Annotated in this window: 112 protein-coding genes, 1 tRNA gene and 1 riboswitch (2 of these 114 cut by a window edge); of the genes, 56 read left to right on the top strand and 57 right to left on the bottom strand. The window is 67.0% G+C overall.

What is annotated here, in order from left to right; genetic code table 11:
• Together DK26_RS10670 and DK26_RS10665 are read left to right on the top strand one after the other, a co-directional pair.
• Positions 1-180: the final stretch of a TetR/AcrR family transcriptional regulator gene (locus tag DK26_RS10670; RefSeq protein WP_066471619.1), read on the top strand. It extends 432 nt beyond the left edge of the window; 180 of the gene's 612 nt are visible here — the last part of the coding sequence; the start codon falls outside the window, past its left edge; it ends in the stop codon at positions 178-180.
• A 111-nt stretch (positions 181-291) separates the two neighbouring features.
• Positions 292-612, top strand: coding sequence for a hypothetical protein (locus DK26_RS10665; protein WP_157089614.1), 321 nt, complete (start codon positions 292-294; stop codon positions 610-612).
• 76 nt (positions 613-688) lie between these two features.
• Here DK26_RS10665 and DK26_RS10660 read toward each other — a convergent pair whose 3' ends face one another.
• From DK26_RS10660 to DK26_RS10650, 3 genes are all read right to left on the bottom strand, one after another.
• Complete coding sequence (locus DK26_RS10660) at positions 689-934, bottom strand: hypothetical protein (protein ID WP_066471613.1); 246 nt, start codon at positions 932-934, stop codon at positions 689-691.
• Between the two features lie 13 nt (positions 935-947).
• Complete coding sequence (locus DK26_RS10655) at positions 948-1,172, bottom strand: helix-turn-helix domain-containing protein (RefSeq protein ID WP_066471611.1); 225 nt, start codon at positions 1,170-1,172, stop codon at positions 948-950.
• Between the two features lie 188 nt (positions 1,173-1,360).
• Entirely contained in the window at positions 1,361-2,218 is an 858-nt protein-coding gene (locus DK26_RS10650; protein ID WP_066471601.1) for an AraC family transcriptional regulator, read from the bottom strand.
• On the opposite strand from DK26_RS10650, the gene DK26_RS10645 reads away from it, so the two are divergent.
• Positions 2,217-2,627 carry a DUF2000 family protein gene (locus DK26_RS10645; protein WP_066472602.1) on the top strand — a complete coding sequence of 137 codons (411 nt, stop codon included), beginning with the start codon at positions 2,217-2,219 and terminating at the stop codon, positions 2,625-2,627. The genes DK26_RS10650 and DK26_RS10645 overlap by 2 nt on opposite strands.
• A 205-nt stretch (positions 2,628-2,832) precedes the next feature.
• Here the strand turns inward: DK26_RS10645 and DK26_RS10640 are convergent, their stop codons facing one another.
• Positions 2,833-3,843 (bottom strand): aldo/keto reductase, encoded by a 1,011-nt coding sequence (locus DK26_RS10640; protein WP_066471599.1) that lies wholly within the window; start codon positions 3,841-3,843, stop codon positions 2,833-2,835.
• Between the two features lie 116 nt (positions 3,844-3,959).
• Between DK26_RS10640 and DK26_RS10635 the strand changes: the two genes are divergently transcribed.
• The 6 genes from DK26_RS10635 to DK26_RS10610 all read left to right on the top strand — a co-directional run bounded on the left by DK26_RS10635 (position 3,960) and on the right by DK26_RS10610 (position 10,084).
• A complete protein-coding gene (locus tag DK26_RS10635; RefSeq protein ID WP_066471597.1) occupies positions 3,960-5,528 on the top strand; it encodes a flagellar hook-length control protein FliK in 1,569 nt (522 codons plus the stop codon).
• The gene (locus DK26_RS10630) at positions 5,525-5,797 is read left to right on the top strand and encodes an EscU/YscU/HrcU family type III secretion system export apparatus switch protein (RefSeq protein WP_066471595.1); all 273 of its coding nucleotides are present in this window, start codon (positions 5,525-5,527) and stop codon (positions 5,795-5,797) included. The genes DK26_RS10635 and DK26_RS10630 overlap by 4 nt, the downstream gene beginning before the upstream one ends.
• The gene (locus tag DK26_RS10625) at positions 5,794-6,939 is read left to right on the top strand and encodes a GNAT family N-acetyltransferase (protein ID WP_066471593.1); all 1,146 of its coding nucleotides are present in this window, start codon (positions 5,794-5,796) and stop codon (positions 6,937-6,939) included. The genes DK26_RS10630 and DK26_RS10625 overlap by 4 nt, the downstream gene beginning before the upstream one ends.
• A 61-nt stretch (positions 6,940-7,000) precedes the next feature.
• Positions 7,001-8,008 carry an NAD-dependent epimerase gene (locus DK26_RS10620; protein ID WP_066471591.1) on the top strand — a complete coding sequence of 336 codons (1,008 nt, stop codon included), beginning with the start codon at positions 7,001-7,003 and terminating at the stop codon, positions 8,006-8,008.
• Between the two features lie 9 nt (positions 8,009-8,017).
• Entirely contained in the window at positions 8,018-8,563 is a 546-nt protein-coding gene (mog, locus tag DK26_RS10615) for a molybdopterin adenylyltransferase (RefSeq protein ID WP_066471588.1), read from the top strand.
• 102 nt (positions 8,564-8,665) lie between these two features.
• Entirely contained in the window at positions 8,666-10,084 is a 1,419-nt protein-coding gene (locus DK26_RS10610) for a mannose-1-phosphate guanylyltransferase/mannose-6-phosphate isomerase (protein ID WP_066471585.1), read from the top strand.
• Positions 10,085-10,120: 36 nt separating this feature from the next.
• Here the strand turns inward: DK26_RS10610 and DK26_RS10605 are convergent, their stop codons facing one another.
• The 12 genes from DK26_RS10605 to DK26_RS10550 all read right to left on the bottom strand — a co-directional run bounded on the left by DK26_RS10605 (position 10,121) and on the right by DK26_RS10550 (position 21,477).
• Positions 10,121-10,681: a glutathione peroxidase gene (locus DK26_RS10605; protein ID WP_066471583.1), complete on the bottom strand. Its 561-nt coding sequence runs from the start codon at positions 10,679-10,681 to the stop codon at positions 10,121-10,123.
• A 155-nt stretch (positions 10,682-10,836) separates the two neighbouring features.
• Positions 10,837-11,223, bottom strand: coding sequence for a response regulator (locus tag DK26_RS10600; RefSeq protein WP_066471581.1), 387 nt, complete (start codon positions 11,221-11,223; stop codon positions 10,837-10,839).
• A gap of 10 nt (positions 11,224-11,233) precedes the next feature.
• Entirely contained in the window at positions 11,234-12,349 is a 1,116-nt protein-coding gene (gene cheB, locus DK26_RS10595; RefSeq protein WP_083533135.1) for a chemotaxis-specific protein-glutamate methyltransferase CheB, read from the bottom strand.
• Entirely contained in the window at positions 12,349-12,942 is a 594-nt protein-coding gene (locus DK26_RS10590) for a hypothetical protein (protein WP_066471579.1), read from the bottom strand. Before DK26_RS10590 ends, cheB begins: the two co-directional genes overlap by 1 nt.
• A 10-nt stretch (positions 12,943-12,952) precedes the next feature.
• Complete coding sequence (locus tag DK26_RS10585; RefSeq protein WP_184231648.1) at positions 12,953-13,801, bottom strand: protein-glutamate O-methyltransferase CheR; 849 nt, start codon at positions 13,799-13,801, stop codon at positions 12,953-12,955.
• 26 nt (positions 13,802-13,827) lie between these two features.
• The gene (locus DK26_RS10580; protein ID WP_066471573.1) at positions 13,828-15,801 is read right to left on the bottom strand and encodes a methyl-accepting chemotaxis protein; all 1,974 of its coding nucleotides are present in this window, start codon (positions 15,799-15,801) and stop codon (positions 13,828-13,830) included.
• Positions 15,802-15,888: 87 nt separating this feature from the next.
• Positions 15,889-16,392, bottom strand: a complete 504-nt coding sequence (locus DK26_RS10575) for a chemotaxis protein CheW (protein ID WP_066471570.1) — start codon at positions 16,390-16,392, stop codon at positions 15,889-15,891.
• Positions 16,393-16,394: 2 nt separating this feature from the next.
• Entirely contained in the window at positions 16,395-18,653 is a 2,259-nt protein-coding gene (locus DK26_RS10570) for a chemotaxis protein CheA (protein ID WP_066471568.1), read from the bottom strand.
• A 9-nt stretch (positions 18,654-18,662) separates the two neighbouring features.
• Positions 18,663-19,022, bottom strand: coding sequence for a response regulator (locus DK26_RS10565; RefSeq protein WP_066471565.1), 360 nt, complete (start codon positions 19,020-19,022; stop codon positions 18,663-18,665).
• 5 nt (positions 19,023-19,027) lie between these two features.
• Positions 19,028-19,309 carry an STAS domain-containing protein gene (locus tag DK26_RS10560; protein WP_066471563.1) on the bottom strand — a complete coding sequence of 94 codons (282 nt, stop codon included), beginning with the start codon at positions 19,307-19,309 and terminating at the stop codon, positions 19,028-19,030.
• Positions 19,310-19,468: 159 nt separating this feature from the next.
• Complete coding sequence (locus tag DK26_RS10555) at positions 19,469-19,936, bottom strand: response regulator (protein WP_066471558.1); 468 nt, start codon at positions 19,934-19,936, stop codon at positions 19,469-19,471.
• Positions 19,937-20,022: 86 nt separating this feature from the next.
• Positions 20,023-21,477, bottom strand: a complete 1,455-nt coding sequence (locus DK26_RS10550) for a methyl-accepting chemotaxis protein (RefSeq protein WP_066471554.1) — start codon at positions 21,475-21,477, stop codon at positions 20,023-20,025.
• 214 nt (positions 21,478-21,691) lie between these two features.
• Between DK26_RS10550 and DK26_RS10545 the strand changes: the two genes are divergently transcribed.
• Complete coding sequence (locus DK26_RS10545; RefSeq protein ID WP_066471551.1) at positions 21,692-22,438, top strand: superoxide dismutase; 747 nt, start codon at positions 21,692-21,694, stop codon at positions 22,436-22,438.
• A gap of 222 nt (positions 22,439-22,660) precedes the next feature.
• A complete protein-coding gene (locus tag DK26_RS10540) occupies positions 22,661-23,107 on the top strand; it encodes a hypothetical protein (RefSeq protein WP_157089611.1) in 447 nt (148 codons plus the stop codon).
• 98 nt (positions 23,108-23,205) lie between these two features.
• Here DK26_RS10540 and DK26_RS10535 read toward each other — a convergent pair whose 3' ends face one another.
• Positions 23,206-25,125, bottom strand: a complete 1,920-nt coding sequence (locus tag DK26_RS10535) for a TRAP transporter permease (RefSeq protein WP_248309927.1) — start codon at positions 25,123-25,125, stop codon at positions 23,206-23,208.
• A 152-nt stretch (positions 25,126-25,277) separates the two neighbouring features.
• On the bottom strand, positions 25,278-26,225 hold the full coding sequence (locus DK26_RS10530; protein ID WP_066471546.1) for a TAXI family TRAP transporter solute-binding subunit: 948 nt from the start codon (positions 26,223-26,225) through the stop codon (positions 25,278-25,280).
• 142 nt (positions 26,226-26,367) lie between these two features.
• On the opposite strand from DK26_RS10530, the gene DK26_RS28955 reads away from it, so the two are divergent.
• Positions 26,368-26,652, top strand: coding sequence for a hypothetical protein (locus DK26_RS28955; RefSeq protein WP_157089610.1), 285 nt, complete (start codon positions 26,368-26,370; stop codon positions 26,650-26,652).
• On the opposite strand, the gene DK26_RS10525 is transcribed toward DK26_RS28955, so the two are convergent.
• The 5 genes from DK26_RS10525 to asnB all read right to left on the bottom strand — a co-directional run bounded on the left by DK26_RS10525 (position 26,642) and on the right by asnB (position 33,527).
• A complete protein-coding gene (locus DK26_RS10525) occupies positions 26,642-27,070 on the bottom strand; it encodes a DsrE family protein (protein WP_066472597.1) in 429 nt (142 codons plus the stop codon). The two genes, DK26_RS28955 and DK26_RS10525, sit on opposite strands and share 11 nt — an antisense overlap.
• Positions 27,071-27,172: 102 nt before the next feature.
• Positions 27,173-27,802 carry a hypothetical protein gene (locus DK26_RS10520; protein ID WP_083533130.1) on the bottom strand — a complete coding sequence of 210 codons (630 nt, stop codon included), beginning with the start codon at positions 27,800-27,802 and terminating at the stop codon, positions 27,173-27,175.
• Positions 27,799-28,839 carry a TAXI family TRAP transporter solute-binding subunit gene (locus tag DK26_RS10515; RefSeq protein WP_083533129.1) on the bottom strand — a complete coding sequence of 347 codons (1,041 nt, stop codon included), beginning with the start codon at positions 28,837-28,839 and terminating at the stop codon, positions 27,799-27,801. Before DK26_RS10515 ends, DK26_RS10520 begins: the two co-directional genes overlap by 4 nt.
• Before the next feature lie 66 nt (positions 28,840-28,905).
• Positions 28,906-31,686, bottom strand: coding sequence for a hypothetical protein (locus tag DK26_RS10510; protein WP_066471542.1), 2,781 nt, complete (start codon positions 31,684-31,686; stop codon positions 28,906-28,908).
• 311 nt (positions 31,687-31,997) lie between these two features.
• Positions 31,998-33,527 (bottom strand): asparagine synthase (glutamine-hydrolyzing), encoded by a 1,530-nt coding sequence (asnB, locus tag DK26_RS10505; protein ID WP_083533128.1) that lies wholly within the window; start codon positions 33,525-33,527, stop codon positions 31,998-32,000.
• Positions 33,528-33,804: 277 nt separating this feature from the next.
• Here asnB and DK26_RS10500 point away from each other — a divergent pair, with 277 nt between their 5' ends.
• Genes DK26_RS10500 through DK26_RS10485 form a run of 4 tightly spaced genes read left to right on the top strand, consistent with a single transcriptional unit; the run spans position 33,805 to position 37,223 of the window.
• Positions 33,805-34,458 carry an ABC transporter permease gene (locus DK26_RS10500; protein WP_066471539.1) on the top strand — a complete coding sequence of 218 codons (654 nt, stop codon included), beginning with the start codon at positions 33,805-33,807 and terminating at the stop codon, positions 34,456-34,458.
• Positions 34,455-35,567 (top strand): ABC transporter ATP-binding protein, encoded by a 1,113-nt coding sequence (locus tag DK26_RS10495; RefSeq protein ID WP_066471536.1) that lies wholly within the window; start codon positions 34,455-34,457, stop codon positions 35,565-35,567. The genes DK26_RS10500 and DK26_RS10495 overlap by 4 nt, the downstream gene beginning before the upstream one ends.
• Entirely contained in the window at positions 35,560-36,297 is a 738-nt protein-coding gene (locus DK26_RS10490; RefSeq protein ID WP_198162308.1) for an ABC transporter permease, read from the top strand. Before DK26_RS10495 ends, DK26_RS10490 begins: the two co-directional genes overlap by 8 nt.
• A gap of 41 nt (positions 36,298-36,338) precedes the next feature.
• On the top strand, positions 36,339-37,223 hold the full coding sequence (locus DK26_RS10485; protein WP_066471534.1) for a glycine betaine ABC transporter substrate-binding protein: 885 nt from the start codon (positions 36,339-36,341) through the stop codon (positions 37,221-37,223).
• A 106-nt stretch (positions 37,224-37,329) separates the two neighbouring features.
• Here DK26_RS10485 and DK26_RS10480 read toward each other — a convergent pair whose 3' ends face one another.
• Positions 37,330-38,238 carry a LysR family transcriptional regulator gene (locus DK26_RS10480; protein WP_066472585.1) on the bottom strand — a complete coding sequence of 303 codons (909 nt, stop codon included), beginning with the start codon at positions 38,236-38,238 and terminating at the stop codon, positions 37,330-37,332.
• Between the two features lie 117 nt (positions 38,239-38,355).
• On the opposite strand from DK26_RS10480, the gene DK26_RS10475 reads away from it, so the two are divergent.
• The 11 genes from DK26_RS10475 to DK26_RS10425 all read left to right on the top strand — a co-directional run bounded on the left by DK26_RS10475 (position 38,356) and on the right by DK26_RS10425 (position 48,734).
• On the top strand, positions 38,356-39,789 hold the full coding sequence (locus tag DK26_RS10475) for an NAD-dependent succinate-semialdehyde dehydrogenase (RefSeq protein ID WP_066471532.1): 1,434 nt from the start codon (positions 38,356-38,358) through the stop codon (positions 39,787-39,789).
• Between the two features lie 26 nt (positions 39,790-39,815).
• Positions 39,816-40,799: a dihydrodipicolinate synthase family protein gene (locus tag DK26_RS10470; RefSeq protein WP_066471529.1), complete on the top strand. Its 984-nt coding sequence runs from the start codon at positions 39,816-39,818 to the stop codon at positions 40,797-40,799.
• Between the two features lie 36 nt (positions 40,800-40,835).
• Positions 40,836-41,387, top strand: a complete 552-nt coding sequence (locus DK26_RS10465; protein WP_066471523.1) for a 3-hydroxyanthranilate 3,4-dioxygenase — start codon at positions 40,836-40,838, stop codon at positions 41,385-41,387.
• A 112-nt stretch (positions 41,388-41,499) separates the two neighbouring features.
• Positions 41,500-42,666 carry an ABC transporter substrate-binding protein gene (locus DK26_RS10460; RefSeq protein ID WP_066471522.1) on the top strand — a complete coding sequence of 389 codons (1,167 nt, stop codon included), beginning with the start codon at positions 41,500-41,502 and terminating at the stop codon, positions 42,664-42,666.
• A gap of 280 nt (positions 42,667-42,946) precedes the next feature.
• Complete coding sequence (locus DK26_RS10455) at positions 42,947-43,861, top strand: branched-chain amino acid ABC transporter permease (protein ID WP_066471521.1); 915 nt, start codon at positions 42,947-42,949, stop codon at positions 43,859-43,861.
• Positions 43,854-44,876 carry a branched-chain amino acid ABC transporter permease gene (locus DK26_RS10450; protein WP_184231649.1) on the top strand — a complete coding sequence of 341 codons (1,023 nt, stop codon included), beginning with the start codon at positions 43,854-43,856 and terminating at the stop codon, positions 44,874-44,876. Before DK26_RS10455 ends, DK26_RS10450 begins: the two co-directional genes overlap by 8 nt.
• Positions 44,873-45,625, top strand: coding sequence for an ABC transporter ATP-binding protein (locus DK26_RS10445; protein ID WP_066471517.1), 753 nt, complete (start codon positions 44,873-44,875; stop codon positions 45,623-45,625). Before DK26_RS10450 ends, DK26_RS10445 begins: the two co-directional genes overlap by 4 nt.
• Entirely contained in the window at positions 45,625-46,326 is a 702-nt protein-coding gene (locus tag DK26_RS10440; protein WP_066471515.1) for an ABC transporter ATP-binding protein, read from the top strand. Before DK26_RS10445 ends, DK26_RS10440 begins: the two co-directional genes overlap by 1 nt.
• Positions 46,313-47,428, top strand: a complete 1,116-nt coding sequence (locus tag DK26_RS10435) for an alpha/beta hydrolase (RefSeq protein WP_066471513.1) — start codon at positions 46,313-46,315, stop codon at positions 47,426-47,428. The genes DK26_RS10440 and DK26_RS10435 overlap by 14 nt, the downstream gene beginning before the upstream one ends.
• On the top strand, positions 47,425-48,246 hold the full coding sequence (locus tag DK26_RS10430) for an aspartate dehydrogenase (RefSeq protein WP_066471511.1): 822 nt from the start codon (positions 47,425-47,427) through the stop codon (positions 48,244-48,246). Before DK26_RS10435 ends, DK26_RS10430 begins: the two co-directional genes overlap by 4 nt.
• A 230-nt stretch (positions 48,247-48,476) precedes the next feature.
• Entirely contained in the window at positions 48,477-48,734 is a 258-nt protein-coding gene (locus DK26_RS10425; protein WP_066471509.1) for a hypothetical protein, read from the top strand.
• A gap of 87 nt (positions 48,735-48,821) precedes the next feature.
• Here DK26_RS10425 and DK26_RS10420 read toward each other — a convergent pair.
• From DK26_RS10420 to DK26_RS10400, 5 genes are all read right to left on the bottom strand, one after another.
• Positions 48,822-48,897: transfer RNA gene (locus tag DK26_RS10420), tRNA-Ile, on the bottom strand.
• 111 nt (positions 48,898-49,008) lie between these two features.
• Positions 49,009-50,001 (bottom strand): iron exporter MbfA, encoded by a 993-nt coding sequence (gene mbfA / locus DK26_RS10415; RefSeq protein WP_066471505.1) that lies wholly within the window; start codon positions 49,999-50,001, stop codon positions 49,009-49,011.
• A 136-nt stretch (positions 50,002-50,137) separates the two neighbouring features.
• Positions 50,138-52,540, bottom strand: a complete 2,403-nt coding sequence (locus tag DK26_RS10410; RefSeq protein ID WP_066471502.1) for a methyl-accepting chemotaxis protein — start codon at positions 52,538-52,540, stop codon at positions 50,138-50,140.
• A 540-nt stretch (positions 52,541-53,080) separates the two neighbouring features.
• The gene (locus tag DK26_RS10405; RefSeq protein WP_066471500.1) at positions 53,081-53,491 is read right to left on the bottom strand and encodes an acyl-CoA thioesterase; all 411 of its coding nucleotides are present in this window, start codon (positions 53,489-53,491) and stop codon (positions 53,081-53,083) included.
• The gene (locus DK26_RS10400) at positions 53,484-53,864 is read right to left on the bottom strand and encodes a hypothetical protein (protein ID WP_248309926.1); all 381 of its coding nucleotides are present in this window, start codon (positions 53,862-53,864) and stop codon (positions 53,484-53,486) included. Before DK26_RS10400 ends, DK26_RS10405 begins: the two co-directional genes overlap by 8 nt.
• A 129-nt stretch (positions 53,865-53,993) precedes the next feature.
• Between DK26_RS10400 and DK26_RS10395 the strand changes: the two genes are divergently transcribed.
• Both DK26_RS10395 and DK26_RS10390 read left to right on the top strand, forming a co-directional pair.
• The gene (locus tag DK26_RS10395) at positions 53,994-54,806 is read left to right on the top strand and encodes a helix-turn-helix domain-containing protein (RefSeq protein ID WP_066471498.1); all 813 of its coding nucleotides are present in this window, start codon (positions 53,994-53,996) and stop codon (positions 54,804-54,806) included.
• A gap of 71 nt (positions 54,807-54,877) precedes the next feature.
• Entirely contained in the window at positions 54,878-55,297 is a 420-nt protein-coding gene (locus tag DK26_RS10390; protein WP_066471494.1) for a VOC family protein, read from the top strand.
• Positions 55,298-55,319: 22 nt separating this feature from the next.
• On the opposite strand, the gene DK26_RS10385 is transcribed toward DK26_RS10390, so the two are convergent.
• Positions 55,320-56,543 (bottom strand): MFS transporter, encoded by a 1,224-nt coding sequence (locus DK26_RS10385; RefSeq protein WP_066471492.1) that lies wholly within the window; start codon positions 56,541-56,543, stop codon positions 55,320-55,322.
• A gap of 196 nt (positions 56,544-56,739) precedes the next feature.
• On the opposite strand from DK26_RS10385, the gene DK26_RS10380 reads away from it, so the two are divergent.
• Positions 56,740-57,786: a 2-dehydropantoate 2-reductase gene (locus DK26_RS10380; protein WP_066471486.1), complete on the top strand. Its 1,047-nt coding sequence runs from the start codon at positions 56,740-56,742 to the stop codon at positions 57,784-57,786.
• Here DK26_RS10380 and DK26_RS29970 read toward each other — a convergent pair.
• Both DK26_RS29970 and DK26_RS10370 read right to left on the bottom strand, forming a co-directional pair.
• A complete protein-coding gene (locus DK26_RS29970; protein WP_083533124.1) occupies positions 57,783-59,057 on the bottom strand; it encodes an EAL domain-containing protein in 1,275 nt (424 codons plus the stop codon). The two genes, DK26_RS10380 and DK26_RS29970, sit on opposite strands and share 4 nt — an antisense overlap.
• A gap of 277 nt (positions 59,058-59,334) precedes the next feature.
• Complete coding sequence (locus DK26_RS10370) at positions 59,335-59,619, bottom strand: HlyU family transcriptional regulator (protein ID WP_066471482.1); 285 nt, start codon at positions 59,617-59,619, stop codon at positions 59,335-59,337.
• A gap of 265 nt (positions 59,620-59,884) precedes the next feature.
• Between DK26_RS10370 and DK26_RS10365 the strand changes: the two genes are divergently transcribed.
• From DK26_RS10365 to DK26_RS10355, 3 genes are all read left to right on the top strand, one after another.
• The gene (locus DK26_RS10365) at positions 59,885-60,187 is read left to right on the top strand and encodes a hypothetical protein (protein ID WP_066471480.1); all 303 of its coding nucleotides are present in this window, start codon (positions 59,885-59,887) and stop codon (positions 60,185-60,187) included.
• Positions 60,188-60,401: 214 nt separating this feature from the next.
• Positions 60,402-60,773, top strand: coding sequence for a hypothetical protein (locus DK26_RS10360; RefSeq protein ID WP_066471473.1), 372 nt, complete (start codon positions 60,402-60,404; stop codon positions 60,771-60,773).
• On the top strand, positions 60,770-61,324 hold the full coding sequence (locus DK26_RS10355; RefSeq protein WP_184231651.1) for a TetR/AcrR family transcriptional regulator: 555 nt from the start codon (positions 60,770-60,772) through the stop codon (positions 61,322-61,324). The genes DK26_RS10360 and DK26_RS10355 overlap by 4 nt, the downstream gene beginning before the upstream one ends.
• A gap of 4 nt (positions 61,325-61,328) precedes the next feature.
• On the opposite strand, the gene DK26_RS10350 is transcribed toward DK26_RS10355, so the two are convergent.
• The 5 genes from DK26_RS10350 to DK26_RS10335 all read right to left on the bottom strand — a co-directional run bounded on the left by DK26_RS10350 (position 61,329) and on the right by DK26_RS10335 (position 63,995).
• On the bottom strand, positions 61,329-61,760 hold the full coding sequence (locus tag DK26_RS10350) for a secondary thiamine-phosphate synthase enzyme YjbQ (RefSeq protein ID WP_066471467.1): 432 nt from the start codon (positions 61,758-61,760) through the stop codon (positions 61,329-61,331).
• A 2-nt stretch (positions 61,761-61,762) separates the two neighbouring features.
• On the bottom strand, positions 61,763-62,374 hold the full coding sequence (locus DK26_RS10345; protein ID WP_066471464.1) for a LysE family translocator: 612 nt from the start codon (positions 62,372-62,374) through the stop codon (positions 61,763-61,765).
• Positions 62,375-62,505: 131 nt separating this feature from the next.
• A complete protein-coding gene (locus tag DK26_RS10340) occupies positions 62,506-62,781 on the bottom strand; it encodes a hypothetical protein (protein ID WP_066471461.1) in 276 nt (91 codons plus the stop codon).
• A gap of 112 nt (positions 62,782-62,893) precedes the next feature.
• The gene (locus DK26_RS29830) at positions 62,894-63,223 is read right to left on the bottom strand and encodes an aminotransferase class V-fold PLP-dependent enzyme (RefSeq protein WP_282568033.1); all 330 of its coding nucleotides are present in this window, start codon (positions 63,221-63,223) and stop codon (positions 62,894-62,896) included.
• Positions 63,138-63,995: an aminotransferase class V-fold PLP-dependent enzyme gene (locus DK26_RS10335; protein ID WP_282568028.1), complete on the bottom strand. Its 858-nt coding sequence runs from the start codon at positions 63,993-63,995 to the stop codon at positions 63,138-63,140. Before DK26_RS10335 ends, DK26_RS29830 begins: the two co-directional genes overlap by 86 nt.
• A 375-nt stretch (positions 63,996-64,370) precedes the next feature.
• Here DK26_RS10335 and gcvA point away from each other — a divergent pair, with 375 nt between their 5' ends.
• Complete coding sequence (gene gcvA, locus DK26_RS10330) at positions 64,371-65,294, top strand: transcriptional regulator GcvA (RefSeq protein WP_066471458.1); 924 nt, start codon at positions 64,371-64,373, stop codon at positions 65,292-65,294.
• 35 nt (positions 65,295-65,329) lie between these two features.
• Here gcvA and rpoD read toward each other — a convergent pair whose 3' ends face one another.
• From rpoD to DK26_RS10315, 3 genes are all read right to left on the bottom strand, one after another.
• Positions 65,330-67,354, bottom strand: a complete 2,025-nt coding sequence (gene rpoD / locus DK26_RS10325) for an RNA polymerase sigma factor RpoD (RefSeq protein WP_066471456.1) — start codon at positions 67,352-67,354, stop codon at positions 65,330-65,332.
• Positions 67,355-67,556: 202 nt separating this feature from the next.
• Positions 67,557-69,446, bottom strand: a complete 1,890-nt coding sequence (dnaG, locus tag DK26_RS10320; protein WP_066471455.1) for a DNA primase — start codon at positions 69,444-69,446, stop codon at positions 67,557-67,559.
• 174 nt (positions 69,447-69,620) lie between these two features.
• Positions 69,621-70,082, bottom strand: a complete 462-nt coding sequence (locus DK26_RS10315) for a GatB/YqeY domain-containing protein (protein ID WP_066471454.1) — start codon at positions 70,080-70,082, stop codon at positions 69,621-69,623.
• 134 nt (positions 70,083-70,216) lie between these two features.
• Here DK26_RS10315 and carA point away from each other — a divergent pair, with 134 nt between their 5' ends.
• From carA to DK26_RS10295, 4 genes are all read left to right on the top strand, one after another.
• Positions 70,217-71,425: a glutamine-hydrolyzing carbamoyl-phosphate synthase small subunit gene (carA, locus tag DK26_RS10310; RefSeq protein ID WP_066471453.1), complete on the top strand. Its 1,209-nt coding sequence runs from the start codon at positions 70,217-70,219 to the stop codon at positions 71,423-71,425.
• Positions 71,426-71,439: 14 nt separating this feature from the next.
• Positions 71,440-71,766 (top strand): NIPSNAP family protein, encoded by a 327-nt coding sequence (locus DK26_RS10305; RefSeq protein ID WP_066471451.1) that lies wholly within the window; start codon positions 71,440-71,442, stop codon positions 71,764-71,766.
• Between the two features lie 372 nt (positions 71,767-72,138).
• Complete coding sequence (locus DK26_RS10300) at positions 72,139-72,942, top strand: prephenate dehydrogenase (RefSeq protein ID WP_066471448.1); 804 nt, start codon at positions 72,139-72,141, stop codon at positions 72,940-72,942.
• Positions 72,943-73,410: 468 nt separating this feature from the next.
• Positions 73,411-74,505 (top strand): hypothetical protein, encoded by a 1,095-nt coding sequence (locus tag DK26_RS10295; RefSeq protein WP_066471446.1) that lies wholly within the window; start codon positions 73,411-73,413, stop codon positions 74,503-74,505.
• A 27-nt stretch (positions 74,506-74,532) separates the two neighbouring features.
• Here the strand turns inward: DK26_RS10295 and DK26_RS10290 are convergent, their stop codons facing one another.
• The gene (locus tag DK26_RS10290) at positions 74,533-75,468 is read right to left on the bottom strand and encodes a LysR substrate-binding domain-containing protein (RefSeq protein ID WP_066472581.1); all 936 of its coding nucleotides are present in this window, start codon (positions 75,466-75,468) and stop codon (positions 74,533-74,535) included.
• Between the two features lie 91 nt (positions 75,469-75,559).
• On the opposite strand from DK26_RS10290, the gene DK26_RS10285 reads away from it, so the two are divergent.
• The gene (locus tag DK26_RS10285; protein ID WP_066471444.1) at positions 75,560-76,459 is read left to right on the top strand and encodes an EamA family transporter; all 900 of its coding nucleotides are present in this window, start codon (positions 75,560-75,562) and stop codon (positions 76,457-76,459) included.
• A 58-nt stretch (positions 76,460-76,517) separates the two neighbouring features.
• On the opposite strand, the gene DK26_RS10280 is transcribed toward DK26_RS10285, so the two are convergent.
• The 3 genes from DK26_RS10280 to DK26_RS10270 all read right to left on the bottom strand — a co-directional run bounded on the left by DK26_RS10280 (position 76,518) and on the right by DK26_RS10270 (position 79,014).
• Positions 76,518-77,207 carry a 4-carboxy-4-hydroxy-2-oxoadipate aldolase/oxaloacetate decarboxylase gene (locus DK26_RS10280; RefSeq protein WP_066471443.1) on the bottom strand — a complete coding sequence of 230 codons (690 nt, stop codon included), beginning with the start codon at positions 77,205-77,207 and terminating at the stop codon, positions 76,518-76,520.
• 69 nt (positions 77,208-77,276) lie between these two features.
• Entirely contained in the window at positions 77,277-78,245 is a 969-nt protein-coding gene (locus tag DK26_RS10275) for a tripartite tricarboxylate transporter substrate binding protein (protein ID WP_066471440.1), read from the bottom strand.
• A gap of 49 nt (positions 78,246-78,294) precedes the next feature.
• Positions 78,295-79,014: a PIG-L deacetylase family protein gene (locus tag DK26_RS10270; protein ID WP_248309925.1), complete on the bottom strand. Its 720-nt coding sequence runs from the start codon at positions 79,012-79,014 to the stop codon at positions 78,295-78,297.
• A gap of 170 nt (positions 79,015-79,184) precedes the next feature.
• Between DK26_RS10270 and DK26_RS10265 the strand changes: the two genes are divergently transcribed.
• Complete coding sequence (locus DK26_RS10265) at positions 79,185-80,156, top strand: LysR substrate-binding domain-containing protein (RefSeq protein ID WP_066471436.1); 972 nt, start codon at positions 79,185-79,187, stop codon at positions 80,154-80,156.
• 34 nt (positions 80,157-80,190) lie between these two features.
• On the opposite strand, the gene DK26_RS10260 is transcribed toward DK26_RS10265, so the two are convergent.
• Together DK26_RS10260 and DK26_RS10255 are read right to left on the bottom strand one after the other, a co-directional pair.
• Positions 80,191-80,682 (bottom strand): hypothetical protein, encoded by a 492-nt coding sequence (locus tag DK26_RS10260; protein ID WP_157089608.1) that lies wholly within the window; start codon positions 80,680-80,682, stop codon positions 80,191-80,193.
• 184 nt (positions 80,683-80,866) lie between these two features.
• Positions 80,867-82,123, bottom strand: a complete 1,257-nt coding sequence (locus DK26_RS10255; protein WP_066471432.1) for a cyclopropane-fatty-acyl-phospholipid synthase family protein — start codon at positions 82,121-82,123, stop codon at positions 80,867-80,869.
• Positions 82,124-82,335: 212 nt separating this feature from the next.
• On the opposite strand from DK26_RS10255, the gene DK26_RS10250 reads away from it, so the two are divergent.
• Entirely contained in the window at positions 82,336-83,067 is a 732-nt protein-coding gene (locus DK26_RS10250) for a class I SAM-dependent methyltransferase (RefSeq protein ID WP_066471430.1), read from the top strand.
• Here DK26_RS10250 and DK26_RS10245 read toward each other — a convergent pair whose 3' ends face one another.
• The 3 genes from DK26_RS10245 to zigA all read right to left on the bottom strand — a co-directional run bounded on the left by DK26_RS10245 (position 83,068) and on the right by zigA (position 86,235).
• On the bottom strand, positions 83,068-83,472 hold the full coding sequence (locus DK26_RS10245; RefSeq protein WP_066471429.1) for a GtrA family protein: 405 nt from the start codon (positions 83,470-83,472) through the stop codon (positions 83,068-83,070).
• Between the two features lie 187 nt (positions 83,473-83,659).
• Positions 83,660-84,961, bottom strand: coding sequence for a hypothetical protein (locus DK26_RS10240; protein ID WP_066471427.1), 1,302 nt, complete (start codon positions 84,959-84,961; stop codon positions 83,660-83,662).
• A 59-nt stretch (positions 84,962-85,020) separates the two neighbouring features.
• Positions 85,021-86,235 carry a zinc metallochaperone GTPase ZigA gene (gene zigA / locus DK26_RS10235; protein WP_157089607.1) on the bottom strand — a complete coding sequence of 405 codons (1,215 nt, stop codon included), beginning with the start codon at positions 86,233-86,235 and terminating at the stop codon, positions 85,021-85,023.
• Positions 86,236-86,378: 143 nt separating this feature from the next.
• Here zigA and DK26_RS10230 point away from each other — a divergent pair, with 143 nt between their 5' ends.
• Complete coding sequence (locus DK26_RS10230) at positions 86,379-87,761, top strand: amidohydrolase family protein (RefSeq protein WP_066471421.1); 1,383 nt, start codon at positions 86,379-86,381, stop codon at positions 87,759-87,761.
• 60 nt (positions 87,762-87,821) lie between these two features.
• Here DK26_RS10230 and DK26_RS10225 read toward each other — a convergent pair whose 3' ends face one another.
• A complete protein-coding gene (locus DK26_RS10225; RefSeq protein ID WP_066471418.1) occupies positions 87,822-88,169 on the bottom strand; it encodes a helix-turn-helix domain-containing protein in 348 nt (115 codons plus the stop codon).
• A 137-nt stretch (positions 88,170-88,306) separates the two neighbouring features.
• Here DK26_RS10225 and DK26_RS10220 point away from each other — a divergent pair, with 137 nt between their 5' ends.
• A complete protein-coding gene (locus DK26_RS10220) occupies positions 88,307-89,518 on the top strand; it encodes an MFS transporter (protein WP_066471410.1) in 1,212 nt (403 codons plus the stop codon).
• A 47-nt stretch (positions 89,519-89,565) separates the two neighbouring features.
• Here DK26_RS10220 and DK26_RS10215 read toward each other — a convergent pair whose 3' ends face one another.
• Entirely contained in the window at positions 89,566-90,627 is a 1,062-nt protein-coding gene (locus DK26_RS10215; protein WP_066471407.1) for a class I SAM-dependent methyltransferase, read from the bottom strand.
• 138 nt (positions 90,628-90,765) lie between these two features.
• On the bottom strand, positions 90,766-91,968 hold the full coding sequence (gene nhaA / locus DK26_RS10210) for a Na+/H+ antiporter NhaA (protein WP_066471404.1): 1,203 nt from the start codon (positions 91,966-91,968) through the stop codon (positions 90,766-90,768).
• 414 nt (positions 91,969-92,382) lie between these two features.
• Here nhaA and carB point away from each other — a divergent pair, with 414 nt between their 5' ends.
• From carB to DK26_RS10185, 5 genes are all read left to right on the top strand, one after another.
• Complete coding sequence (carB, locus tag DK26_RS10205) at positions 92,383-95,715, top strand: carbamoyl-phosphate synthase large subunit (RefSeq protein WP_066471402.1); 3,333 nt, start codon at positions 92,383-92,385, stop codon at positions 95,713-95,715.
• Positions 95,716-95,820: 105 nt separating this feature from the next.
• Positions 95,821-96,294 (top strand): transcription elongation factor GreA, encoded by a 474-nt coding sequence (gene greA / locus DK26_RS10200; RefSeq protein ID WP_066471398.1) that lies wholly within the window; start codon positions 95,821-95,823, stop codon positions 96,292-96,294.
• A 96-nt stretch (positions 96,295-96,390) separates the two neighbouring features.
• The gene (locus tag DK26_RS10195) at positions 96,391-96,879 is read left to right on the top strand and encodes a hypothetical protein (protein WP_066471396.1); all 489 of its coding nucleotides are present in this window, start codon (positions 96,391-96,393) and stop codon (positions 96,877-96,879) included.
• 5 nt (positions 96,880-96,884) lie between these two features.
• The gene (locus DK26_RS10190; RefSeq protein ID WP_157089606.1) at positions 96,885-97,352 is read left to right on the top strand and encodes a hypothetical protein; all 468 of its coding nucleotides are present in this window, start codon (positions 96,885-96,887) and stop codon (positions 97,350-97,352) included.
• Positions 97,345-97,842, top strand: coding sequence for a hypothetical protein (locus DK26_RS10185; protein WP_157089605.1), 498 nt, complete (start codon positions 97,345-97,347; stop codon positions 97,840-97,842). Before DK26_RS10190 ends, DK26_RS10185 begins: the two co-directional genes overlap by 8 nt.
• A 3-nt stretch (positions 97,843-97,845) precedes the next feature.
• Here the strand turns inward: DK26_RS10185 and DK26_RS10180 are convergent, their stop codons facing one another.
• On the bottom strand, positions 97,846-98,310 hold the full coding sequence (locus tag DK26_RS10180) for an Lrp/AsnC family transcriptional regulator (protein WP_066471383.1): 465 nt from the start codon (positions 98,308-98,310) through the stop codon (positions 97,846-97,848).
• A gap of 158 nt (positions 98,311-98,468) precedes the next feature.
• Between DK26_RS10180 and DK26_RS10175 the strand changes: the two genes are divergently transcribed.
• The 3 genes from DK26_RS10175 (at position 98,469) to DK26_RS10165 (ending at position 101,564) form a co-directional block, all read left to right on the top strand.
• Positions 98,469-99,461 carry a mitochondrial fission ELM1 family protein gene (locus DK26_RS10175; RefSeq protein WP_066471381.1) on the top strand — a complete coding sequence of 331 codons (993 nt, stop codon included), beginning with the start codon at positions 98,469-98,471 and terminating at the stop codon, positions 99,459-99,461.
• Positions 99,462-99,567: 106 nt separating this feature from the next.
• A complete protein-coding gene (gene trxB, locus DK26_RS10170) occupies positions 99,568-100,533 on the top strand; it encodes a thioredoxin-disulfide reductase (protein ID WP_066471379.1) in 966 nt (321 codons plus the stop codon).
• Positions 100,534-100,673: 140 nt separating this feature from the next.
• On the top strand, positions 100,674-101,564 hold the full coding sequence (locus DK26_RS10165) for a LysR family transcriptional regulator (RefSeq protein ID WP_066471375.1): 891 nt from the start codon (positions 100,674-100,676) through the stop codon (positions 101,562-101,564).
• 447 nt (positions 101,565-102,011) lie between these two features.
• On the opposite strand, the gene DK26_RS29965 is transcribed toward DK26_RS10165, so the two are convergent.
• A complete protein-coding gene (locus DK26_RS29965; RefSeq protein ID WP_349236325.1) occupies positions 102,012-102,326 on the bottom strand; it encodes an MGMT family protein in 315 nt (104 codons plus the stop codon).
• Between the two features lie 21 nt (positions 102,327-102,347).
• Here DK26_RS29965 and DK26_RS29960 point away from each other — a divergent pair, with 21 nt between their 5' ends.
• A complete protein-coding gene (locus tag DK26_RS29960) occupies positions 102,348-102,680 on the top strand; it encodes a hypothetical protein (protein ID WP_349236324.1) in 333 nt (110 codons plus the stop codon).
• Positions 102,681-102,708: 28 nt separating this feature from the next.
• Here the strand turns inward: DK26_RS29960 and msrP are convergent, their stop codons facing one another.
• The gene (gene msrP, locus DK26_RS10150; protein WP_066471366.1) at positions 102,709-103,665 is read right to left on the bottom strand and encodes a protein-methionine-sulfoxide reductase catalytic subunit MsrP; all 957 of its coding nucleotides are present in this window, start codon (positions 103,663-103,665) and stop codon (positions 102,709-102,711) included.
• 336 nt (positions 103,666-104,001) lie between these two features.
• Here msrP and DK26_RS10145 point away from each other — a divergent pair, with 336 nt between their 5' ends.
• Positions 104,002-105,111, top strand: coding sequence for a branched-chain amino acid ABC transporter substrate-binding protein (locus tag DK26_RS10145; protein WP_066471363.1), 1,110 nt, complete (start codon positions 104,002-104,004; stop codon positions 105,109-105,111).
• A gap of 95 nt (positions 105,112-105,206) precedes the next feature.
• Here the strand turns inward: DK26_RS10145 and leuB are convergent, their stop codons facing one another.
• Positions 105,207-106,316 carry a 3-isopropylmalate dehydrogenase gene (gene leuB / locus DK26_RS10140; RefSeq protein WP_066471359.1) on the bottom strand — a complete coding sequence of 370 codons (1,110 nt, stop codon included), beginning with the start codon at positions 106,314-106,316 and terminating at the stop codon, positions 105,207-105,209.
• A 120-nt stretch (positions 106,317-106,436) separates the two neighbouring features.
• A riboswitch (TPP riboswitch) is annotated at positions 106,437-106,548 on the top strand.
• 57 nt (positions 106,549-106,605) lie between these two features.
• Between leuB and thiB the strand changes: the two genes are divergently transcribed.
• Genes thiB through DK26_RS10125 form a run of 3 tightly spaced genes read left to right on the top strand, consistent with a single transcriptional unit; the run spans position 106,606 to position 109,856 of the window.
• The gene (gene thiB / locus DK26_RS10135) at positions 106,606-107,625 is read left to right on the top strand and encodes a thiamine ABC transporter substrate binding subunit (protein ID WP_066471356.1); all 1,020 of its coding nucleotides are present in this window, start codon (positions 106,606-106,608) and stop codon (positions 107,623-107,625) included.
• 4 nt (positions 107,626-107,629) lie between these two features.
• Positions 107,630-109,165: an ABC transporter permease subunit gene (locus DK26_RS10130; protein ID WP_066471354.1), complete on the top strand. Its 1,536-nt coding sequence runs from the start codon at positions 107,630-107,632 to the stop codon at positions 109,163-109,165.
• Entirely contained in the window at positions 109,158-109,856 is a 699-nt protein-coding gene (locus DK26_RS10125) for an ATP-binding cassette domain-containing protein (RefSeq protein ID WP_066471352.1), read from the top strand. Before DK26_RS10130 ends, DK26_RS10125 begins: the two co-directional genes overlap by 8 nt.
• A 6-nt stretch (positions 109,857-109,862) precedes the next feature.
• On the opposite strand, the gene DK26_RS10120 is transcribed toward DK26_RS10125, so the two are convergent.
• Positions 109,863-109,903, bottom strand: partial view of a lytic murein transglycosylase gene (locus tag DK26_RS10120; RefSeq protein ID WP_066471350.1) — the 3' end only. Its footprint extends 1,138 nt past the window's final position; 41 of the gene's 1,179 nt are visible here — the last part of the coding sequence; the start codon falls outside the window, past its right edge; its stop codon occupies positions 109,863-109,865.

Genomic DNA, 109,903 nt, shown 5'->3' with positions numbered 1-109,903 from the left:
GCGGTCGAAGCGGGCGAATTGCCGGCGACATGCGATCCGGCGGGCATCGCCTCGTTCTACATCACGGTGCAGCAGGGCATGTCCATCCGAGCCCGCGATGGCGCGACGCTGCCCGAACTTGAAGCGATCGCGCAATCGGCGATGGCGGCCTGGGATGGCCTGACGCAGGCCAGGAGCTGAACCTGCCGGGTTCTGCCGATGCGTTTAACGGCTTGCTCAGACTGAATCGAGGGTTTGCTGGGCAAATCCGTCGAACTTCGGCACCCTCGCCGGCAGTCGATGGAGCCTTCGATGATCCGCGCCCTTGCTGTCGCCACCCTTGCCATCATGCTCGTTCCGGCCAGCGCCGAAGCGGCCAAGTTCAGGTTCGGCGGCAGCCGTTCCAGCGACAGCCAGGCGAGCTCGTCGAACCGCGACGGCTCGCTCATCGTCACGCCGGGCCTTCGCAGCCGGCAGACCAGCCAGCCGCTGTCCGCCCAGTCGCCGCGCGGCGCAAGCCCGATCAGGGCCGCCGTGCCCGAGCCGACACCGCTGCGGCTGACTGCTGCCGAGGAGCCGCGGGTCTGGTGCCGCTCACAGGTGGTGGTCGGCGGCTTCTGCGTCCTGAACTGACGCCGCACGCGCCTTTGAGGCAGTCGGCAGACGGCCAGCCTTATGTCCAGACCGGGCGCCTGCCAGCGCGCGCCTGCTATGGTGGCGCGCCGGAGGGCGAGCCCTGAAGCGACTGCTCGATGGCGGCTCTGGCCGCGATAAAGGCCTCCTGCCCCTTCGGGCTGATGCCTTGTTGGTGTTCGAGCAACAGCAAGGCCGACTCGTAGACCTCGCGAACATCCCTTGCTTCGAGCGTGCCCTTCTGCAGCAGGCATCGCAGCAGTGCCGCCAGCGTCGCCGATGACACCAGATTGCTCGCGGCGACGGCCTCGTTCTGGTTCATCACGCGACCTCGTTCAGTGTGCGGCCTGTCCCGAATCCGGCACCGCGTAGCCCTGCGCCGCATAGGCGCCGATCTTGGTTCGCAGCGTTCTTATGGCGATGCCCGGCATGCTCGCGGCATGGGTCCGGTTACCGCCCGTATCGCGCAGGGTCGCCAGGATCAGGGCTCGTTCGACGTCAGCGACAGGCAGGCCGACGAGATGCTCGACGACGGCCAACCCGGAAACGGGATTGCGCATGGTCGCGGTCCTTTCGAGCCCCCCAAAGACCCCGATGGACGCCATAAGGGGACGCCGAGAGCATTAAGGAGCGGTTAAGACCGGTTCGTCCGCACCGGTCGCGCGCCGAGCCGCCACCGTCTCTGCCGCGGCACAAAAGCAGCAGCCTTTTGCCTTCCCACCTCGGACCGGGAGCCGGTTTCGTTTTCTCAGCTGGCCTGCATCGCCCGCCAGCGCCCCGGCGAAAGGCCGTAGGCCTGCCGAAAACGCCGCGTCATATGGGCCTGGTCGGCAAAGCCGCTCGCCGCGGCGGCATCGGCCAAGCCTACGCCCTGCCGGATCAGCGCCCTCGCCCGCTCCAGCCTGCGCATCACTAGATAGTGATGCGGGCTGGTGCCGTAGCGACGGCGGAAATGCCGGGCGAGCGCATAGCGGTCGAGCCCGGTCACCGCTTCAAGCCTCCGCGAGTCGACCGCCTCGTCGACGTTGTCCGCCAGGAAATCGCGCGCCAGCCCGCAAGCCCGTTCGGCCAGCGTTTCCGGCCGGGTGGGCGCGCAGGACGGATCGAGCGCCAGCAGGGCCTCGGCCAGCTCCCCGACGGCCTGGTCACGCTCCAGCGGCTCGAGCGCATGGTCGAGATCGCCGAGCAGGCCGATAAGCGCCCGCAGCAAACGGCCATCGCGACAGACAGCATCGCCGATGAAGGGCGTGGCTCCGGCGCGGCCTGCGAGCGCCTGCATGATCATCCCCGGCTCGACATAGGTCATGCGGTAACGAAAGCCGCCGGCCATGCCGGCGCGCCCGTCATGGACCTCGTCGGGATGCAGGACGATCAGATCGCCCGGTGTCGAGTCGCATCTTGCGCCGCGATAATCGAAGCTCTGCACGCCGCTCAGCGTATAGCCGATCGCATAGGTGTCGTGCCGGTGCGGATCATAGGCGTGACCACAGAAGAAGGCTTCGATCCGTTCGGGACCGGCCTCGTCCGGCGCCGTGCGAATCCAGTCGCCCCGAACGCACGAACGTTCAAGACCGGCCGGCCGCCCGTTCCCTATCGTGCCCGTCATGCGCTTCGACACCAAGATTGCCGTCATCGTCCACGAGGAGCTCGCCACCTGGCAGAAGCTCAACGTCGCCTGCTTCCTCTCGGGCGGGCTCGTCGCCGCCGCCCCCGAACTCGGTGGGGAACCCTACCGCGACGGCTCGGCCAAGGTCTATGGCCCGCTGATCCGCCAGCCTGTGCTGGTCTTCGCCGCCGCCTCCGCCGATCTATCCCGCGTGCTGTGCCGTGCCGGCGAGACGGGCCTGCGCCCCTCGCTCTACACCCGCGAACTCTTCGCCACCGGCCACGACGAGGCCAACCGCGCCGCGGTCGAGGCGGTCGCGACAGACGCGCTCGACCTCGTCGGCCTAGCCCTCCATGGCGAGCGCAAGGCGGTCGACAAAGCGATCAAGGGGCTGAAGCTGCATCCTTAGCGCAGCGGCAAATTCCGAGGTCGCGCGACCTTTCCGCGTCATGGTCGGGCTTGTCCCGACCATCCACGTATTCCTTTGACGCGTGCGGTGTTCAAGAGGTGGATGCTCGCCACAAGGGCGAGCATGACGGATCGGTCGGCTCAACCCTCATCCCGCCCTTCGAGCCACCTTCTCCCGCGGAGCGGAAGGGAAAAGGGGAGCGCCCTCACCCCGTCCGCGCCACCCGGCCTTCCAGCGGATAGGCCGGGTCGGAATAGCCCGGGGTCGAGGGGTGGCCGGCCGGCACCAGCGCGTCGATCAACGCTTCGTCCTCGGCGCTGAACGAAGCATCGAGGGCCGAGAGATAGCCCTGCCATTGCTCCATGGTGCGCGGCCCGGCGACTGCAGCCGTCAGCAGCTTGTTGTTGAGCACCCAGAGCACCGCGAACTGCACCGGCGTCATGCCGCGCGCCGCGGCGTGGTCGCGGATCTGCCGGGCAATCACCAGCGATTCCTCGCGCCATTCGGTCTGCATCAGGCGCCGGTCCGCGCGCCCTGCGCGAGTGCCCTCCGGCGGCGCCTGTCCGGGTTCGTATTTGGCGGTGAGAATGCCGCGCGCCAGGGGCGAATAGCTGGCGACGCCGAGCCCGTAATAGCCGCAGGCCGGCAGGTGCTCGACCTCCGGCATGCGGTTCATCGCATTGTAATAGGGCTGGCTGACCACCGGCCGGTCGATGCCGAACTCGTCGCAGAGCCGGCAGATCTCGGCGACGCGCCAGGCGCGGAAGTTCGAGACGCCGAAATGACGGATCTTGCCCTGCCGCACGAGATCGCCGACCGCCCGAACCGTCTCGGAAAGCGGCGTGTCATGGTCCTCCTTGTGGAGATAGTAGATGTCGATGAAATCGCTGCCGAGGCGCTTCAGGCTGGCATCGCAGGCCTGGAGCAGCCACTTGCGCGAAAGACCGCGCTGGTTCGGCCCGGGCCCCATCGGGTTGGCCGCTTTCGTCGCCAGCACCCAGTCATGGCGATTGCCGGCGATGACGCGCCCGACGATCTCCTCCGATCGCCCGTCAGAATAGGCGTCGGCCGTGTCGATGAAGTTGATCCCGGCCGCAGCGGCATGGTCGATGATGGCGCGCGACTCCGCTTCCGGCGTCGCCCCTCCGAACATCATCGTGCCCAGGCACAGCGGCGAGACCTTGAGGCCGGAGCGGCCGAGCTGACGATAGTTCATGTCGATCTCCACGGGGAACGGGAAACCTGCCCGATACGCCCCGCCCGCACCAGCGCGACCGGCGCAGGGCGACCTTGCGCAAGGAAATCCTCAACCTTTCGTGACAGGCTCCGCCCATGCCCGTTCAGCCGACCATTCAGGCGAACCTCGCCACGCTCGCGCAGAGCCAGAACTTCGCGACCTTGCTCGCGGCGCTGAACAGCGCGGGCCTGAAGGCGGGCAGCACGGTCGAGGCCAGGCTGCTGTCGCTCGATGGCGAGGGCAACGCGACCGCGCTCGTCAACGGCGTAAAGATCGCGCTGCTGCTGGCAGGGCCGGAAGCCCGGCAGACCGCCTTGCAACCGGGCGCCAGCCTGCTACTCAGATTCGACGAGCCGGCCAAGCCCGGCGCCCCGATGCAGGCCGTACTGGTCGGCACACGCCCAGCTCCATCCGGCGAACCTGCTTTGACCGCAGGCCAGACAGCAACCCCGGCCCAGACGGCACCGACGACGCCACGCCCCGGAGCTCCGGCCCTGCCTTCGACGACGACCGTGAGCGTCCCTCTTCCCGCGGCCAGCGCCGCCGCTGCATCGATCTCGACGCCTGTTGCCACTACCGCGGCACTGTCCGTTGCCTCGCCGCTTCCGGCGGAGCGGGCGAATGCCACGATCTCCGCACCGAGTACCCAGCCCTCGCCCGCTCCAGCCTCGCCACGCGCGATCGCCGGGCCGCTGCTCGGGCCGGCGATCGCCCGGCAAGACAGCCTCGCCCCGCTCTTCGCCAATCTCGGCGCGCTCGCACAGGGTTCCGTAGCGCTCGTCCTGCCGAAGCCGCTGCTCGCGCTGGTCGACCAGATCCTCGCCCAGCGCCTGCCGGCCGAGGGCAAGCCGCTCACCGCCGAGACGCTGCGCAAGGCAGTCGCGCGCTCCGGCCTCTTCCTCGAAGCCCGCCAGGCCAATGGCGAAGCGCGGTCGCCCCAAGCGGATCTCAAGGCCGGGCTCCAGGCACTGCGCGACCTGCTGCGCCCCGCGATCCAGCCGCTGCCGGCCAGCAACCCGAGAGCCACCGAGGACGAAACGGCGCCGGCGCGCTCCGCGGCATCACCCGGCCCGAACGCCTCGACTACGCCCGCCGTAGATTCCCGCCCTGCCATGCCGCGCCCAGGGCTGCTGACGCCGCAGCCGGTGCAGGAACCCAGCCTGACGCCAGCATCGCGTCCCCCCGCCATCGCCCAGACGCTGTTCGAACAGGCCGAGGCGGGACTCGACCGGATCACACTGGCGCAATACGCCTCGCTGCCGCCCGAGGCAGCTCGCAGCGAAACGCAGGCTCCGGCACGCTGGCTCGCCGAAATCCCGCTCGCCCTCCATAACGGCACCGCGATGCTGCCTCTCGAGATCGAGCGCGACCCGCCACAACAAGGTACCGCCACACCCGAGGCACCGATCTGGCGGGTCCGCTTCGGGCTCGATGCCGAGCCGCTTGGCGCGCTCCAGGGGCTGGTGACCTTGCAGGGCCGCGCCATCTCGGTCTCGTTCTGGGCCGAACGCGAGGAGACCAGCCGGCTGCTGCGCCGGGCCGGGCCTGGCCTCGAAGCGTCGCTGATCCAGGCCCGCTTCGAGAGCGCCGCCCTCGAAATCCACACGGGCCAGCCGCGCCCGGCCAAGGCCGCTTCCGGCCAGTTCCTGGATCGTCGCTCATGACCGATCCGCTTTCCCGGCAGGTAGCGGTCGCGCTCGAATATGACGGGCATGGCGCGCCACGCGTCACCGCCAAGGGCCGCGGCGAGATCGCGCAGAAGATCGTCGAGACGGCGCGCGAGCACGATGTCGCAGTCGAGCAGAATGTGCTGCTGGCCGAGGCCCTTTCCGCCGTCGAGCTCGAAGACACCGTTCCCGAAGAGCTCTACCGCGCCACCGCTCAGGTGATCGCCTTCGTGCTGTCCCTGCGGCGCGACCTAAGGCGGACATGAGCAAAGGGATCGGCGTCCGCCGCGTTTCGGCGGCGAGCTATGGCGAGATGGCGGGCGCCTTCGCCGAACTCTGCCTGCGCGCCGAAGCGCCGAACCTGCACATGGCTCCCGCTGCCATCGCCGCAGCCCTGGCGGGCCCTGTGAAGCAAGCAGAGGACATCGTCATCCTCAGCGCCGAAGCACCCGATGCCCGCCTGCTCGGCGTCTGGGCCTTCCGCAAGCTGCGCAGCGCCCATACCGGCTTCACGACCATGCTGCAGGCACCTTTGATGCCTCTCTACGAGGTCTCTTCCGCTCCGGTGCTGGATAGCGAGCGTGCCGGACCGGCGCTGCTCGCCCTGCTGCGCTTCCTCGCCGGCGCCCCCGACCTGCCGAAGCTGCTGCGGCTGCCGCTGCTTCCCATGGCGGGCGAGAGCTTCGCCGCCCTGCAGAAGGCTTGCGCCGAAACCGGTAGCGCCCTGCATCATTTCGAATGCTGGGAGCGTCCCATGGCGGCCCCGCAACCGGGCGACACGTCCGAGACCTATCTGCGCCGCGCCCTCGGCCAGGGCTACAAGAAGCGGCTGCAGCAGCACCGCCAATTGGAGAAGGCCGGCGCGCTCGTCTATGGCCGCCATCGCGGCGCCGAAGCCGTCACCGCGCTGGAAGACTTCCTTGCGCTCGAAGCCGCCGGCTGGAAGGGCACGAACGGCACGGCATTGGCGAAGCTTCCCGTCGACGCCGCCTATTTCCGGGACGTCATCGACCGCTTCGCGCAAGCCGATATGGCGCGGATCGATCTGCTTCGGCTGGACGGCGCCCCGATCGCCGCCGGCGTCCTGCTCGATTTCGCCGGCCAGGCGCATTTCCTCAAGATCGCCTATGACGAGTCCCTCGCCCGGCTCTCGCCCGGCCGTGGCCTCGCCATCGAGATGCTGCGCGCTGATCTCACCGCCGGCCGGCCCTTCCGCCTCGACAGCGGTGCCGGCGACCGGGTCGATGCCTCCGCCTATCCCTGGGGCGAACGACAGGCCACGGCGCATGTCATCATCGCGATCGGCTCGGCCGGTTCGCACCTGCCCCGGCTCGCCGCCCGCGGGCGGATGCTCTTGCGACAATGGCGCGACCGCAAGCTCGGCTCAACCGACGGCACGGCGCGTTGACCGTGGCCGCGCGCTGACCGATAGACGTCGTCGAGGCGTTCGACAGCAGCTTGGGAAGGCGATGCGCGTTCTGGTGACGGGAGCAGCCGGGTTCATCGGCAACGAGACGGCCAGGGTCCTGCTCGAACGCGGCGACGAGGTCGTCGGCATCGACAATCTCAACGACTATTACGACCCCGCCCTGAAGCAGGCGCGTCTGGACCGCCTCGCCGGCCACAACCGCTTCAGCTTCGAGAAGCTAGATCTCGCCGACCGCGAGGCGATGCAGGCGCTATTCGCCGAAGGGCGTTTCGAGCGCGTCGTCCATCTCGGCGCCCAGGCGGGGGTGCGCTACTCGATCACCCATCCGCAGGCCTATCTCGACAGCAATCTGACCGGCTTCGGCCATATCCTCGAAGGCTGCCGCCAGAACGGCGTCGAGCATCTGGTCTACGCCTCGTCGAGCTCGGTCTACGGCGCCAATACCCGCACGCCCTTCCGCGTCGAGGACAATGCCGACCATCCCGTCAGCCTCTATGCCGCAACCAAGAAGGCCAACGAAGGCATGGCCCATGCCTACGCCCATCTCTACGGGCTGCCGACCACGGGCCTGCGCTTCTTCACGGTCTACGGTCCCTGGGGCCGGCCCGACATGGCACCGATGATCTTCATCCGGAAGATCCTGGCCGGCGAGCCGATCGAGGTCTTCAACGAAGGCCGACACGAGCGCGACTTCACCTATGTCGGCGATATCGTCGAGGGCGTCGTCCGCACGCTCGACACCATCGCCACCGCCGATCCCGCCTGGTCCGGCGACGAGCCCAGCCCCGCGACCTCCTCGGCACCGTGGCGGCTCTACAATATCGGCAACTCCGCCCCGGTGCCGCTGATGGAGTTCATCGCGACCATCGAGCAGGCCGTCGGCCGGAAGGCGGTCATGGAGATGAAGCCACGCCAGCCGGGCGACGTGCTGCGCACCGCCGCCGACGTCTCGGCGCTCGAGGCCGCCGTCGATTTTCGCCCGCATACGCCGCTGGCCGAAGGGATCGGGCGGATGGTGCGCTGGTACCGCGATTTCTACCGGGTTTGAGGACAGGCCATGACGTCACCTGCGAAGATCGGCATCGTCACCGTTTCGGACCGCGCCTCGGCCGGCGTCTACGCCGATGAAGGCGGCCCGGCGATCCTCGACTATCTCGGCAAGGCGCTGGCGAGCCCCTGGCAGGCGGTCTCGCGCGTCATCCCCGACGATCGCGTCGGTATCGCCCGCACGCTGACCGAACTCGCCGATGTCGAGGGCTGCTGCCTGATCGTCACCACCGGCGGCACCGGCCCGGCCCCGCGCGATGTCACGCCGGAAGCGACCGAGGACGTGATCGACAAGCTGATGCCCGGCTTCGGCGAGCTGATGCGCCAGGTCAGCCTCGCCAAGGTGCCGACCGCGATCCTCTCGCGCCAACTCGCCGGCATCCGCGGCAAATCGCTGATCGTCAACCTGCCCGGCCGCCCGCGCGCCATCGCCGAATGCCTCGACGCGGTCATGCCGGCGATCCCGTACTGCATAGACCTGATCGAGGGACCCTATCTCGAGACCGATCCGGCGGTGATCGTCGCCTTCCGCCCGGGACAGAAACCGAAAGGCTGAGCGCTCCCGGGCAAGGCGCTCAGCGGCGCCGTTTATTGGATGGTAGCTTCGTTGCCGTAAGGAGGGGGCCGAAAACGCCTCGCTCGCTGCCGGAAACGCAAGATGCCCTCGCCCAAGATCACCCCGCTCGTCATGGCCGGCGGATCCGGAACCCGGCTCTGGCCATTGTCGCGCGATACCATGCCCAAGCAGTTCATCCCGCTGCTGGCGGGTGGGCTTTCGACCTTCCAGGCGACGCTGCAGCGGCTGGCCGATCCGGCTTTCGACACGCCGATCGTCATCACCAACAACGATTTCCGCTTCATCGCCGCCGAACAGATGCTCGCCTGCGGGATCGAGGGCGAGATCGTGCTTGAGCCCGAGCGCCGCGATTCAGCCGCCGCCATCGCCGTCGGCGCGGTCATGGCCAGCCGTCGCGGTCCCGATGCAGTCTGCGTCGCGCTCGCCTCCGACCACGTCGTCGTCGATGCCGAGGCCTTTCGCCACGACTGCAAGCTCGCCGCGGGGATCGCCGCCGCCGGCCTGATCATGACGCTGGGCATTCCGCCGACGCACCCCTCGACCGCCTATGGCTATCTCGCGCCGGGCGAGAAGCTCGCCGAGCCCGGGGCCAGCCGTCTTGCGCGCTTCGTCGAGAAGCCCAAGCTCGAACTGGCGGCGCAGTACCTCTCCGAGGGTTATCTCTGGAACAGCGGCAATTTCCTCTTCGCCGCGAGGACGATGCTGGGCGAGCTTTCCCGCCACGCCCCGGCGGTGCTCGAAGCCGCCGAGGCGGCCGTCGACAAGGCGAAGCGCGACCTCGACTTCCTGCGGCTCGATCCGGAAAGCTTCGCCCGCGCCACCAAGATCTCGATCGATTACGCGGTGATGGAGCGCACCGAATCGGCTGGCATGCTGGCCGCCTCCTTCGACTGGTCCGATATCGGCGCCTGGGACTCGATTCACGAGATCAAGCCCAAGGATGGCGACGGCAACGTGCTCGAAGGCCCTGCGGTGGTGATCGACACCCGCCGCTCCCTGGTGCGCAGCGACGAGATGCTGACCACGGTTGTCGGGCTCGACGACGTCGTCGTGGTCTCGACCCGCGACGCCGTACTGGTGGCCTCGATGGCGGCGGCCGGCAAGGTCAAGACCCTGGTCGAGCAGATGAAGGCGAGCGGCAGGCCCGAAGCCAGCGAGCATCTGCGCATCTACCGGCCCTGGGGCTGGTACCAGCGCATCGACATCGGCAATCGCTTCCAGGTCAAGCGCATCCACGTCAATGAGGCCGGCCAGCTCAGCCTGCAGAAGCACTTCCACCGTGCCGAGCACTGGGTCGTGGTTTCCGGCACCGCCGAGGTCACCGTCGACGAGCGTACCGTCATCGTCCACGAGAACGAGTCGGTCTATCTGCCGATCGGCTGCACTCATCGGCTGAAGAACCCGGGCAAGATCCCGCTCGAACTGATCGAGGTCCAGGTCGGTTCCTATACCGGCGAGGACGACATCGTCAGGATCGAGGACATCTACGCCCGCAACTGAGCGCTGCGCCGGCCGCTTCTCCCGGCATCGCTCCGCTCAGCGCCGCTTCTCCAGCGCCTGCCCGATCGCCTGAACCAGCTCGGGCGAGACCGGGTCGGTGCGCGAGCTGAAGCTGCCGGCGAGGTTGCCGTCGCGGCCGATCAGGTACTTGTGGAAGTTCCAGCTCGGCGTCTCGGCCGGGCGCTGGCTCGCCGCCCAACGGTAGAACGGATGGGCCGCCTCGCCGCGCACCGCGACCTTCTCGGTAATCAGGTAGTTAGCCCCATGGCTCTGGCGCACCGCCTCGGCGATCGCAGCTCCGGCGAGCGGCTCCTGCCCGCCGAAATCGTTGCTCGGCACGGCGATCAGCATCAGCCCGCGCGTGCGGTAGCGCTGCCAGAGCTGCTCCAGCCCGGCGAACTGCCCAGCCAGTCCGCAGCGGGTGGCGGTGTTCACGATCAGGATCGGCTTGCCGCGATAGGCTTCGAGCGGGACCCTGCCGCCTTCGGCCCTGTCGAAGCTGAAGGCATAGGCGTTGCTGACGCCCTGCGCCGCGTTCGCCTCGGCGATTAACGGGCAGGCTAGCAACGCGAGGACCTGACGGCGGTGGAGACGCATGGGCTGGCTCCGGCGAGATCGGAACACATCGTAGAGCAAAATGAGAAAAGGTGGGAGCCGGTTTTTTACACCGTTCCAACCTCGGTCTGTGCGCAAACGACGAAGCCCCGACTTGCGACCGGGGCTTCGTTAGCATCGCGCTATGGTCGGCGACTTCAGCAGGCCAGGACTTTCTTGACCCTGACCTCGAGGTCGCGCAATTCGTATGGCTTCACGACGTAATGGTCGGCGCCATTGGTCGTCGCTTCGTCCATCTTGTCGACCGAACGCTCCGAGGTCGCCATGATGATCTTGATCTGGTTGAGCTCGGGCACCGAGCGGATGGCGCGCAAGAGGTCGATGCCGCTCATCCCGTCCATGTTCCAGTCGAGCAGCAGCAGATCATAGCGCTTGGTCTGCATCTTCATCAGCGCTTCGCGGGCGTTCTCCGCCTCGTCGATGTCCTGGAACTCGATCTGCTTCAGGAAATAGGTCGCGAGTCCGCGCATGCTCTTCTGGTCGTCGACCACGAGGATGCGAAAATCGCTTCTCGCCTTTGTCATAGTGCTCTCCTCACGCGGTCCGCTGATGCGGCCGCTCGCCGATCAATCCCGCGACGACACCACCGATCTGGTCGAGCGCGACGGCCCGGTCAGCGGCGCCGATCTCGAACGCGGCTTTCGGCATCCCGTTTACCACACAGGTCTCACCGCTTTGGATTAACGTTTCGGCCCCGGCTTTGCGCATGGCTAACAAACCGTCAGCGCCGTCGCGCCCCATGCCGGTGAGCAGCACGCCAACAGCCTGCGCACCGGCTGCCCGCGCCACCGAATGGAACATCACGTCTACCGACGGACAGTGTCCGCTGACCAGCGGTCCTTCCCTGAGCTGGCAGACGAATTCACCGCGGCGTTCCTCGATCTCGAGATGCCGGTGGCCGCCGGGCGCAACCACGGCCATGCCGGGCCGCAGCCGGTCGCCATCAACGGCCTCGCGGACATCGAGCCCGGTCGCCGCCGCAAGCCGCGCCGCGAACTTCGCAGTATAGCCGGCCGGCATGTGCTGGACGACGACGATCGGCAGCCGCGTGAAGGCGAGATCGCGCATCACCACCTGGACGGCGGGCACGCCGCCGGTCGAGGCGCCGATCGCGATCAGCGGCGACTTGCCGACGGTGCGGCTGATCTCGCGCGCCATGGCGGGGCGGCTCGGGGCCGGCGCACTGGGCGTCGGCGCTTCCTTGGCCGCGCGTGCCGCCATCAGCAGACGCCGGCTGGCCGAGGCCCGCTGCAGCGCCGTGCCGACGTGCTTCATGAAGCTGTCGAGCGTATGGGTGGTACCGTCGGGCTTCTCGATGAAGTCGATTGCGCCGAGCTCCAGCGCCTGGATGGTGTTGTCGGCGCCCGGCCCGCCGAAAGCCGAGACGATCAGCACCGGCAGCGGGTCCTGCTTCAGCACGCGGGCAAGCAGCTTCAGTCCGTGCCGTCCCGGCAGCTCGAGATCGAGCGTCAGAATGTCGGGCCGCAATTCCTGGATCGCGTCCCAGCCTTCCTCGGCGCTGCCGGCGACGCCGATCACCTGGAAGCCCGGCGTCGAGTTGATGATCTGCGTCATCAGCTTCTGCATCAGCACGGAATCGTCGACGACGAGGACTTTCACCGGGCCGGCGGAGGGGTTCAGCATGCCCATCACCAGATCTCCACTTCGCCCGCCACCGGCTGGGTCTTGAGGCGGTTGAGGTATGCGAGTTCCTGCTCCCGCTCGGGATCGCGCGCGGCCTGCTGGACATGCTGGACCCAGGCGCGCCCGGTCGTGGGCTGATAATGGATGCGGCGCGAACGGGTGCCACCGACATCCCGGGAGACGACCGGGATGCCCTCGCGGGCGAGGAACTCGTTGACGAAGGTGATGTTGCCCTCGCCGATCGCCAGCATGGTGGCGCCGGAAAGCACGCGCGCGCCGCCGAAAACCTTGGCCTCGAGCTGGCCGCGCCTGGCACCGCGCTTGAGCAGCCCGTTGATCAGCACCTCCATGGCGGTGTCGCCATAGCGCTCGCCGGCGCTGGTGTCGGAACCGCCATTGTTCTTCGGCAGCAGGAAATGGTTGAGCCCGCCGACCCCGATATGCGGATCGCGCATGCAGACCGAGATGCAAGAACCGAGCACCGTCGCCACGATCTCGTCCTTCGCGGAGGTGATCTCATGCTCGCCGGGCGCGACCGTGATGATGGTCGCGTCGAAACGCGGATCGAAATAGCGCCGTGAGGATCGGGCAAGGCTCATTGGGCAGTGCTCATGGCGTGCGCTCGTAGATCGTCCGGCCGATCAGCCGAAGCTTGGGATGAGGCTGCGGCAGGGATTCCGAATGGCCGAGATAGAGAAAGCCGCCCGGATGGATCAGCGAGACGAAACGATCGAGGATCGCGGCCTTGGTCGGCGTATCGAAATAGATGAACACATTGCGGCAGAAGACGACGTCGAAGGCGCCCTTCATCGGCCAGCTCTCGATCAGATTGAGCCGCTTGAAGGCGATCAGACGCTTGAGGTCGTCGCTGATCCGCGCCTCGCCGCGGCCCGCCTGCCCCTCCAGGCGCAGGAGCGGGCGCAGATCGGCCGGCAACCGCTCGAACTGTTCAGCCGGATAGAGCCCGGCAGCTGCACGGTCGAGAATATCGGTGTCGATATCGGTCGCCAGGATCCTGAAATCGAGATCGCTGCGATGACCGATCACCTCCCGCGAGACCGCCGCAATGCTGTACGGCTCCTCGCCCGAGGAGCAGGCCGAGGACCAGATCCGGATGCGGCCGCGCCGCGCGGCGCGCTCCTGGATCAGGCGCGGCAGCACTTCGCCGCGCAGATGGTCGAAATGGTGGCGCTCGCGGAAGAAGGCGGTGTGATTGGTGGTGACGGCGTTGATCAGCTCGGGAATCTCGTCGAGCGCGGCCGGCGTCTTCAGGAAGGCGCAGTATTCGGCGACGGAGTTCAGTCCCAGCGCCTTGACGCGGCGCGCCAGCCGCCCGCGCGTCATCGCCTCCTTGTGCTCGCGGATGACGATGCCGGCATGCTCGTAGACGAGCTTGGCGACGAAACCCATGTCGTCGCGGGTCAGTGTGGGTTCGGCCTGGGGCGGCGGAGCTAGCATTGTCGGACTCTGAGCACGCAAAGACTTTAAAACTCCGCCCATTCTTCGAAGCGCCCGCCACCGGCGACCTTGCGGCGCGGCTCGGTCGCACGCGAACGAATCTCGGCATGACGATGCGGCTTGGCCGGAGCAGCGGCCTGCCTCGGCGCAACCGGGGCAGCGGCGGCCGGCCGGGACGGCGCGGCAAGGCCGGTATGGATCGTCGCGGCGCGCGCCTGGACCTCGCCGGTGTGGAAGAAGGCGACGAGGTTCCGCAGCGCCTCAATCTGGCTGGCGAGGCTGTTCGCCGAGCCTGCGCTCTGCTCGGCCAGCGCCGCGTTCTGCTGGGTCGCCTCGTCCATGTGCGCGACGGCCTGGCTCATCTCCTCGATGCCGCCGGCCTGCTCGGCCGTGGCCTCGGAAATCTCGGCCACCGTGCTGGAGACCTGCCCGGCCGCCGCAACGATCCGGTTCAGCGCTTCCCCGGTATGGCGCACGAAGCGCACACCATCGGCCACCTGCTCGTTCGAGTTGACGATCAGGCCCTTGATGTCCTTGGCCGCCTGGCTCGAACGCTGCGCCAGTGTCCGCACTTCCGAAGCGACGACCGCGAAGCCCTTGCCGGCATCACCGGCCCGAGCGGCTTCCACGGCAGCGTTGAGCGCAAGCAGATTGGTCTGGAAGGCGATACCGTCGATCACTGCGACGATCTCGGAAATGCGCGCGGAGGACGCCTCGATGCGCTCGATCGCGCCGACGGCATCGGCCACGACCTTCTGCCCTGCCTCCGCGACGCCCTTCGCCTCTCCTGCGAGTTCCGTCGCCCGGCGCGAGCGCTCGGCGCTCTGCTTCACTGAAGCGGCGAGTTGCTCGGTCGTCGCCGCCGTCTGCTCGAGGTTGCCGGCGCTGTCCTCCGTGCGCCGGGCAAGGTCGGCGGCGCCGCTGTGGATCTCGGCGGCGGTCGTCGCGACATGGCCCGAGGTCCCCTGGATGCCGGAGACGGTTTGCGCCAGCCGCGCCATGGTCTCGTTGAGGCCGGCTTTGAGCTCGGCGAGGAGACCCTGATAGTCGCCGTCGATGCGCTGGCTGAGATCGCCGTCCGCCATGCCGGAGAGCACCTCGGCGAACTCGCCCACCGCCCCTTCGACGATGACGTTGATCTGGTTGATGCCCTCGGCGATCCGCGCCAGCGCATCAGATTTCCCGGCGAGCGGGATGCGGCGCGAGAAGTCGCCTTCGGCTGCGGCCGAGACAACATCGGCGACCTCGTTAGCGGCCGCGACCTCATCCGTCAGCTCGCGCCACTCCATCGTGGCGCCGAGCAGCCGCCCGTCCGCCTGCACCATCTGGCTCAAAGTCAGCGCGACGGTGCGCCGCCCCAGAGCAAAACGCAGCGAGCGCATGCCGCCGGCCACGAACCCGCCGGACGACTGGTTGTGGAAGACGTCCATCACCTTGCCGAGCATGTCCTTGGCGGAAATGCCGGGAAAGGCGATGCGGAAATCGTCCTGCGCCTCGGCGAAGAACTTCAGCAACGAGCGGTTGGCGAAGACGACGCGCGCCTGCGCGTCGCAGACCATGATGTTGGTGCGGCAACCGTCGAGGGCCGCGCGGATGCGGCTGGCCTCGATGCTGCTGTCCTGGAGCTGCTGCAGGCTGCGGGCGAGTTCGCCGACCTCGTCCCGGCGCGCCAGCTCCGGCAGATCGGCTTCCTTGCCCTGCGCCAGCTGCTCGGAGCCCTCGCGCATCGCCGCCAGCTGCCTCGCCAGCGAACGCGCGACGAGCCAGCCGAGTCCGGCTGCGACGGCGATCCCGGCAGTGCCGAAGGCAAGCGCCGGTCCGAGCATGGCGGAAGTCACCGTCTCGGCCTGCTGACCGGCGAGGCCGAGCGCGGCGAGCTTTGCCGCCGTCGCCTGCTGCACCGCGATCGTGACCCCAGTGGCGGCGAGCAGCGCCCCACCGGCGAACAGTGCAGGCAGTTTGAAGGTCAGTTTCGAAAGGCCCGCCGGCATCATGCTCATCGGCTCTGTTGGTCTCTTCGGGGCAGTGGCAGGCGAGCAGGTTCCTCTGGCGCGTTGGCGGGCGTCCTCGGGCGGTCTTCCGACGCCTCAGTTGGCGCGGGCCTGCCGCGCCGTGACGTCACCGCCGTCCTTGATGACCGCCGCGAGATCGAGCAGCGCCACGATGTCGTTTTCGAGTAGCACCAGGCCCTCGATCAGGCCGTGCTCGTCGCGCTCCAGGTCCGGCGCCGGACGAACCGCGCTGACCGGCACGTCGACGATGTCGGAGACCGAGTCGACCAGCAGGCCGGCCGTCTTGTCCTCGACATCGACGACGACGATGACATGGGTCGCGGTCGCGTCGGTGACGCCGAGCCCGATCGCGGTGCGCAGGTCGTAGACCGCCAGGATCACGCCGCGCAGGTTGAGCACGCCGCGCACATGCGGGGCCGCATGCGGCAGCGGCGTCGTCGCCTGCCAGCCCTTGATCTCACGGACCATGCCGACATCGATGCCGAAGGTGCGGTCGCCGACGCGGAAGGTAACGATCCGGCGCGCCGCCGATTCCGGCTGCGCCGAGGTGAAGTGCTTTTCGCCGAGTTGCAGGGTCATGGTCATCCAGCCAATTTGAGTTCGGGAGCAGTCTGGCGGCCGCCGGCAGCCGCCAGGCGCAGCATGGAATCGACGTCGAGGATGAGGGCGACGAGGCCGTCGCCGAGGATCGTCGCGGCCGAGGCGCCGTTGACGGTGCCGTAATTGGCTTCGAGGCTCTTCACGACGACCTGCTGCTGGCCGACGATCTCGTCGACCGCGATGCCGACATTCCCGCCGCGCTCGGTCTCGGCGATGATGATGATGTTCTCGTCGCGGGTGCCGGACGAGCCCATGACGGCGCCGAGCCGGTAGAGCGGCGTGACCTCGCCGCGCCAGCGCAGCACTTCCTGGCCGAAGGTCAGGTGCTCGATCGGCGTGTTGGCGAGGTGCTGGGTCTCGATCACGCTGGCGATCGGGATGACGTAGCGGTCGTCGCCGCAGCGGATCACCATGCCTTCCAGAACGGCGAGCGTCAGCGGCAGAGCGAGTGTGAACTTGCAGCCGCGGCCGGGCTCGGAATCGACGCTGATGCGCCCGCCGAGGGATTCGACGTTGCGGCGGACCACATCCATGCCGACGCCGCGGCCGGAGATGTCGCTGACCGCCTCGGCCGTCGACAGGCCGGCGGCGAAGATCAACTGGTCGATCTCCTCCGGAGCCAGCTTCTCGTCCGGTCCGACGAGGCCGCGGGATCGCGCCTTGGCCAGCAGCTTGTCGCGGCCTATGCCGCGTCCGTCATCGGTGACCGAGATCACGATGCGGCCGGCGCGATGCTCGGCGATCAGCTTGATCGTGCCTTCGGGATGCTTGCCGGCGGCGATGCGCTCGTCAGGCGTCTCCAGCCCGTGATCCATCGAGTTGCGGATCATATGGGTCAGCGGGTCGGCCAGCTCCTCGATGATCGTCTTGTCGACCTCGGTGTTCTCGCCCTCGAGGACGAGCTTCACTTCCTTGCCGAGCGTCTGGGCGAGCTCGCGCACCAGGCGCGGCATGCGCTGGAACACGGCCTTCACCGGCTGGGCACGCACCGCCATGACATGGTCCTGCAACTCGCGCGTCTGGCGCGACAGGGTCAGGATGCCTTCGGCGGTCTTGGCGTAGACGTCATAGGGCAGCGAGCGGACGCATTCGACCAGCATGGACTGGGTGATGACGATCTCGCCGACTAGGTTCATCAGCCGGTCGATCCGGTCGAGATCGACGCGCACGCTGACGGCCTGGCGCTGGCGCGCGGCAGCCGCATCGTTGGCCGCCGGCTTCGCGGAGGGACGCGGCGGAGCCGCTGGCGGCGGCGGGGCGGAAGCCGCCACGGCGACAGGCGCCTGCGGCGGAGCGACCTCGGCAGGGGCAGCGGCAGCCGGCGCCGGACCGAGGCGGGCGAGGATCGCGGAGAGGTCGGCCGCGACATTCTGCGGGACTTCGGAAACCGGCGCAGCAGTCTCCTCGACCACATCGTCATTGGCTGCCGCCGGCATGATTTCGACTTCGAACTCCTCGTTCGCGAGGGTGAAATCAAATTTCGCGACGATCTCCTCGACCGGCAGCTCGGTGCGCAGCATCACGTTGAAGCGCATATGGCAGTCGGTGACGTCGAGCGCTTCGAGTGCCGGGACCTGACTCATATCGCAGGTCACGGAGACGATCTCTTCGGCCGGCAGGCTGCCAATCACGACGCGCGGCTCGATCACCCGGCGGAACAGGTCGCTCTCGGGGCTGATCCGCACGCAGACATCGCGGCCGGGGCGCGGCGCGGCGACGGCCGCGACCGGCTCGTCATCCCAGCCATCATCGGCCGCAGAAGCAGCCGGCGCGGCGGTCTTGGCCTCGACCATGGCGAGCAGATTGCCAAGTGCCGCGATGCCGGGCGGCTCGTCGCTGACGGCAGCCGGGGCTTCCGGCTTGGCCTGGCCGACCTTCTCCAGCGCGGCCAGCAGGTCCGGGCGCGCCTGAGCGGGCTCGTCATTGCGGGCGGCCGCGACGAGATCCGACACCGCATCCGAGCAGCGCAGGAACAGGCTGAAGGGAGCATCCTCGAGCGCGACGCGGCCGGAGCGCAGATGGTCGAGCGAAGCCTCGAAGACATGCGCGAAGGCGACGAGCTCCGTGCAGCCGAAGGCACCCGCACCACCCTTGATCGAATGGATGGCGCGGAACGCGGCGTTGACGTCCTCGGAATCGCGCGAGCCCTCGTCGAGCGCCTGGAGCTTCTGCTCGAGCGCGCCGAGGAGCTCCTCGCATTCCTGGAAGAAGGTTTGTTTCAGTTCGGCCAGAGCATCCATCGAGTCGCCTCAGTTCTGGTAGCGGGCGACGAGGCCGAGCAGGGTGTTGGGCTCGAACGGCTTGACCATCCAGGCGCTGGCACCGGCGCGGCGGCCTTCCGCCTTGATCTCGGCGCCGTTCTCGGTGGTCAGCACGATGATCGGGGTGTTCTGCCCGGCCGGCCGCGCGCGGCAGGCGCGCGTGAACTCGATGCCGTCCATCACCGGCATGTTGAGGTCGGTGATCACGAGGTCGGGCTTGAACTGGTCGAAGCGCGCGAGGCCTTCCTCGCCGTTCTCGGCTTCGGCGACCTCGTGCCCGGCATTGCGCAGCGTCATGCTGAGCAGGCTGAGCAAGGTCTTGGTGTCGTCGATTGCCAGGATACGCATCGCATTCACTCCACGACGAGGGCGCTTTGGGCGAAATCGAAGCCGATCGCCTGGAAGGATTGACGGCACTCCTCGGACATCGCCTTGAGCGAGACAGTCAGCCCATGCACCGCGGCGCTCGCCGCGGCCGCGTGCAGAAGCTGGATCCACAGGCTCGGGAACGGGCCGGCGCCGGCGCATTCGACGCTGACGCTTTCCCGCTGTTCCAGCGCGACCAGGAGTTGATTTCGGAAGGCTGCGGCCTCGGAACGGCCGAGAAGCGGCGGCAAGGAAACGGTGATGACCACGGCGGCGCAACCTATGAATCGTAGCTGGAGGCTGTCACGGAACTGGTAAAAATTTCACTAAGCGCTGGCCGCGCCGGCAAGGATTGTGACCGTTTCGGGGCATCTGCGATGCACACGCACGGCAGGCCCTCCACCCGGGATTTCCGCGGGAAGGACGCTTCAGAACAGGCTGTTGCTGATCGCCCGCGGAACCAGGGTGATCGCGCCGTTCTGTTCCTTGTATTTGCGCGGGATGTTGATGATCCCCGACAGGTGCAGCCAGAGATTGTTCGGCGAGATCGGCTTCACGATGATCTCGTGCGCGCCGAGCTTGGCGGCCTGGACGACCGCGCGGCGGTCGGGCTTCTCCATCATCACCAGCACCGGGGCCTTGGCGAAGGGCGAGGTCTTGAAGGAGCGGATCGAGGCCAGGCACTTCATGCTGTCCCCCTCCGGCAGATCCCAGTCGAGGATAACGATGTTAGGCTGCTTCTGGATGAACATGGTCGCCGCGCCGGCGAGGTCCGCCGCTTCGAAGATCCGCTGCAGCTGCGCCTGATAGAGCATCGTCCGGATGATGCGCCGGTAATGCGGGCTGGCATCGATCAGCAGAACCGAGAGGTTCGGAAAGGCGGGAGCGATATGCATGACGGCGATTGCGACCCGATACTCAACACCACATCCGGGCAAGGCCGCCCGCTACCTCCGGAGCCCTTCGCTCCACTCAACCCCGCTCAGACGCTGAGCCCGAAGCGGAAGCTGCCCCAGTGCCGGCCTCTGACGAAGATCGGCGCCGAAAGATCTTCCATCACCAGGAAATTGCCGCCGCCCATGTCGCGCCGATAGGTCTGCAGCAGGAACGGTTTCTGGTTGCGCGCCGCCGCCAGCCCGGTCCGATCGTCGAACAGTCGCCGGTTGCGGCAATTGGCGTTGTTCCAGACCGGGTCCGAACCCTGCGGCTGCGCGTATTTGCGATTGTGTGTCGGCAGGAAGCCGTTGCGGTCGACCGCAGCGCAGAACACCGCGCGCCGATTGCCGGCCAGCAGCTTCTCCTGCAGCGGCGGCAGCAGGCGGTCGGTCAGCTCGACGAAGCGGGTCAGGTGCTGCACCGGGTTGCTGCCCGGCACCGGCCGGTAAGTCTCGTCAAACAGCTCGGCCATGCCGATCTGGCCGCTGGCCAGCGCCTGCTCGAACAATCCGGCGACAGCCGTCGCAGCCTCGATCGCCGTCGCGATCATTTCGGATTGCGGCGTGCGCACCCCGGAAGCCGCGATCGAACCGAGCACCGCCTCGCTGGTCGAAACCAGCGAGCTTGCGCGGCGCGACGCCACTTCGAGACTATGGCTGGACTGCTCGACGCCGCCGACCAGATCCTTCAGCTCGGCCCCGACCTTGGCGAAGGCGACCGCATTGTCGCGGGTCGGCGCCGAGATGCTGTCGATCTCGGCGATCAGCCCGACAACCGACTTGCCGAAATGGTCGAGCTCGCCGATCTGGCGTGAAATGCCCTGGCTTTCCTCGCTGGCGCGGCGCGCCGCGAGCGCATTGGCCTCGCTCTGGCTCGCCAGCTGATCTACCGTCGCGACGAGCGCATCGAGCTGCCTGGAGCTTGCATTGGTGGCGTCGCGGGTCTGTTCGGCGAGTTGCTTGACCGCGGCCGCGATCACCGCGAAGCCGCGGCCGGCGGCGCCGCTGCGGGCCGCCTCGACCCCGGCATTGATCGAAAGCAGCTGGATCTCGCGGGTGATCGACTGGATCGCCTCGCTCGCCTCGCGCAGCTTGTGGGCCCTCTCGACTGCGCCTGCCAGCGCCTGCGAGATCGATTGCGCCCCGTTCGAGAGTTCGGCGATGTCGTTCTGCGCCGCATTGAGCCCGAGCCGGACCGCGCCGGTGACGCGTTCGAGTCCGCTCTTCACGACCGAGGCCGCATTCTGCGCCTCCTCGGCCGAACGTTGGATCGCCTGATTGGCGCGCGCCACCTGGTCGACGGAACCGACGACGCGGTGCAGCCCCGCCGTCTGCCGGTCGAGCTGGCCGTTAACGTCGCCGATACGGCCCGAAATGTCGGTGATCTCGCTGCTCAGCTTGCCGAAGCGCTCGGCGATCTCGACGACGGCGCGCGAGGCGGCTTCCGCGTCGGGCGCGTCCTCATTGGCCGGGGCAGGCGCCTTCAGAGCCAGAGCGTGCATGGACACGGCACATCCGCATGAGAAATCTGCCCTAGGAAGCTAAAAGAACGCAGTAAATTGCCGGTTAATGCCGCGCTTGCGCCATGATCCGCTGCCCGAATACGCCCGCCGCCCCAAGGCAGCGCTCGCCGCGAGATCGCTGCATCCAGGAGCGGCATTTCAGGGTAACGTTACGGCAGACCGGCACCAGGCCGCCGGCCTCTGGAGGACCACCATGCAGAACGTCAGTTCGTTTTCCCGCCGCTCGCTGCTCGGCTTCGGTGCCGCAGCCGCCGGCCTGGCGATAGCCCCGAAGGTCTGGGCGCAGGCAGCTGCCCCGGCCGCTCCCACCGGCCCGTTCTCGCTGCCCAAGCGCGCTTATGAGGCGTCGGCGCTCGAGCCCAATATCGACGCCACCACCATGGATATCCACTACAACCGCCACCACGCGGCCTATGTCGCCGGGCTGAACGCCGCCGCCAAGGACCATGGCGTCCTCGCCCAGACGCCGCTCCAGCAACTCCTCGCCGATCTAGGCAAAGTGCCGGAGGCCGCCCGCCTCGCCGTGCGCAATTCCGGCGGCGGCCATGCCAACCACACCATGTTCTGGGAGATCATGGGCCCGAACGCCGGCGGTGCGCCGACCGGCGAGGTCGCGGCCGCCATCACCCGCGACCTCGGCGGCTTCGACAAGTTCAAGACCGACTTCGACACCGCCGGGCTGCGCGTCTTCGGTTCGGGCTGGACCTTCGTGACCGTGACCAAGGACGGCAAGCTTGCCCTCGCGAGCAAGCCCAACCAGGACACCCCGCTGATGGACAAGCAGATGGTCCTGATGGGCAATGACGTCTGGGAGCACGCCTATTACCTGAAGTACCAGAACCGCCGCGCCGAATACCTCAAGAACTGGTGGAACGTGGTCGACTGGAACAAGGTCAACGCGCGCTATGCGGCCGCCAAGGCCGGCAAGCTGACGATCTGAACGGCGGCCGGCGATAGCCCTTCTCGCGATGCCCGGCCCAGCGGCCGGGCATTTCCGTTTCTGATGACGGCCACCGTCATCCCGTACGCGCGGCCCAGACATCGCGTTGAACACGCCGACTGTTCAGAAAAATCTGATGACACAACAAGGAGATCGCCGCTGGCGGAACTCTTTGGCTGGTTCTATCGTTCTGCTTGCATCCGCCTAGCAGGGAGCATGCTCGTGACACTGAACAGCCTAGCCCGCATCGGCGCGGTCGCGCTGACGCTTCTCCCGCCTGCCGCCATCGCCCAGCAACGCACGCTCGGCCCGCCGAGTGGCACCGTCCGCATCGAGGCGTTTTCCGTTGCTTTCCTCGGCCAGGGTCAGGTCGGCGGCGGCACTTTGGCGTTTCGCGGCCGCAACTATCCGATCAGCGTCGGCGGCCTCGGTGTTGGCGGCATCGGCGCGTCGAAGCTGACCGCCACCGGCCGGGTCTACGGGCTCAGGCAGCGCGAGGATTTCGCGGGCTCCTATGTCCAGTTGAGCGAAGGCTGGGCCGTCGGCCGCGCCGGCAAGGGGCGCCTCGTCCTCAAGAACAACAAGGGCGTCACCATCAGCCTCGACGCCCGCCGTCAGGGCCTGCAGCTTGCGTCCGGCGTCGACGGCGTGGTGATCAGCTTCAAATAGACGCTGCTCCGAGCTGCGTTCCGTGAGGCGGCGCAGCCCGGATGAAGCCAGTTCAAAACTCAGCCCGTGGGAGCTGCCGCCCCGCACCTGGCCCGGCGCTACTTCGCCGGGTTGGGCTGTGCCTCTTCGGCCCGGGCGCGCTCCCGGCCCGGCCATTGCCAGGCGAACATCGCCAGTGCCAGTCCGAGTCCGATCAGGTCGGTCATCCAGTCCGGCTTCACCAGGCAGAAGGCCGCGGCGACGAGCACGGCCCGCTCCCACATCGCGGCACGACGCAGCAGGTAGCCGTGCAGCCCGGCGGCGAGCAGGCCGATTCCGACGCATGAGCAGACGAAGCGCCAGATGATCGTCGGCCAGTCTCCGATCATCAGCAGGGCCGGCTCGTAGACGAACATGAACGGCACGATGAAGCCGGCGGCACCGATCTTCACCGCCGCCCAGCCGCTACTCCAGAGGTCGGCCTTGGCCAACCCCGCAGCGGCGAAGACGGCGAGCGCGACCGGCGGCGTGATCGCCGACAGGATGGCGAAGTAGAAGGCGAACATATGCGCCGCCGGCATCGCCACGCCGAGCTTGATCAGCGCCGGCACCAGCAGCGAGGTCATCACGATATAGGCCGGCGTCGTCGGCATGCCCATGCCGAGCACGATGCCGGCGACCGCCGTCAGCAGCAGTGCCAGCAAGAGGTAGTTCTGCGACAGGCCGATCACCGCCTGGGTGAAGACGATCCCGGCGCCGGTCAGTGCGACGACGCCGATCACGATGCCGGCGCAGGCGCAGGCCAGCGCCACGGCGAGCGCGTTGCGCGCGCCGTCGATCATCGCATCGATGATGATCGGCAGCCGGACATTGCCGCGCGTCGAGGCCCGCAGCGCCGCGACTGGGAAGCACAGCACAGTGCCGGCCAGCGCCGCCAGCGGTGCGCTGTAGCCGGAATAGAGCACGGCAAGGATCGTCAGCACCGGCAGAAAGAGATGGCCGCGCTCGCGCAAGGTCGTGCCGAGCTTCGGCAACTGACTGCGCGGCACGCCGAGGATGCCGTGGCGCTTGGCCTCGAAATGCACCGCCGCAAAGCAGGCGACGTAATAGAGCACCGCCGGGATCAGCGCCCAGATCACCACCTGCCCGTAGGAGACCGAGAGGAACTCGGCCATGACGAAGGCAGCGGCGCCCATGATCGGCGGCATGATCTGACCGCCCGTCGAGGCCACCGCCTCGACGCCCGCCGCGAAATGCGCCTTGAAGCCGGTGCGCTTCATCAGCGGGATGGAGATCGGCCCGTCGACCATGACATTGGCGACCGCGCTGCCCGAGATCGTGCCGAACAGGCTCGACGAGACCACCGAAACCTTGCCCGGTCCGCCGGCGGTGTGACCGGTGAGCGAGAGCGCGAAATCCATGAAGAGCTGTCCCGTGCCGGTGCGCTCCATGAAGGAGCCGAACAGCACGAAGATCATGACATAGGCGGCGGACACCCCGAGCGGCGCGCCGAAGACGCCCTCCGTCGTCATGAACAGTTGGTCGAGCAGCCGCATCGGCTCGACCCTGGCGATGAACAGCGCGTAGCAGAGGAAGGCGATCGCGGTGAGCGGCAGAGCCCAGCCGATCAGCCGCCGCGTCGCCTCGAGCACGATGACGACGAGCAGAACCGCCATTGCCATGTCGACCGGGCTGAGATCGTCGACATAGTAGATCCGGTTGACGATGTAGTCGTAGTTCCAGAACAGATAGGTGATCGGCGCGACTGCGAGCGCCAGCAGCGCATAGTCGAGCGGAGACGGCGCCGCATCCGCCCCTGTCCGGCGATAGATCAGGAAGGTCAGGGCCAGCGCGAACAGAAGATGCGTGCCGCGGAAGATGATCGCTTCCGGGGTGCCCTGCCCGCCGAGCGCCGGCGGCAGTATCACCCACATATGGTAGAGCGCCATGGCGACGGCGATCACCGCCGTGACCAGCCGCACGATGCCGACATGGCTGAACTCGAACTTGAATTCGGGTCTGGGAACGCTGATGTCCACGGGCACATCCTGGCTCGGAGACCGATCCCGCACAGTGCGACGAGATCGCGCCGCAGGGGCGGCACGACGGGATCGGTGGCTTCGGGAAGCACGCGCCGGCGCTGCCGGCGCGCCAGGTTTTCAAACCGTCCGCACGGGGCGTCGGGAGCCGGTCACTTCGACGCGACGGTAATGCCCTTTTCCTTGTAGAGTTTGGCCGCGCCCGGGTGGAACGGCACGCCAACATCCTCCGCCATCAGTTTCGGCGTAAGATCGGCCAGTGCCTTGCTCGTCGCCGCCAGCGCCGGGACATTGTCGGCGATCGCCTTGGTCATGGCGTAGACCTGATCGGCCGGCAGCTTGCACGAGACGACGATATGGGTGGCGTAGCCGATCACCTTCACGTCCTCGCCCTGCTTCGGATAGGTGCCCTTCGGCACCGTCACCAGCGTATAGCCGGGGTTGAGCTTCCTCATGCCGTCGAGATCGGCCGAGAGGTCGAGCAGCTTGATGTCACGCGCCGAGGCAAGGTCCATCACGGCGCCGGACGGAATGGCAGTGCCGAGGGAGAAGGCCTGGGCGTGCCCATCCTTCACCTGCTCGACCGAGTCCGTATAGGAGACGAAGGAGATCTTGACGTCACTATAGCTCATCCCGTGGACCTTCAGCAGCTGCCCGGTGATGAGCTCGCCGGTATTGCCACGGGGCTGCGTCGTGATCGCCTTGCCCTTCAGATCCTTGACCGTTTTGATGCCGGAATCGGCCGGTACCAGCATCTGGAAATACTGCGGATAGAGCGAAGCGACATTGCAGATGTTCTCATGCTTCCTCGGGAACGGCGCGTTCCCGGCGAGTCCGTCCACGGTCGAGATCGAGTTGCCGAAGCCGACCTCAGCCTTGTTCTCCTCGATGGCGCGGACATTGGCTATCCCGGCGCCCGGCAGCGACTGCACGCTGAGCCCCGGAACCGCCTTCTCCCAGAGATCCTTGAGCTGGCCGCCGAGCGGCACCCAGACGCCGCCTTGCGGACCCGTCATCAGGCGCATTTCAGCTGCCATCGCAGGCAGGCTCAGCATGGTGGTGGCAGCTAGACAGAACAGATAGGTCGGTGCACGTGTCATCGATCTTCCTCCCTCGAGCAATCTTGCCGAGGCGCCGCATCTTCGCGCACGGTCGCCCCCCGTCGGTCGGCCGGCCTTCGGACCGTGCTCGCCGCAGGCTTGAAGCTATCGGCTGAGGCTGAGGTGGCAAGCGCCGAATTGGATGGCGCCGATCGCGGCAGACCGAACGGCTCAGGCCGATCCGGCAGCTCCCGAAGAAATGCTGCGTCGCGTTCGGCGCATGAACCTGTCACAGGGCCGAATACGCTTGCTTGCCCGCGCCGGCACTCAGTCTGACATCGCCTTTTTTTGGCGGCGGCTCTTGGAGCAGTTCTGCCGTCCCTCGATGTACAGAACTGCTCCTGTTCTTGATTTCATCGCATTTTCTTCACGCGAAGCGGTGTCAACTTCGCTCGAAAGTGCTTCGGCAGCAGCCGTCATGGCCTGACATAGGTCCAGCCCCGCTCCTGCAGCTCCATGACGCGCACCACACCGGACTTCACGACCGAAACATCGGAAATGAGAGAAATCTCCTTGTTTTCGGCCTTCTTCATATTCTCTTGCGTGTTACCGCAAGCCTTGAAAGAAATTGCCGGGGTGCTGAGCGTAATTTCCTTGACTCGTGCCTTAACCGGAGAGGTATCCTCCCGAAGCATATGCAGCCCAGGGCCGAATGTAACGACCTCTATCTCTACTTTCTCTCCAGCATCCTTGTAGTACTGCGCGACATTCATCGCATTGTTGAGCGCCAGATTCATCGTCGCGGCATCGTTCGAGTTAACTTGCAGCACGAGGCGGTGGGATTTGGTTTCGGCCGCAGGTCGCTTCGATGTCTGCGCGGAGGCTTGCCGCTTTTCCTGCGCCATGGAGGGCGGCGAAGCGATCAGGAGCGCCACGATGCCGATCAGCGCGGCCCGGCCAGTTCCGTTGCAAGCAATCATCTTCGTTCTCCCGTATTGGTTCGAGGATCATCGATTGCCGGGGTTGGCAACGACGTTCGGCCACTTGCAGGCTAAGGCTACCTTGGCTCGCACCCCCTTCAGTCCGGCCAGCGCAAACTGCCCCTCATGGGTGACGCCCGACCGGGGTACGAGCCGGATATTGAGCCCGCCCTCGTCAGGCAGGGAGTGCAGGAGCTGCACGACATCGGCCCTGAAAGCGGCACCCGGGCCGAACGATGGCACCCCTGCCGCGACTTGCAGCGGCGCTGCATCGTTGATGCGGTAGACGATGACGGCGTCGGCGAGGCCAGCCGTCACGGCCGGCCCTGAAACCGCCAGCTCGGTTCGGCCGCTGCGGCAGGAGATGGTCAGCTGCGTCAGGGAACTCTCGGTTCCGCTGCGTGCATAGGTCCTCGCGGTGACGATCGGAGTATAATCAATCGGCGAAGTTGTCTCGCTGACGATCCAGTTGTCTTCGCCACGCACCCGGCGATCGCTCGGCACCATGCTGCGCGACAGTTTGTCGAGGCACTCCAGCCGCGCAGCGGCCTCCATCGCAGCGCAGGCGCGAAGATGAACCGTCGGGTCGACCACCTCCTGCGCCAGCGCAACTCCGCTGGCGATCTCGAACGCGATGGACAGGGGGATCACCCTCATCTCAAGGCCCGCGGTGCTCGCGTCTGACGATCCAGCCAGTCCTGCGCCGCCGAGAACCGGTCGAGCCCCGGCACCGTGGCGGCCAGGTTGATCGACTTCCATTTCGGGTCGAAGCCGGGGGCCTGAAGCCTGTCGATGCGGGAAAACAGCACATCGACGAAGCGGGCGACGCGTTGATAGCGATTGGATTGCGCCGGCCAGTTGAACGCGACGAGCGCCGTCGGCACGGCGATCGTCTGCACCCGCTCGCCTTGCTTGATCAGGCCGGGATACTCGCCCGCCTCCAGCACGGCCGGAAGATAGTAGTCCTCGAACTTGCTGTCGTATTGGACCGGAAGGAACTTGAAGCCGGGTTCGAAGCGCCCGCGCACGAACGCATCGACCGGCTTCGAGGTGATGAAGACGACCGCGGCTATCTCGCCCTTGCGCATCTGCTCGAGGGCGACCTGGTGCGGGATGAACATCTTTTCGGCGTTGATGCCGAGTCGGCTGAAGATCAGCGGGCCCGAATAGGCCGCCGCGGTTCCCTGGGTATTGAAGTTCACCTTCTTCCCGGCGAGATCCGCCAGACTCTGGATCTCGGGCCGCACGAAGATATGCAGTTCCGACGGGAAGAGATTGAGGACATAAGTGATCCGGCGCCGGATCTGCGGGAGCTGGGCCTTGTATTCCTCCAGCGCGTCGGAATTGATGATCGCCGTGTCGACCCCACGCAGATAGAGCAGCGAATTCAGGTTCTCCGTAGCCCCGCGCGTGACGATCGGCAGGAGCTGCAGGTTTGGTCCGTCGTCGACGACGCGCGCCATCTCCGCCGCGAGACGAAGGGGAGCCCCCTCGATCAGCCCGCCGGCAAGGCCGACGGTCCAGGCGTTCATCTTCTCCTGCGGCGACTCCTGCGCCATGCTGCGCCGCGCTGCAGCAGCCCCCTGGGCTTCGTGGCGCCGCGTCTGTGCCGACAGACCATCCGCCAGGAGTCCTCCGGCGAGCGCAATCAATGAGGTTAGCAAGAGCAGGCGTCTTCCAGAGGACCGTGTCATCCCCCAACTCCCTCTTGAGCACCGCAACAGAACCACAGGCCGGATCCACACGGCCTGATAGGCATCTCACCGACCGAGGCTGTCGAACCTCTCCTTCGCCTCTTGAATGCCGCCTGCATGCGCCTTCGCGTAAAGCTCGCGCGCCCTCGTCACCTCGCCTCGCGTTCCATAGGTCTTCCACGCCGAGAGAACGCCGGGATCGTAGGTTTCCGCGAGCATGAAGACCGCGCGGGCGCTACCCGACTCGGCGGCACGTTCGAGCACGATCCGTGCACCGCCGATGTCGCCCTGACCGAGCAGCACACCGGCGCGCGCGATCATCCTCGCCGCCTCCGCACTGCCCTGCACTTCCGAGGCGGCCGGCGACGGCATGGTGATCGCTTCCTTGACCTCGATCGCCCGGGCGGTCTGATCGCTCGTGACGAGTTCCGGCCTGGTTTGCCCCTCGGCCGCGCGCCGAGCCGCATCGCGCTCGGCTGTCGAAGCGACAGCCCTGTCGCGCTCTTCCCTCAGCGCCTGCTGAACCGCCGCCAACTTTGCCTCATCCGCCTGTCTGCGGAATTCCATCTCTTCACCGGCCTGGCGAAACTGCGCGGCCTGCGTCTCGATCTCATGCCGCACGGTCCTCAGTTCGCTCGCCAATGCCGCGCTACGGGCACGCTCCTCATCGAGTGCCTGGCCATGCTGCGCGGCGCTCACCGACAACTCCTTTCGCGCCGTGCCGAGCTCAGCGAGAGCAGCCATTCTCTGACGCTGCCCTTCGAGCAATTGCTCGGTCTTCGCAGTCTCCGCTTGCTTGAGCTGCGCCGTTTCATCGCTCGCCTGGCGAAACGCCGCCACCTGCCTCTCGATTTCGCCGCGCGCCGTTGCCAACTCGCTCGCCAACGCGGCATTGCGTGCCCGCTCCTCGTCGAGCACCTGACCATGCCGCGCGGCGCTGGCCGTCAATTCCCGTCGCGCCGCCCCTGCCTCCGCGAGCGCAGCCATCCTCTGACGCTGCTCCTGGAGCAACTGTTCGGTCATCAAGGCCTCTGCCTGCTTGACCGCAGCCGTTTCGTCGCTCGCCCGACGAGACAGTGCCGCCTGCGTCTCGATTTCGCGCCGTACGGCCGCCAGCTCGTCCTTCAAGGCGCCACCGCGGGCTCGCTCCTCGTTCAGTGCCCGGTCATGCTGCTGCGTGTTCGCCGTCAATGCCTGTCGCGCCGCTGCGGCCTCTGCCAGCGCGGCTGCCACCTTCTGGCGCAGCTGTTCCAGCAATGGTTCGGCTTTCACGGCCTCCGCTTGCTTGAGCAGCACCATCTCGTCGTTGGCCCGGAGCGATTGCGCCGTCTGCGCCTCGAGTTCGCGCCGTACAGCCACCAGCTCGTTCTTCAATGCGGCGCTGCGGGCCCGCTCCTCGTCCAGAACCTGGCCGTGCTGAGCCGCACTCGCTGACAGCTCCCGGCGCGTCGCCGCGGCTTCAGCGAGAGCAGCCGTGCTCTGGCGCTGCTCTGCGAGCAATTGCTCGGCCTTCGCGGCCTCCGCTTGCTTCAGCAACTCCCGTTCGTCGTTCGTCTGGCGAAACTGTGCTGCCTGTGTCTCGATTTCGCGTCGTACCAGTGCCAGCTCGCTGGCCAATGTGGCGCTGCGGCCTCGCTCTTCGCCGAGTGCCTGATCGTGCCGGGCCGTGCTCGCCGACAGCTCCAGCCGCACCGCCGCCGCCTCTGCCAAAGCGGCAGCTACGTCCTGGCGCTGCTGTTCGGGCAGGACTGCGGCCCTCGCTGTCTCCGCCTGCCTAAGCCGGGTGGTTTCGTCGCTCGCCTGGCGAAGCTGCACCGCTTGCCGCTCGACCTCGCGCTGCGCCAGCGCCAGTTCGCTCGCCGATGTGGCGCTGCGGGCTCGCTCCTCGTCGAGCGCCTGCTTGTGCTGCGTCGCGCTGGCCGTCAGCTCCTGCCGCACAGCCGCGGCCTCCGCCAGAGCAGTTGTCATTTTCTGGCGCTGCTGTTCGAGGAGTTGTTCGGTCTTCGTCGCTTCCGTCTGCTTGATCAGCGCAGTTTCGTTGCTCGCCTGGCGTGATTGCGCGGCAAGCACCTCGATTTCGCGTCGCGCCGCTGCCAGCTCGTTCTTCAAGGCGGCAATCCGGGATCGCTCTTCCTCGTCCGCCAGACGACGCTGCGCTATGTTCGCCGTCAGCGCCTGTCGCGCGGTCGCGACCTGCTCTGCGAGGCTACCTGCCCTTTCGCGCTCCTGCTTGAGCGCCTGTGCGCCGGCTCGCAGTTGCGCTTCCAACCGCTCAATGCTGCGCTGAGCCTTGCCGTGTTCCTGCGCCGCCGCGGCTTCCTGCTCCGAGATGTCAGGGGACTTTTGGGTCGGAGCCTGTCGCAAATCTGGCGTGGGAGCCACCGCTGCGCGCTGCTCCGGGACAATCTGCACCTCTTCCGCGGGCGGACCGGCCTGGCGCTCGGCGCTCGGCCGAACCTCGGGCGACGCAGCCTGCAACGTCTTGCCCGGCACGCGGGCGTCTTGAATGGCTATGCCATCCCCCGCAGTGCGCTGGAGCACTTCGGGTCTCACGAAGTAAAGCAGCAGCATCGCCGCAGCGATGACACTGACGATCGGCACGAGCCGCCGCCATGCGGGCCGGGCGCCACGATCAGCGCCGACCTCTCCCTCTTCGTCCGCCCGGCCGTAGGCGTCGCGAGCGAGCGGATGCCAATGCGTGGGCGTGATCTTGATCGGGGCGCCGTCTTTCCCGACCCAGCCGCCTGCCTCCGACGACCAGCGGCCTACGTCGTAAGCCGCATTCGCGTCGTCTTCGAGAATGACGAAGTGCCCATTCTTCGGTGCGGTCTCGATCGCGTGGCGCATGTACGGGACGCCTGCTTTAATGGGCGTTATCGAACCATCACGTCTCCACTTTGCCTGCGAAGGGACCGTGATCTCCGACGGCAGGCACGAGCACAGTATCCCCAATTGCGGCGATACGCCACACTGGGCTCACGTCATATTAACCTCGTGCGGCGGCCTGCCTCGATAGCCGCGACTCCGCGTTCGACCGCCGCCCTCCAGCCCACGCTCGACCATCCCACGCCACGCTGATTGTCAGGCTGCGGTGGTCGACTGGTCAGGCCGCGAGGTCTTGGCCCGGCGGCAGTCGATCACGATGGCCAGCCCTCGCTTCACGCGGCGATGCGGTTGGCATTCCACCGACCGGCCTGGCTCAGGATCATGCCGGGATCGCGGAAGCGGCGCTTCAGGATCTCGCGATACAACGCGGCCTCGCGCTCCTGTCCGACCTCACATGTGGCGCCGGTCAGGATCCGAAGCGCCTGCCGCAGCGCGTCCACGGTTCCCGAGCCTTCGTCGAACTGCGCCTTCTTGCGCCAGACGAGATCGTCCGGCAGCAGGTCGGCGCAGGCCTTGCGCAGCAGCCATTTCTCGGTGGTCCGCCCCGTCGATTCCACGATCTCCGGGTCGGTCCGACGCAGCTTGAGCTCCGCGGGGACGGACTGGGCGAAGGCGATGAGATCCCGGTCGAGGAACGGGGTCCGCGCCTCCAGGGATTCCGCCATGGTCATCCGGTCGACCCTCTGCAGGTTGATGTTGTGCATGGTGCCGAGGCTGCGCGTCAGCTCGTCGGCGAGCGCGCGCGGCTCATCGACATAGCCGTGATGATAGGCGTAACCGGCGAAGAGCTCGTCAGCCCCCTCCCCGGTCAGGACGGCCTTGACATGGGCGCGTGCCAGCCTGGCGGCGAACAGGGTCGGGACGGCGCTGCGGACGAGGTCGGCATCGGCGCTTTCGAGATGGTAGATCACATGGGGCAAGTTGTCGGCGACGTCCTGCGCCGAGAAAACCAGCTCATGATGGTCGCTGCCGATATGCTCGGCGACGCGTCGCGCCGCGACCAGATCGGAGGAGCCCGCCGTGCCGACGGCGAAGGTCTTGAGCGGCCCCTGCCCCGCATTGACCCTGATCTTCTGCGCAAGCGCCGCGATGATGGAGCTGTCGAGCCCCCCGGACAGGAACGAGCCGACCTCGACATCGGCGACCATCCATTTCGCTACCGCGTCTTCGAGGCCGAGGCGCAGTTCACCCGCCACGGCGTCGACATCGATGCCCGGCTCGGCCTTGGCCGCGCCTGACGGGACGCGGTACCATTGCCGCAGCCCGCTCCGGCTATCGAACAGCGAGCCGGGTCGGATCGCGCTGATCTCATCGAAGCCGAGGCCGTCAAAGGCCTTCAGCTCGGAGGCGAAGGCCAGGCCTTTCCCACGACGGGCCATGTAGAGCGGCTTGATCCCGAGCGGATCGCGCGCCGCGATGATCCGGTCCGGCGTCGCCAGGACGAAGGCGAACATCCCGTCGAGCCGGCTGACCCAGCGCTGCGCGCCACTGCGAAAGAGATGAAGAATAGTTTCGCTGTCGCTCGCCGTATCGAAGATCTCCGTGCCGAGGATCGCCCTCAAGTCCTCGTGATTATAGATCTCCCCATTGGCGACAAGCATTTCCTCGTCCGCCCGAATGGGCTGGCGGCCATTCTCCGCTCCAATGATCGAGAGCCGGCAATGGCCCATCACCGCCGGAGCCCCGCCCAGCCGGGCGATCTCGGTCGCATCGGGGCCGCGATGCCCGAGCCGCGAGAGCATCGCTGCGATCAGCGCCCCGCCCTGGTCATCGATCTCCCACAGGCACACGAAGCCACACATGAAACGTCCTTTTCATTGGCGCCTTTCACGTCAGCGGACACCGAGATGTGCCACGCGCGAAAGGTCGCAAGGTTTCATCAAAGAGTTTATGTGCTGAATTCTGAAATTAAATTTCAGACATAAAAGGCATGCATTCGTCATTATCATAATAAATATTATGCGTCAGAAAGATTCAGAGAATAGCCATATCCAGCAATGACTATAGAAAAATCATACAAAAATTCTCCAAATGGGTTGCCAACGCCCGATAGGCTGCTCTAAAAGCCGCGGCAACGCAATGGACATTCTCAATTACATCATTTCGAACTGGGGGCTCATCGTCACCCGGACCGGCGAGCACGTCGCCATCGTCGGCGTCGCGGTCGCTCTGGCCATCCTCACCGGTGTGCCGATCGGCATCGCGATCAGCCAGAACCGGCGCATGGCGGATGGCGTGCTCTATGTCGCGTCGATGCTGATCACCATCCCGTCGATCGCGCTGTTCGGGATGATGATCCCGCTGCTCTCGCTGGTCGGCCACGGGATCGGCTATCTGCCGGCGGTGATCGCAGTATTACTCTACTCACAGCTCCCGATTATCCGGAATACATACGCAGCGATCCGCAATCTTGACCCGGCCCTGCGAGAAGCTGCGCGCGGCATGGGCTTGACCAGAGGCCAGAGACTGCGGGAGGTCGAGCTGCCGCTCGCCCTGCCGGTGATCATGACCGGCGTGCGGCTCGCAGTGGTGATGAACATCGGGGTCACCGCGATCGCCGCCTATATCGGCGCCGGCGGACTCGGCACCTTCATCTCGCGCGGCATCAGCCAGACCGACCCGCGCCAACTCATCACCGGAGCGCTCGCCGTCAGCCTGCTCGCCGTCGTCGCCGACCTCGCCCTGCTGTGGCTGCAGCGGAAGCTCACCTCACCGGGATTGAGGACCAGATGATCAGACTGCACCAGGTCAGCAAGACCTTCGCCGGCAGCACCACGCCTGCCGTGGACCGCGTGTCGCTGGAAGTGCCCGAGGGCGAGATCTGCGTCCTGCTCGGCCCTTCCGGCTGCGGCAAGACGACGACGATGAAGATGGTCAACCGGCTGATCGAGCCGAGCTCGGGCGACATCCTGATCGACGGCCGCAGCACGAATGATTGCGACGTCACGCAGCTGCGGCGCAGCATCGGCTACGTCATCCAGCAGATCGGCCTGTTCCCGAACAAGACCGTCGAGGACAATATCTGCATCGTCCCCGACATCCTCGGCTGGGACCGGCGCAAATCGCGTGAGCGGGCGGCGGAGTTGCTCGACATGGTCGCGCTCGAGCCCGGCGCCTTCCTGCACCGCTATCCGCGGGAGCTTTCGGGCGGGCAGCAGCAGCGCATCGGCGTGCTGCGCGCCATCGCCGCCGATCCGCCGGTCCTGCTGATGGACGAACCCTTCGGCGCCATCGACCCGATCAACCGGGTGATCATCCAGGACGAGTTCCTGAAGATGCAGGCGCAGATCCGCAAGACGATCTTGTTCGTCAGCCACGACATCGACGAGGCCGTGAAAATGGCCGACCGGATCGCGATCTTCAAGGATGGCAGGCTGGTCCAGTTCGATACTCCGGACAACATCCTCGCCCACCCGGCGAGCAGTTTCGTCTCCGATTTCGTCGGCGGCGACCGGACGCTGAAGCGCCTGCAATTGCTGACGGTGCGCGACGCCATGCTGGCCGATCCGCCACGCGTCCGGGCCGCCGACAGCCTGAAGCAGGCGGTATCGACCATGGAAGAACACGGCCACCAGGCGATCGTGATGGTCGGGCCGCGCGGGCGAGCGCGCGGCTATGTCTCGCTCCAGGCGGCGCGTGGCGCCAGCGGACTGGTCGGCGAGAACCACGAGACCCTGCCGACGACGATCAAGCCGCATGAGGATCTGCGCACCGCGGTCTCGACCATGTTCCGCCATGACGTCTCCTGGCTCGCCTGCGTCGACGAGGACGGCATGTTCGTCGGCTATGTCACTCTGCGCGGCATGACGCGCCTGCTCTCGGAGACCTACCGGGATGGCTGACGGCGTTTTGCCCATGCTGACCCGGCTGCGCCGCAATGGAGTCCATCTCGCCGTCTTCCTGCTCGGCGCCTGGGCCTGGGCCGGCGGCCTGCTGCCGGGCCTGCTTGAGAAATGGGACGACATCGCCTTTCTCGGCTGGCAGCACATCGAGCTGGTCGCCCTGTCGGGCGGCGCCGCGATCCTGCTCGGCGTGCCCCTCGGCGTCCTGCTCACCCGGCCGCGCTTTCGCCGGCTCGGTGACATGGCGTTGCAGGTGCTCAATGTCGGGGCGACGATCCCGACGCTCGCCGTTCTGGCCTTGGCGATGAGCCTGCTCGGCATCGGCAACGGCTCGGCGATCTTCGCGCTGTTCGTGGCGTCCCTGCTGCCGATCGTCAGCAATACGATGGCGGGCCTGCGCGCCGTGCCGCCGCATCTGCTCGAGGCGGCGCGCGGCATGGGCCTTTCGGCCCGCCACACGCTGCTCCAGGTCGAGCTGCCGAACAGCCTGTTCGTGATCTACACCGGCATCCGCACCGCGCTCGCGATCAATGTCGGCACCGTGCCGCTGGCCTTCCTGATCGGCGGCGGCGGGCTGGGTGAACTGATCTTCACCGGCATCGCGCTGAACGAGTTCGGCACCATGCTCGCCGGCGCCATCCCCACCGCCCTGCTGGCGGTCCTGATCGATTTCATCATGGCCCAGCTCCAATTCTGGACCATCCCCCGAGGGGTCAACCCGTTGCGCTGACCCTTCCGGCCTTTCCCCCCGTAGCTTCAAGGAGACCAGGCATGAAGCCTTCGTCGCGCATTTTCGCCGTGGCCGCGCTCGCCACCCTCTGGGCGCTGCCCGTGCAGGCCAAGCCCATCGTCGTCGGTGGCAAGAACTACACCGAGCAGTTGCTGCTCGCGGAGGTCACCGCGCAGTTACTCAAGAAGAAGGGCTTCGAGGTCGACAAGCGCGACGGTCTCGGCTCGCAGGTGCTACGCGATGCCCAGATCGGCGGCCAGATCGACGTCTACTGGGAGTACACCGGCACCTCGCTCGTCACCTACAACAAGATCAATGAGCGCCTGAGTGCCAAGGACACCTATCAGCGCGTCAAGGAACTCGACGCCAAGCTCGGCCTGACCTGGCTGCAGCCTTCTAGCGCCAACAACACCTATGCTCTCGCGGTCCGCGCCGACGATCCCAAGACGGTTTCGATCAAGACGCTGTCGGATCTCGCTGCTGCCTTCAACGCCAAGAAGCCACTGAGCATCGCCGTCAATGCCGAATTCTCCGGGCGTCCCGACGGGCTGCCGGGCCTCCAGACGGCCTATGACTTCAAGGCTGGCCGCGCGAACCTCAAATCGATGGATTCCGGACTGACCTATCAGGCGCTGCGTGATTCCCAGGTCGACGCCGCCCTGGTCTTCGCCACCGACGGACGCATCCAGGCCTTCAAGTTCCGCGTGCTCGCCGACGACAAGGAATTCTTCCCTAACTACGCCGCCGTTCCGGTCGTGCGAGCCGAAGCGCTCAAGGCCAATCCGGCTCTCGAAGCGACGCTCAACGCGCTCTCCGGCAAGCTTTCCGATGAGATCCTGCAGGCGCTCAACGCCAAGGTCGATGTCGACAAGACCCCGATCGAAGAGGTCGCGCGCCAGTTCCTGGCCGAGAACAACCTGATCTGATCGCATGAAACGCTCCGTCGCCTTGCGGCGGGGCGTTCTCGGCGGCGAAGCCGATTCAACGGAGAGCTCCTGCTGTACGGCTAGACGTCACTGCCCATCGCCGCCTTCAGTCGACATCGGTCGGCGCGAGGCGGCGAGCATAGCGCCGCAGGATCGCCTCGAACGCAGCCAGCGCGGGCGATATCGAGCGACCGCTCGGCCGGATCATCACGATATCCCGGGCGATCGCCGGATTTGACAGGGGCCGGGCGACGATCCTGCGATGCGGCGCGGCGGCGCGCGCATAGGTCGGGAGCACGGCAACGCCGAGCCGCGCTTCGACCAAGGCCAGCGCGGTGGTGATCTGCGACACCTCATAGGCCGGCACCAGCGGGATGCCGACGGTCTCAAAGGCGACCTCGACCAGGAGCCGAATGCCGCTGTCGCGCGTCAAGGCGATCAGCGGCTCGTCCCGCAGCTCTCTCCAGTCGACCGCCGCACCGGCAAAGCGGCTGCCGGGGCTGCAGAACAACATCAGATTGTCGCGCGCCATCGGGATGCGCTCGATACCGTCCTCGACCGCCGCGAATGTGCCGAGCCCGCAATCGGCCCGGCTTGTCCTGACAGCCTCGATGATCGTGTCGGTGCGCGCATCGAGCACCCCGACCTGAATACCGTGAAAGCGTTCGCGCATCTCCGCGATCGCCTCGGGCAGGATCGCCGCCGCCAGCAATGGCGGGGCAGCGACGGTGATCCGGCCGCGCCGACGCTCGGCGAGGTCGTTGGCGTTCTGGATGGCGAGGTCGAGATCGTGGACGATCTTCGCCGACGCACCCTGGAATTCGCGACCGCCTTCGGTCAGCTCGACCCGGCGCGTCGTGCGGTCGAACAGGCGGATGCCGAGCGCGTGTTCGAGTTCGCGCACGAGCTGCGACAGCGCCGGCTGTGCCATGTGCAGTCGTTCCGCCGCCTTGGTGAAGGTGCCGAGCTCGGCGACGGCGAGGAAGGCCTGGATCTGTCGCAAGGTGACTGCCATGCGATAATTCATAAGCATATCATCTGAATTCAGACAAATAAGCTGAATTCCGTATAGCCGTGACGGCGGCCATCTTGCCTCGACATCGCGCATTGGCCGCTCCGTTCGAGGCTCTCCATGACCGCCTATCCCGACCTGCAGCTCTATATCGGCGGCGCCTGGCGCAAGACCTCCGACAGCCTGCCGGTGCTCAATCCGGCCGATGAGAATGTGATCGGTGCCGTGCCCGTCGCCCGCCGCGCCGATCTCGACGATGCGCTGGCGGCGGCGAAGGAGGGCTTCAGGGTCTGGAGCCGGATCTCGCCGCGGGTCCGTGGCGAGATCATGCTCAAGGCCGCGGCGTTGATGCGCGCCCGGATCGACGAGATCGCCCATGCGATCACGCTCGAGCACGGCAAGCCCTTCACCCAAGCCCAGCTCGAGGTGATCCGCGGCTGCGAGTTCTTCGAATGGGACGCAGCCGAGGGCCAGCGCACCTATGGGAGGGTCATCCCGAGCGAGCCCGGCATCAAATACGTGGTGATGCACCAGCCGATCGGCATGGTTGCGGCCTTTTCGCCCTGGAACTTCCCCATGAGCCAGCCGGCGCGCAAGATCGCCGGAGCGCTCGCGGCGGGCTGTTCGATCATCCTCAAGGCAGCCGAGGAGACGCCGGCCGGCGCGCTCCACATCGCCCGCGCTTTGCACGATGCCGGCCTGCCGCCCGGCGTGTTCAACCTCGTCTTCGGTATCCCGGCCGACATCTCCTCCTATCTTATCCCGCAGGAGCAGACCCGGCTGATCGCCTTCACCGGCTCGACCGCGGTCGGCAAGCACCTGACCAGGATCGCCGCCGACCATATGAAGCCGGTGCTGATGGAGCTGGGCGGCCATGCCCCGGTGATCGTCTGCGACGATGTCGATCCGGTCGCGGCCGCGACGGCCTCGGCAATCCGCAAGTCGCGCAATGCCGGCCAGGTCTGCACCTCGCCGACGCGCTTCTTCGTGCAGGAACCGATCTACGAGGCCTTCGCCAGGACCTTCGCCGAGAAGGCGCGGTCCGTCGTGATCGGCAACGGCCTCGACGCCGCGACGCAGATGGGCCCGGTCGCCAATCATCGCCGCATCGAGGCGATGGAGGCGTTGGTCGCGGACGCCCGCGCCAAGGGCGCCCGCGTGCTCGCCGGCGGCGAGCGCATCGGCAATCGCGGCTACTTCTTCCCGGTGACCGTGCTCGCCGATGTGCCTGACGATGCCAGGGTCATGCGCGAGGAGCCGTTCGGGCCGCTCGCGGTGATCAATCCGGTCGCGACGCTGGACGATGCGATCGCCAAGGCGAACGGCCTGCCCTTCGGCCTCGCCGCCTACGCCTTCACCCATTCCGCCAGCCGGGCCGATCGTCTCGCCGACGAGATCGAGGCCGGCAACGTCTCGATCAACACGCTGGAGGCCTCGGTCGCCGAGGTGCCGTTCGGCGGCGTCAAGGACAGCGGCTATGGCCGCGAGGGCGGCGCCGAGGGGCTTTCGCACTACACGATCATCAAGAACGTCTCGCACCGCATGGCGATCTGACCGGTGGGCGACAGGGAGGTAGCCGCATGAAATACGCCAGGAAGGACGCGAAGGCCTACACCCGCGCCAATATGAAGGGCATTTGGGCGGCGGCGCTGACGCCCTTCACCCGCTCGCTCGCCATCGATGAGGACGGCTTTCGCGAGAACATCCGGCACTGGACAGAGGATCTCGGCATCGACGGCCTGTTCATTGCCGGAAAGCAAGGCGAGTTTTTCTCGATGTCGGTTGAGGAGCGCAAGCGAAGCTTCGAGCTTGCGGTCGAAGCGTCCGCCGGCCGCGGCCAGACGATCATGTCCTGCTCCGACCAGAACATGGACGTTGTCATCGATCTGGCGAAGCACGCGCAGAAGGTCGGCGCCGACTACATCGTCGTGCACGCGCCGATCCTGCATTTCTTCAAGGCGCAGGACGAGACTCTCTACGAATACTACCGGACCATCGCCGAAAAGGTCGATATCGGCATCGCACTCTGGAGCCACCCCGACAGCGGCTATCTGATGAGCCCGCAGCTCTGCAACCGCCTCGCCGACGTCGAGAATGTCGTCGCGATCAAGTACAGCGTGCCGCGCGCCATGTATGCCGAGCTGACGCGGCTCGCCGGCGACCGCATCCTGGTCAGCACCGCCTCGGAGGAGGAATGGCTCGACAACATCGTCGAGCTCGGCTGGCAGGTCTACCTTTGCTCCTCGCCGCCCTATCTGATCCAGACCGCCGCCGACCGGCGCATGCGCGAATATACCGACCTCGCCTTCGCCGGCGAAGGCGAGAAGGCTCATGCCGTGCGTGACAGCCTCAATCCCGTGCGCGAGGCGCTGCGCGCGACGCGGCCGGCCGAGAAGCCGCATGCGCATCAGAAATACTGGCAGGAACTGCTCGGCCAGGTCGGCGGGCGCGTGCGTGCGCCGCTGCTGGAGCTGACGGACGCCGAGAAGGCGGCGACGCGTGCCGCTTTCGAGAATTGCGGGCTCAAGCTCGAGGCAGGGCGGTCACTAGCGAAGGCCGGCTGAAACGCGGCTAGGATGGAACAACCGGGAGAGACGGATATGGCGACCGAAGGACGGCTGAAGGCCTTCAACTTCAAGAAGTGGATCGAGGAGAACGAGCACCTGCTGAAGCCGCCGGTCGGCAACAAAAAGGTGTTCGACGATGGCCAGATGACGGTGATGGTCGTCGGTGGGCCGAACCAGCGCGCCGATTACCATGACGACCCGGTGGAGGAATTCTTCTACCAGCTCAAGGGCGACATGATGCTGAAGCTGGTCGACAACGGGAAGCATTACGACGTCACGATCCGCGAGGGCGACGTCTTCCTGCTGCCGCCGCATGTGCGCCACTCGCCGCAGCGCCCGCAGGAAGGCTCGATCGGGCTCGTGGTCGAGCCGGCGCGCCATGCCGACCAGGTCGACGGCTTCGAATGGTACTGCTTCGAGTGTAACGGGCTGGTGCACCGCATCGAGCTCAAGGTCGGGGATCTCGTGAAGGACCTGCCGCCGCTCTACGAAGCCTTCTTCGCCGACGAGAAGGCCCGGACCTGCAAGCAGTGCGGCGCCCTCCATCCCGGCCGGAAGCCGCCGGCCGGCTGGGTCGCTCTTTGACAATATAGGGCGCCGCTGCCCGCCAGCGGCGCCATATGACTTGAGCGCGGTGGCGCAGAAACGCCGCGCAATAATGATCTCAGAGGCAGAACGACAACAACGGGAGCTCAAGATGAAACTGCGCGGATTGCTTTTCGGCATTGCGGCTGCCCTTGCCGCCACGACCGCTCTCGCCCAGCAGGCGCCGGTCAAGATCGGCATGGTCACCACGCTGTCGGGGCCGGGCGGCTATCTCGGCCAGGATATTCGCGACGCCTTCAAGCTCGCAATCGACATGGGCGGCGGCAAGCTCGGCGGCGTGCCGGTCGAGCTCGTAGTCGAGGACGATGCGCTGAAGCCCGGGCAGGGCAAGCAGATCGCCGAGAGGATGCTGAAGACCGATGGCATCAAGATCATGACCGGCATCGTCTTCTCGAACGTCGCCGGCGCGACCGTGCCCGATATCGTCGATGCCGGGGCGCTCTATGTCAGCCCCAATGCGGCGCCGTCGAACTTCGCCGGCAAGGAGTGCAACGAGAATTATTTCGTCGTCTCCTGGCAGAACGACAGCCTGCACGAGAGCGCCGGCCAGCACGCCACCAATCTCGGCTACAAGAAGGCCTTCATCCTCGCCCCGAACTACCAGGCCGGCAAGGATGCGCTCGCCGGCTTCAAGCGCCTGTTCAAGGGCGAAGTCGTCGGCGAGGTCTATACGCGCCTCGACCAGACCGATTTCGCGCCCGAAATGGCGCAGATCCGCGCCGCCAATCCCGATGTCGTCTTCCAGTTCCATCCGGGCGGGCTCGGCATCGCCTTCCTGCGCCAGTACCAGCAGGCCGGCCTCCTCGGCAAAACCCCGATGGTGCTGGCCGAGCCGTCGCTCGATTCCACCACGCTCAAGGCCGTCGGCGAGGCCGCGCTCGGCCTCAGCGTCACCGCGCACTGGAACACCGACTTCGACAATGCCTCGAACAAGGCCTTCGTCGAGGCCTTCACCAAGGCCTACAACCGCGTGCCGACCTACTACGCCAGCCAGGGCTACGATACCGCGCTCGCGATCGCCTCGGCGCTGAAGGCGACCGGCGGCAAGACCGATGTGCCTGCCCTGCGCAAGGCGATGGCCAAGGCCGATTTCCAGTCGGTGCGCGGCGCCTTCAAGTTCGGCCCCAACCAGCACCCGGTCCAGGACTGGTACGCGCTCAAGGTCGAGAAGGGAGCGGATGGCACGCCGGTGCTGAAGACCTCGGGCAAGGTGCTGAGCAATCACGCCGACGCCTACGCCAAGGACTGCAAGCTCTGAGCCGGTAAGCCTGCGTACCGACCGCGGCGACTGGGGCGCGGGGACCCCCTCACCTGCATCGAGGTCGGCTATTGCCGGCTTCGACAGTTTAAATGCTGATCTCGGGCAGGCCCGAGATCAGTGAGAGGGGCAGGGGTGAGGTGCTCGGGAGAGAAATCATGAGCCTGAACCCAACCACGCCGATCGCGTCACTGCTCCAGCCGCCTCCACCTCACCCTGCCCTCTCCTGCCGGGAGAGGGTTCCCCGCGCCCTTGTCGGGCTTGCCCGGTTCCCGCAACGATGACCCTCGTTCTCGAACAATTGCTCAACGGCCTACAATTCGGCGTGATGCTGTTCCTGCTCGCTGCCGGGCTGACGCTGATCTTCGGCATCATGGGCGTGATCAACCTCGCCCATGGCTCGCTCTACATGGTCGGCGCCTATGCCGCCGCCTTCGCCGCGGCGCAGACCGGCTCGGTCATCATCGCGATCCTGGCTGGTCTCGCAGCCGCGGCCATCGTCGGCATGGCGATGGAGCTGTTCGTGCTGCGCCGGCTCTATGCCCGCGACCATCTCGACCAGGTGCTGGCGACCTTCGCGCTGATCCTGATCTTCAACCAGAGCGTCACCCTGCTGTTCGGGCGCCAGCCGCTCTTCGTCTCGGTGCCGCCGGCGCTCAACGGCTCCATCGAATTGCTGCCTGGCCTGAGCTACCCGGTCTACCGGCTGATCATCATCGCCGTCGGCCTCGCGGTCGCGCTCGGGCTCTACCTTCTGATCAATCGCACCCGCATCGGCATGCTGGTCCGGGCCGGCGCGACCCATCGCGAGATGGTGCGGGCGCTCGGCGTCGATATCCGCCTGCTCTACACCGCCGTCTTCGGGTTAGGGGCCCTGCTCGCCGGCCTTGCCGGGCTGATGGCCGGGCCGATCCTGGCCGTGCAGGTCGGCATGGGCGAGCAGATCCTGATCATGACCTTCGTCGTGGTGGTGATCGGTGGTGTCGGCTCGATCCGTGGCGCCTTCTTCGGGGCCCTGCTGGTCGGCCTCGTCGATACCGTGCTGCGTGCCTTCCTGCCCGGCCTGCTGCGCCAGGTCATAACCGGCTCGGAGGCCGATGCGCTCGGTGCCGGCCTGGCCTCGATGGGCATCTACATGCTGATGGCCGTGGTGCTGCTGGTGCGGCCCAAGGGACTCTTCCCCGCCAATGTCTGAGGACGCCATCACCCACACCGGCTCCCCCACGCCGAGCACGAGCCGCGCGCTGATGCTGCTCGCATTGGCGCTCGGCCTCGTCGCCCTGCCCTTCCTCGTCCAGGCGCTCGGCCAGCCGGCTCTGGTGCCGCTGGCGACGCGCGTGCTGATCTATGCGATCGCCGCCGCCAGCCTGAACCTCGCACTCGGTTTCGGAGGGATGGTTTCCTTCGGGCACGCCGCCTTCTTCGGCGTCGGCGGCTATGTCGTCGGCATCCTCTACCGCAATTACGTCGACGACAGCCTCTTCCTCGGGCTGATCCCGGGCACGAGCCAGCTCCTGATCACGCTGCCTGCGGCGATCCTGGTCGGCGGCCTGCTCGCCTTGCTGATCGGCGCACTGTCGCTCCGCACCAGCGGCGTGCAGTTCATCATGATCACGCTCGCCTTCGCGCAGATGCTGTTCTTCCTCTTCGTCTCGCTCAAGGCCTATGGCGGCGATGACGGCATGACGATCCGCCGCCGCAACGAGCTCTTCGGACTCAACACCCGCGACGACATCACCTTCTATTTCATCTGCCTCGCCGTGGCGGCGCTGGTCTTCCTGGCGCTCTGGCGCATCGTCGGCTCGCGCTTCGGCATGGTGCTCGGCGGCATCCGCCAGAACGAGCGGCGCATGGCGGCGATCGGCATCGCGCCTTATCGCTACAAGCTCGCCGCCTTCGTCATCTCCGGCATGGGCACCGGCTTGGCCGGCGCGCTGATGGCGAACTATCTGCGCTTCGTCAGCCCGGACATGCTGCACTGGACCAAGTCGGGCGAGCTGATGATCATGGTCATCCTCGGCGGCGTCGGCACCTTGCTCGGTCCGCTCTTCGGCGCCGCCGCCCTCGTCATCCTCGAGACGGTGCTGACCTCCTGGACCGAGCATTGGCAGCTCGTGCTCGGGCCGATCCTGCTGCTCGTCGTCATGTTCACGCATGGCGGGCTCAGCGGGCTGTTCGGCCGGCTCGGTATCGGCAGGAGCGAACGATGACAAAACCGCTCCTCTCGGTTCGCGGCCTGCGCAAGCGCTTCGGCGGCCTGATCGCCACCGACAGCGTCGATCTTGACGTCGTCGAGGGCGAGATCCACGCCCTGATCGGCCCGAACGGCGCCGGCAAGACCACCTTGCTGACCCAGCTCTTCGGCGAACTCAGCCATGACGAGGGCGAGATCAGGCTGGACGGCGAGCCGATCGACGCACTCGCGACAGCGCAGCGTGTCCGCCGAGGCCTCGCCCGCACCTTCCAGATCAACCAGCTGCTGCCCGATTTCAGCATGCTCGACAATGTCGCGCTCGCGGTGCAGGCACAGCAGGGGCACAGCTTCCGCTTCCTTGCCGATGCCCGGCGCGACAGGCGCCTGCGCCAGCGCGCCCGCGAGCATCTGGCCACCGCCGGCCTTGCGCACCGGGCCGAGGTCAAGGTCGCCGATCTCTCGCATGGCGAGCAGAAGCAGCTCGAATTCGCCATCGCGCTCGCCTGCGAACCGCGCCTGCTGCTGCTCGACGAGCCGATGGCGGGCCTCGGCCATGCCGAGAGCGAGCAGATGGTCGCGATGCTGTCCGGTCTGAAGGGCCGGTTCACCATGCTGCTGGTCGAGCACGACATGGACGCCGTATTCGCGCTCGCCGACCGGATCTCGGTGCTGGTCTATGGCCGCATCATCGCGACCGGCACGGCCCAGGAGATCCGCGACAACGACGACGTACGCACCGCCTATCTCGGCGAGGGAGACGCCTGATGCTGAGCGTGCGCAACCTGCAATCGGCCTATGGCGCGAGCCAGGTGCTGTTCGATGTCGGCCTCGATATCGGCGAGGGCGAGGTCGTGACCCTGCTCGGCCGCAACGGCATGGGCAAGACCACGACGGTGCGCTCGCTGATGGGGCTGCTGTCGCCGAAGGGCGGCGAGATCAGCTTCGACGGCCGCAAGCTCAAGGGCTGCGCGCCGGAAGTGATCGCCCGCTGCGGCATCGGCCTCGTGCCGGAAGGCCGGCAGGTCTTCCCGACGCTCAGCGTGCGCGAGAACCTCGTCGCCACCGCCGCCAACCGGCTCGGGCGTTCTTCGCCCTGGACCCTGAGCCGTGTCTACGCACTGTTTCCGCGCCTCGAGGAGCGCGCCGGCCAATCCGCCCGCACGCTGTCCGGCGGCGAGCAGCAGATGCTGGCGGTCGGTCGGGCGCTGATGACCAATCCGAAACTCCTGATCCTCGACGAGGCGACCGAAGGGCTGGCGCCGGTGATCCGCGCCGAGATCTGGCGCTGCCTCGAAGCACTGAAGGCGCAGGGCCAATCGATCCTGTTGATCGACAAGAACATCGCCGTGCTCAAGCGCCTCGCCGATCGCCACTACGTCATCGAGAAGGGGCGCACGGTCTGGTCCGGCTCCAGCAGGGACCTCGCGGCCAATGCTGAACTGGTGCATCGCTATGTCGGCGTCTGAATCCGAGATCGTTGCACGCAGCGGAGCGGCTGATCCCGTAGAGGCCCTGCGCGACACGCTGAGCGAGGTCCTCGCCGGGCTGGTCGCAGCGGGCTGCGGTCCGCAGCACCTCACCGGCATGGAGTGGGAGAGCTCCGATCCCGCCGCCTTCCATCTCTCGCGCCACACGGTCGAACTGGCCTATCGCGAGGTCTTCGCCGGCTTCCGGCCACCGATCCGGTTACGTGCCGGAACCGAGCCCGGCCTGACGATTCGCGCTCACCACACAATGCCGCGGCCGCTGCCCGACATCGAGATCGAGGGCTATCCGCTGCGCGAGCTCGGCCGGCAGTACAGCCCGCGCCTGCAGGCCGACATGACCGCGCTGTTCCGGCAATGGAGCCGCGACGGCGCCGCCTTCCGCGCCGCACATGCCGGACTCGACCTCGCCTATGGTCCGAGCCGCTTCGAGACACTCGATCTCTATCGCCCGGCCGGGGCGACGCGCGCTCCGATCTTCGTCTTCATCCATGGCGGCTACTGGCAAGCCTCGGACAAGGTCCAGCACGCGCAGTTCTCGCAGGGGCTGCTCGATGCCGGTTTCGCGGTCGCCCAGCCGAATTACGGGCTGGCGCCGGACACCCCGCTCGAAGCGAGCATCGCCCAGACCGTTGCTGCTCTGAACTTCCTCGTCCATCAGGCCGATGCGCTCGGCCTCGATCCGGCCCAATTGCATCTCAGCGGCCATTCCGCCGGAGCCCATCTTGCCGCGATGGCGCTGTGCGACCCCGCTACGCCGCCGGTGGCTTCGGCCTTGCTGCTGTCAGGACTCTATGATCTGAAGCCGCTTGGCGATCTGCCGATCGGGCGCCTGCTCGGCCTCGACGATGGCGAGCGCGCGGCGCGGCTCAGCCCGCTCGGACAGCCACGCCCTCCCCGCCCTCGCCTAGCCTTCGCGGTCGGCGAAGGTGAAAGCGAGGCATTCAAACGCCAATCAGTGGCGCTGGCAGCGGCATGGAATGCGCGGGAGCCGCTGATCTGCCCGGGACATCATTTCAGCATGCTCGACGGGCTGAACGGCGGGGTTCTGCTCGATCTGGCCCTGCGGACGGCTGGGCGATGAGCCCTCGCGCCCGCAGACCACTTCGGGTCGCGCTCATCGGCTGGGGCGCGATCAGCAGGCGTGTCGCCGAGCTGCTGGCAGACGCGCAAGGCTCTCGGGACACAGCCATCGTCGCCATTGGCATCCGCTCCGTTGCGCGAGCCAGCCAAACTCCCGCCGGCGCGACCCTCATCACCGACCCCGGCCAGCTCGCCGGGCTGGAACTCGATCTCGTGGTGGAAGCCGCCGGCCGCGAAGCGGTAGCGATCTGGGGCGAGGCTTCCCTGCGCGCCGCACCAGCCTTCGCAGTCGCCTCGGCCAGCGCACTGGCCGACACTGCGCTGCTCGAACGGCTGCTGGTGACGGCCGAGGCCTGCGGCAGCCAGCTCATTCTGCCTCCGGGCGCCCTCGCCGGCATCGACGCCATCGCGGCGGCATCGGCGCTGCCGCTCGACGAGGTCGTCCACAGCATCGTCAAGCCGCCCGCGGCCTGGCGCGGCACACCCGCCGAAGAGATGATCGCGCTTGACGCATTGACCGCACCGACCACCTTCTTCGCCGGCTCGGCCCGCGAGGCGGCAATGCGCTTTCCCCAGAATGCCAATGTCGCGGTGATCTCGGCGCTCGCCGGCATCGGGCTCGAGCTGACCCGTATCGAGCTCGTCGCCGATCCCGACACAACGACGAACAGCCATCGCTTGAGCGCATCCGGCGCCTTCGGTCGGCTCAGCGTCGCGATCGAGAACAGGCCGCTCACCGGGAACCCGAAATCATCGGAAATAGCCGCGCTCAGCCTTGTCAGGGCAATCAGGAACAGGATCAGCCCGCTCGCTCGGTGACACCGTCCATATTGGCGCTGGCATGAGAACGCGCCACCGAGCCACCATATGTGGCTGGCGGGCTCCGGTCGGTCTTTCTACCGGGGTCGCCGCAGCCCTGTAACTTTCGACCGACGCCGAGGTGGAAGGCTCAGCTTCCCGCGAGGAAAGCCGAAGCCGCCGCCCCCCGGGGAACAGTTGAGGCGATAGCGGGTTGAAGGCGGAGCCCATCGAGACAATGGAGCCGCGAAATGGTCGATGGAAGCGACGATGTCGGCGGATCCGGCATGGAGCAGATCGAGATCGTATTGAACACGCTATATCTCTGCATAGACTATGCGATGAAGTATATTACGATGCGCGAAGGCGCTGAATCCGCTGCTCAGTTCAAAGAAGAGATGCTGAAGGCGCTGAAGAGCGGCGACATCAATATGGCGCTGATGGAAGAAACCAAGACATTTGATTTCGTCGTCTCGAAGCTCGAAGCCTTAGGCAAGCCGAACGCGTAGATCCGCCCAGCTTGGCCGACGGCGGGTCTGTTTCGCCCACCTAGCCAACTGTGCGCCTGGCACAGTGCGTTCAAACCTGAAAAGGAATGGTGGGCCGGGCCGGACTCGAACCGGCACCGGCGCTGTTATGAGCAGCGAGCTCTAACCATTGAGCTACCGGCCCGCGGCAGGCCTAGCATTCGCCCCGCTGCGGATGCAACGGGTCAGATCGCCCAAGTGCCCTGTCGGACGCAGTTTCGCGATCTGGCTGTCTGTGAAAGCACCAGTGTTGGCGTCAGGCCCCGCCGATCAGGATACCGGCGGCGAGCACCAGCGCCCCGCCGAGCACGACCTGGAAGGTGGCGCGGGCGAACGGTGTCTCCATGTAGCGGTTCTGGATCCACACGATCGCCCAGAGCTCGATGAAGACCACGACCAGCGCGATCGCCGTCGCCGTCCAGAAGGACGGGATCAGATAGGGCAAGGCATGGCCGAGCCCGCCGAGCGTCGTCATCACCCCCGAGGCGAGGCCGCGCTTCCAAGGCGAGCCGCGCCCGGAGAGCTTGCCGTCGTCATGGGCAGCTTCGGTGAAGCCCATCGAGATGCCTGCACCGATCGAGGCCGAGAGCCCGACCAGGAAAGTCGTCCACGGATTCTGCGTCGCGAAGGCCGTCGCGAAAATCGGCGCCAGCGTCGAGACCGAGCCGTCCATCAATCCGGCGAGACCGGGCTGCACCCAGGTCAGCAGGAACTGCCGGTGCGCGGCGGCGTCCTCCTCCGCCTTCGGCCCGTCCGTGAGGTGCTCGTCGGCGAGCATGTCGGCGCGTCGCTCATGCCGGGCCTCGGCAGCGGCGAGATCGCCGAGCAGCGCCCTCGTCTGCGCGTCTCCGCTGCGACCGGCGGCGGCGACATAGAAGTCGCGCGTCTGGCGCTCCATCGCGGCGGCCTCCTCGCGAATCCGTTCGAGCCCGAGATTCTCGACCAGCCAGACTGGCTTGCGGACATAGAAATCGGCGACATGCTCGCGCCGGATCGGAACCACGACATCGCCGAAGCGCCGGCGATACTCGCCGATCAGGCGCTGGCGGTGCCCATCCTCCTCTGCAGCCATGTCGTCAAAGACCGCAGCCGAGGCCGGGTAGTCGGCGCGCAGCATCGCCGCATAGGTCGCGTAGATGCGCCCGTCCTCCTCCTCCGAGGAAATCGCCAGCGCCAGCACCTCGCGCTCGGTCAGGCTGTCGAAACGGCGGCGGCCGCCAAATCCGGCCGGAAGGAGCGAGGAGAGCATAGCGAAAACCTTGTTTAGAATGGCTCTAGCTAATAGCACAAATCATGATCATCAAGCAGTGCGGGCCTCCAAAAGCAAAACGGCCCCCGCCAGAAGCGGGAGCCGCAAGATGATGTGAAGGCGGGCGGCGCGGCGATCAGGCGGCGCGTGCGTGCTCGTGGTCCGCCGCATGACCCTCGCGGAAGCTGAAGCGGGCGATGTGCTCCTTCAGCGAGCGGGTCTGCTCGTCGGTCAGCGCCAGCGCCGCATTGGTCTGCTCGACCAGCGCCGCGTTCTGATGCGCCATGGTGCCGATGCCGTCGATCTCGCGGTTGATCGTCGAGACGTCGCTGGCCTGGCCCCGCGCGGTCTGCGAGATGCCGTTCATCAGCGCCGAGAGGTCGTTGACCGAGGTCAGGATACTGCCGAACACCGCCGAGCTCTGCTCGACCAGGCCGACGCCGACCTTGACGTCGCCATGGGCGGCGTCGACCAGCTTCTTGACGTCGTTCGAGGCGTCCGCCGAGCGCTTGGCGAGGCTGCGAACCTCGGCCGCGACCACAGCGAAGCCCTTGCCGCTGTCGCCGGCGCGGGCCGCCTCGACCGCCGCGTTCAGCGCCAGCAGGTTGGTCTGGAAGGCGATCTCGTCGATCATCTGGATGACCTCGGAGATCTTGCTCGAAGAGGACCGGATGCGCTGCATCGCTTCCAGCGCCGAAGCGACGACCTGCTCGCCCTGCTGGGCGCGCTCCTCGGCGCTCTGGGCCATGCCGACGGCCTCGGCCGCATCCTTGGCGGTCTTCTGGACATTGCCGGCGAAGGCGCCGAGCTGGTTCGTCGCCACCGAGACGGCGTTGCTCTCCTCGCTGGTCCGCTCGGCGAGATCGGTGACGCCGTCGAGGATCTCGCTGGTGGCACTGCGGACCGCGGTAACGGTCTCGGAAAGCCGCGCCAGCGTGCTTTCGAACTCGCCGGCGAGGCCGTTGGTGCCGTCCTTCAGCTCCTGGAACGCGCCGTGATAGAGGCCTTCGACGCGGGTATGCAGGCGCCCGGCGGCGAGCTCCGACAGGACCTCGCAGGTCTCGCTCAGGCCGGTCTGCACGGTCGCGAGCAACTCGTTGACGGAGGTGGCGAGAGCGTTCAGCTCGGCATCCGCGAAGTTCGCGGAAACCCGGCGGCTGAAGTCGCCATGGGCGGCCGCTTCGACGACCTCGCCGAAGGCCTGGCCCAGCTCGGCCATCATCGCCTTGCGCTCCTCCTGCGCCCGGGCCTCGTCCTCGACCTTGGCGAGTTCGGCGGCACGCAGGGCGACCGCGTTGTCGCGGAACAGCAGCACGCTCTTCGAGATGTCCGAGATCTCGTCATTGCCACGGATCTCGACCTTGGTCTCGAGCTCACCGTCGGCGATCGCCTTGGTCGCAGCCCAGAGCCGGTTCAGGCGTCCGACGATCATCGGGCGGACATAGAACATGGACAGGGCGAGGGCGACGAGTAGCGAACCGAGCCCGATCAGGCCGAGCCAGAGCTTGCTGGTCTCGATCGTCTCGACGGTCGAGGCGCTCGCAGCCTTGGCTTCGCCGCGCGCGCCCTGGACCAGCACGTCGACCTCACGCCGAAGCACCTCGGCAGCCGCGTCGACTTCCTTCAGCCCGCGCGCGATCGATTCCCGCGTAGTGATGTCACGGTTGCGGATGTCGATCAGGCCCTCGCTGCCCTCACCGATCGCGATGAGGTCCTGCACGGTGCGCGTACGCGTCTGGTTTGTGTTGACCTTGTCGGCATCCTGCAGGAGCGTCCGGAGCTTGTAGGCGACCCCGTTGAAGCGCTCACGCGCCGTGCCGAGTTTCTGCTGGTCGTTGATCTGCGCGATCTCGCGCAGCAAGCCGACGAGCTCGTTGACGTCGGCCTGCAGGGTCCGGGCCAGCTCGAAGATCACGAAATCCCGGTCCACCAGGGTCCGGACGGCACCCGCCAGCGCGTCGCCGGTCAGCGAGCCGAGATCGTCGAAGCCGAAGGTCAGCGCGAACTTGGCCTGCTCCGCCTCGCCGCTCGCCGCCTTGACGAAATTCTCCTGCGCCTTGGCCAGGTTGTTGAGTACGGTTTCCGCCTCCGCGACATTGCGCAGCCGCTCGCCGGTCAGGTCGTTGATATCGTTGATGTGGCGCGAGAGATTGTCGAGCGCCGTCTGAGCCTTCTTGTTGTCGACACTGCCAAGCTGGCCGATCTTGCGGACCAGATCGAACTGCCGCGCCTCGACCTTGTCGAACTCGCCGGTCAGCGCGGCGCGGTCGCGCACGGTCTGCACCTCCATGAAGCGCGAGGCGAGCGCCGTCGAAGTCGTCGCCGCCTGCCACAGCTCGAGCGAGAGCTCGACCACCGGCATCTTGCGCTCGACCATGTCGTCGACCGTGGTCGCGACACGCTCATAGGAGAGCCAGGCTACGCCCGAGGCCACCACGGTCAGGACGGTGAGCACGCCGAGCGCGGCATAGATTCGCGCGGCGATGCCGACGCGCGATGCCGTCTTCGGCTGGCGCGCCGGCTTCTTTGTCTTCGACATACTCGATACTCCCGAAGGCATGTCCGCCCGGTGGCGGAAGGCAAGAAGACGCCGGCCGCTCCCCTCGAGCGGCTGGCCTTGAAATGATCAGATGGAAACTGGAGCGGCGGAGCCGGACGCCATTCCGGCGTCGGACGGAGCGTCCCTGAAACGGTCGGGAGGAACCGGTAGCTCCCAGGCGCTGGCGGCAAACCCGATCAGGATGTCGCGGCGGTCGACCATCTGGCTCCCCAATTTGCAGGTCAGGCTCGCGCCTGTTGTCCGACAAGATCGGGGTGTTCCGCTTAAAGAACGTTTAAGCGAGTGGAGTCTTCTGAATCAGTGCACCCCGATACCGGTTTACCTTCGCTTAGGACTTGCCTAGCTCCCCGGCTCCGGACCACTCCATTGCGGCAACTCCGGCAGCTTACCGTGAGTAATTCCACACAGCCGCATTCAGGCGCGACTCCTCGCCACACCCGCTACGCCCCACGCGCATCTCGTCGTTAGCCCAGCCCCGGCGCGGCCGTCGTCCGACTCTGGTCGGGAAGCCTGCGCGGCTCAGTCCTCGGCAGACGGCGGCACCGGCCGTGGCCGCCCCTCCTCGTCGATCGCGACGAAGGTGAAGGTCGCGTCGGTGACCTTCTCGTGGATCGTGGTCCGGAAGCGCTTGGCCCAGGCCTCGACATAGATCTTCATCGAGGTCCGGCCGACGGATTCGACCGTTGTATACACGCTGAGCACATCGCCGACCTTGACCGGCCGGAAGAAGGTCATCGCCTCGACCGCGATCGTCACCACGCGCCCCTGCGCCCGGTCGACCCCGGCGATGCCGCCGGCCGAGTCCATCCGCGACATCACCCAGCCGCCGAAGATGTCGCCATTGGCGTTGGTGTCGGCCGGCATGGCGATGGTGCGCACCGTCAGCGCTCCGCGCGGCTTCTCCTCGGGCAGCAGGCCAGGCTCAGTCATTGGCGTCCTTTCCTTCCTCGACATGGAAGGAATGGAGCACACGATGCAGCACCGGCGCCAGCACGAAACCCGTGGCGATCACCACGAACAGTCCAGAGAAAATTGCATAGCAGCCGGCGAAGAGCTTGCCTCCCGTGGTCTTGAGCTCGGTGACCGGTCCCATGCCAGACAGGATCATCGCCGCGTTGACGAAGGCGTCGACCACGCTCATCTGCTCGCTGGCAGCATAGCCGACCATGCCGATGACGAGCCCGACCAGGGTCAGGCCCAGCCAGAGCAGCATCGCCCGGCCCATACGCAGCGCGAAGCGCCGCAGCGGGATCACCGGTTGGCGGCGATGCTCGAAGCGCGTCAGGCGCGGCATCGTCACCATGCCGGCTCGGCGGAATGGAGCGGTCTCGGCAGCACACCGGACGGTCTGGTCGCGCGCATGGCATCCCCTTTGGCCGTTGAGCCGGCCTCCGATAGAGGCCACTATTCGCCGATCACCACGAGGCCGGCAATGCAGGCGGATTGGGAACTTGTAAGAGCCGCGCCCCGGGTCGATCTCGCGAGCACCGTCCTCGGCTACACCGGCTATCGCGAGCACCGTGTGCAGCCGATCCTGCGCCGCGAAGTCCCCGTGCTGGTCATCCCGCTGATCGTCAATTTCGCGGCCCCCTTCACATTGTCCATCGCCGGCGGCGAAAGCGTGGCCCCGCATAGCTTCGCCGCCGGCCTGATCGACCGCCCGGTTCTGGTCTCCTCGGCCGGTCGTTCGGCCTGCATCCAGGTCGACTTCACTCTGGCCGGCGCCTATGGCTTCTTCCAGCTCGACCAGCGCGACATGAGCGGCCGCATCGTCGACCTCGACGATCTCGCCACGCTGCGTCAGCTCGGCCCGCGCCTGCACGATTGCCGATCATGGGGCGAATGCTTCGCCCTGCTCGACCACGTCATCGGCGAGAGGCTGGCGCGCGGCCGCACGCTCTCGCCGGAAGTCGCAGCCGGCCTTGCCTGGCTTGCGGGACGGCGCGGCAGCGGCCGCATGCGCGCGCTCGCCGCCGCGACCGGCTGGAGCGAGCGCCATTTGACCCGGCGATTCACGGCCGAGACCGGGGTCGGTCCAAAGACCATAGCGCGTATCCTGCGCTTCGAGCATGCCCGCGTCTTGGCGACCAGTCGACCGCCAGGCGGCTGGGCCGCGATCGCACAAGCCGCCGGCTATGCCGACCAGGCCCATATGACCCGCGAATTCACCGCGCTGTCCGGCCTGCCGCCGAGCGCCCTCGCCCGCAACGATGCCGGCGAGCACGGCATACTGGAACCGGCGTGAGGTCCGTTTCGTTCAAGACGGCGCGCCGCGGTTCAGCTCTATTGGCGCGCCATGCAACCGGAGATGCCGCGATGCCGCAACCTGCCGCGATCTATTTCGGCCTGCGCTACCGCGATGCGGTGAAGATGGTCGACTGGCTCGTCGAGGCCTTCGGCTTCGAAAAGCACGCCGTCTTCCTGTCAGAGGATGGCAGCAAGGTTGTCCATGCCGAGCTTCGGCTCGGCGAGGGCATCGTGATGTTCGGATCGAGCGAGGGCACCGACTTCGCCAAGCTGGTCAAGACGCCATCCGAACTCGGCGGCACCACCGCCTCGCCCTATATCGCGACCGACGACATCGATGCGCGCTGCGAGCGCGCCCGCAAGGCCGGCGCCGTGATCACCATGGAGCCGACCGACACCTCCTATGGCAGCCGCGACTTCATCTGCCGCGACCCGGAAGGCCATGTCTGGTGCTTCGGGACCTATCGGCCTGCTTCTATAGCGGACTGACGCCTCGCGATGACGTATCGCCTCACGCCATCGCCGGCTTCGGTCGCGCCTTCAGCATGAGCCAGCAAACGATCGAGAGGTTGATCAGATTCCAGGCGAGGCCGTTGAGGAAGGCGAGCCGGTAGGAAGCGGTCGCGTCGAAGATCAGCCCCGAGACCCAGCCGCCGAAAGCCATTCCGAAAACCGTCGCCGACATCACGACGCCGATGCGCATGCCTGCCTCGCGCGGCGGCATGTAGTCGCGGATCACCACTGCGTACATCGGCACGATACCGCCCTGGAACAGGCCGAAAATGCCGGTCACGATGAAGAGAGAGCTCAACCCGTCGAACCAGAGATAGAGGAAGAGCGCCATGCCTTGCATCAGCGAGGACAGGGCCAGCGTCGCCGTGCCGCCGATCTTGTCGGCGATGAAGCCGGAGCTGATCCGGCTGACGATGCCGAGCGCCATCATCACCGTCAGCATCTCGGCGCCCCGCGCCACGCCATAGCCGAGGTCGCTGCAATAGGCGACGATATGGACCTGCGGCATCGACATCGCGACACAGCAGCAGAAGCCCGCCACCACCAGGAGCGCCTGCAACTGGTTCGGCGACAGGCCGAGGCTGCCGCGTGCACCGGCGCTGACCGCCTCGGCTGCCGCGAAGGTCGCCGCGTTCGGCCGGCGGCGGAACAAGGGCGCCAACGGCAGCATCACGACGAGCGAGGCGATGCCGAGCCACAGATGCGTCGTGCGCAGCCCGTAAGTCTCGACGCCCCAGTTGATCAGCTGCGGCCAGAACATGCCGGCGAGATAGCTGCCCGACGCTCCGAAGACGACGGCAAGGCCGCGATAGCGCCTGAACCAGTGCGAGAGATCGGCGATCAGCGGCGAGAAGCCGGTCGCGGCGCCAAGGCCAATAAGGAAGCCATGTGCCAGCGCGAACTGCCAGAGCGTCCCGGCAACAGAAGCGAGCGCATAGCCGCCGCCGAGCAGCAGCGCGCCGAGCACGATCGGCCAAACGATGCCGAAGCGATCGACCAGGCGGCCCATCAGGATGTTGCCGATGCCGAAGCCGACCATGGCGAAGGTGTAGGGTAGCGAGGCATCCGCGCGCAGGACGCCGAACTCCTGCTGGACCGCAGTGACCACGACGACGGCGGACCACGAGCCGACGCAGGCGACCATCCCGACCAGCAGCGCGAGCGCCAGCCTGAACCAGGCATAGGAGGAATCGGGCGCGTAGCGCGGATCGTCGCTGGTCATATTCCCTCCCTGGCCGAAGCCGGAGAATGAGTTTCTCTTTGATCGAGCAATAGGCGGGCGCCCGGGGGCCAGCAAGCGCAGCCGCCGCGGGGCGATGCGGCGCAGATGCGGGGCCTCCGAGGTCCTTCTTTATCGCAGCTTTATCGCCGGCCGGTCTTGCTGCACCTTTCCATCGTCGGAAGCGGGCAACGACGTCATGGCGAGGATCTGCATCTACGGAGCCGGCACGATCGGCTGCTATCTCGGCGGGCGCCTGCTCGCGGGCGGCTCCGACGTCACCTTCATCGGCCGCAAGCCCGCGGGCGAGGAGCTGCACCGGCATGGCCTCTCGCTGTCGGATTATCGCGGCGGCCATTGGCGGCACGAGCCCGCTGTCATCGCCTTCGCCACCTCGGCCGCCGCCGCGGCCACGGCCGAACTCGTACTGGTCACCGTGAAATCGGCTGGCACGGCGACCGCGGCAGCCGAGCTCGCCGCGGTCCTGCAACCCGGCACCGTCGTGCTCAGCCTGCAGAACGGCATCGGCAATGCCGGGCTCCTGCGAGCTGCTTTGCCCGGCCAGAGCGTGCTCGCCGGCATGGTGCCGTTCAATGTGGTCAAGAGCGGCCCGGGCGCCTACCATCAGGGCTCGGAAGGGCTGCCGCATGCACAGGCCGCGCCGGCGCTCGACCCGTTCCTGCCGAGCTTCACGGCGGCCGCCCTGCCCCTGACCACTCATGACGACATCTTGCCGGTCCTCTGGGCCAAGTTGCTGCTCAACCTCAACAATGCCGTCAACGCGCTTTCCGGACTGCCGCTGCGGGAGGAACTCGGCCAACACAGCTACCGCCAATGCCTGGCACTCGCCCAGGAAGAGGCCCTCGCCATGCTGGAAGGCGTCGGCATCATGCCGGCAAAGCTCACGCCCCTGCCCGCGCGTTGGCTCCCGAGCATCCTGCGACTGCCGGACGCGCTGTTCCGGCGCCTCGCCCGCCAGATGCTGGCGATCGATCCGCTGGCGCGGTCCTCGATGGCGGACGATCTCGCCGCGGGAAGGGCAACCGAGATCGACTGGCTGAACGGCGAAGTGGTGCGCCTGGCCGAGCGGCTCGGACGAGAGGCGCCCGTGAATTCCCGCTTGATCGCGCTGATACGAGATGTCGAGCGAAACGAAGGTCGGCAAGACTGGCCGGGCGGCGCGCTGCTGGCCGAGTTGCTCGGGAGCGCGGCTGGACGTGCCGCGGTGCAGAGCGCGCCGAGCTAGACCTTCCGGCCCATCTCCACGGCGTAGTCCTCCGCGGACATCGGGCGGCCCAGCAGGTAGCCCTGCAGGTAGTTGCAGCCTTCGTCGACCAGGAAGTCGAACTGCTCGCGCGTCTCGACGCCCTCGGCCACCACTTCGATGCCGAGCGCATGGCCAAGCGAGATCACCGCGCGAGCGATCGCCACCGCCTCGGAGGCGACACCGAGATTGGCGACGAAGCTGCGGTCGATCTTCAGCGTCGTCAGCGGGAAGACATGGAGATAGGACAGCGACGAGTAGCCGGTGCCGAAATCGTCGAGGGCGATCCTGACGCCGAGCGCCTTGATCCGGTGCAGGACCAGCATGGTCCGGTCGAAATCCGTGATCATTACGCCTTCGGTGATCTCGAGCTCCAGCCGTTCCGGCTCCAGCCCGGTCTCAGCCAGCACGGTCTCGATCAGCCCGGGCAGATCGCCATGGCGGAACTGCAGCGGCGAGATGTTGACGGCGATCCGCAGCGGATTCGCCCAGCCCGCCGCCTCGGCACAGGCGAGGCGCAGCAATTGCTCGGCCAGCGGCAGGATCAGCCCGCACTCCTCGGCGGCGGGAATGAACTCGGAGGGCGGGACTTCGCCGCGCACCGGATGTGTCCAGCGCGCCAAAGCCTCGAAGCCGACCAGCGCCCCTCCTGCATCGAACAGCGGCTGATAGTGCAGCCTGAGCTGATCTCCGGCGATGGCGCGGCGCAGATCCTCCTGCACCTGGTGCCTGGCATCGCTGGCCTCATCCTCCGCCTCGGCATCGCCGCACAGCTCGACCAGCAGATTGACGGCGCCCACCAGCATGCCTTCGGCATCATAGAGGGGGGTCGGGAACGGCATGAACGCAACCCGGGTGCCATCCGGCCGCTCCGCCACGGCGGCGCCTCCACGAACCGGGCGCTTTTCGCGCAGCGCTACCGCGAGCGGCGAATCCTGGTGCGGCAGCGGCGTGCCATCAGGCAGGAACAGGCGTTCGGCCACGCACCACCTGTCCTTGCCGATCTGCGGCACCCGCCCGGCAAGGCGCGCCGCAGCGCGGTTGAAGTAGGTCAGATGCCCTTCGGCATTCGTCGTGAAAACGGCAGCAGGCAGGTTGGCGATGATGGTCTTGAACCAGGCATCGTCGAGCACGCTGGACTGAAAGCCCTGCTGGGACAGGATGGCGAGGGCCATGTCGACCTCACCGGCGGGCCCGGCCTTGCTGGTCTGGCCCTCGACCGGTGTTTGGCCGGCCACGGCACTACGAAACATGCGAAACCTGTCTTGATGACGCCCTGAACGGCACCGCCCAATCAAGGAACTAAAAATGCCAACAAAGCTTTAAATCGCAGATGCGCGCCCCGCTCGAAGCCCCCGAAGCCGAGCCCTCAACGGCGAACGCTGCGCAGATAGTGAAGGAAAGCAGAGATTTAAACGGACAATTCTCACAAATCGGCGCTCGCAGCCGACCCAAGGGACGAACTCTGCCGCAAGCGCTAAAAAACTGACGATACGTCAGTTATTATGAAATATGAAAACTATCATTACCCTATCTGAATATCCTGTCGCCCTGCTCGTCGATCAGCTGCCTTCCCTTGACCAAGGCGAAATCCGCCGCCTCCTCGGCGCCGGGAAACCGGTCGGCGCGGATGAAACGATGGCTCTTCAACTCGCCGTCGATCTCCTTCTCGATCACGCCGCAAAGCTGATGCTGCCCGCCCTCCTGAAAGGGCATGGCGCGAATGGTGAAGCCCTTGTGCTCGGCGGTCTTGAGCGCGACAGGCTCCGCCTGCACAGTCTCCTTGCGGCCGAACAGGGATTTGAGAAAGGACATGGCTAGCTCCGTCTGTTTGGCCCTCTATAGCGCAGATGCCCGCCGCGAGGCCAAGCTCCTGACGACGAGCTCGGCGCCTTTTCGCGCAGTACCGCCGGCTTGACCGAAAGCCGGAGCACCTTCCCATAACAGCGAAGCGACGGGTGGACCCGGCCACTTTTGTTCGGAGCGGACCGTCCCCATCTCTAGGGCAGGCAGGGCGTGAGATGGAGGCCCATAGGCCATCCTGAACGTCTCCGGGCCCGCCCTGTCATCGGGCGCAGCCATGACACGTTTCCTTACAACGCTCTTCTCAGTCGTCACGCTGCTTGCTCCGGCGGCCGCCCAGGTTCCAGCAGGCCTTGCCTGCGGCAGGCATGACGAGGTGGTGGCACAGCTCGGTTCGCTGTTCGGCGAGCGCCGTCTGGGCCAGGGACTGGCCGATAGCGGCTTCATCATCGAGCTCTTCGTCAGCCCGCAGGGGAGCTTCACGGTCTTCGCAACCACGCCCCACGGCCAAAGCTGCCTCATCGCCTCCGGCGAAGCCTGGGACCCGCCACCGCAGGAGGAGAGTTTCGCGGCCAGGTGAAGTACCGTCCGCGCAGCCTCGTCCGAATGCGGCGCCGGGCAATGCCAGCTTTTCGGCCAAGCGTCCGCCCTCACCAAAGCGCGCGCGGGAAGCCGCGAACCTCACCTTCTTTTCCCGATCTGGCGGCTCCATAGCGCCTGTCGCATCGCGGCACTTGCAGCATTCACCCAATTTAGTACCATACCGCATGGTATTATTTATCAGAGGTGCGAGCATGAACCCCTGGCTTGCGGTGGCGGCCGCCCTCGCCGCGATCACCACCCTGATCCATACTTGGCTCGGCGGACGCGAGATCGCCGCCCGGCTGCTCGCCGCCGAGCGGCTGCGCAACGTGCCGAAGTACACGATGTATTATTGCTGGCATCTGGTGACGATCATCCTCGCCGGACAGGCGCTGGCCTTCGCGCTCGCCGCCTTCGGCTATGGCAGCCGCGACCTCGCCATCTTCGCCACCGCGGGAGCCGGGCTCTTCGCACTCTGGAGCCTCGGCATGGTCGGTAGCTTCCGCCTTCGCCCCGCCCATTTCCCGCAATGGGCGCTGTTCGCGCCGATGGCCGCCTGCGGCGCCCTCGGGTTGTGGTGGTGAAGGTCGCGCCCCGCTTCAGCCGGCAGAACTGGCTCGAACTCGGCTTTGCCGCCCTCGCCGAAGATGGGCCGGCAGGCCTGACGATCGACGCCTTGTGCCGGCGCGCCGGCAAGACCAAGGGCTCGTTCTATGCGCATTTCCCGGCGATCGAAGCGTTCCTTGCCGCCCTTGCCGAGCATTGGCGCGAGAGCTTTACGCTGCGGCTGATGCAGGCCGCGGACCAGAGCGAAGCCGCGGGCGAGCGGCTGATCGCGCTCGACAAGATGGCGCTCGCCCTCGATTTCCGCGTCGAGCAGGGCATGCGCCGCCTCGCCCAGCTCGATGCCGGCGTCGCCGCGATTTGCACGGCAGTCGACCGCGAACGCATCGCCTATCTGGCGAGGCTCCATGGCGAGGCCGGGCGCTTGCCTGACGAAGCCCTCGCCTTGGCCCGTGTCGAGTACGCCGCCTTCGTCGGCTTCCAGCAGCTCGACCTCGGCCTGTCGCCGCAGGACCTGCACGGCTGCTATCGCAGCCTCATGCGAATGCTCGCGCGCCCGGCCGAAGGATGACCGATCAGGCCAGATGCAGCACGACCTCACGCCGGTGCGGGCTGGTGCGATGCTCGAACAGGTAGATCCCCTGCCAGGTGCCGAGCGCGAGCCGGCCGCCGATCACCGGAATCGAGAGCGAAACGGGAAGGACCGCGGCCTTGATATGGGCAGGCATGTCGTCCGGCCCCTCGGCGCGATGGATCAGATAGGCCATCGCTGGATCGTCTGCCGGCGGCACCAGCCGGGCGAAGAAGGCTGAAAGATCGCGCCGCACATCCGGATCGGCATTCTCCTGGATCAGGAGCGAGCAGGAGGTGTGCCGAACGAACAGGGTGAGCAGTCCGGCATCGACCGCGGCCTCGCGCACGAAGCGCGCGGCTGCCTCGGTGAACTCATGGAGCCCGGCGCCGCGCGTCTCGATCGCAAGCCGCGATTGCCGCGGCAGGCCCGCCATGCTCAGCGCTCGGTCAGCGCGAGCTTCGCGCCGAGCGCGACGAAGGCGGCGGCAAAACTGCGCCGCAGCCAGGTCATCACCGCCGGGCGTGTCACGACATGCTCGCGCATCGCCGCTGCGAACAGCCCGTAGAGCGCGAAGACGACGAAGGTCATCGCCATGAACACGCCGGAGAGCTCCAGCATGCGCGCCAGTGGGCTCGCCTCGTCTGCGGCGATGAACTGCGGCAGGAAGGCGACGAAGAAGATCGAGAGCTTCGGGTTCAGTACGTTGATGGCAAGGCCGTCGACCATCACGCGCCAGAACGAGCGCGGATCGGCCTTGGTCTCGACCTTGAGCGCGCCCTGCTCCTTCAGGGTCTGCCAGGCCATCCAGAGCAGATAGGCGACGCCGGCATATTTGACGATCTCATAGGCAACCGCGCTGGCATGCAGCAGCGCCGTCAGCCCCATCATCGCGGCAATCAGATGCGGCACGATGCCGAGCGTGCAGGCGAAAGCGGCAACGACGCTCGCCTTGCCGCCGCGCGCCAGCCCGGCGGCAATCGAGTAAATTGCGCCGGTGCCCGGCGAGGCGACGATGATCAGCGAGGTCAGCAGGAATTCGGGGGACATGAGCGGCTCCAACCGAGAGGCCGGCATCAAACATGGCCGCCCGGCCGCTGTCGAGCGCTCCATGCCGCATCGTCAACAGCACTCTGTCATCTAGGCGGATCGCGCCAAGCTTCTCTCCCAGCGCGCGCCCTCTAGCTGGCCACCCCCTCGAAGATGCCGCCGATCACCGCAACAGCGCCTTCGGCCACGGCGCCGGCAACGCTGCCGATCCCCTCGACGACCGTACCTACTGCGGCCACCACGACCTCGCCGACGCCTTCCATCATGACATTGCCGCCGATATCGGCGGCGCTGCCGGCGGCATCGCTTGCCGAAGAGCTCGCTTGCTTCTTCGCCTCGCTCTCGAGCTCAGCCTGCGCCGCAGCCTTCATGACTTCGATCTGTGCGGAATCTGGAATGCCGGTCATGCGCGCTCCCCTGTCGGTGCAGCATTTCTCCTCGCGATCTTAGCGGAAGAATGGCGAACGCAACGTAACGTTCCCGGACAGCGCCAGCAGCCTGAAGCCGAAAGATGCGATCTCAGCGCGCCCGCGCGATGTCGTCGACCGCGGCGAGCAGGCGCTCGATGTCATGTTCGTTCGTGAGATAGCTGACGGAGGCACGCACGATCCCGGCGAGCCCGCGCGCTTCCATGTCGAACGGCGTGTAGCCGGGCCCGTTGGCCCCCACCGAAACTCCGGCGCTCGCCAGCCGGTTCTTGACCGTGTTGACGTCGAGATCGCCGAGCGTGAACGAAACCAGCCCGGACCGCTGCTGGCCGAGGTCATGGATCGCGACGCCGTCGATGGCCGCTAGCTCCGCCCGCAGTCGCATCGCGGTTCGGTCGATCTGCTCCCGGATTGCAGGCAGGCCGAGCGCCAGCGCCTCCTCGAGCGCGACGCCGAGCCCCAGCAGCAGCGCAACCGCATGCTCGCTCGTCTCGAATATCCTCGCATCGCCGCGCGGCGCCGGTCCCTTGCGCCGTCCAAGGTGCGGACAGGACGTCCGAGAACACGGTGTCGAGCTGCGACTGAAACGAGCCTCGGACATAGAGGATCGCGGTTCCGCGTGGGCCGCGCAGGTGCTTGCGACCTGCACCCTTGAGCACGTCGCAGCCGATCGCCGCGACATCGACAGGAATCTGGCCGAGCGCCTGGCCGGCGTCGACGAAGTAAGGAACACCGGCAGCGCGCGTCACGCGGCCGACGGCCACAGCGTCGTTGATCAGGCCGCCATTTGCCGGCAGCCAGGTCAGCGCAACCAAGCGGACGCGCTCATCGATCATCCCTGCGAGCGCGTCCGAATCGACCGAGCCGTCCTCCCGGCAGGCGATCACCTCGATCGTCGCTCCGGCGCGAGCCGCCGCGCGCTGCATGGTGGCGAGATTGCCGCCCCATTCCTGGCGCCCGACCAGAATGCGATCGCCGGCCCGCAGCGACGGCAGAGCGGCGAAGGCGAGCCCCCAACCGGCGGAGCCGCTGGACGTGAAGGCGATTTCCGCGGCCGTGGCGTTCACTAGCCGGCCCGCGTCGGCCCTGGCCTGGTCCAGCCTGTCCTGGACGGCGACACTGGCCTCATGCGGGCCGTACAGGGCTTCGCGCCGCAACTGCTCGGTCACCGCTGCGAGCGTCGCCTCGGACATCAGCGAAGCGCCGGCGTGATTGAAGTGGACACTGGTCGCGCAGCCCGGTGTCGCGGCGCGCAACTTCTCGATGTCGAGGTTGTCCATCAGCGAATTCCTGCCAGCTGGAATATTGTCGCGACCACGAAGCGGACGCCACTTTCGAACGGCGTACGCCCTTCTCTCGTCCTAGCCGGCCAATTAGCAGCCTCAGCCAAAGCCTGCCCCAGCCCTTGCCGGTATTCGGTGATTTTCATGGTCGAAACCCTTTCGATCTCGACGATGGCAGGGCGACGTCCGCCTGACTAATTCGAACGGCGGCGCGTTGCGATCGATCTGGCTCATGAGTCGGATCGCGTATAAGGCTTTGGGCCCTATACTCAGGGCCCCTACAGCATGCGCTCCTCGCCCGTCCTGCCACCCCTCCATGCGCTGCGCGCCTTCGAGGCCGTGGGCCGCCTCCTGAGCTTCGGCCGGGCCGGCGAGGAATTGTTGATCACGCAGAGTGCCGTCAGCCACCATGTCCGGGCGCTGGAGGAGGCGCTGGGAACCCCGCTGTTCGAGCGCCGGGGGCGCAGCATCGCCCTGACAGCTGCGGGCGCGCGCTATCTCGACAGCATTTCGCAGGCGTTCGCTCTGGTCGCCGACGGAACCCGCGACATCCGCTCGCACGCTGCCCGCCAGACATTGACCGTGAGCCTGCTGCCATCCTTCGCCGCGAACTGGCTGGTGCCGCGTCTCGCAGGTTTCCGCGCTGCATACCCGCAGATCGAGCTTATCCTCGCCCCGACGTTGAGCCAGGCCAATATTGCTGCGGGAGAGGCGGATATCGCTGTTCGCTACGGAGTGGGCCCGTGGCCGGGTCTACGCTGCGAGCTGCTCGCGACCGAACGGCTGACACCGGTCCTGAGCCCGGAGCTGGCGGCGCACCAGCCGCTCACAGGGCCGGGCGATCTTCTCGGGCACACTCTGCTGGCCAGCCACCGCCCCACCGAATGGGAGGCCTGGTCGCAGCATGCCGCTCTCGACCTCGCCGCTGCCCGCCGGCTGCAACTGACCGACTACAACATCGTCCTGCAGGCAGCGCTCGATGGTCAGGGGGGCGCGATGGGTCGGAGCCTTCTGGTCGCCGAGCATCTGCGACGCGGCACGCTGATCGGGCCCTTCCCCGGTTTTGCGACCACACCGGGGCTCGGATACTGGGCAGTGCTGCCGAGCGGGGCCACAGACAAACCGGCCGCGACGATGTTCGTGAACTGGCTCAGGCGCGAGATCGCTGAGGCCGTATCCGCGGGAACGCGATCAACCCCGCCAAAATGAAACGGGGCGCCGAAGCGCCCCGTTCGAACTCCGCCTCAGTTGTCGAGGAAGCTCCGGAGCTTCCGGCTGCGGCTCGGATGCTTGAGCTTGCGCAGCGCCTTCGCCTCGATCTGGCGGATGCGCTCGCGGGTCACCGAGAACTGCTGGCCGACCTCTTCGAGCGTGTGGTCGGTGTTCATGCCGATGCCGAAGCGCATGCGCAGCACGCGCTCCTCGCGCGGGGTGAGCGAGGCGAGCACGCGCGTCGTGGTCTCGCGCAGATTGCTCTGGATCGCCGCATCGATCGGCAGGATCGCGTTCTTGTCCTCGATGAAGTCCCCGAGATGCGAATCCTCCTCGTCGCCGATCGGGGTCTCGAGCGAGATCGGCTCCTTGGCGATCTTCAGGACCTTGCGCACCTTCTCCAGCGGCATGGCGAGCTTCTCGGCCAGCTCCTCCGGGGTCGGCTCGCGGCCGATCTCGTGCAGCATCTGGCGCGAGGTCCGGACGATCTTGTTGATCGTCTCGATCATGTGCACGGGGATGCGGATCGTGCGAGCCTGATCGGCGATCGAACGAGTGATCGCCTGGCGAATCCACCAGGTCGCATAGGTCGAGAACTTGTAGCCCCGGCGGTACTCGAACTTGTCGACCGCCTTCATCAGGCCGATGTTGCCTTCCTGGATCAGGTCGAGGAACTGCAGGCCGCGGTTCGTGTACTTCTTGGCGATCGAGATCACGAGGCGCAGGTTCGCCTCGATCATCTCCTTCTTCGCCTGCCTCGCCTCGCGCTCGCCCTTCTGGACCATCAGCACGATCTTGCGGAATTCCTGGATCTCCAGGCCAGTCTCCGAGGCCATCGTATGGATGTCCTCGCGCAGGTCCTTGATCCGGTCCTTCTCCTGCGCGACGAACTCCCTCCAGCCGCGCGAGCCGAGCTTGGAGACGCGAAGCACCCATTTCGGATCGAGCTCGCCGCCGATATGCTGCTTCAGGAAGTCGTCACGTGCGACGCCATAGCTTTCGGCCAGGCGCAGCAGCCGGGTCTCGTGCGAAATCAGGCGCTTGTTGATGTCGTAGAGCTGCTCGACCAGCGCCTCGATGCGGTTGTTGTTGAGCGAGAGCGACTTCACCGCAACGATGATGTCGTCCTTCAGCTTCTTGTACTTGCGGTCCTGCGACGGCGAAAGCTTGGCGTTCTCCAGCCGGCCGGCGATGTCCTGGTCCTGCAGGCGGCGCAGCTTGGTGTAGTTGCTGGCGATCGAGTCGAAGGTCTCGAGCACGCGCGGCTTCAGCTCGGCTTCCATGGCCGAGAGCGAGACATTGTTCTCGATGTCGTCGTCGTCGCCTTCCGGCGGCTGCTCGCCTTCGGCGCCGAAGGCCGGAGCCTCCTCGCCGCCCTCACCCTCTTCGCCTTCGCCGGGAATCTGCGACGGGTTCTTGCCGTCGGGGCCGGCATAGGTTGCCTCGAGGTCGATGATGTCACGCAGGAGGACCTTGCCCTCCATCAGCTCGTCACGCCAGATGATGATCGCCTGGAAGGTCAGCGGGCTCTCGCAGAGCCCGGCGATCATCGCCTCGCGGCCGGCCTCGATGCGCTTGGCGATGGCGATTTCGCCTTCGCGCGACAGGAGCTCGACCGAGCCCATCTCGCGCAGATACATGCGGACGGGATCGTCGGTGCGCTCGGTCGGCTCGAGATTGCGCTTGACCTCGACGGGCAGCGCCGAGCGCGACGCGTCGACCAGGTCGCCGCCCTCGCTTTCCTCGTCGTCGCCTTCCTTGCCGGCGCGCGCCGCAGCGCGTTCCTCGCCGGAGGCTTCCGGGTCCTCGTTGTCGACGACGTTGATGCCCTGCTCGCTGAGCTGGCCGAGCACGTCCTCGATCTGCTCGGAGGTGAACTCCTCCGAGGGCAGGACTTCGTTCAGCTCGTCATAAGTCACGTAACCACGCTTCTTGGCGAGCTTGATCATCCGCCTTACGGCCTGATCCGTAAGATCGAGAAGGGGTCCGTCCGCACTCGGGGGCGCTTCCGCCGAAACCGGTTCGGACTTTTCCCGCTCGCTCGCTTTGGTGGCCATAAATCAGCGCTCCGCCTTCTTATGCCGCCGCGCCATCGTCTGCACGATGCCCCGACGCGTAAAAGGGCGCCGCGGCCGTGAGATCGGCCGCGCACCCACCCAAATCATCCCTACACAGATAGCGCCACTCATCGTTGATGAATCGTGCACCATCTGCCGCCTTCACCGAATTTGCCGACGAAATGCAACGCGCCACGCCCGGTCAGTCATCGGAGTTGGCCTCCGTACCCTCGACAGCTTCGAGGCGGGCCTTCACATCCTTCATCCAGGCGAAATTGGCTTCCGTAGCTTCGTCAGCCAATGCGCGTTCGGCTGCCTTCAACTCGCTATGTAGCGTGCGCGCCCGATGATGCAAGACGAGAGCTTGATTAATCGAATCAAAAACCGATTCAGGATCAGCGGTTTGCAGGAGCTTCAGCCGCTCGGCCGGCCCGGTGACGGCCAGCAGCGCGGCCTGTGCCTCCGCCACCCGGATTTGCTCTTGCCGCCTGCGGAAGGCCTCGCGGTCGAAGCCGCCCTCCACGGTCGCGTCGAGCAGCGCCTGGCGGAAGCGCTCGGCCGCCGGGCCTTCGAGCCCGAGCTCGGCGATGTCGTCGACGCAGCGCAGGACGAGGTCCGGATGGCTCGCCAGCGCCAGGAGGATGAAGGCCTCGCGCGGGTTCTCGCGATGCGTGCGCTGGACCAGCGGCGAGCGGGCGAGCTGCGGGCTGGCGCGCAAAGGCATGTTCGGCCGGGCCGCGCCGCTGCCGAAGCCGCCGCGCCCGCCCCTGCCACCACCACCGGAATAGCCTGAGCGCTGCTCACTGCGCGGTGCCGGAGCGGCGACGGCGAAGAGCTGGCTCAGGCGCTCGTCGATCTCGAGCCGGTAATGGCGCCGCGTCGCCTCGTCGCGAATCAGCCCGAGCGGCTCCTTCAGCTTGCGTTCGAAGGCGGCGCGGCGCTCGGGCGTATCGAGCTGGCTCGCCTCGAACTCGCGCCCCCACAGCATGTCGACGAAGGGCTTGGCCGCGCCCAGAACCTCGGCGATCGCGGGCTTGCCGCCGGAGCGCGCGAGATCGTCCGGGTCCTGGCCTTCCGGCAGAAGCGCGAAGGCCAGCGACTTGCCGGGCTCCAGCATCGGCAGCGCGAGGTCGATCGCCCGGCTCGCGGCCTTGCGCCCCGCCTTGTCGCCGTCGAGGCAGATCACCGGCTCGTCGGCCATGCGCCAGAGCAGGCCGAGCTGATCCTCGGTCAGGGCCGTGCCGAGCGGCGCGACGACCTGCGGAAACCCCGAAAGCGTCATGGCGATAACGTCGACATACCCCTCGACGACGATCACCTGCCCGGTGTCGTGCGCGGCTTTGCGGGCATTGTGGTGGTTGAACAGCAGCGCGCCCTTGTGGAAGAGCGGCGTTTCCGGCGAGTTCAGGTACTTGGCCGAGACCTCGGCGCTCATCGCCCGCCCGCCGAAGGCGATCACCCGTCCCCGCGCATCGTGGATCGGAAACATGATGCGGTCGCGGAAGCGGTCATAGGGCACGGCGATCTCCTCGCCATGGACGAGCAGCCCGGCCTCGATCATCAGCTCCGCACCGACGCCCTTGGCCGCGAGATGATCGCGCAGCGCGAAACGATCCGGAGGGGCATAGCCGATGCGGAAGAGCTGGCGCGCTTTGCCTTCCAGCCCGCGCCCGGCGAGGTAGCGTCGCGCGAGGCCGCCGCGCTCGGCCTGCAATTCGGCCTCGAAGAACTGGGCCGCGATCTCCACCACCTCGTGCAGGCCCTTGCGGCGCTCCTCCTGCGCCTGCGACTCGAAGGAGACCTTCGGCAGCGCGACGCCAGCCTCCGAGGCGAGCTTCTCGACCGCCTCCGGGAAGGAAAGCCCTTCCGTCTCCATCACGAACTTGAAGATATCGCCGTTCTTGCCGGAGGAGAAATCGAAGAACGAGCCCTTCTGGTCGTTGACGAAGAAGGACGGCGTCTTCTCGGCGTTGAAGGGCGAGAGGCCCTTCCATTCGCGCCCCGCCTTGGCGAGGCGCACGCGCTTGCCCACGACCGCCGAGACCGGCAGCCGCGCCTTGATCTCCTCAAGGACGGAGGGCGGGAACTTCATGACTTCCTATGTGGCGATACGGACGATGAAAGCCAGCCCCGGAGAGAAACGCGAGAGGCTTATCGCCTATATCCACAGCCGCCGCCCGAAGGCGACAGCAGCCCCCCCTAACGGAGGGCTGCGTGATACCCGGCTCCGCCGCCGAAGCGCAGAGCCGGCGCCGCTCCGGGCTGATCAGCCGCCGAGCATGCCCTTCACCAGCGGCGAGACCTTGCCGAAATCCATCTGGCCGGCATAGGCGGCGCGCAGCGCGCCGATCACCTTGCCCATGTCCTTGACGCCGGCGGCGCCGGTCTCGGCGATCGCCTTCTCGATCGCTGCCTTGACCTCGGCCTCGCCCATCTGCTGCGGCAGGTAGGCGCTGATCACCGCAACCTCGGCGCGCTCGCCATCGGCGAGCTCGGGGCGGCCATTGGCGTCGTAGATCGCGATCGATTCCTGGCGCTGCTTGATCATCTTCTGCAGCATGGCGAGGACCTCGTCGGGCGAGATCTCGCCCTTTCCGGCGCCGCGCGCCTCGATATCCTTGTCCTTGAGCGCCGACTGGATCAGGCGGATGGTCGAGACCTTGCCCTTTTCGCCGGCCTTCATCGCGGTCTTCAGGTCGGCGGAGAATTGCTCGCGCAGGGTGGACATGACTTGCCTTATCCTCGTCTCATTCATTGACGGCACGGGGGCGGCTCTTTAAGGCTCGCGCTCCAGACCGGCGGCGCCATACGGCGCCCTGCCTTCACTGCCGCGCTTCCGAGCGGCCTGGACGAGACATAGACATGACCGTTGACGAAGGGAACCCCGCCACGGCGGGCTGGAGCGAACCGCGCGCGACTGCGGTTCTGGTGCTGGCGGACGGGACCGTGCTCGAAGGCTTCGGCCTCGGAGCGATCGGCCAGGCGCCGGGCGAGGTCTGCTTCAACACCGCGATGACGGGCTATCAGGAAATCCTGACCGACCCGTCCTATGCCGGACAGATCATCACCTTCACCTTCCCCCATATCGGCAATGTCGGCGTCAACGACGACGACACCGAGACGGTGAACGCCGCCTCGTCCTCGGGCGTGCGCGGCGTCATCCTCCATGCCGCGATCACCGAGCCCTCGAACTGGCGCGCCGGCAGGCATTTCGACGCCTGGCTCAAGGCCCGCAACATCGTCGGCATCTGCGGCATCGACACACGCGCCCTGACCGCGCTGATCCGCGACAATGGCATGCCCAATGCGATCATCGCCCATGATCCCAACGGCGCTTTCGACCTCGACGCGCTGAAGCGCGAAGCCGCCGCCCTGCCCGACATGGCCGGCCTCGACCTCGTCCCGCTCGTCGCCTCGACCCAGCGCTATGACTGGGACGAGACGCCCTGGCAGTGGCCGCGCGGCTACGGCAAGCGCGAGGCCGCCGCGCATCGCGTCGTCGCCATCGACTACGGCGTCAAGCGCAACATCCTGCGCCTGCTCGCCAAGGCCGGCTGCGACGTCCAGGTCGTGCCCTCGACCGCCACGACCCAGCAGATCCTCGATCTCGCCCCCGACGGCGTCTTCCTCTCCAACGGCCCGGGCGACCCGGCTGCGACGGGCGAGTATGCGGTGCCGGTGATCCGCGACCTGCTGGAGCGCAAGATCCCGACCTTCGGCATCTGCCTCGGCCACCAAATGCTCGCGCTCGCCATTGGCGGCCAGACGATGAAGATGAAGCAGGGCCATCACGGCGCCAACCACCCGGTTCAGGACAAGACCACCGGCAAGGTCGAGATCGTCTCGATGAACCACGGCTTCGCGGTCGATCCGGGCTCCCTACCGGAGAACGCGACCGAGACCCATGTCTCGCTCTTCGACGGCTCCAATTGCGGCATCGCGCTGACCGACCGTCCGGCCTTCAGCGTGCAGCACCATCCCGAAGCCTCGCCCGGCCCGCAGGACAGCCACTACCTGTTCACGCGCTTCGTCGAGATGATGGCCGAGGACAAGGCGAAGAACGCGGTCTGAACGAGGCAGGCGCCATGATCCACCAGTTGCGCATCTACGAGATCTTCGAGAGCAACAAGGCCGCGTTCCACGCCCGCTTTCGAGATCACGCGATGCGCATCATGGCCCGCCACGGCTTCCGCATCCTCTCGCTCTGGGAAACCAGGAGCGCGACCCGCACCGAGTTCGCCTACATCCTCGCCTGGCCCGACGCGCAGACCAAGGCGGAGCGCTGGGCGAGCTTCAAGGCCGATCCGGAATGGGTCGAGATCAAGCGGGTCAGCGCGATCGAGCATGGCGACCTCGTCGGCGCGATCGAGGACCGGCTGCTGATGCCGACCGACTACTCACCGCAGCTCTGAGAAACCCTAGTCCGGAACCGCTTCGTCATTCCGGGGCAGGTCGCAAGCTTGAGCCCGGAACCCAGAACCGGATGCGGTTTCTTGTGAATGCAGGAACATTCTCGAAGCATCTGGGCATGGCAGCGGTTCTGGGTTCCGGGCCCGCCGCTCTGCGGCGCCACGGAACGACGCCGGCGCCCCTTGCAATGCTCCCTGCGATTGACAGGGCCACGCCGGCGCGCTCTAAGCCGGGCATGGCCATCTCCTGCCTCCTCGCCCGGAACTATTACGCCCCGTCCTCATAAGGCGGTGGCATTCCCATGTCTCAACCGCCGCGCTGGCGGTTGAAATCAGGCAGTCACCCGGCATCGCGGCCCTCCCAAGGAAAACGCGATGCATACCCCCCGCAAGACCGCCACCTCGATCGGCATCATGGGCTTCGGCGCCTTCGGCCGGCTGATGGCGCGCCACCTCCAACCGCATTTCCGGCTCCGCGTCTTCGATCCCGAGCGACCGCCCTGCCCCGACGAGACCGGCAAAGGCATCGCCCCGGCCGACGTCGCCGAGATCGGCGCCTGCGACCTCGTCATCCTCGCCGTCCCGGTCAGCGCCCTACCTTCGGCGCTCGCGACGCTCTCACCGCATCTGCGCGCTGGGACAGTCGTGCTCGATGTCGGCTCGGTCAAGATCGGCCCTGCCCTCGCATTGCAGGCCGGCCTGCCGGCGCATGTCGAGATCGTCGGCACGCACCCGCTGTTCGGGCCGCAGAGCGCACGCCACGGCATCAGGGGCCTGAAGATCGCGATCTGCCCGATCCGCGGCCGCAGCGCTGGCCGGATCGCGGCGTTCCTGCGCCGGGTGCTCGGGCTCGAGGTGATCATGACCACTCCCGACGCCCATGACCGCGAGGTCGCGCTCGTCCAGGGCCTGACCCATCTGATCGCCAAGATCCTGGTCCAGATGGAGCCCCTGCCGCGCCGGATGACGACCGCCAGCTTCGACCTGCTGATGCAGGCGACCGAGATGGTCCGTCACGACTCGCCCGGCGTCTTCCTCGCCATCGAGCGCGCCAATCCGCATGCACGAGCGGTGCGAGAGCGCTTCTTCACGCTGGCCGAGGCGATGCGGGCACATCTCGACGGCGCCCATCGGCAGGAGCCGACTGCCGCGAAGGCCGGAGCTCTGCTGCCTGGCTGAAGCACCGGCATCGGCGAGCGAGCGCCGCAGCGAGAACCCGGTCTCGCGCCCCGGCCGACCCGTGAGTGCCGGCCCCGAAGCCGACTATGGCCCGGATCGAACCGGTACATTCTAGCCGCTCTGGTGCTGGCTCCGCATAAAAAAAATGCCTGATCGCCCCAGAGGGGATCAGGCAGTTGAAGGGAAATCTGAGGCGGCAAGTGTGTCGACCTCAGATTCGAAGCGCATAAGCGCTATATCCAACTGTATATAGTGGATCGGCTCATGGTCAATGAGCAGCGGCGTGCTTGCGAGGCGATTTGTCATGCTCGCCCGCCGAAGACACGATACCCTGCGCGTCGCGAAAGAGGCCGCCGCCTGGATCCGCCCCTTCTCGTGCCCCGCCTCGGGAGCGCACCGACCATCGCCGGCTCGGCTAATTGACGAAACGGTCGCGGTATCGCATCCCGATAGCGGGGGACGATGCCTATGCTGGACGCGACTGAGTTCGGGGATGCGGTCGCCATGCTCTACGAAGCTGCCGCCGTGCCGGAGGTGTGGCCCGGCGCAATCACGAGACTGGCCGATATCGCCGGCTGCACTGGCGGGCTGCTCTTCGCTCATTCCGGCCAGGGCACCAACTGGGTGGCCTCCAAGGAGTTCGCGCCCGTCTTCGACCGGTTCATGCAGCAGGGCTGGATGAACCGCAACGCCCGCATGGCGGGCCTCCTCGCCCATGGCGGCACGGGCTTCGTCACCGATCACGACCTCTTCACCGATGCAGAGCTGGAGCAAACTCCCCTCTACACCGATTTCCTGAGGCCGGAGGGCTATGGCTGGGGAACGGCGACACATGTCCGCTCCTCGTCCGGCGACGACATCGTCTTCACCCTCGAACGCAAATTCGAGATGGGCCCGGTGTCCCGCCGGGAGATCGCGCTCCTCGACGGTGTGCGCCCGCATCTCGCCCGGGCAGCGGTGCTCGCCTCCAAGCTTCAGATGCAACGCGCGCAGGCGAGCCTCGCCTCCTTCGAACAGGCAGGTTCTCCAGCCGCTCTCATCGGTGCCGGCAAAGGCGTGCTCGCGGCCAATGCGAGCTTCGAAAAGTTGGAAGGCCAGATCGCCATCCGGGCCTGGGACAAGATCGCGATCGACGACGAACGGGCCGATATGCTCCTGCAGAAGGCTCTCTCGGAGCTTGCCCGCGACCAATTGGGCGACACGCGTTCGATCCCGGTGCCGCGCCGGGACGACCGTCCGGCCTTCGTCATCCATGTCCTGCCGATCCGCAGGCAGGCGCAGGACATCTTCTCGCGGGCTCAGGCCATGCTCGTCGTCACCACCTCGGAACGGAGCCTGCAGATCGAGGCCTCGCTCCTCTGCGAGCTCTACGACCTGACGAAAGCCGAAGCGGCCATCGCCGCTGGGCTCCTGGAAGGGCTCACCGGCGAGGAACTAGCACTGTCCCGCGGCGTGAACCGCGAGACGGTTCGCAGCCAGATCAAGCAGGTGCTGGCGAAGACCGGTTGCCGGTCGCAGGCCGACTTCATCCGGCGCCTGGCACCGCTGGCTTCCACGAAATAGGCCGGGAGTCCAAAATCGGCACGCCGCCTAGGCCGCGGCGCGCGCCTCCTGTTTCAGGAAACTCGCAAGCTTGGCCGGCGGCAACCCGGCTTCCGCTGCGATCCGTATTGCCAGCGCCGCCGCAGCAGGGCGCGGCTGGCCGAGCGGCCGGTCGAGCCAGTAGGAGACCGGGTTCAGCGCGGTGCGCGGATCGACGATCGCGATCCGGCCGGAATCGATCTGCGCCTGCGCCAGAGGCGGCCGTGCGAGGGCGACCCCGAGCCCGCAGGCCGCAGCGTCGAGCACGAGGTTGTAATCCTCAAAGCGCCGGTCCTGCGGGCGCGGGCGGTAGTCCAGTCCCTGGGCGTTGAACCAGGCGCGCCAGCCGGCCGCGTCGGAATCATGAATCAACGGCTGCCCCAGCAGGCGCTGCGGCCCGCCCTCGCCGATCGCCTGTGCCAACGCCGGCGAGGCCACCGGGAAGCACCATTCCTCGAAAAGCTGCACCGAGACCCGGCCCGGCGCGCCGCCGCGCCCGCAGCGTATGGCGAGGTCGATGCCCTCCTCGTCGAGCGCGACCATGCGGTGATCGACCTGCAGCACGATGCGCAGGGCCGGATCGCCACTTTCCAGCCTTTGCCAGCGCGGCATCAGCCAGAGCGAGCAGACCGAGGGTGTCGCGCTGAAGCGCACCACCGCCGCGCCGCGTTGCTCGCTCCAGCGATCGGAGGTGTCGGCGAACAGCGAGAAGGCCTCCTGCGTCCGCTGCAGCAGCCGCTGCCCCTCCGGCGTCAACGAGACTCCACGGGCCTGACGCACGAAGACGCGCAGGCCGAGCCAATGTTCGAGCTTCGCCACCTGCCGGCTGACCGCGCCATGGGTCAGGTTCAGCGCTTCCGCGGCGCCTGAAAAACTGCCGGAGCGCGCCGCCGCCTCGAAGGCGCGCAGCGTGTCGAGCGGCGGCAGGTTCGAGCTGTGATCCATCATCACAGCTCGCCATCGAATTACTCGTTTGTCAATCAGCTCGGAGAAGCGTCTATCGGGAGCGAAACGTCACCAGCCCCCGAGGCCCGTCATGACAAGCGCCTGCTCCACCACCCCGGCCCGGCCCGCCTCGGCGATCGATCCTATCCTGCTCTTCACGGTCCCCTTCACGGTGGTCGCCTGGGCTTCCTCCTTCCCGGCGATCCGGGCTGGACTGACGGGCTTCGGACCGCTCGAAATGGCGGCGCTGCGCTTTGCGCTCGCCGGCGTGCCGGCCGCGCTCTTCCTGGTCCTGACCCGTGCCGCCCTTCCCGCCGGCACCGACATCTGGCGCTTCCTCACCGGCGGCATCGTCTTCATCGCGCTCTACGCGATCCTGCTCAATCTCGGCCAGCGCGTCGTGCCGGCAGGCGCTGCGAGCTTCATCATCAACACCAACCCGATCATGACCGCCGCGCTCGCCATGCTGATCCTGAACGAGCGCTTCAGCCTCGTCGCCTGGCTCGGCACCACCCTTTCCTTCGCCGGCATCGGCGTGATCGCGCTCGGCAACGGGCTCGACCTGAACATCGGCATCAGCGTCCTGCTGATCCTCGGCGCCGCCTTCTGCAATGCGATCTCGACCGTGGTGCAAAAGCCGCTCTTCGCCCGTCACAAGCCGCTCTCGGTCGCCGCCTGGAACATGGCGATCGGTGGGCTCGCGCTCTCGCCCTTCCTGCCCAGCGCGCTGGAGCAGATCCCGACCGCGCCGAGCCAGGCGCTCTGGTCGGTGGTCTATCTCGCTGTCGTGCCGAGCCTGATCGCCTATGGCACCTGGGCGATTACGCTCTCACGCCTGCCTGCCGCCCGCGCCTCGAATTTCCAGTACGGCGTGCCGCCGACCGCCATGCTGATCAGCTTTATCTGGCTCGGCGAGATACCGACCGCGCTTGGCATCCTCGGCGGCGCCATGGCGCTGGCCGGCGTGGTGATCGTCAACCTGAAGCGCTGAAGCCGACCTTTGCATGGGCCAGTGGCGACATTCGCCACCGGCTCCACTTGAGCGGAGCTCAGCCCTCGGGATCGTCGCGATAGACAAGGCCCGCCTTCGCTAGCCCCTCGCGCATCCCGTACATGTCGAGCCCGAGCTCGCCTGCCTCGAAGCGGCGGCGCTTCTCCTCCTCGCCGGCCTCGCGCTTGCGCCCGGCTTCGGCGACCAAACCCGCATCGAGCCGCGGCACCACCACGACGCCGTCATCATCGGCCACGATGACATCACCTGGGTTCACCAGCGCTCCGGCGCAGACCACCGGCACGTTGACCGAGCCGAGCGTCGCCTTGACCGTGCCCTTGGCCGAGATCGCTCGCGACCAGACCGGAAAGCCCATCCGGGTCAGCACGCGAACGTCCCTCACCCCGGCATCGATGACGAGGCCGACGCCCCCCCGCGCCATCAGCGAGGTCGCCAAGAGGTCACCGAACATGCCGTCGGCGTTGTCGGTGGTGCAGGCGACGACGAGGACGTCGCCGGGCTTCACCTGCTCGATCGCGACATGGATCATCCAGTTGTCGCCGGGCTGGGCCAGTACCGTCACAGCGCTGCCGGCGATCTGCGCGCCGGCATAGATCGGCCGCATATAGGGCTTCATCAGGCCGCTGCGCCCCATGGCCTCGTGCGTCGTCGAAACGCCGAGCTCCGCTAAAGAGGCTATGTCGGCGGCAGCGGCGCGCTTGTTCGTGCGGATCACCACAGGGTTCATCGAGGCCTCGTCTCATTCATCGGAAAGCGGTGCCTCGCCGCAGAACCTGCGGCGAGGCGAAAGATCAGTTCACTCGCGCAGGCCGGTATCCGCGACGACCTGGCCCCATTTCTTGCGCTCGGTGGTGACGAAGGCGCCCAGTTCCGCCGCGGTGGAGCTGCGGACGCGGCCGCCGACAGTCTCGATCCGCTCACGCAGCTTGGGATCGGTCAGCGCCTTGTGGACCTCGCCTTGCAGCTTCTGCACGATGGCAGGCGGCGTACCGGCCGGCGCGAACAGCGCCCACCAGGTCTGGGCGTCGAAACCGGCAAGCCCCCCCTCGGCGACGGTGGGAACGTCGGGCAAGGCAGCGAGGCGGGAAGGACCGGTAACCGCCAGCCCCTTCAGCCGCCCTTCCTTGATGTAGGGCGTCGCCTCGAGCGCATTGACGACGACCAGCGGCACATGCCCGCCAATCGCATCGGTGACCGCCGGATGGCCGCCGCGATAGGCGACGTGCCGCAGCTCGATGCCAGCCTGCTTCGACAGCAGCGCTACGGCGAGATGCGGCAGCGAGCCATTGCCTGGGGTCGCATAGGATGCCTCGTTCGGCTTCTGCTTGGCGTAGGCGATCAGCTCGGAGATCGAGTTGGCGGGAAAGGACGGATGCGCCGCGATTACCGCTGGGATGTCGCCGACCATCGAGATCGGCGCGAGGTCCTTCTCCACGTCGAAGCCCGGCGTCTTGTAGAGCGCCATGTTGATCGCGAGGCCATTGGTGCCGAGCAGTAAGGTATGGCCATCAGGCGCGCTGCGGACCACCGCCATCGCGGCGAGGTTCGAGCCGGCACCCGGCCGGCTCTCGACGATGAAGTTCTGGCCGAGGCTTGCCGAAAGCCGCTCCGACAGCGCCCGCGCCACGGTGTCGACGGCCCCGCCCGAGGAGAAGCCGTTGACGACGGTGACAACCTTGCTCGGATAGTCCTGGCTGCTGGCGGCCTGCGACAGCAGCAGCGCCGACGCTGCGATGATCAGGCTCCTCAGTGCTCTCCCTGGCATCTTCTCTCCCCTCGATTGTGATTTTTTGGCTTGTGCTTTTTGATTACCGTCAGACCGGGTCGAGCCGGCTCATCGTCGTCGGGAACACCCTCTGGAAGCTCTCGGCATAGAGTGCCGAGCCGAAATTGCGGCGCCGCGCCAGGTTTCCGTTCTTTTCGGCGACGCCCTTGTAGTAGCTCCACAGCGAGACCTGCCCCTTGAGGCACTGCATCGCCGCGAACTTCTGCTCCCAGACCTCGGTGATATCGAGATAGGTGTCGGGAACGTATTCGCAGATCTCGGGCTGATGCGGCTCGAAGCAGTAAACCTGCGGCGCACCCGCGATCTCGCCCCAGGGCCGCCCCTGCGCCTGCGCAACCTGACGCGCCTCGACGGCGAAGCGGAAGGTCTCGACATGGTCCCAGTTCGAGGGGTCGACGCGCGGATGCGTCATCATGAAGGCGGGCTGGTGCTTGCGCAGCAGGCGGACCGTCGTCTCGAACATCTCCGCCGTCGGCCGCAGCGGATAATCCTCCTCCCCGAGGAAATGGATCTCGGCGCCGAGGATTCTTGCAGCGCTCTCGGCCTCTTCCCGGCGGATGTCGCGGGCCTTCGCGGCCGTCATCGCCTTGTCCTCGTAGAGCTTGGCCGACTCGCCATAGGCGCCATAGCTCAGGCAGACCACGATCGGCTTCAGGCCGAGCTTCGCGTGGCAGGCGATCGCCCCGCCCGCGCGCCAGACGAAATCGCCGACATGGGCGGCAACCACGACAAAGCTCTTATCCGACACGGCATATCCTCTCGGCGGCATTACGAAACCCTGATAGGTTAAGGACCCTAATCGCCGAAAACTCCGAAAAATACAGCGTTTATCGGATACAGATATACCGATACCGGTATATCTCTCGATCTTCACTCCTGCGCACCCCCTTACCGCGCTCTCCTTGCTTGGTGTCTCAGATGGCCGGACGCAGCTTCTCCCTTCTCAAGCAGCGCCTGCGCATGCGGCAACTGCGCGTCGCTGTCGCGATCGCCGATGAGGGCAGCGTGCTCAAGGCCTCGCGTGCGCTGGGTCTGACCCAGCCAGCGACGACCCGCAGCCTGCTCGATCTCGAGGACTATCTCGGCGTCAGGATCTTCGATCGCCTGCCTCGCGGCGTGGCGCTGACCCGCTATGGCGAGGCCGTGATTGCCCGAGCCCGGCGCGTGCTCGCCGAGGTCGACCGGATCGGCGAGGACCTGATTCTGATCGACACCGGCATGCTGGAGGCGATCGTCGTCGGCGTCCTGCCCTCGGCCGCGACCGGGCTGATGCCGCAGGTCCTGACCCGCTTCAACACGGCCCATCCCGGCACCACCGTGCAGATCGTCGAGGGCCGCATGCACGAATTGCTGGCGCTGCTCGGCTCGAACAAGATCGACCTGATCGTCGGGCGGCTCTACGAGCCGGTCATCCCCGACAGCTTCATCCGCGAGCCGCTCTATGACGAGCCGCTGGCGCTGCTTGCCCGCTATGGCCACCCACTCTTCAAGGACGGTCCCATCGATCTGGAGAGCTTGAAGACTCAAGCCTTCATCCTGCCGACGCTCGACCAGCGCCTCGGCCAGGATGTCGAGATGGCGATGCGCGGCAACCGGCTGGAGTTGGAGGCGCCGGTACTGCGCGCCAGCTCCATGTCGATGATTCGCGAGGTGCTGATGACTTCGGATCGCATCTCGATGCTCTCGAGCTTGACGATGGTCGGCGACCTCGTCCGTGGGGCACTTCGCCTCGTGCCCTGTCACATCGGGACGGAGCCGCGCCCCGGCGGGATGGTGCGGCGCTCGTCCGGCCCGTCACGCACCGTCGACAGCCTGCGCCAGATCATCCTCGACTATGTCGGGGAGCTCACCGCCACCGGCTATCTTCGCGCCCTGCCGCCGCCCGGCTGAGCGGAACATGCCGCTCGGCGGCAGTGTCGACCGCTCAGCGCCCGCAGACGAACTGCCGGGCCCCGGCGAAGCCCTCGATCGGAAAGCGCAGGCAGCGCGAACCCGCCGCCTCAGCGGTCGGGCAGAGATTGATCGTCGTGGCATTGCGGGGCGGCGTCGGCAGCGCGACGTACCAGGGCGCATAGCCATTATCCGCGAAGGTCGAGACCGCCGAGACACCGTCATAGGAGATGAAGATCTTCTTGGTGTCCGAACCGCCCGCCAGCTTCTCGACATTGATCGTCGGATCGTCGTCGAAACGTCCCTCGATCGCGTTCCTGCTGCATTTTGTCAGGACGAAACTGCTCTTCCGGCCGGCCTTGGCCCGCACATGCGCGACCCTGGGAGGCTTCTTCAGGCCGAGTTCCTCCTGCGTATCCTTGTCGACGCCGAGAACCCATTCGGCCGATCTCTGCTGCGCGATGCCTGCGCCCGACGTGAGCAGGACGGTTGCAGCGCAAAGCATGGCTCCGGCGACCAGTCTCATCTTCATCACCGCGCTGGATGTGAAAGCTGAAGGAGCGGAAAGCGCAGGCAGGATAGCTGGTTTCGGCAAGACGGGTCAGAGGCGCCGGCTGATATTCTGGCGTACCTCTCCGATCATCTATCCGCAGCGCTCGAAGATGCTGGACGTGCTTCGCCAGCCGCGTCCCGGCAGCGACGGTATGCCTTCAGAAGCCGCGCCTCTCCAGTTCCTGCTCCGCCTCGGTGACGTAGTCGCGGATCACCGGCACGGCGCTCTTGTGCTGGCCGAGCAGGAGCTGGAAGACCATGTCGCCGCCGATATCGAAGGAGATCGAGCAGGCCGACAGGTAAAACTCCCACATCCGCGCGAAGCGCTCGCCCAGCATGACGACGACCTCGTCGCGATGCGCCATGAAGCGCTCGCGCCAGGCTTCCAGCGTCCAGTGGTAATGCCGACGCCAGAATTCGCAGTCGGAATGCCACAGGCCCGTCTGCTCGACCGCGGCGAAAACCTCCGACAGCGCCGGAGCATAGCCGCCGGGGAAGATGTATTTGTCGAAGAACGGGCCGGTGAAGCCGGGCGGCCCGACCCGGCCGATGCAGTGGACGAGCGCGATCCCGTCCGGCGTGAGCAGGTCGCGGATCTTCTCGAAATATTCGAGGTAATGCGCGACGCCGACATGCTCCATCATGCCGACAGAGACGACGCGGTCGAAGGTCCCGGTCAGCTCGCGATAGTCCTTGTTGATGAAGCTGACAGCATCGCCGACGCCAGCCGCCTCGGCGCGCTTCTGTGCTGCCGCCATCTGGTCCGGCGAGACGTTGAGGCCGGTGACCTTCGCCCCGCAGGCCTTGGCGAGATAGATCGCAAGTTCGCCCCAGCCCGAGCCGATATCGAGCACCCGCATGCCCGGCTCGATCCTGAGCTTGGCGGCGAGATGGCGCAGCTTCGCCTTCTGCGCCGCCTCGAGTCCGACCTCGGGGCTGTGCCAGTAGGCACAGGAATAGGTCATCGTCTCGTCGAGCCAGAGCCGGTAGAAATCGGTCGGGATGTCGTAGTGATGCTTCACCTTCTTGCCGGCGACGCCGCGCGGATTGTGCATCCGGAAGCGCCTGATCTTGAACCGCACCTTGCGAATCGCCTGCTGCAGCGGGTGCTTGCGCAGCTCCTTGCGCTGCAGCCAGAACAGCGAGAGCAGGTCATGGATCGTGGAGCCGTCCTCGAAATTGACGCGCCCGTCCATATAGCCTTCGGCCAGGGCTAGCTCGGGATTGAGGAAGATCTCGCGCTCGATCCTGTCGTCTAAGAAGCGCACGGTGACGTCGGGCGCTATCTTGTTCTGGCCGGCGAAGCTGATCGGCCCCGGACCAGGGCCGAAGACATGGCGCTTATTGTCGGGAGTGATGACGGTGAGGCGGCCCTGGCGGACGAAGCGCTTCAGAAGCTTAGGCAGCAGCAGCATGGTCCCCCCGGCGCATGAACGGCTCCGGAAAGGCTAGGGTCTCGCCGGCCGGAGCGCAAACCGTTTGGCCGCGCCTGCGGCCATTTCGGTCGGGCGCATCGCTTTTCCGCGCCGGCGAAACCCGAGTTGCCCCGGTTCCGCACTCCCCCGAAACAGGCTAGGGCTAGCCGGGAAGGCGCCCACCAGCGCCGGTGCGAAACGGAAAAGGCCCGATGTCCTGGCGCGACTTCTGGAATGGCGAGCACGCGATCTACGTCTCGGGGCGCCACAAGGCATTGCACTACCGGCGCATCGCGCTCGACATCGTCGCCGCCGTGCCGGGCAAGGATGCTGCCGTGCTCGATGTCGGCTGCGGCGAGGCGCTCTCGGCCGACCTCGTCGCGGCCGCCAGCGGCAAGCTGATCCTGTGCGAAGCGGCGCCGAGCGTTCGCGACAAGCTGAGGGCCCGCTTCAGCCGTCTTGCCAACCTCTCGGTGGTCTCGCCGGAGGAGGTCGAAGCGCTGCCCGATGGCTCGCTCGACCTCGTCGTCGCCAATTCGCTGATCCAGTATCTCAGCGAAGACGAACTGAAGCGGGCACTCGCCACCTGGCTCGCCAAGCTCAAGCCCGGCGGCGAGCTCATCATCGCCGACGTCATCCCGCCCGACCTCTCAGCCTTGACCGACGCGACCGAACTGCTCGGCTTCGCCTGGCGCGGCGGCTTCTTCATCGCCGCGCTCGGGGGCCTCGTCCGTACCGTATTCTCGGACTACCGCAAGCTGCGGGCACAGTATGGCCTCTCGACCTACAGCGCCGTCGGCATCACCGCCTTGGTCGAAGCGGCCGGTTTCGAAGGCGCCACACGCCGCGCGAATTTTGGCCATAACCCGCACCGCATGGCCTTCTCGGCCAGGAAGGCGCTCACGGTCCCGGAGATTGCGCCTCAAGCAAGCGCGAGTGCCTGATCACGCCCCTTCGCGATCAGCGAAGGAGAAGAATTTGTGCCCGGCGAAGGTGAAGATCATCACAATCAGCGTCGTCACCACCTGCATCGGCAGATAGGGCAGACCGGCTACCTTGACGAAGAGGTGCATCAGCACGCCGGTGAGCAGGAAGCCACCGAAGGCGATCAGGCCGAAGCGCCAGCTCGCCTCGCCATGGGTCCGCGTCGCCTCGAAGGTCAGCCAGCGGTTCAGCACATAGGATACGACGCCGCCGAGCACGAAACCGGCGAGCGACGCCAGTACGGGATCGGCCCCGCCGAGCTCGACCAGGCCGATCAGCAACCCGTAATGCGCGACCGCCGCCATCACGCCCGAAAAGGCATAGGCGATGACCTGGCGGCTGCGGCGGGGAAGACGGTACAGCATCCGGGATGCCTATACCCCGGATGCTGAACGGAAGCCTACAGGGCCCGCGGTTCCCTCATCGTGTCATCCCGGACAAGCCGCGTGAGCGGCGCCGATCCGGGATCCATGCCTGAACCGTTCCGGCCTGGATCCCGGGCCTCCCTTCGGTCGCCCGGGACGATAGGTGCTTGAGGATGCAGGACGAAACTTAGCCCGCATCGCTGCCGGCGAGATTGGCCGGCTTGCCCTCGACCGGCAGGTCGAGCCCCTGCTTCAGCGAATCCAGGCTGTATTCGCGAATGCGACCGTTCAGGGGATCGCTGACGAAGGCATTGCCGCCGATCACCGCCAGCGACGGCGTCGGCGTCCGCGCGCCATATTGGCAGTCGAAGGCCGGCACCGCCTCGAAGCTGGCGAGTTCCTTCCAGGCCGGCGCGATCTCGTAAATCCGCAGCTTGCCGTCCGGCGTCAGGTTGGCGAGGCGTTTGCCGTTGCCGGAAAGCTCGAATTGGCAGGCGGGTTGGCCGCCCGGCACCGGCAGGACATCGCCAGCCGAAAGCGCCTGCGCGGCAGGATCGACCCGCAGCAGCGCGTCATAGGGCGAGGCCTTGCCATAATTGGCGACCATGAACTTCACGCCCGCTCGCGCCTTGATCGCACTGATCCGGCGCTCATCGGGATAGGCGAGCTTGCGCGCGCTGAGGCGGCCCTTGTCCTGCGACAGCACCAGCATGCCGCCGCCCTCGCCCTCGGCGCAGCCGAAGACATGGCGCCCGCCGGCCGCGGCATGGCCGTGATAGAGCTTGCAGGAGACGTCGGGCTTGGCTGGATCGTTGAAGGAGGCAAGCCGGCGCCAGGCGCCCTTATCCTGCTGCTGGATCTCGAAGCCGTCCGGCCGCGACGACGCCTTGCGGTCGTCTCCTTTGACATAGGCGGGGTTGGGCACCGAGGTCAGCCAGCGCCGCGCGCCGAGCGGCACGACGATGCCGTGCTGCGGCCCGGGACTCGGCCATTCCGTGATGGCGGGCTTAGCCTTGGCGAGATCGTCGATCGCGACCAGGACGGCCTTGGCGGTGCTCTTGCCCTCCCAGGGGCGGATGCCGTCGAAGAACACCGCGAGCTGGCCCTCGCCGGAAATGACATGGGCCGGCCGCTCGCCGGCGAGCACGAGATCGGTCAGCCGCACCGGCCCCTTCTCGACATCGACATGGTCGCCGTGCTGCTCATAGCTCAGCCCGCTGTCGAGGATGCGGACGGTGCCAGCCTCGTCGCCGGTCTTGATCGCGACGAAGCGCCCGCCCTCGATGCCGGCGAAGCCGGGATTGGCCTTCGGTACCTCGAAGCTGTGGGTGACCTCGCCGCTGTCGAGATCGAGCACGCGCACGACCGGCTTCTCGTGGTCGGCGAAGATCAGGCGGCCACGCAAGACCGCATGGTCATGCGCGAGGGCGGACTGGCTCGCGCAGGCGGCCGACAGAAGCAGGGCCGCTCTCAGGGCGGGTAAAAGCATCGAAATTTCTCCACGGGAAGAGGACCGCATGCTGCGGCCGGAAACAGGGAAATCGGAGGTCAGGCGGCCTCGGCCCTGCGCCAGGCCGGGAACGGGTCGGGCAGGTCGCGATAGCGCTCGGGCTTGAAGGCGATGGTCGGCGTCTCGCCGACGAGGCAGGCATCAAGCGCAGCGCGGATCGCCCGCTCGTCCAGCCCCGTACCGATGAAGACAAGCTCCTGCCGGCGGTCACCCCAGACCGAATGCCAGTGCCGGCTCAGGATCGCCTTCCACTCCGGATGATCGGGCCAGCGCGGGCGCGGCACGGCGGCCCACCAGAAGCCCATCGCCTCGGTCCGGCAGATTGCCCCGGCGAGCGACATCTCGCCGACCCATTCGGGCCGGGTCGCCAGCCAGAAATGGCCCTTGGCCCGGATCAGCCCTGGCCACCTCTTGGCGAGGAAGGCGTTGAACTTCTCGGGATGGAAGGGCCGGCGCGCCCGGTAGACGAAGGAAGCGATGCCGTATTCCTCGGTCTCCGGCACATGGTCTTTGAAGCCGTAGAGCTCCTTGTGCCAGAGCGGGTGCTCCTGCGCCTTCTCATGGTCGAACAGGCCGGTGTCGAGAATCTGGTCGAGCGGTACCCGGCCGAAGTCGGCTTCGATCAGCCTAGCATCCGGGTTGAGCGCCCGGATGACCAATTTCGCTTGCGCCACCGCCTCCGGCCCGGCATCGGCGACCTTGTTGAGCACGACGACATCGGCGAACTCGATCTGCTCGACCAGGAGATCGACCAAAGTGCGCTCGTCGCCCTCGCCGGCGGTCTCACCGCGCTCGCGCAGGAAATCGCGCGAGCCGTAGTCCTTCAGCAGGTTCACCGCATCGACCACCGTCACCATGGTGTCGAGCCGGGCGAGATCGGAGAGCGAGAAGCCCTCCTCGTCGCGGAATTCGAAGGTCGCGGCAATCGGCAGCGGCTCGGCGATGCCGGTCCCCTCGATCAAGAGGTAGTCGAAGCGCCCGTCGCGGGCGAGCCGGCCGACCTCGGCCAGGAGATCGTCGCGCAAGGTGCAGCAGATGCAGCCATTGCTCATCTCGATCAGCTTCTCGTCGGTGCGCGAAAGGTCGCCGCCGCCTGATCGCACGAGGTCGGCGTCGATGTTCACCTCGCTCATGTCGTTGACGATGACCGCGACCTTGCGGCCTTCGCGGTTGTTGAGGACGTGGTTCAGCAGCGTCGTCTTGCCGGCGCCGAGAAAGCCGGACAGCACGGTGACGGGAAGGCGGGAGTCCATCTCGGATCTCATATTTTGTTACGTTGTAACATTTCATAACGAGAGTGGATTGTGGACGCAAGGCTGCCGTGCAGGCGCGTCGCTGGCCTTCCACAGCATGCGCCCTAAGCTCGCTCCTCCCTGCCGACGGAGAAGCCTGCGCCATGATCGAGATCGACCTCCTGGTGCGCGCCGAGTTCCTCTATCCGGTCAGCCCCGGCATGCCTGTGATCCCCGACGGCGAAGTCGCGATCGCCGGCGGGCGCATCCTCCATGCCGGCCCGCGCCAGCCCGAGGGGCATTGGGCGCCGGCCCGCACGATTGGCGGCGCCGGCCGGGCCGTCCTGCCCGGCTTCGTCAACTGCCATTCGCACGCGGCCTCACTGGTCTTCCGCAGCCAGACCGACGACCACGCCGCCAAGGCGGCACTGCTCGAGGTCGCCTTCCGGATGGAGAAGGACATCACGGAGGAGGAGTGGGCGCTGTTGGCGCAGGCCGGTTGCGCCGACATGCTCCAGTCCGGCATCACCACCATCAACGATATCTGGTACGCGCCGCACCGGCTCGCCGAGACGATCGAGGCTTGCGGCCTGCGTGCCCAGATCGCCCACAAGGTCTTCGACGTCCGCCTGCATGAACTCTGGCGCGGCGACTACACGCATCACGCCGCGATCGGCGAGGAGCGCCTGCGCGACGGGATCGCCTTCGCCGAGCGCTGGCACGGCGCCGCCAATGGTCGCATCACCGCGCGCATCGGCACGCATGCCACCGACACCTGCTCGCCCGAACTGCTGAAGGCCGCCCGCGCGGAGGCGAGCCGGCTCGGCATCGGCATGCATATCCACGCCGCCCAGAGCGCAGGCGAGGCCGAGCAGATCAAGGCGGCCTATGGCTGCGGTCCGGTCGAATTCCTGCGCGACGTCGGCATGCTCGGCCCGGATGTCGTGCTGGCCCATCTCGTCTTCGCCGGGCCGGGCGATCTCGACGCCGTCCAGGAAAGCGGCGCGGCCTACGCCCATTGCCCGACCATCTACCCGCGCCGCGGCCGCCATCCGCCGCTGGAGGATATCATGGCGCGCGGCATTCCGACCGGCTTCGCCACCGACTGGATGCTGAACGACCCGTTCGAGGGCATGCGCAACGCCCTCAACGCCATGCGCCTGCGCCTCGGCAGCCCGACCGCCCTCACCTGCGCGCAGGCGCTGGAGCTGCAGACCATCGGCGCCGCCCGCGTCATGGGCCTTCAGGACGAGATCGGCTCGCTCGAGCCGGGCAAGAAGGCCGACCTGATCATGGTCGACATCGACCGCCCGCACCTCCAGCCCTACTATGGCGACTACGCGGCGCTGGTCTATTACGCCCGGGCGAGCGATGTGGTGACCAGCATCGTCGACGGGACAGTAGTCGTCGAGGATGGCCGCCCGACCCGCCTCGACCGCGAGCGGACGATGGCTCGGATCAGGGAGAAGGTCCCGGGCTGGCGCGGAAAGCTGGCCGCCCTCGGCAGCCGCGCGGTATTCGGCCCGGGCTGTCCGTGTTGCGGCTAGAGGGCCCCACGGCCCACATCGTCATGCTCGGCCTTGTGCCGAGCATGACCGAAAGAGCGATCAGACGTCGAGCTTGACCCGCGGCACTGAAGGGTCCCGCCGCGCTGTCTCGATCACGCTGTCGAGCAGGCCGGGAAAGCGCCGGTCGAACTCCTCGCGGCGGATGCTGAGGAAGCGCACCGTCCCTTCGGCCCGCGACCGCGTGATCCCAGCCTCGCGCAGTTTGGCGAAGTGGTAGGAGAGCAGCGAGGGCGAGGCGAGCTCGGTGAAGGCGCCGCAGCGTGCCTTGTCGACCTCGTCGCAATCGGCGAGCGAGACGAGGATGCCGAGCCGGATCGGATCGCCCAGCGCCGCGAACACATCGGCGGGCAGGACGTCCTCGATTTCGGGATGGAAGAGCTGCTTCATCACCTCAGGCTTAATTGCCGGCGCCGCTCCTGACAAGTTTCAATGATCCTTGAATTTAGGATTGACTCATGGCCGGTCAGCACTCATGATTCAACAATCATTGAAATTGTCGGCAACTCCCTACGGAGCAATCTGCCATGGACATCCGCCTTCTCCTGTTGGCCGGCGGCGCCTTCGCCATCGGCACGGGCAGCCTCGTCATCACCGGCATCCTGCCCAATCTCGCCGCCGCCTTCGGGGTCTCGGTCGACATGGCAGGGCTTCTGATATCGGTCTTTGCCATCGCCTACGCCATCGGCTCTCCCGTGCTCTCGACGCTGCTCGGCAATCTCGACCGGCGGCGCGTGCTGATCGGCTCGCTCGGCATCTTCACCCTTGCCAACCTGCTGGCCGCCTTCACCAGCGATTTCACCTGGCTGATGCTGGCGCGCATCCTGATGGCGCTCGGCGCCGGCGTGTTCATGCCGGCCGCCAATGCGGTCGCCGTCTCGCTGGCGCCGCCGGAGCGCCGGGCGCGCGCGATCGCGCTCGTCACCGGCGGCATGACCGTCTCGCTAATCCTCGGCGTGCCACTCGGCACCGCAGTCGCGACTCTCGGCTGGCATTTCGCCTTTCTCGTCGTCGCGCTGTTCGGCGCCCTCGCCTTGCTCGGCCTGCTCCTGAGGATGCCGGCCGGCCTGCCGCGCGGAGCGAACACCCTCGCCGAACGCCTCCAGGTCGCGCGCCGCGGCGATGTGCTTCTAGCACTCGGCACCACCGCGCTTTGGACGACCGGCGCCTTCACCCTCTACACCTATATCGCCCCCTTCCTCTCCGCCCATGCCGGCATCACCGGTCATTGGCTCAGCGCCACGCTGGTCATCGCCGGCATCGGCTCGGCGCTCGGCAACCAGTGGGGCGGAAGGGCGAGTGACCGCTTCGGCCCGGAGCCGACACTGACCTTCGTGCTGTCCCTGCTCGCCGTCGCGCTCGCCACCGCATCGCTCGTCGCGCTGACCCTGCCGCCGGCGCTCGCGCTCTTCGTCCTGCGGGTGGTGATGATGGTCTGGAGCGGCGCCGGCTGGGCCGGTCATCCCTCGCAGATGTCGCGGCTCGCCGCGATGGCGCCGGACGCCACCGTGGTCGCGCTCTCGCTCAACGCCTCGGCGCTCTATGTCGGCATCGCCGCTGGGGCCGTGCTCGGCCAGCAGGTTCTGCGCCACGGCGCAACCTGGCAGCTCGGCTTCGTCGGCGCTCTCTGTGAGCTCGGCGCGCTCGGCCTGCTGCTGATCTCGATGCGCCGGCGCCGGGCGGCGGCGAGAAGGGCCTCGCTGGTCAGCGAGATCGCTCTCGCCCCGCCCGTCCGCTGAGAAATGTCGGGCGGGCTTACAGCTCGTGCGATCGACTGGCTTTCGGCCTACGCCCTGACCTCGAACACCATGTTGAATGGCGTCTCGGTAGCGCGGCGGAAGCGCGAGAAGCCGGCATCGAGCGCGACCTTGCGCAGCCGCATCTCGCCGGCCTGCGCCCCCAGCCCGAGACCGACCTCCTGCGACAGCGAGGCCGGCGTGCAGATCATCGTCGACGCCCCGTAGAAGATCCTCCCGACCGGGTTGAGATTGTCCTTGAGCTGGTCATGGGCGAAGGGCTCGACGATCATCCAGGTGCCGTCAGCGGCCAGCGTCTCCATGACATGGCGGCCGGCACCGACCGGGTCGCCCATATCGTGCAGGCAATCGAACATCGCGACGAGATCGTATTTCTTCGCTGGGAAATCCTTGGCAGAGGCCTTCTCGAAGACGATCCGGTCGCCGACGCCAGCCTTGTCGGCGGCCTCGCGCGCCTTCTCGATCGAAGGTCCGTGATAGTCGAAGGCGAAGAAGCGGGAATTCGGATAGGCCTGCGCCATCAGGATGGTCGAGGCGCCATGGCCGCAGCCGACATCGGCGACGACCGCGCCCTTCTTCAGCTTGGCCTCGACGCCATCGAGTGCCGGGATCCAGCTCGTCTTCAGATTGGCGTTGTAGCCCGGACGGAAGAAACGCTCGGTGCCGCGGAACAGGCATTTGCTGTGCTCGTGCCAGCCCAGTCCTTCGCCGCTGCGGAACGCCTGCTCGATCTTGGGCTCGTCGACCCACATCGATTGCACGATCTCGAAGGCCCCGGCGAAAAAGGCCGGGCTGCCCTCCTCGGCAAAGGCCATGACCTGCTCGGGCGAGAGGCTGAAGCGATCCGTCTTCTCGTCGTACTGCACATACTCCGCGGCCGCCTGCGCCGAGAGCCATTCGCGCAGATAGCGCTCCTTGACGCCGGTCCGGCCGGCAAGCTCCGCGGCGGTGACCGGCTTGCCGTCCCCCATGGCCTTGTAGAGCCCGAGCTGGTCGCCGAGCACGATCAGCGAACCGGTGACGCAGGCGCCGACATCGCCGACCAGACGCCCGACCAGGGCATCGAGCTTTTGCGGATCAGGTTGACGCATGACCATGCTCCTTTGGCTGGGGCGTGGCCGGCAAGGTCGCGAACCGGCTCGACGCCATCGCGGAAGCGGCGATGCTATACCTGCGGCAGGTCCGCGGAAAGCGCGAAGGCAGCCGATGCCCGCGCGCTTTCCGCTTGCTCAGCCAGCGGCGCGCGGCGGCAGGTCGTCCCGCCGGGCTACCCGCAGCACGAGATAGCCCGCGACGCCCGACAGCAGCGAGCCGGCGAGGATGCCGTACTTCACCCGTGCCTGCATGGCCGGGTCCTCGAAGGCGAGCAGGCCGATGAACAGGCTCATGGTGAAGCCGATGCCGCAGAGCAACGCGACGCCGAGCATCTGGCTCCAGCTCGCATTGGCCGGCAGATCGGCCCAGCCCTTGCGCTCCATCAGCACGACGGCGCCCATCACCCCGATCAGCTTGCCGAAGAACAGGCCGGCGGCGACGCCGACGGCCAGCATGTCGCCGAACACCGCAGGCGTCAGGCCGGTGAACGAGACGCCGGCATTCGCGAAGCCGAAGATCGGCACGATCAGGAAGGCCACCGGCAGGTGCAGATGATGCTCGAGCCGATGCAGCGGCGAATGCGCCGGGTCGGATTCGGGCTTGGCGGGCGTCGTCCGGATCGGGATCGTCAGCGCCAGGAGGACGCCGGCCACGGTCGCATGGACGCCCGAGATCAGGGTGAGCACCCATAGAGCCAGGCCAAGGGCGAGATAGGCCGGCAGCTTCTGGTGGCCGAAGCGGTTCAGCCCGCAGAGCGCGCCGAACACGACGACGCCGCCGAGCAATGCATAGAGGTTGAGCTCCGCCGTGTAGAACAGCGCGATGATCACGACCGCGCCGAGGTCGTCGATGATCGCGAGCGCCGCCAGGAAGACCTTGAGCGAGCCCGGAACCCGGGAGCCGAGAAGGGACAGCACCCCGAGCGCGAAGGCGATGTCGGTCGCCGCCGGAATGGCCCAGCCGCGCAGCGCGGCCGGGTCGGCCCGGTTGAAGGCGAGGAAAATCAGGCCGGGCACGATCATGCCGCCAAGGGCCGCGGCGCCCGGCAGAATCCGACGGCTCCAGCTCGAAAGCTGCCCGTCGAGCATCTCGCGCTTGATCTCCAGCCCAACGAACAGGAAGAACAGCGCCATCAGCGCGTCGTTGATCCAGTGCAGCAGGCTGAGCGGCCCGATATAGACCTTCAAGGCCGCGAAATAGCTCGGGGCCAGCGCCGAATTGGCGATCACGATGGCGAGCAGCGCTGCTGCCATCAGGACGAGGCCGCCGGCCGACTCGCTCTCGACGAATTTGCGCAGCGTCGTGACGGGCTTGCGCGCGTTGAAGGTCCCGCTCATCGACGCTGCCCCTTCTCGGAGGCGATTGCGGAAATGCGGAAAAAAGCGCGGCGCGCACGCAGGAGGCGCGCCCGGGTGGCCGGGATCATCGATGCAGGTCTCCTCGCACTGGCGGCCCGACCAGCGCAAAAAACCTGCCCGCCGCACGATCGCGGCGGAGCACCCGGGCCCTCTATCGCATCGATGGCCGGTGCTCGCAACCCGAACCGGCGCCCTCGCCCCGCCCAACGACGTCCCCCTGCCCCGCCAGCGAGAGCCACGCCCGCCTGTGCATGCCACCTGCCCGCGCTTTCTGCTTCCCCCCGCCGCCGCTCCCGTCTATAGCGAGCGCCTAGCATTCATTCAGGCGCTCGCTGCCCGCCGTTCGCACGACCGGACGAGGGTGGCGCGCGCTCGCAAGCACGGTCGGGACCCATGCCGAAGCGCACAGACATCAAGACGATCCTGATCATCGGCGCCGGCCCCATCATCATCGGCCAGGCCTGCGAATTCGACTATTCCGGCACCCAGGCCTGTAAAACGCTGAAGGCCGAGGGCTACCGCATCGTCCTGGTCAACTCGAACCCGGCGACGATCATGACCGATCCGGAGCTGGCCGATTCGACCTATGTCGAGCCGATTACACCTGAGGTCGTCGCCAAGATCATCGAGAAGGAACGCAACGTCCTGCCGGGCGGCTTCGCCCTGCTGCCGACCATGGGCGGCCAGACGGCGCTGAACTGCGCGCTGTCGCTCGAGAAGATGGGCGTCCTGGAGAAGTTCGACGTCGAGATGATCGGCGCCACCGCCGATGCCATCGACAAGGCCGAGGATCGCGAGCGCTTCCGCGAGGCGATGACCAAGATCGGCCTTTCGACCCCGCGCTCCCACCACGTCAAGACGCTCGGCGCCGCGCTCGAGGCGCTTGAGGATATCGGCCTGCCGACGATCATCCGCCCGTCCTTCACCATGGGCGGCACCGGCGGCGGCATCGCCTACAACAAGAGCGAGTTCATCGAGATCTGCGAGCGCGGCATCGACGCCTCGCCGACCAGCGAGATCCTGATCGAGGAGAGCGTCCTCGGCTGGAAGGAATACGAGATGGAAGTCGTCCGCGATAAGGCGGACAACTGCATCATCGTCTGCTCGATCGAGAACTTCGACCCGATGGGCGTCCACACCGGCGATTCGATCACCGTCGCACCGGCGCTGACGCTGACCGACAAGGAATACCAGATCATGCGCGACGCCTCGCTGGCGGTGCTGCGCGAGATCGGCGTCGAGACCGGCGGCTCGAACGTGCAGTTCGCGGTCGATCCCGAGACCGGCCGGATGATCGTCATCGAGATGAACCCGCGCGTCTCGCGCTCGTCCGCCCTGGCGTCGAAGGCGACCGGCTTCCCGATCGCCAAAGTCGCGGCGCGGCTCGCCGTCGGCTACACGCTCGACGAGATCGAGAACGACATCACCGGCGGCGCGACCCCGGCTTCGTTCGAGCCGACCATCGACTATGTCGTCACCAAGATCCCGCGCTTCGCCTTCGAGAAGTTCCCCGGCTCCGAGCCGACCCTGACGACCGCGATGAAGTCGGTCGGCGAAGCCATGGCGATCGGCCGCACCTTCCAGGAATCGCTGCAGAAGGCGCTGCGCTCGCTCGAAACCGGCCTCGACGGGCTCGACGAGATCGAGGTCGAGGGCCTCGGCCAGGGCGACGACCGCAACGCCGTCAAGGCGGCGCTCTCGACCCCGACGCCGGACCGTATCCTGCATGTCGCGCAGGCCATGCGCCTCGGCTTCACCGACGAGCAGATCCACGAGAGCTGCAAGATCGATCCCTGGTTCCTCGAACAGATGCGCGGCATCGTCGACACCGAGGAGAAGATCCGCGTCCACGGCCTGCCGCGGACGCCGATCGCGCTGCGCCAGGTCAAGGCGATGGGCTTCTCCGACAAGCGCCTCGCCGCCGTCTCCGGCAAGACCGAGGCCGAGGTCAAGGCACTGCGCCGCTCGCTGGACGTCCGTCCGGTCTACAAGCGCATCGACACCTGCGCCGCCGAATTCGCCTCGCCGACCGCCTATATGTACTCGACCTATGCCATGCCCTTCGCCGGCAAGCCGGCGGACGAGGCCATGCCGTCCTCTGCCAAGAAGGTCGTCATCCTCGGCGGTGGCCCCAACCGCATCGGCCAGGGCATCGAATTCGACTATTGCTGCTGCCATGCCTGCTACGCGCTGCGCGACGCCGGCTACGAGACCATCATGGTCAACTGCAACCCCGAGACGGTCTCGACCGACTACGACACCTCGGACCGGCTCTATTTCGAGCCGCTGACCGCCGAGGACGTGCTCGAGATCCTCGAGACCGAGAAGCAGAAGGGCACGCTGCACGGCGTCATCGTGCAGTTCGGCGGCCAGACCCCGCTGAAGCTCGCCCATGCGCTCGAGCAGGCCGGCATCCCGATCCTCGGCACGACGCCGGACGCGATCGATCTCGCCGAGGACCGCGACCGCTTCAAGCGCCTGCTCGACAAGCTCCAGCTCAAGCAGCCCAAGAACGGCATCGCCTATTCGGTCGAGCAGGCCCGCCTGATCGCCGCCGAGCTCGGCCTGCCCTTCGTGGTCAGGCCCTCCTATGTGCTCGGCGGGCGCGCCATGGAGATCATCCGCGACGAGACCCAGTTCGAGAACTATCTGCTCGGCACCCTGCCCTCGCTGATCCCCTCCGAGGTCAAGGCCAAGTATCCGAACGACAAGACCGGGCAGATCAACACCGTCCTCGGCAAGAACCCGCTGCTGTTCGACCGCTATCTCTCGGATGCGATCGAGGTCGACGTCGACTGCCTCTCGGACGGCAAGGACGCCTTCATCGCCGGGATCATGGAGCATATCGAGGAAGCCGGCATCCATTCCGGCGATTCCGCCTGCTCGCTGCCGCCGCGCTCGCTCAGCCCCGAAATGATCGCCGAGCTGGAGCGCCAGACCCGCGCCATGGCGCTCGCCCTCGATGTCGGCGGCCTGATGAACGTCCAGTACGCCATCCAGAACGACGTCATCTACGTGCTCGAGGTCAATCCGCGGGCCTCGCGCACCGTGCCCTTCGTCGCCAAGGTCATCGGCAAGCCGATCGCCAAGATCGCGGCGCGGCTGATGGCGGGCGAGAGCCTCGCCAGCTTCGGTCTGAAGCAGGAGAAGCTCGGCCATGTCGGCGTGAAGGAGGCGGTCTTCCCCTTCGCCCGCTTCCCCGGCGTCGACGTGCTGCTCGGGCCGGAGATGCGCTCGACCGGCGAGGTCATCGGCCTCGACCGCTCCTTCGACGTCGCCTTCGCCAAGAGCCAGCTCGGCGCCGGCTCGAAGGTCCCGGTCAAGGGCACCGTCTTCGTCTCGCTCCGCGACCAGGACAAGCTGCGGATCCTGCCCTCGATCCGGATGCTCGCCGATCTCGGCTTCCAGATCGTCGCGACCGGCGGCACCCAGCGCCTGCTCCAGGACAACGGCATCCGCGCCACCAAGATCAACAAGGTCCTGGAAGGCCGCCCGCATATCGTCGACGCCATCAAGAACGGCGGTATCCAGCTGGTCTTCAACACCACCGAGGGTCCACAGGCTCTCGCGGATTCGCGCCCGCTGCGCCGCGCCGCCCTCTTGCACAAGGTGCCCTATTATACCACCTTGGCCGGAGCGATCGCTGCGGCGGAGGGCATCAAGGCCTATTGCAGCGGCGATCTCGAAGTGAGGTCGCTACAATCCTATTTCGACGGCGCTGCCTGATTCGGGCGGCGCGCCGGAATAGTTTTTCTGACGATCGAAAGCGACGGCGCTGGCCTGGACTCGTCCGACCGGCGCCGCATCGCGTTTCGGAACTGGGACGAGACGATGGACAAGGTTCCTATGACGGCCGGCGGCTTCGCCGCTCTCGAAGTCGAGCTGAAGCAGCGGCAGCAGGTTGAGCGTCAACGCATCATCCAGGCGATCTCCGAGGCACGCGCCCTCGGCGACCTCTCGGAGAACGCCGAGTATCATGCCGCCAAGGAAGCCCAGTCGCTGAACGAAGGCCGCATCATGGAGCTGGAATCGCTGATCGGCCGCGCCGACATCATCGATGTCAGCAAGCTGGGCGGCGACACCATCAAGTTCGGCGCGACCGTCAAGCTGATCGACGACGACACCGAGGAAGAGAAACTCTACCAGATCGTCGGTGAGCCGGAATCCGACGTGAAGTCGGGCAAGGTCTCGATCGGCTCGCCGATCGCGCGCGCCCTGATCGGCAAGAAGGTCGGCGATTCCGTCCAGGTCAATACGCCTGGCGGCGGCAAGTCCTACGAGGTCGTCGGCGTCGCCTTCCGCTGAGGCGTTTCCTCGCCGTCACTTCTTGCCCGCGGCTCCTTGGCCATCTCTGCGTCAGCACCTAGATTGAGGGTGATACCTGCCGCCGGAGATGCCGCCATGACCAGCCGTCGTGCTTTTCTCACCGGGTCCGCCGCGCTCGCCGCAGGCGGGCTCGTTTCGTTTGGGGCAGAGGCGCAGGGCGCAGCCATCGGCGCCATCCGCGTCGACGCGAGCCGTATCGGCCCGCAGGGCTGGGGCGAAAGGTCCGTGAGGATCGCGCGCACCCTTGAGCAGGAGCTCGCTCGCCAGCTTGGCGCCCAGCGCCAGCGCGGCGGCCCGACGCTCTACGTCACCATTCAGGGGGTCTGGCTCGCGAGCTATGCCGGCAGCGGCATGGCGGGAGATGGAAGCGGCTCCGGCAACGACAACATGGACAGCTTGGCCGAGCTGATCGATCGCGGGCGCGTGCTCGCCAGCTACCCGATCCGCTCGACGCTGCACCCCAGCTCCGGCGGCGCCTGGTACAGGCCCGATAGCGACCAGCGCCGCGTCGCGGCGCTGCTAGAGAACAACGCGCTCTGGATCAAGCGCTATCTCGGCGGCTGAGAACCGTGCTCGCGCGCCGGACATTCCTGACTAGCCTCGCTACGGCATTGCTGGCCGGCTGCCAGACGGTGACACCAGCCGTCTCGTCAGTCGCGATCCGCACAATTCGCGTCGACACCGGGCCGTTGGCCGCCAAGGGCCAGAGCGCCACTGCCGCCATGATCAGGCCGATGCTAGAGCGCGAGCTCGCCAGCCTCCGAAGCGGGCATGGCGCAACGCTGCAGGTCACCGTCACCGGGCTCTACCTGACGAGCTATGCCGGCGGACAGGCTGTCACCATGGGCAATGACACCCTCGAAAGCGAAGCCCGGCTGATCGCCGCCGACGGGCGCGAGATCGCCCGCTATCCGATCCTCGCGATCATGGCCCCGAGTTCTGGCGGCGCCTGGTATCGGCCGGACGTCAATCGGCGCCGGATCGAGGCCCTGGTCGCCAGCAACGCGCAATGGATCAGGCGCTACCTCGGTGGTTGAGACGATGATACCGACCCGCAGACTTTTTATCCTGGGGGCAGCCACGGCCCTGCTGGCCGGCTGCCAGACCACGCCCCCGCTCGGCTCGGGCACCGCGATCGGCGCCATTCGTGTCGATGTCTCGCGGCTGGTCGAGCTCGGCGTCGGCCCGCGCGCCGAGGTCGTCAGGACCCGTCTAGAGCAGGAACTGGCGCGCGGCTTCGCCGGGGTGCGTCAGCCGGGCGGCGCGACGCTCGCAGTCGCCGTACGCGGACTGACCCTGCCGACCTATGTCGGCGGCGACATCGATGACGGCGCAACCTCGGACTATCTGGAAAGCCTGGTCACGGTCACCGGCCGCAGGGGCGAGGTGCTGGCGACCTATCCGGTCCTGTCGATGAACGGAGCCGGCGATTCCGGTTTCTGGTTCTCGCCCGGTATTGACGAGCGCCGCGTCGAGCGCCTCATCGTCAACCATGCTGCATGGATCAGGAAGATGGTGCTCGGCTGACGCTCAACCCAGCGGCGCGATCGGCTCGTCCTTGACCCGATCGAGCGCCAGCGCGGTACGGACATTGCGGACATTGGGCAGCGCCGTCAGGTCGCCGACGAAGTCCTGGAAGGCTTTCAAATCGGTCGCGACGCATTTCAGGACGAAATCGATGTCACCCGACAGCGTCCAGCATTCGCGCACGGCCGGCCAATCGCGGATCCGGCTCTGGAAGACCGCGAGATCGGCCTCGGCCTGGCTCGCGAGATGGACGAAGGCGAAGCAGACCACCTCGATGCCGAGTTTGCGCTCATCGAGCTGAGCCCGGTAGCCGGTGATCACCCCGGCCTCCTCCAGCGCCCTGACCCGCCGAAGGCAGGGCGGCGGCGAAATGCCGACGCGGCTGGCGAGCTCGACATTGGTCATCCGCCCGTCACGCTGCAATTCGGTCAGGATGCGGAGATCGATCTCGTCGAGCTTGGAACGCACAAATTCCCCCGGAAAAAAGGTCGCGCTGGTGTAGACGCAGTGCTCACGCGATACAAGGCGAAGGCCATGCCATCGTCGGGATGGCCACAATTCGTGCGCCATACCGAGGAACAGCCTGAAGCTGCCCGGGATGGCGGCTGGCGTCGGGGGTATCATTCTTGGGCGAGCATCAGACTTCCGCGCTTGTTCCCACCCTCTGGGTGCTGACCGACGGCAAGGCCGGGGACGAGGTCCAGTGCATCGGCGTGGCCGAGCGCCTCGGCCTCGTGCCCGAGATCCGCCGCGTCTCCCCGGGCCGGCCCTGGTCCTGGTTGATGCCGCGCGGGCCGATCGATCCGCGCGAGGCGCCCGACCGCCGGGACAGCCCACTCCGCCCGCCTTTCCCCGACATCGCCATCGCCTCGGGCCGACGTGCCGTCGCCTATCTGCGCGCGCTGAAGAAGGCCTCGAACGGGAGGACCTTCACCGTCTTCCTCAAGGACCCGCGCACCGGCACCGGCGCCGCCGACCTGATCTGGGTGCCGCAGCATGACCGCCTGCGCGGCGACAATGTCCTGGTGACGATCACCTCGCCGCACCGCCTCGCCCCCGCCGCGCTCGCCGCGGCCCGCCAGGTGCCGCCGCCGGCCCTCGCCGCCCTGCCCTCGCCGCGTGCCGCCGTCCTCGTCGGCGGCGACAGCCGGCATCACCGCTTCCGGCCGCAGGATATCGAGGCCTTCGCCGCCCGGCTGGAGGAACTCGCCGCCTCCGGCGTCGCCCTGATGGGCTCGCGCTCGCGCCGCACCCCGCCCGCGCTCGACGCCGCGGTCAGCGCCGTATTCCGGCGCCATGGCGGCTGGTGGTGGGACGGCACAGGCGCCAATCCCTATGTGCCACTGCTCGCGCTCGCCGATGCGATCGTCGTCACCGCCGACTCGACCAACATGATCGGCGAGGCCACAGCGACCGGCGCGCCGATCCTCGTCTTCGAGCCGCATGGCGGCCATGGCCGGCTGGCGAAGTTCCTCGAGGCCTTGAAAGCCCATGGCGCTGTGCATCACTTCGAGGGCCGGCTTGAAGGCGGGCGCTACGAGCCGCTAGACTCGACGGAAGCGATCGCCCGGGCCGTCGACGAGGGCTGGCGGCGTCACAAGGCGGCGGGGCTGGACTGACGGCCGCCCGATACCGATATGTCCGGCTGCGGCCGGCCAGGCGATGTCGCCGGCATGGGCCGGCAAAGGCAGAATTCACCGGCACGGCCGGCAGAGGAAGACGAGAATGGCCCATACCCACGCCAAGGTGATGATCATTGGTTCCGGCCCCGCCGGCTACACCGCCGCGATCTATGCCGCCCGCGCCTTGCTCGAGCCCGTGCTGATCTCCGGCATGCAGGCCGGCGGGCAGTTGATGATCACCACCGATGTCGAGAACTATCCTGGCTTCGCCGATGTCATCCAGGGCCCCTGGCTGATGGAGCAGATGCGCGCCCAGGCCGAGCACATGGGCACGAAGATGGTCTCCGACCACATCGCCCGTGTCGATCTCTCGCAGCGTCCCTTCCGGCTCTGGGGCGATGGCGGCGAGACCTATTCCTGCGATGCGCTGATCATCGCCACCGGCGCCCAGGCCAAGTGGCTTGGCCTGCCCTCCGAGCAGAGCTTCCAGGGCTTCGGCGTCTCGGCCTGCGCCACCTGCGACGGCTTCTTCTTCCGCAACAAGCAGGTCGTGGTCGTAGGCGGCGGCAACACCGCCGTCGAGGAGGCACTCTACCTCGCCAACCTCGCCGCCAAGGTGACGCTGGTCCATCGCCGGGACACATTGCGCGCCGAGAAGGTGATGCAGGACCGCCTGTTCAAGCATCCCAAGATCGAGATCGTCTGGGATTCGGAAGTCGCCGAAATCCTCGGCGGCACGCAGCCCCCCTCCGTAACGCATGTCCGCCTGCGCAACCTGAAGACCGGCGTGTCGCAGGACCTGCCGACCGACGGCGTCTTCGTCGCCATTGGCCACAAGCCGGCGACCGAGCTCTTCACCGGCCAGCTCGCCATGCGCGAATCGGGCTATCTCGAAGTCACGCCCGGCACGACTCAGACCAATGTCCCCGGCGTTTTCGCCGCGGGCGACGTCACGGACGAGCATTACCGCCAGGCCGTGACCGCGGCCGGCCTCGGCTGCATGGCCGCGCTCGACGCCGAACGCTGGCTCGCCGCCAATGAATCCGAGCTCCGCGAGGCCGCGGAATAGGGTTTTGTTAACTCATCAGCATTGCTGATGAGTTACCCAACGAGTTTAAGGGCTAAAAACCAGGCATCCGGCAAAGGAAACATTGACCTCGCGCGCCCTCCCTCCCATCATGCGCTGAACGCATAACAGGGGGGAAGGCGGTGGATTGGGACCGCATCCGGATTTTCTACACAGTCGCAGAATCGGGCAGCTTCACCAAGGCCGGTGACGGGCTCGGGCTGAGCCAGTCCGCCGTGAGCCGCCAGATCGGCGCGCTGGAACGCGAACTGCGCGCGCCGCTTTTCCACCGGCATACCCGCGGCCTGATCCTGACCGAGCAAGGTGAGCTTCTCTGGCGCGCCGCCCGCGAGATGACGCAGCGGCTGGAGCGCACGCGCGCGCAGCTCTCGGAAACGCGCGAGCACCCTTCAGGCGAGCTCAAGGTCACCGCGACCCGCGGGCTCGGTGGCCACTGGCTGACGCCGCGCCTTGCCGAATTCCTCGATCTCTACCCCGACATCAAGGTCGACCTCATCCTGACCGACGAGGAACTCGACCTGTCGATGCGCGAGGCCGACATCGCCTTGCGGCTGCGCCAGCCGCAGCAGCCGGACCTGATCCAGCGCCGGCTCTTCACCGTGCACTTCCACGTCTACGGCTCGCCCGCCTACATCAAGCGCTTCGGCGAACCGAAGAGCTATGAGGATCTCGACAATCACCGGCTGCTGTCGTTCGGCAACACCTCGCCGTCCTATCTGACCGCGGTGCACTGGCTCGGCACGCTCGGGCGCGACCAGCGCAATCCGCGTCCGATCCATCTCACCGTCAACAACATCACGGCGATGAAGCGGGCGGTCGATTCGGGCGCCGGCATCGCAATCCTCCCGGACTATCTGATCGAGGCAGGCTCGCCGCTCGTGCAGCTGATGCGCGAGACCGAGATGCCGCAGCTCGAAAGTTATCTGGTCTACCCGGAAGAGATGAAATCAGTCGCCCGTGTCCAGGTTTTCCGTGATTTCTTGATCCAGAAGGCTCAGCGCTGGACATTTTGAGCCCTGGCCGCCCGGCAGGCAGAGCCTGCCCGAAAACCCGGCGACGGGGTCTCCCGTCCCGCCCCTGACGCATTGCGTCACGTCAATTATGGCAATTATGTCAAATCCTAGCATTTCATCATGCTGTGGACGCATGACCGCCCCGCCCAATGCTGCATTGCAAAAAGGCAGGTCCTGCTCGATATTGTGCTCACGGTTGTTCGGAACGGGCTCCGCATTCTCCTCCCGGCGTTGAGTTCGTTCCAGCCGTTCCCCTCTGAGATGTTTGGCGCTTGCGCCGAATATTTCAAACTTCTAGGCCGGCTCCTTCGGGACGCCGGCCTTTTTTCTTGACTAGACGGCCTCGTCGTTCCGGGACGGAGCGAGGCGCAGGCCCGAGAATCTCAGGACGAGAAGCGTTTGCTTTTCGAGATGCTCGGCTCAAGGCCGAGCATGACGCCTTCTTCCCTATCGCCGCCTGGCTTCCAGCGGCAGCGAATCGAACAGCGATGGCTCGGCGCTGGTCCGCGCCTTCTCGATCGTCAAAATCCTGAGCTTGGTCTCGACGCCGCCATCGGCAGAGAAGCCGCCGGTCTTGCCGCCGGCCGCGAGCACCCGATGGCAGGGCACGATGATCGGGATCGGATTCTGGCCTAACGCCACGCCGACGGCGCGCGCGGCACCCGGCTCGCCGATCCGCGCCGCGACCTCGCCATAGGTCAGGGTCTCGCCGGGCGGAATCGCCAGCGTGACGCGATAGACGCGCTGGTTGAACTCAGACATGGCGCTGAGATCGATCGGCAGATGAGCGAGATCGCGCTGCTCGCCGGCCAGCAGGGCGACGATCTCGGCGATAGCTTCCCGCACGAAAGCAACAGGCTCGCCCTCTCCGGCCTCCGGGAAACGGCGGGCCAGGCGCCCGCGGGCCGTGGGCTCGTCATGCTCGGGCAGTTGCGCAGCGATGATCTTCTCGCCCTGCCACACCAGGGCACAGCTGCCTATTGCGGTATCGAAGAGACAGAAGCTTTGCATGATGAGAAGCTAACGCAGCCGAAGGCGCTAAGGCACCCGATTTCTGCCGCCTCTCTTCTTGCGGCCATCCCCAACAAGCGGCCAAGCCGCACCGGTCCGGGATGACACGCTGGGTGAAAAGAAAAATCCCAGCTCAGGCCCAGAGCCGTTCCTTCTCCAGCCCCTTGTAGAGATCGGCGACCTGCTCGCCATAACCGTTGAACAGCAGCGTCGGCCGCCGCTCGCGCGAGCCCAGCACCTGCTCGCTCGCCTGGCTCCAGCGCGGATGCGAAACCTCGGGGTTCACATTGGCCCAGAAGCCGTACTCGGAGGCCTGCAGGCCCTCCCAGAAGGTCTTCGGCCGCTCGACGACGAAGCTGATCTTGTTGATCGATTTGACCGACTTGAAGCCGTACTTCCAGGGAACGATCAGGCGCATAGGCGCGCCGTGCTGGTTCGGCACCGGCTTGCCGTAGATCCCCGTCACCATCAGCGTGAGCTCGTTGGTCGCCTCGGCAATGGTCAGCCCCTCCGTGTAGGGCCAGGGGTACCAGCGCTGCGACTGGCCGGGCGCCATGCGCGGGTTCATGAAGGTCTGCATCTGCACATATTTTGCGCCCGAAAGCGGCCTGGCGAGATCGACCAGCTTCTTCAGCGGGAACCCGGTCCAGGGCACCGCCATCGACCAGGCCTCGACGCAGCGGAAGCGGTAGAGCCGCTCCTCCAGCGGCATCTTCCGGATCAGCTCGTCGATACCGATCTCGAACGGCTTCTCGACCAGCCCGTCGATCGTCACCGTCCAGGGCCGCGTGCCGAGGCGCTTCGCCGAGGCGACGACGTCCTTGGAGGTCCCGAACTCGTAGAAGTTGTTGTAGTTGGCCGCGAGCCCTTCCTCGGTCACCGGCCGGTCGAGCGTATAGGCCTCGTTCCGCTTGGCCGGGTAGAGATCGAGCGTCGGCTCGGGGCCCTGGGCGGAGGCCAGCTCCGGCAGGGCGGCACCGGCGATCAGCCCGGCGCCCGCGGCGATGAAGCGGCGACGATCCATGAAGACCGCCTCGGACGTGGCCTCGCTCTCGGGAATTTCCCAGCTGGGGCGGCTCTTGATCAGCATCGGACGACGAACTCCGGTTATCCGGCGGCAGCTAGTCCACAGAGCGGACCGACGCGCAATTCACGAGCGGGAGAGGACCAGCGGCGCTCTGTCGCGCCTATGGAGTGCCCTCCTGGACGCCCGTCGTCTCCTTTGCATCGCGTTCATGCCACCACGCGCGACTCCGGCAGTGCCCGGATCGCGGGCACATGCTAGAAATTCCGGCAGTGATCGGGATAGTCGGCTCCGCCCGGTAGAGAGTTCGAGCCCTTCGAATGAAGGGCTTATCGCGCGCCCCCGATCAGCGCGGCCAGGATCGCGAGCGGAAGCTGCAAGAACGTCGAGGAGACGATTGCGATGAGCAAGTTGAGATTTCTTGTCGGAACGGCTTTCGCCGCCAGCCTGCTTGCCGCAGTGCCGGCCCGCGCCGATATCGTCATCGGCCTGATCGCGCCGCTGACCGGCGCCGTCGCCGCTTATGGCGACCAGGTCCGCAACGGCGCCGAGGCCGCCGTCGAGGCCATCAACAAGAAGGGCGGCATCCTCGGCGAGAAGGTGGTGCTGAAACTCGCCGACGATGCCGGCGATCCCAAGCAGGGTGTTTCCGCCGCCAACCTCCTGGTCGGCGAGAAGGTCAAGTTCGTGGTCGGCCCGGTGACCTCCGGCGTCGCCATGGCGGCTTCCGACGTCCTCGCCGAGCACGGCACCTTGATGGTGACGCCGACTGCGACCGCCCCGGCCCTCACCAGCCGTGGCCTGAGCAATGTCCTGCGCACCTGCGGCCGCGACGACCAGCAGGCCGAAGTCGCCGCGAAATACGTGCTGAAGAACCTGAAGGACAAGCGGATCGCCGTGCTCCACGACAAGGGCACCTATGGCAAGGGCCTCGCCGACGCCTTCAAGAAGGGCATCAATGACGGCGGCGTGAAGGAAGCGCTCTACCTGACGCTGACGCCCGGCGAGAAGGACCTGTCGGCCGTCATCACCCGCCTGAAGGCCGCCAACATCGACCTGATCTATTTCGGCGGCTACCACCCCGAAGGCGGCCTGCTCGCCCGCCAGCTCAAGGACGCCGGCATCACCGCCACCATCATCGGCGGCGAGGGCCTGTCCAACACCGAGTTCTGGGCGATCGCCGACCAGTCGGCGGCCGGCTCGCTGTTCACCAACGCGACCGACGCCCAGAAGAGCCCCGATTCGGCCGAGGCCGTGGCGGCGCTGAAGGCGAAGGGCATCCCGGCCGAGGCTTTCACGCTCAACGCCTATGCCGCCGTCGAAGTGCTCAAGGCCGGCATCGAGAAGGTCGGCAAGGCCGACAGCGCCACCGCCGTCGCGACCGCGCTGAAGTCCGGCATGACCGTGCCGACCGCGATCGGCAAGCTGTCCTACGGCAAGAACGGCGACCTCAGCTCCCCGGCCTTCTCCATGTTCAAATGGGAAGGCGGCAAGATCGTCTCCGTCGACTGACGAAAAAGGCCGGTGCGGGAACCTCCCGCACCGGCCGTCATTTTTGGTAGACCTGCGCGGCCCCGACCGGGACCGCGCCCCCAGTCAGAAAGACCTCAGCCGCGCGCTTCGAGCGCCTTGATGATGGCCTCGCCCATCTCGGTGGTCGAGACGGCGTTGGCGCCGGGCGCAGCGATGTCCTTGGTGCGGGTGCCGGCACCCAGCACGTCGGCGATCGCGCCTTCGAGCCGGTCGGCAGCTTCGCCGGCACCGAACGAATAACGCAGCGCCATGGCGAAAGAGCCGATCATCGCGATCGGGTTGGCGAGCCCCTTGCCGGCGATGTCGGGCGCCGAGCCGTGGACGGGCTCGTACAGCGCCTTGCGCTTGCCGGTCGCCGGATCCTCGGCGCCGAGCGAGGCCGAAGGCAGCATGCCGAGCGAGCCGGTCAGCATCGCCGCGACGTCGGAGAGGATATCGCCGAACAGGTTGTCGCAGACCACGACGTCGTACTGCTTCGGCCAGCGCACCAGCTGCATCGCGCAGTTGTCGGCGAGCACATGCTCGAGCTCGACATCCTTGTACTCGGCCGCGTGCAGCGCGGTGACCGTCTGCTTCCAGAGCACGCCGGTCTTCATGACGTTGTGCTTCTCGGCCGAGGAGACCTTGTTGCGGCGGGTGCGCGCCAGCTCGAAGGCCACGCGCGCAATGCGCTCGATCTCACCGGTGGTGTAGAGCTGGGTGTCGACGCCGCGCTTCTGGCCGTCCTCGAGCGTCACGATCTCCTTCGGCTCGCCGAAATAGACGCCGCCGGTGAGCTCGCGCACGATCAGAATGTCGAGGCCCTCGACGACTTCCGGCTTCAGCGAGGAGGCCGAGGCCAGCGCCGGATAGCAGATCGCCGGGCGCAGATTGGCGAACAGGCCGAGATCCTTGCGCAGACGCAGCAGGCCGGCCTCGGGGCGGTGCTGATAGGGGACATCGGCCCATTTCGGCCCGCCGACCGCGCCGAACAGCACGGCGTCTGCGTCCTGGGCGAGCTTCATGTCGCCTTCCGAGATCGCCGCCTTGTGGGCGTCATAGGCCGAGCCGCCGACGAGGCCGCGCTCGAGCGAGAAGGAAGCGAGGCCCTGCTTCTCGAACCAGGAGACGATCTTCTCGACCTGGCCCATCACCTCGGGGCCGATGCCGTCGCCGGGCAGAAGCAGGAGCTTGTGGTTCGCCATGGTCGCCTCTCGGAATGCTGTTCTCTCAGGGCCTTCGCGCCCCTGCGCGCTGGTTACGGGCGGATCGCCCGCGAAGCAAGCCGCAGGCTGGACTTGGGCGCAGCGGGGGCCTATCCGTGACGGGCCTCAACGGGGTGCCCGGCAACCGGGCTGAGAGGGGCGCATAACGGCGCCACGACCCGTAGAACCTGATCCGGGTCGTGCCGGCGGAGGGATTGAGCATCGACGCCCGCAGCGGGCGACGCAAAGCCCTCCCCGTCAGAACCCCAACGAAGCATGCGGGGACGTCATGACTGGTCTGAGCGGCAGAACGGGCCTAATCGCCGGAATCCTGGCGGCACTGCTCTTTGGAGCGCCGGCCTGGGCGCAGGAGAAGCCGGCGCTGAGCGTCTACACCTACTCCTCCTTCACCGGGAAATACGGGCCCGGCGCCAAGGTGAAGGCCGCCTTCGAGGCGCAATGCGACTGCACGCTGAACTGGGTTGCCGCCGACGATGCCGGCTCGCTGCTCGCCCGGCTGAAGCTGGAAGGTGAGACGAGCAAGGCCGATGTCGTGCTCGGCCTCGACATGAACCTCGCCGCCGAGGCGAAAGCGACCGGCCTGTTCCAGCCGCATGGCCAGGATGGCGCGACGCTCACCCTGCCGACGCCCTGGACCGACGACACCCTCCTGCCCTTCGACTGGGGCCACCTCGCCTTCGTCTATGATTCCACCAGGCTGGCGACGCCGCCGCAGAGCCTGAAGCAGCTCGTCGACGACCCCAAGGGCCCGAAGCTCGTGCTGCAGGACCCGCGCACCTCGGCGCCCGGCCTCGGCTTCCTGCTCTGGATGCGCGCCGTCTATGGCGACGAAGCCGACGCCGCCTGGGCGAGGCTGAAGCCGCGCATCGTCACCTTCACCAAGGGCTGGTCGGAGGCCTATGGCCTGTTCCTCAAGGGCGAGGCCGACATGGTGCTCTCCTACGCGACCTCGCCGGCCTATCATCTCGGCATCGAGAAGAAGACGCAGTACAAGGCCGCACCCTTCTCGGAAGGACACTACCTCCATGTCGAGCTCGCCGGCATGACCCGGGCAACGAAACAGCCGGAACTCGCGAAGCGCTTCCTCGCCTTCATGCTCTCCGACGCCTTCCAGTCGCTGATCCCGGAGGGCAACTGGATGATGCCGGCGAAGCTGCCGGCAACCGGCCTGCCGGCCTCCTTCGCCGAGGTGATCAAGCCGGAGAAGACCCTGCTGATCGCGCCCGAGACGGTCCGCAGCCAGCGCCGGGCCTTCATCGACGCCTGGCTCGCCGCGACGAGCCGCTGAGACCTTGCTTCGGCCGGCCACGCTCACCGCGCTCGCGATCCTCGCCCTCGCCTGCGGCTCGCTCATCGGCCTGGCGCGGGCCGGCTCCGACTTTGCGTCCCTGCTCACGCTCGGCCCCAATCTTGCGCGCCTGCTCGCCTCGGCCGGGCTGCAGGCGGCACTCTCGACCCTGCTTTCGCTCGCGCTCGGCACCGCGCTTGCGCTCGCTTTGCTGCGCCGCCGCTTTCCCGGCCGCGACCTGCTGCTCGCTTTGCTCACCACCGCCGCGGTCGCACCGACCATCGTCATCGCCTTCGGCGTGGTCGCGATCTATGGCCGCTCGGGCCTGCTCGGCTCAGCTATGCGGAGCATCGGCGCCGAACCACCCTCGATTTACGGGCTGCACGGCATCGTCCTCGCCCATGTCTTGATGAACATGCCGCTGGTCGCTCGCGCGCTTCTCCACGCCTGCGAGCGCGAGCCCGGCGAATTGTCGCGCCTCGGCACGGCACTCGGCTTTTCCGCAAAGGACTGCTTCCGCCATCTCGACTGGCCGGTGATCCGGCGCGAGGCGCCTGCGCTCGCTGTCCTCGTCTTCCTGCTCTGCTTCACCAGCTTCGCCATCGTGCTGTCGCTAGGCGGCGGCCCGGCCAATGCGACGCTCGAGGTCGCGATCTACGAAGCCGTGCGCTTCGAGGCGGATTTCGTCCGCGCCGCCGCGCTCGCCGGACTGCAGCTCCTGATCTGCCTCGGCCTCGCCGCCAGCCTCAGCGCGCTGACGCCGAGGGCCCGCGCCGAAGCCGGCGCCGGACACCGCGCTCCGCGGCCCGATCTTCGCAGCATGCAGGGCCTTGATGTCGGCGTGCTCGCCCTCGGCACGGCACTGGTCGCGCCGCCATTGCTCAGTGTCGCTGGCGGCCTCATCCATCTGCCGAGCCTCGCCTCGGCGGAGTTCGTCCGCGCCGCCGCAACCAGCGCCGTCATTGCCGTCAGCGCCGGGCTACTCGCCTGTCTGCTCGCTCTGCTGCTGGCCAGCGGCGCGCGCCGGCTGCCACGGCGCTCTCGCCTGCCCGACCTCGCTGCCTTCGCCATGCTCGGCCTGCCGCCCTTCGCCTTCGTCGCCGGGCTCTATGTTCTGCTGCGCGGCCTCGTCGACCCCGCCTCGCTCGGCCTGATCCTGGTGCCGCTGGTCAATGCGCTGATGGCCCTTCCTTACGCCTATCGCCTGCTCGCCCCGGCGCTCGCGACCAGCGCAGAGCGCCATGGCCGATTGGCCGAGAGCCTGGGGCTCGCCGGCCGAAACCGGCTGCGTCTGGTCGAATGGCCGGCGCTGCGCGGCGCGCTCGGCGCCGCCTTCGCCTTCGCGACGGCGCTCTCGCTCGGCGATTTCGGCGTCATCGCCCTGTTCGGCGGCCCGGAACTGACCACCCTGCCCTATCTGCTCGCCAACCGGCTCGGCGCCTATCGTATCGACGAGGCTGGGGCGCTGGCGCTGGTGCTCGTTATCAGCGCGGGCAGCCTCGCCTTCCTCGCCCAGCGCTGGAGCGCGCGTCATGCTTGAGATCGCCGGTCTCGCCTTGCGCTATCCTGGTTTCGAGGCGCGCTATGATCTCGCGGTGCCCGCCGGAGCGCTCTGCGCCGTGATCGGCCCGTCCGGCGGCGGCAAGACGACGCTGCTCCACGCCATCGCCGGCTTCGAGCGGCCGCACTCCGGCACGCTGCGCTTCGCTGGTCAGGATCTGCTGCCGCTGGCCCCGGCGCAGCGGCCGGTCTCGATCCTGTTCCAGGACCACAACCTCTTCCCGCATCTGACTGCGGCCGAAAATGTCGCGCTCGGGCTGAAGCCGTCGCTGCGTCTCGACGACGGCGAAAGGCAGCGCGTCGCGGCGGCACTGGCGGAGGTCAGTCTGACAGAATTTGCTTCACGCCGCCCCGCCGAGCTTTCCGGCGGCCAGCGCCAGCGCGTCGCGCTCGCCCGCGCTTTGCTGCGCGGCAAGCCGCTGATGCTGCTCGACGAACCCTTCGGCGCCCTCGACCCCGGCCTGCGCCGCGAGATGATCGCCCGCGTCGACGCGCTCAGGCGCAGCCACGGCCTGACCGTGCTGATGACGCTGCACACCCCGGAGGAGGCGGCGCAAACCTCCGAGCTCTTCGCCTTCGTAGCCCATGGCCGCGTCGAGGCGGCAGGCCCGTGGGAAAGGCTGACGGCGCCGGACGGTCCGGAGCCGGTCAGGCGCTTCCTCGGCCTTTGAAGCGCGTCAGAGCCGCCCGCCCTTCAGCGCGCGCAAGACCTTTTCGC

The organism is Allobosea sp. WAO (genome assembly GCF_001509835.1).
Lineage (GTDB): Bacteria > Pseudomonadota > Alphaproteobacteria > Rhizobiales > Beijerinckiaceae > Allobosea.
This window is presented reverse-complemented; position numbering and strand designations above follow the sequence as displayed.

Excerpts from the sequence above, each read along its gene's own strand:
- DK26_RS10455 (WP_066471521.1), top strand. The coding sequence starts at position 42,947 with ATGACCCTCGTTCTCGAACAATTGCTCAACGGCCTACAATTCGGCGTG.
- DK26_RS10550 (WP_066471554.1), bottom strand. The coding sequence starts at position 21,477 with ATGCACGCTCTGGCTCTGAAGGCGCCTGCCCCGGCCAATGAGGACGCG.
- DK26_RS29970 (WP_083533124.1), bottom strand. The coding sequence starts at position 59,057 with ATGTTTCGTAGTGCCGTGGCCGGCCAAACACCGGTCGAGGGCCAGACC.
- DK26_RS10385 (WP_066471492.1), bottom strand. The coding sequence starts at position 56,543 with ATGACCAGCGACGATCCGCGCTACGCGCCCGATTCCTCCTATGCCTGG.
- DK26_RS10300 (WP_066471448.1), top strand. The coding sequence starts at position 72,139 with ATGCATACCCCCCGCAAGACCGCCACCTCGATCGGCATCATGGGCTTC.
- DK26_RS10400 (WP_248309926.1), bottom strand. The coding sequence starts at position 53,864 with ATGGTGACGATGCCGCGCCTGACGCGCTTCGAGCATCGCCGCCAACCG.
- DK26_RS10500 (WP_066471539.1), top strand. The coding sequence starts at position 33,805 with ATGGACATTCTCAATTACATCATTTCGAACTGGGGGCTCATCGTCACC.
- DK26_RS10610 (WP_066471585.1), top strand. The coding sequence starts at position 8,666 with ATGCCCTCGCCCAAGATCACCCCGCTCGTCATGGCCGGCGGATCCGGA.
- DK26_RS10585 (WP_184231648.1), bottom strand. The coding sequence starts at position 13,801 with ATGCTAGCTCCGCCGCCCCAGGCCGAACCCACACTGACCCGCGACGAC.
- DK26_RS10280 (WP_066471443.1), bottom strand. The coding sequence starts at position 77,207 with ATGAACCCTGTGGTGATCCGCACGAACAAGCGCGCCGCTGCCGCCGAC.
- greA (WP_066471398.1), top strand. The coding sequence starts at position 95,821 with ATGGACAAGGTTCCTATGACGGCCGGCGGCTTCGCCGCTCTCGAAGTC.
- DK26_RS10405 (WP_066471500.1), bottom strand. The coding sequence starts at position 53,491 with ATGACTGAGCCTGGCCTGCTGCCCGAGGAGAAGCCGCGCGGAGCGCTG.
- DK26_RS10565 (WP_066471565.1), bottom strand. The coding sequence starts at position 19,022 with ATGCGTATCCTGGCAATCGACGACACCAAGACCTTGCTCAGCCTGCTC.
- DK26_RS10545 (WP_066471551.1), top strand. The coding sequence starts at position 21,692 with ATGCAGAACGTCAGTTCGTTTTCCCGCCGCTCGCTGCTCGGCTTCGGT.
- DK26_RS10515 (WP_083533129.1), bottom strand. The coding sequence starts at position 28,839 with ATGACACGGTCCTCTGGAAGACGCCTGCTCTTGCTAACCTCATTGATT.
- DK26_RS10380 (WP_066471486.1), top strand. The coding sequence starts at position 56,740 with ATGGCGAGGATCTGCATCTACGGAGCCGGCACGATCGGCTGCTATCTC.
- DK26_RS10655 (WP_066471611.1), bottom strand. The coding sequence starts at position 1,172 with ATGCGCAATCCCGTTTCCGGGTTGGCCGTCGTCGAGCATCTCGTCGGC.
- DK26_RS10495 (WP_066471536.1), top strand. The coding sequence starts at position 34,455 with ATGATCAGACTGCACCAGGTCAGCAAGACCTTCGCCGGCAGCACCACG.
- DK26_RS10665 (WP_157089614.1), top strand. The coding sequence starts at position 292 with ATGATCCGCGCCCTTGCTGTCGCCACCCTTGCCATCATGCTCGTTCCG.
- rpoD (WP_066471456.1), bottom strand. The coding sequence starts at position 67,354 with ATGGCCACCAAAGCGAGCGAGCGGGAAAAGTCCGAACCGGTTTCGGCG.
- DK26_RS10450 (WP_184231649.1), top strand. The coding sequence starts at position 43,854 with ATGTCTGAGGACGCCATCACCCACACCGGCTCCCCCACGCCGAGCACG.
- DK26_RS10240 (WP_066471427.1), bottom strand. The coding sequence starts at position 84,961 with ATGCTTTTACCCGCCCTGAGAGCGGCCCTGCTTCTGTCGGCCGCCTGC.
- DK26_RS10630 (WP_066471595.1), top strand. The coding sequence starts at position 5,525 with ATGACCGATCCGCTTTCCCGGCAGGTAGCGGTCGCGCTCGAATATGAC.
- cheB (WP_083533135.1), bottom strand. The coding sequence starts at position 12,349 with ATGGGCATGCTGAACCCCTCCGCCGGCCCGGTGAAAGTCCTCGTCGTC.
- thiB (WP_066471356.1), top strand. The coding sequence starts at position 106,606 with ATGACTGGTCTGAGCGGCAGAACGGGCCTAATCGCCGGAATCCTGGCG.
- DK26_RS29965 (WP_349236325.1), bottom strand. The coding sequence starts at position 102,326 with ATGTCTGAGTTCAACCAGCGCGTCTATCGCGTCACGCTGGCGATTCCG.
- DK26_RS10370 (WP_066471482.1), bottom strand. The coding sequence starts at position 59,619 with ATGTCCTTTCTCAAATCCCTGTTCGGCCGCAAGGAGACTGTGCAGGCG.
- DK26_RS10430 (WP_066471511.1), top strand. The coding sequence starts at position 47,425 with ATGAGCCCTCGCGCCCGCAGACCACTTCGGGTCGCGCTCATCGGCTGG.
- DK26_RS10485 (WP_066471534.1), top strand. The coding sequence starts at position 36,339 with ATGAAGCCTTCGTCGCGCATTTTCGCCGTGGCCGCGCTCGCCACCCTC.
- carA (WP_066471453.1), top strand. The coding sequence starts at position 70,217 with ATGACCGTTGACGAAGGGAACCCCGCCACGGCGGGCTGGAGCGAACCG.
- DK26_RS10225 (WP_066471418.1), bottom strand. The coding sequence starts at position 88,169 with ATGAAGCAGCTCTTCCATCCCGAAATCGAGGACGTCCTGCCCGCCGAT.
- DK26_RS10360 (WP_066471473.1), top strand. The coding sequence starts at position 60,402 with ATGAACCCCTGGCTTGCGGTGGCGGCCGCCCTCGCCGCGATCACCACC.
- DK26_RS10285 (WP_066471444.1), top strand. The coding sequence starts at position 75,560 with ATGACAAGCGCCTGCTCCACCACCCCGGCCCGGCCCGCCTCGGCGATC.
- DK26_RS10555 (WP_066471558.1), bottom strand. The coding sequence starts at position 19,936 with ATGCATATCGCTCCCGCCTTTCCGAACCTCTCGGTTCTGCTGATCGAT.
- DK26_RS10435 (WP_066471513.1), top strand. The coding sequence starts at position 46,313 with ATGTCGGCGTCTGAATCCGAGATCGTTGCACGCAGCGGAGCGGCTGAT.
- DK26_RS10460 (WP_066471522.1), top strand. The coding sequence starts at position 41,500 with ATGAAACTGCGCGGATTGCTTTTCGGCATTGCGGCTGCCCTTGCCGCC.
- DK26_RS10250 (WP_066471430.1), top strand. The coding sequence starts at position 82,336 with ATGTCCTGGCGCGACTTCTGGAATGGCGAGCACGCGATCTACGTCTCG.
- DK26_RS10125 (WP_066471352.1), top strand. The coding sequence starts at position 109,158 with ATGCTTGAGATCGCCGGTCTCGCCTTGCGCTATCCTGGTTTCGAGGCG.
- DK26_RS10335 (WP_282568028.1), bottom strand. The coding sequence starts at position 63,995 with ATGTCCGAGGCGACGCTCGCAGCGGTGACCGAGCAGTTGCGGCGCGAA.
- DK26_RS10395 (WP_066471498.1), top strand. The coding sequence starts at position 53,994 with ATGCAGGCGGATTGGGAACTTGTAAGAGCCGCGCCCCGGGTCGATCTC.
- DK26_RS10410 (WP_066471502.1), bottom strand. The coding sequence starts at position 52,540 with ATGTCGAAGACAAAGAAGCCGGCGCGCCAGCCGAAGACGGCATCGCGC.
- DK26_RS10390 (WP_066471494.1), top strand. The coding sequence starts at position 54,878 with ATGCCGCAACCTGCCGCGATCTATTTCGGCCTGCGCTACCGCGATGCG.
- DK26_RS10575 (WP_066471570.1), bottom strand. The coding sequence starts at position 16,392 with ATGACCCTGCAACTCGGCGAAAAGCACTTCACCTCGGCGCAGCCGGAA.
- DK26_RS10650 (WP_066471601.1), bottom strand. The coding sequence starts at position 2,218 with ATGACGGGCACGATAGGGAACGGGCGGCCGGCCGGTCTTGAACGTTCG.
- DK26_RS10290 (WP_066472581.1), bottom strand. The coding sequence starts at position 75,468 with ATGGATCACAGCTCGAACCTGCCGCCGCTCGACACGCTGCGCGCCTTC.
- DK26_RS10590 (WP_066471579.1), bottom strand. The coding sequence starts at position 12,942 with ATGAGCCTTGCCCGATCCTCACGGCGCTATTTCGATCCGCGTTTCGAC.
- DK26_RS10145 (WP_066471363.1), top strand. The coding sequence starts at position 104,002 with ATGAGCAAGTTGAGATTTCTTGTCGGAACGGCTTTCGCCGCCAGCCTG.
- DK26_RS10220 (WP_066471410.1), top strand. The coding sequence starts at position 88,307 with ATGGACATCCGCCTTCTCCTGTTGGCCGGCGGCGCCTTCGCCATCGGC.
- nhaA (WP_066471404.1), bottom strand. The coding sequence starts at position 91,968 with ATGAGCGGGACCTTCAACGCGCGCAAGCCCGTCACGACGCTGCGCAAA.
- DK26_RS10475 (WP_066471532.1), top strand. The coding sequence starts at position 38,356 with ATGACCGCCTATCCCGACCTGCAGCTCTATATCGGCGGCGCCTGGCGC.
- asnB (WP_083533128.1), bottom strand. The coding sequence starts at position 33,527 with ATGTGTGGCTTCGTGTGCCTGTGGGAGATCGATGACCAGGGCGGGGCG.
- DK26_RS10510 (WP_066471542.1), bottom strand. The coding sequence starts at position 31,686 with ATGCGCCACGCGATCGAGACCGCACCGAAGAATGGGCACTTCGTCATT.
- DK26_RS10605 (WP_066471583.1), bottom strand. The coding sequence starts at position 10,681 with ATGCGTCTCCACCGCCGTCAGGTCCTCGCGTTGCTAGCCTGCCCGTTA.
- DK26_RS10620 (WP_066471591.1), top strand. The coding sequence starts at position 7,001 with ATGCGCGTTCTGGTGACGGGAGCAGCCGGGTTCATCGGCAACGAGACG.
- DK26_RS10230 (WP_066471421.1), top strand. The coding sequence starts at position 86,379 with ATGATCGAGATCGACCTCCTGGTGCGCGCCGAGTTCCTCTATCCGGTC.
- DK26_RS10470 (WP_066471529.1), top strand. The coding sequence starts at position 39,816 with ATGAAATACGCCAGGAAGGACGCGAAGGCCTACACCCGCGCCAATATG.
- DK26_RS10635 (WP_066471597.1), top strand. The coding sequence starts at position 3,960 with ATGCCCGTTCAGCCGACCATTCAGGCGAACCTCGCCACGCTCGCGCAG.
- DK26_RS10260 (WP_157089608.1), bottom strand. The coding sequence starts at position 80,682 with ATGAGACTGGTCGCCGGAGCCATGCTTTGCGCTGCAACCGTCCTGCTC.
- DK26_RS10345 (WP_066471464.1), bottom strand. The coding sequence starts at position 62,374 with ATGTCCCCCGAATTCCTGCTGACCTCGCTGATCATCGTCGCCTCGCCG.
- DK26_RS10315 (WP_066471454.1), bottom strand. The coding sequence starts at position 70,082 with ATGTCCACCCTGCGCGAGCAATTCTCCGCCGACCTGAAGACCGCGATG.
- DK26_RS10530 (WP_066471546.1), bottom strand. The coding sequence starts at position 26,225 with ATGACACGTGCACCGACCTATCTGTTCTGTCTAGCTGCCACCACCATG.
- DK26_RS10490 (WP_198162308.1), top strand. The coding sequence starts at position 35,560 with ATGGCTGACGGCGTTTTGCCCATGCTGACCCGGCTGCGCCGCAATGGA.
- leuB (WP_066471359.1), bottom strand. The coding sequence starts at position 106,316 with ATGGCGAACCACAAGCTCCTGCTTCTGCCCGGCGACGGCATCGGCCCC.
- DK26_RS10570 (WP_066471568.1), bottom strand. The coding sequence starts at position 18,653 with ATGGATGCTCTGGCCGAACTGAAACAAACCTTCTTCCAGGAATGCGAG.
- DK26_RS10445 (WP_066471517.1), top strand. The coding sequence starts at position 44,873 with ATGACAAAACCGCTCCTCTCGGTTCGCGGCCTGCGCAAGCGCTTCGGC.
- DK26_RS10580 (WP_066471573.1), bottom strand. The coding sequence starts at position 15,801 with ATGAGCATGATGCCGGCGGGCCTTTCGAAACTGACCTTCAAACTGCCT.
- trxB (WP_066471379.1), top strand. The coding sequence starts at position 99,568 with ATGGCCCATACCCACGCCAAGGTGATGATCATTGGTTCCGGCCCCGCC.
- DK26_RS10520 (WP_083533130.1), bottom strand. The coding sequence starts at position 27,802 with ATGAGGGTGATCCCCCTGTCCATCGCGTTCGAGATCGCCAGCGGAGTT.
- DK26_RS10640 (WP_066471599.1), bottom strand. The coding sequence starts at position 3,843 with ATGAACTATCGTCAGCTCGGCCGCTCCGGCCTCAAGGTCTCGCCGCTG.
- DK26_RS10600 (WP_066471581.1), bottom strand. The coding sequence starts at position 11,223 with ATGACAAAGGCGAGAAGCGATTTTCGCATCCTCGTGGTCGACGACCAG.
- DK26_RS10350 (WP_066471467.1), bottom strand. The coding sequence starts at position 61,760 with ATGGCGGGCCTGCCGCGGCAATCGCGGCTTGCGATCGAGACGCGCGGC.
- DK26_RS10305 (WP_066471451.1), top strand. The coding sequence starts at position 71,440 with ATGATCCACCAGTTGCGCATCTACGAGATCTTCGAGAGCAACAAGGCC.
- DK26_RS10480 (WP_066472585.1), bottom strand. The coding sequence starts at position 38,238 with ATGGCAGTCACCTTGCGACAGATCCAGGCCTTCCTCGCCGTCGCCGAG.
- DK26_RS10195 (WP_066471396.1), top strand. The coding sequence starts at position 96,391 with ATGACCAGCCGTCGTGCTTTTCTCACCGGGTCCGCCGCGCTCGCCGCA.
- DK26_RS10645 (WP_066472602.1), top strand. The coding sequence starts at position 2,217 with ATGCGCTTCGACACCAAGATTGCCGTCATCGTCCACGAGGAGCTCGCC.
- DK26_RS10295 (WP_066471446.1), top strand. The coding sequence starts at position 73,411 with ATGCTGGACGCGACTGAGTTCGGGGATGCGGTCGCCATGCTCTACGAA.
- DK26_RS10625 (WP_066471593.1), top strand. The coding sequence starts at position 5,794 with ATGAGCAAAGGGATCGGCGTCCGCCGCGTTTCGGCGGCGAGCTATGGC.
- dnaG (WP_066471455.1), bottom strand. The coding sequence starts at position 69,446 with ATGAAGTTCCCGCCCTCCGTCCTTGAGGAGATCAAGGCGCGGCTGCCG.
- DK26_RS10660 (WP_066471613.1), bottom strand. The coding sequence starts at position 934 with ATGAACCAGAACGAGGCCGTCGCCGCGAGCAATCTGGTGTCATCGGCG.
- mog (WP_066471588.1), top strand. The coding sequence starts at position 8,018 with ATGACGTCACCTGCGAAGATCGGCATCGTCACCGTTTCGGACCGCGCC.
- carB (WP_066471402.1), top strand. The coding sequence starts at position 92,383 with ATGCCGAAGCGCACAGACATCAAGACGATCCTGATCATCGGCGCCGGC.
- DK26_RS10245 (WP_066471429.1), bottom strand. The coding sequence starts at position 83,472 with ATGCTGTACCGTCTTCCCCGCCGCAGCCGCCAGGTCATCGCCTATGCC.
- DK26_RS10255 (WP_066471432.1), bottom strand. The coding sequence starts at position 82,123 with ATGCTGCTGCTGCCTAAGCTTCTGAAGCGCTTCGTCCGCCAGGGCCGC.
- zigA (WP_157089607.1), bottom strand. The coding sequence starts at position 86,235 with ATGGACTCCCGCCTTCCCGTCACCGTGCTGTCCGGCTTTCTCGGCGCC.
- DK26_RS10440 (WP_066471515.1), top strand. The coding sequence starts at position 45,625 with ATGCTGAGCGTGCGCAACCTGCAATCGGCCTATGGCGCGAGCCAGGTG.
- gcvA (WP_066471458.1), top strand. The coding sequence starts at position 64,371 with ATGCGCTCCTCGCCCGTCCTGCCACCCCTCCATGCGCTGCGCGCCTTC.
- mbfA (WP_066471505.1), bottom strand. The coding sequence starts at position 50,001 with ATGCTCTCCTCGCTCCTTCCGGCCGGATTTGGCGGCCGCCGCCGTTTC.
- DK26_RS10215 (WP_066471407.1), bottom strand. The coding sequence starts at position 90,627 with ATGCGTCAACCTGATCCGCAAAAGCTCGATGCCCTGGTCGGGCGTCTG.
- DK26_RS29960 (WP_349236324.1), top strand. The coding sequence starts at position 102,348 with ATGAGCGAGATCGCGCTGCTCGCCGGCCAGCAGGGCGACGATCTCGGC.
- DK26_RS10265 (WP_066471436.1), top strand. The coding sequence starts at position 79,185 with ATGGCCGGACGCAGCTTCTCCCTTCTCAAGCAGCGCCTGCGCATGCGG.
- DK26_RS10465 (WP_066471523.1), top strand. The coding sequence starts at position 40,836 with ATGGCGACCGAAGGACGGCTGAAGGCCTTCAACTTCAAGAAGTGGATC.
- DK26_RS28955 (WP_157089610.1), top strand. The coding sequence starts at position 26,368 with ATGGCGCCGATCGCGGCAGACCGAACGGCTCAGGCCGATCCGGCAGCT.
- DK26_RS10525 (WP_066472597.1), bottom strand. The coding sequence starts at position 27,070 with ATGGCGCAGGAAAAGCGGCAAGCCTCCGCGCAGACATCGAAGCGACCT.
- DK26_RS10425 (WP_066471509.1), top strand. The coding sequence starts at position 48,477 with ATGGTCGATGGAAGCGACGATGTCGGCGGATCCGGCATGGAGCAGATC.
- DK26_RS10340 (WP_066471461.1), bottom strand. The coding sequence starts at position 62,781 with ATGACCGGCATTCCAGATTCCGCACAGATCGAAGTCATGAAGGCTGCG.
- msrP (WP_066471366.1), bottom strand. The coding sequence starts at position 103,665 with ATGCTGATCAAGAGCCGCCCCAGCTGGGAAATTCCCGAGAGCGAGGCC.
- DK26_RS10365 (WP_066471480.1), top strand. The coding sequence starts at position 59,885 with ATGACACGTTTCCTTACAACGCTCTTCTCAGTCGTCACGCTGCTTGCT.
- DK26_RS10275 (WP_066471440.1), bottom strand. The coding sequence starts at position 78,245 with ATGCCAGGGAGAGCACTGAGGAGCCTGATCATCGCAGCGTCGGCGCTG.